This window comes from Pseudomonas sp. Pdm06, from assembly GCF_014851795.1.
GTDB lineage: Bacteria > Pseudomonadota > Gammaproteobacteria > Pseudomonadales > Pseudomonadaceae > Aquipseudomonas > Aquipseudomonas fluorescens_AA.
Genome location: NZ_JACVAH010000004.1, coordinates 1 through 115,343, shown reverse-complemented (window position 1 = coordinate 115,343; position 115,343 = coordinate 1). Strand labels below are relative to the sequence as shown.

At 63.6% G+C, this 115,343-nt stretch carries 69 protein-coding genes, 5 tRNA genes and 1 rRNA gene (1 of these 75 running past the window's edge); 32 read left to right on the top strand and 43 right to left on the bottom strand.

Annotated features, from left to right (window positions below):
- Positions 1–2,485, top strand: the 3' portion of a protein-coding gene (locus IB266_RS08200; RefSeq protein WP_192260864.1) for a PAS domain S-box protein. The gene continues 794 nt to the left of window position 1, outside the view; 2,485 of the gene's 3,279 nt are visible here — the last part of the coding sequence; its start codon lies beyond the left edge, outside the window; it ends in the stop codon at positions 2,483–2,485.
- 65 nt (positions 2,486–2,550) lie between these two features.
- On the opposite strand, the gene IB266_RS08195 is transcribed toward IB266_RS08200, so the two are convergent.
- The 11 genes from IB266_RS08195 to uvrB form a co-directional block, all read right to left on the bottom strand.
- Positions 2,551–3,003: an Hsp20 family protein gene (locus tag IB266_RS08195; protein ID WP_053123476.1), complete on the bottom strand. Its 453-nt coding sequence runs from the start codon at positions 3,001–3,003 to the stop codon at positions 2,551–2,553.
- A 119-nt stretch (positions 3,004–3,122) separates the two neighbouring features.
- Positions 3,123–4,082, bottom strand: coding sequence for a tRNA dihydrouridine synthase (locus IB266_RS08190; protein WP_060741436.1), 960 nt, complete (start codon positions 4,080–4,082; stop codon positions 3,123–3,125).
- 515 nt (positions 4,083–4,597) lie between these two features.
- On the bottom strand, positions 4,598–5,047 hold the full coding sequence (locus tag IB266_RS08185; protein WP_192260863.1) for an acyl-CoA thioesterase: 450 nt from the start codon (positions 5,045–5,047) through the stop codon (positions 4,598–4,600).
- An 85-nt stretch (positions 5,048–5,132) separates the two neighbouring features.
- Positions 5,133–5,966 (bottom strand): alpha/beta fold hydrolase, encoded by an 834-nt coding sequence (locus tag IB266_RS08180; protein WP_192260862.1) that lies wholly within the window; start codon positions 5,964–5,966, stop codon positions 5,133–5,135.
- 28 nt (positions 5,967–5,994) lie between these two features.
- Complete coding sequence (locus IB266_RS08175) at positions 5,995–6,534, bottom strand: TetR/AcrR family transcriptional regulator (RefSeq protein WP_058546579.1); 540 nt, start codon at positions 6,532–6,534, stop codon at positions 5,995–5,997.
- Positions 6,535–6,715: 181 nt separating this feature from the next.
- Positions 6,716–6,791, bottom strand: a tRNA-Glu gene (locus IB266_RS08170).
- A 75-nt stretch (positions 6,792–6,866) separates the two neighbouring features.
- A tRNA-Ala gene (locus IB266_RS08165) sits at positions 6,867–6,942 on the bottom strand.
- A gap of 53 nt (positions 6,943–6,995) precedes the next feature.
- Positions 6,996–7,071, bottom strand: a tRNA-Glu gene (locus IB266_RS08160).
- Between the two features lie 79 nt (positions 7,072–7,150).
- A tRNA-Ala gene (locus tag IB266_RS08155) sits at positions 7,151–7,226 on the bottom strand.
- A gap of 146 nt (positions 7,227–7,372) precedes the next feature.
- On the bottom strand, positions 7,373–8,854 hold the full coding sequence (gltX, locus tag IB266_RS08150) for a glutamate--tRNA ligase (RefSeq protein WP_192260861.1): 1,482 nt from the start codon (positions 8,852–8,854) through the stop codon (positions 7,373–7,375).
- Positions 8,855–9,078: 224 nt separating this feature from the next.
- Positions 9,079–11,094, bottom strand: coding sequence for an excinuclease ABC subunit UvrB (gene uvrB / locus IB266_RS08145; RefSeq protein WP_192260860.1), 2,016 nt, complete (start codon positions 11,092–11,094; stop codon positions 9,079–9,081).
- 332 nt (positions 11,095–11,426) lie between these two features.
- Between uvrB and IB266_RS08140 the strand changes: the two genes are divergently transcribed.
- Positions 11,427–12,623 carry an amino acid aminotransferase gene (locus IB266_RS08140; RefSeq protein ID WP_192260859.1) on the top strand — a complete coding sequence of 399 codons (1,197 nt, stop codon included), beginning with the start codon at positions 11,427–11,429 and terminating at the stop codon, positions 12,621–12,623.
- A gap of 110 nt (positions 12,624–12,733) precedes the next feature.
- Here the strand turns inward: IB266_RS08140 and IB266_RS08135 are convergent, their stop codons facing one another.
- Positions 12,734–12,961 carry a hypothetical protein gene (locus IB266_RS08135; protein WP_060741430.1) on the bottom strand — a complete coding sequence of 76 codons (228 nt, stop codon included), beginning with the start codon at positions 12,959–12,961 and terminating at the stop codon, positions 12,734–12,736.
- 235 nt (positions 12,962–13,196) lie between these two features.
- On the opposite strand from IB266_RS08135, the gene IB266_RS08130 reads away from it, so the two are divergent.
- The 3 genes from IB266_RS08130 (at position 13,197) to IB266_RS08120 (ending at position 13,986) form a co-directional block, all read left to right on the top strand.
- Positions 13,197–13,272 (top strand) — tRNA-Asn (locus IB266_RS08130).
- A 247-nt stretch (positions 13,273–13,519) separates the two neighbouring features.
- Positions 13,520–13,714 (top strand): hypothetical protein, encoded by a 195-nt coding sequence (locus IB266_RS08125; RefSeq protein ID WP_003203896.1) that lies wholly within the window; start codon positions 13,520–13,522, stop codon positions 13,712–13,714.
- Positions 13,715–13,803: 89 nt separating this feature from the next.
- Positions 13,804–13,986, top strand: coding sequence for a hypothetical protein (locus IB266_RS08120; RefSeq protein ID WP_046063464.1), 183 nt, complete (start codon positions 13,804–13,806; stop codon positions 13,984–13,986).
- On the opposite strand, the gene IB266_RS08115 is transcribed toward IB266_RS08120, so the two are convergent.
- Positions 13,983–15,044, bottom strand: coding sequence for an AI-2E family transporter (locus IB266_RS08115; protein WP_192260858.1), 1,062 nt, complete (start codon positions 15,042–15,044; stop codon positions 13,983–13,985). The two genes, IB266_RS08120 and IB266_RS08115, sit on opposite strands and share 4 nt — an antisense overlap.
- A gap of 147 nt (positions 15,045–15,191) precedes the next feature.
- Here IB266_RS08115 and yegQ point away from each other — a divergent pair, with 147 nt between their 5' ends.
- Positions 15,192–16,523 (top strand): tRNA 5-hydroxyuridine modification protein YegQ, encoded by a 1,332-nt coding sequence (gene yegQ, locus IB266_RS08110; protein ID WP_192260857.1) that lies wholly within the window; start codon positions 15,192–15,194, stop codon positions 16,521–16,523.
- 293 nt (positions 16,524–16,816) lie between these two features.
- Here yegQ and IB266_RS08105 read toward each other — a convergent pair whose 3' ends face one another.
- From IB266_RS08105 to IB266_RS08080, 6 genes are all read right to left on the bottom strand, one after another.
- A complete protein-coding gene (locus tag IB266_RS08105) occupies positions 16,817–18,496 on the bottom strand; it encodes a methyl-accepting chemotaxis protein (RefSeq protein ID WP_060741427.1) in 1,680 nt (559 codons plus the stop codon).
- 228 nt (positions 18,497–18,724) lie between these two features.
- On the bottom strand, positions 18,725–20,041 hold the full coding sequence (locus IB266_RS08100) for a Na+/H+ antiporter family protein (protein WP_162491262.1): 1,317 nt from the start codon (positions 20,039–20,041) through the stop codon (positions 18,725–18,727).
- A 248-nt stretch (positions 20,042–20,289) separates the two neighbouring features.
- Complete coding sequence (locus tag IB266_RS08095) at positions 20,290–21,603, bottom strand: sensor histidine kinase (RefSeq protein WP_192260856.1); 1,314 nt, start codon at positions 21,601–21,603, stop codon at positions 20,290–20,292.
- Complete coding sequence (locus tag IB266_RS08090; protein WP_053123507.1) at positions 21,600–22,268, bottom strand: response regulator transcription factor; 669 nt, start codon at positions 22,266–22,268, stop codon at positions 21,600–21,602. The genes IB266_RS08095 and IB266_RS08090 overlap by 4 nt, the downstream gene beginning before the upstream one ends.
- Complete coding sequence (locus tag IB266_RS08085; protein WP_192260855.1) at positions 22,268–22,579, bottom strand: PepSY domain-containing protein; 312 nt, start codon at positions 22,577–22,579, stop codon at positions 22,268–22,270. The genes IB266_RS08090 and IB266_RS08085 overlap by 1 nt, the downstream gene beginning before the upstream one ends.
- Positions 22,579–22,887: a PepSY domain-containing protein gene (locus IB266_RS08080; protein WP_192260854.1), complete on the bottom strand. Its 309-nt coding sequence runs from the start codon at positions 22,885–22,887 to the stop codon at positions 22,579–22,581. Before IB266_RS08080 ends, IB266_RS08085 begins: the two co-directional genes overlap by 1 nt.
- A gap of 233 nt (positions 22,888–23,120) precedes the next feature.
- On the opposite strand from IB266_RS08080, the gene IB266_RS08075 reads away from it, so the two are divergent.
- The 5 genes from IB266_RS08075 (at position 23,121) to codA (ending at position 28,471) form a co-directional block, all read left to right on the top strand.
- Entirely contained in the window at positions 23,121–24,200 is a 1,080-nt protein-coding gene (locus tag IB266_RS08075) for a hypothetical protein (protein WP_060741422.1), read from the top strand.
- An 83-nt stretch (positions 24,201–24,283) separates the two neighbouring features.
- Positions 24,284–24,640 (top strand): 6-carboxytetrahydropterin synthase QueD, encoded by a 357-nt coding sequence (queD, locus tag IB266_RS08070; RefSeq protein ID WP_025212792.1) that lies wholly within the window; start codon positions 24,284–24,286, stop codon positions 24,638–24,640.
- A 194-nt stretch (positions 24,641–24,834) separates the two neighbouring features.
- Positions 24,835–25,665: an alpha/beta fold hydrolase gene (locus IB266_RS08065; RefSeq protein WP_192260853.1), complete on the top strand. Its 831-nt coding sequence runs from the start codon at positions 24,835–24,837 to the stop codon at positions 25,663–25,665.
- Positions 25,666–25,939: 274 nt separating this feature from the next.
- Positions 25,940–27,211 carry a cytosine permease gene (gene codB, locus IB266_RS08060; protein ID WP_060741420.1) on the top strand — a complete coding sequence of 424 codons (1,272 nt, stop codon included), beginning with the start codon at positions 25,940–25,942 and terminating at the stop codon, positions 27,209–27,211.
- 12 nt (positions 27,212–27,223) lie between these two features.
- On the top strand, positions 27,224–28,471 hold the full coding sequence (gene codA, locus IB266_RS08055) for a cytosine deaminase (protein ID WP_092166899.1): 1,248 nt from the start codon (positions 27,224–27,226) through the stop codon (positions 28,469–28,471).
- 199 nt (positions 28,472–28,670) lie between these two features.
- Here codA and IB266_RS08050 read toward each other — a convergent pair whose 3' ends face one another.
- Complete coding sequence (locus tag IB266_RS08050; protein ID WP_192260852.1) at positions 28,671–29,663, bottom strand: diaminopimelate epimerase; 993 nt, start codon at positions 29,661–29,663, stop codon at positions 28,671–28,673.
- 160 nt (positions 29,664–29,823) lie between these two features.
- Between IB266_RS08050 and IB266_RS08045 the strand changes: the two genes are divergently transcribed.
- A complete protein-coding gene (locus IB266_RS08045) occupies positions 29,824–30,480 on the top strand; it encodes a carboxymuconolactone decarboxylase family protein (RefSeq protein ID WP_192260851.1) in 657 nt (218 codons plus the stop codon).
- Positions 30,481–30,609: 129 nt separating this feature from the next.
- Positions 30,610–31,761 carry an MFS transporter gene (locus IB266_RS08040; protein ID WP_192260850.1) on the top strand — a complete coding sequence of 384 codons (1,152 nt, stop codon included), beginning with the start codon at positions 30,610–30,612 and terminating at the stop codon, positions 31,759–31,761.
- Between the two features lie 131 nt (positions 31,762–31,892).
- Here the strand turns inward: IB266_RS08040 and IB266_RS08035 are convergent, their stop codons facing one another.
- The 11 genes from IB266_RS08035 to IB266_RS07985 all read right to left on the bottom strand — a co-directional run bounded on the left by IB266_RS08035 (position 31,893) and on the right by IB266_RS07985 (position 46,575).
- Positions 31,893–34,331 (bottom strand): TonB-dependent siderophore receptor, encoded by a 2,439-nt coding sequence (locus IB266_RS08035; protein WP_192260849.1) that lies wholly within the window; start codon positions 34,329–34,331, stop codon positions 31,893–31,895.
- Positions 34,332–34,428: 97 nt separating this feature from the next.
- Positions 34,429–35,412: a FecR family protein gene (locus tag IB266_RS08030; protein ID WP_192260848.1), complete on the bottom strand. Its 984-nt coding sequence runs from the start codon at positions 35,410–35,412 to the stop codon at positions 34,429–34,431.
- 37 nt (positions 35,413–35,449) lie between these two features.
- Complete coding sequence (locus IB266_RS08025; protein ID WP_060741413.1) at positions 35,450–35,950, bottom strand: sigma-70 family RNA polymerase sigma factor; 501 nt, start codon at positions 35,948–35,950, stop codon at positions 35,450–35,452.
- A gap of 227 nt (positions 35,951–36,177) precedes the next feature.
- On the bottom strand, positions 36,178–36,618 hold the full coding sequence (locus tag IB266_RS08020; RefSeq protein WP_060741412.1) for a carboxymuconolactone decarboxylase family protein: 441 nt from the start codon (positions 36,616–36,618) through the stop codon (positions 36,178–36,180).
- A gap of 243 nt (positions 36,619–36,861) precedes the next feature.
- Positions 36,862–38,304 (bottom strand): mechanosensitive ion channel family protein, encoded by a 1,443-nt coding sequence (locus IB266_RS08015; protein WP_192260847.1) that lies wholly within the window; start codon positions 38,302–38,304, stop codon positions 36,862–36,864.
- Positions 38,305–38,506: 202 nt separating this feature from the next.
- Positions 38,507–39,373, bottom strand: a complete 867-nt coding sequence (locus IB266_RS08010; protein WP_192260846.1) for a pirin family protein — start codon at positions 39,371–39,373, stop codon at positions 38,507–38,509.
- Between the two features lie 226 nt (positions 39,374–39,599).
- Positions 39,600–40,214, bottom strand: a complete 615-nt coding sequence (locus IB266_RS08005) for a response regulator transcription factor (protein ID WP_060743165.1) — start codon at positions 40,212–40,214, stop codon at positions 39,600–39,602.
- Between the two features lie 114 nt (positions 40,215–40,328).
- Positions 40,329–40,763 carry a response regulator gene (locus tag IB266_RS08000; protein WP_192260845.1) on the bottom strand — a complete coding sequence of 145 codons (435 nt, stop codon included), beginning with the start codon at positions 40,761–40,763 and terminating at the stop codon, positions 40,329–40,331.
- A 333-nt stretch (positions 40,764–41,096) separates the two neighbouring features.
- On the bottom strand, positions 41,097–44,303 hold the full coding sequence (locus IB266_RS07995) for an ATP-binding protein (RefSeq protein WP_192261090.1): 3,207 nt from the start codon (positions 44,301–44,303) through the stop codon (positions 41,097–41,099).
- A gap of 308 nt (positions 44,304–44,611) precedes the next feature.
- Positions 44,612–45,946, bottom strand: coding sequence for a lysine N(6)-hydroxylase/L-ornithine N(5)-oxygenase family protein (locus IB266_RS07990; protein WP_060741408.1), 1,335 nt, complete (start codon positions 45,944–45,946; stop codon positions 44,612–44,614).
- Between the two features lie 146 nt (positions 45,947–46,092).
- Entirely contained in the window at positions 46,093–46,575 is a 483-nt protein-coding gene (locus IB266_RS07985; protein ID WP_060741407.1) for a sigma-70 family RNA polymerase sigma factor, read from the bottom strand.
- Between the two features lie 471 nt (positions 46,576–47,046).
- Between IB266_RS07985 and IB266_RS07980 the strand changes: the two genes are divergently transcribed.
- The 4 genes from IB266_RS07980 (at position 47,047) to IB266_RS07965 (ending at position 52,618) form a co-directional block, all read left to right on the top strand.
- On the top strand, positions 47,047–48,195 hold the full coding sequence (locus tag IB266_RS07980; RefSeq protein WP_192260844.1) for an efflux RND transporter periplasmic adaptor subunit: 1,149 nt from the start codon (positions 47,047–47,049) through the stop codon (positions 48,193–48,195).
- A complete protein-coding gene (locus tag IB266_RS07975; protein ID WP_192260843.1) occupies positions 48,196–50,166 on the top strand; it encodes a MacB family efflux pump subunit in 1,971 nt (656 codons plus the stop codon). It begins immediately after the preceding gene.
- Between the two features lie 10 nt (positions 50,167–50,176).
- Positions 50,177–51,571 (top strand): efflux transporter outer membrane subunit, encoded by a 1,395-nt coding sequence (locus IB266_RS07970; RefSeq protein WP_192260842.1) that lies wholly within the window; start codon positions 50,177–50,179, stop codon positions 51,569–51,571.
- 720 nt (positions 51,572–52,291) lie between these two features.
- Positions 52,292–52,618 carry a DUF6124 family protein gene (locus tag IB266_RS07965; RefSeq protein WP_192260841.1) on the top strand — a complete coding sequence of 109 codons (327 nt, stop codon included), beginning with the start codon at positions 52,292–52,294 and terminating at the stop codon, positions 52,616–52,618.
- Positions 52,619–52,835: 217 nt separating this feature from the next.
- Here IB266_RS07965 and IB266_RS07960 read toward each other — a convergent pair whose 3' ends face one another.
- A complete protein-coding gene (locus IB266_RS07960; protein WP_060741402.1) occupies positions 52,836–54,452 on the bottom strand; it encodes a hypothetical protein in 1,617 nt (538 codons plus the stop codon).
- Between the two features lie 269 nt (positions 54,453–54,721).
- On the opposite strand from IB266_RS07960, the gene pvdM reads away from it, so the two are divergent.
- From pvdM to IB266_RS07935, 5 genes are all read left to right on the top strand, one after another.
- Positions 54,722–56,092, top strand: a complete 1,371-nt coding sequence (gene pvdM / locus IB266_RS07955) for a pyoverdine-tailoring dipeptidase-like protein PvdM (RefSeq protein ID WP_192260840.1) — start codon at positions 54,722–54,724, stop codon at positions 56,090–56,092.
- The gene (locus tag IB266_RS07950; protein WP_192260839.1) at positions 56,089–57,369 is read left to right on the top strand and encodes an aminotransferase class V-fold PLP-dependent enzyme; all 1,281 of its coding nucleotides are present in this window, start codon (positions 56,089–56,091) and stop codon (positions 57,367–57,369) included. The genes pvdM and IB266_RS07950 overlap by 4 nt, the downstream gene beginning before the upstream one ends.
- A gap of 33 nt (positions 57,370–57,402) precedes the next feature.
- Complete coding sequence (locus tag IB266_RS07945) at positions 57,403–58,278, top strand: formylglycine-generating enzyme family protein (RefSeq protein ID WP_192260838.1); 876 nt, start codon at positions 57,403–57,405, stop codon at positions 58,276–58,278.
- A 226-nt stretch (positions 58,279–58,504) separates the two neighbouring features.
- Entirely contained in the window at positions 58,505–60,154 is a 1,650-nt protein-coding gene (locus tag IB266_RS07940; protein ID WP_103309315.1) for a cyclic peptide export ABC transporter, read from the top strand.
- A 104-nt stretch (positions 60,155–60,258) separates the two neighbouring features.
- Entirely contained in the window at positions 60,259–62,709 is a 2,451-nt protein-coding gene (locus IB266_RS07935) for a TonB-dependent siderophore receptor (RefSeq protein WP_192260837.1), read from the top strand.
- 378 nt (positions 62,710–63,087) lie between these two features.
- Here the strand turns inward: IB266_RS07935 and IB266_RS07930 are convergent, their stop codons facing one another.
- From IB266_RS07930 to IB266_RS07910, 5 genes are all read right to left on the bottom strand, one after another.
- Positions 63,088–64,050 carry an alpha/beta hydrolase gene (locus IB266_RS07930; protein WP_192260836.1) on the bottom strand — a complete coding sequence of 321 codons (963 nt, stop codon included), beginning with the start codon at positions 64,048–64,050 and terminating at the stop codon, positions 63,088–63,090.
- A 251-nt stretch (positions 64,051–64,301) separates the two neighbouring features.
- The gene (locus IB266_RS07925; RefSeq protein WP_225613462.1) at positions 64,302–76,790 is read right to left on the bottom strand and encodes a non-ribosomal peptide synthase/polyketide synthase; all 12,489 of its coding nucleotides are present in this window, start codon (positions 76,788–76,790) and stop codon (positions 64,302–64,304) included.
- A complete protein-coding gene (locus IB266_RS07920; protein ID WP_192260835.1) occupies positions 76,790–87,868 on the bottom strand; it encodes a non-ribosomal peptide synthetase in 11,079 nt (3,692 codons plus the stop codon). Before IB266_RS07920 ends, IB266_RS07925 begins: the two co-directional genes overlap by 1 nt.
- Positions 87,869–100,420 (bottom strand): non-ribosomal peptide synthase/polyketide synthase, encoded by a 12,552-nt coding sequence (locus IB266_RS07915; protein ID WP_192260834.1) that lies wholly within the window; start codon positions 100,418–100,420, stop codon positions 87,869–87,871. It abuts the gene before it with no gap.
- A gap of 291 nt (positions 100,421–100,711) precedes the next feature.
- Entirely contained in the window at positions 100,712–101,446 is a 735-nt protein-coding gene (locus tag IB266_RS07910; protein WP_060741391.1) for a thioesterase II family protein, read from the bottom strand.
- A 143-nt stretch (positions 101,447–101,589) separates the two neighbouring features.
- Here IB266_RS07910 and tam point away from each other — a divergent pair, with 143 nt between their 5' ends.
- The 4 genes from tam to IB266_RS07890 all read left to right on the top strand — a co-directional run bounded on the left by tam (position 101,590) and on the right by IB266_RS07890 (position 106,445).
- Complete coding sequence (gene tam, locus IB266_RS07905) at positions 101,590–102,360, top strand: trans-aconitate 2-methyltransferase (protein WP_192260833.1); 771 nt, start codon at positions 101,590–101,592, stop codon at positions 102,358–102,360.
- Positions 102,361–102,452: 92 nt separating this feature from the next.
- Positions 102,453–103,586: a cupin-like domain-containing protein gene (locus IB266_RS07900; protein WP_103310482.1), complete on the top strand. Its 1,134-nt coding sequence runs from the start codon at positions 102,453–102,455 to the stop codon at positions 103,584–103,586.
- 242 nt (positions 103,587–103,828) lie between these two features.
- Complete coding sequence (locus tag IB266_RS07895; protein WP_192260832.1) at positions 103,829–104,629, top strand: SDR family oxidoreductase; 801 nt, start codon at positions 103,829–103,831, stop codon at positions 104,627–104,629.
- Positions 104,622–106,445, top strand: a complete 1,824-nt coding sequence (locus IB266_RS07890; RefSeq protein WP_192260831.1) for a glycoside hydrolase family 15 protein — start codon at positions 104,622–104,624, stop codon at positions 106,443–106,445. Before IB266_RS07895 ends, IB266_RS07890 begins: the two co-directional genes overlap by 8 nt.
- A gap of 121 nt (positions 106,446–106,566) precedes the next feature.
- Here the strand turns inward: IB266_RS07890 and IB266_RS07885 are convergent, their stop codons facing one another.
- Positions 106,567–106,923 (bottom strand): DUF6124 family protein, encoded by a 357-nt coding sequence (locus IB266_RS07885; protein ID WP_192260830.1) that lies wholly within the window; start codon positions 106,921–106,923, stop codon positions 106,567–106,569.
- Between the two features lie 569 nt (positions 106,924–107,492).
- Between IB266_RS07885 and IB266_RS07880 the strand changes: the two genes are divergently transcribed.
- Together IB266_RS07880 and IB266_RS07875 are read left to right on the top strand one after the other, a co-directional pair.
- The gene (locus tag IB266_RS07880) at positions 107,493–107,870 is read left to right on the top strand and encodes a hypothetical protein (protein WP_060741383.1); all 378 of its coding nucleotides are present in this window, start codon (positions 107,493–107,495) and stop codon (positions 107,868–107,870) included.
- Positions 107,871–107,898: 28 nt separating this feature from the next.
- Positions 107,899–108,801 carry an alpha/beta fold hydrolase gene (locus tag IB266_RS07875; RefSeq protein WP_192260829.1) on the top strand — a complete coding sequence of 301 codons (903 nt, stop codon included), beginning with the start codon at positions 107,899–107,901 and terminating at the stop codon, positions 108,799–108,801.
- Here IB266_RS07875 and IB266_RS07870 read toward each other — a convergent pair.
- Positions 108,770–109,762, bottom strand: coding sequence for a GlxA family transcriptional regulator (locus IB266_RS07870; RefSeq protein WP_192260828.1), 993 nt, complete (start codon positions 109,760–109,762; stop codon positions 108,770–108,772). The genes IB266_RS07875 and IB266_RS07870 overlap by 32 nt on opposite strands.
- 99 nt (positions 109,763–109,861) lie before the next feature.
- Between IB266_RS07870 and inhA the strand changes: the two genes are divergently transcribed.
- Positions 109,862–110,548 (top strand): isonitrile hydratase, encoded by a 687-nt coding sequence (inhA, locus tag IB266_RS07865; protein ID WP_060741380.1) that lies wholly within the window; start codon positions 109,862–109,864, stop codon positions 110,546–110,548.
- Between the two features lie 72 nt (positions 110,549–110,620).
- Here the strand turns inward: inhA and IB266_RS07860 are convergent, their stop codons facing one another.
- Both IB266_RS07860 and IB266_RS07855 read right to left on the bottom strand, forming a co-directional pair.
- Positions 110,621–110,878 carry an Atu4866 domain-containing protein gene (locus tag IB266_RS07860; protein ID WP_060741379.1) on the bottom strand — a complete coding sequence of 86 codons (258 nt, stop codon included), beginning with the start codon at positions 110,876–110,878 and terminating at the stop codon, positions 110,621–110,623.
- A 26-nt stretch (positions 110,879–110,904) separates the two neighbouring features.
- Complete coding sequence (locus tag IB266_RS07855) at positions 110,905–111,642, bottom strand: SDR family oxidoreductase (RefSeq protein ID WP_060741378.1); 738 nt, start codon at positions 111,640–111,642, stop codon at positions 110,905–110,907.
- A gap of 203 nt (positions 111,643–111,845) precedes the next feature.
- On the opposite strand from IB266_RS07855, the gene IB266_RS07850 reads away from it, so the two are divergent.
- Entirely contained in the window at positions 111,846–112,793 is a 948-nt protein-coding gene (locus IB266_RS07850; RefSeq protein WP_192260827.1) for an AraC family transcriptional regulator, read from the top strand.
- A 176-nt stretch (positions 112,794–112,969) separates the two neighbouring features.
- Positions 112,970–113,473, top strand: a complete 504-nt coding sequence (locus IB266_RS07845; protein ID WP_192260826.1) for a hypothetical protein — start codon at positions 112,970–112,972, stop codon at positions 113,471–113,473.
- 464 nt (positions 113,474–113,937) lie between these two features.
- On the opposite strand, the gene IB266_RS07840 is transcribed toward IB266_RS07845, so the two are convergent.
- Positions 113,938–114,396: an SRPBCC family protein gene (locus IB266_RS07840; protein ID WP_060741375.1), complete on the bottom strand. Its 459-nt coding sequence runs from the start codon at positions 114,394–114,396 to the stop codon at positions 113,938–113,940.
- A gap of 154 nt (positions 114,397–114,550) precedes the next feature.
- Between IB266_RS07840 and IB266_RS07835 the strand changes: the two genes are divergently transcribed.
- On the top strand, positions 114,551–114,952 hold the full coding sequence (locus tag IB266_RS07835) for a lysozyme inhibitor LprI family protein (protein WP_192260825.1): 402 nt from the start codon (positions 114,551–114,553) through the stop codon (positions 114,950–114,952).
- A 121-nt stretch (positions 114,953–115,073) separates the two neighbouring features.
- Here IB266_RS07835 and rrf read toward each other — a convergent pair.
- Positions 115,074–115,189: ribosomal RNA gene (rrf, locus tag IB266_RS07830) — 5S ribosomal RNA — on the bottom strand.
- Positions 115,190–115,343 lie beyond the last annotated feature (154 nt).

Sequence of the window (115,343 nt, the reverse complement as noted above, 5' to 3'; positions counted from 1 at the left end):
CCTCGATACCTCCGAGCGCAAGCTCGCCGAACAGGCCCTCAAGGACAGCCAGGAACGCCTGGACCTGGCCCTCGACTCGGCGCAACTGGGCACCTGGGACTGGCACATTCCCAGCGGCATGCTCTACGGCTCGGCCCGGGCCGCGCAGCTCCATGGCCTGGAACCCAAGCCGTTCCACGAATCATTCGATGCGTTTTTCGAGGGCGTTCCCACAGAAGAGCGCAACAACATGCGCAACGCCTATCGCAGCCTGCGGGAAGGCCCGGCGGGCAACTATCAGTTGACCTACCGCGTGCAACTGCCCGACGGCACTTCGCGCTACCTGGAAAGCCGCGCCCGCCTCTACCGCAACGACGACGGCAGCCCCTTGCGCATGGCCGGGACCTTGCTGGACATCACCGACCAGGTGGAGCGCGAACAAAGCCTGGCCGCCTCGGAAGAGAAATTCGCCACGCTGTTCCAGGTCAGTCCCGACCCGATCTGCGTCACCCACCAGGACAGTGGGCGATTCCTCGAGATCAACTCCAGTTTCACCCAGACCTTCGGCTGGACCACCAGCGACGTGATTGGCCTCAGCGCCGACGAAGTCGGCCTCTGGGGTGGCTCCGGCAGCAGTCTGCAACGCATCGAACGGGTGATCCGCGAACAATCGCTGAACAATGTCGCCATCGTCGTCCACCACAAGAACGGCCAGCCACTGACCTGTGTGATTTCCAGCCGGCAAATCAACGTCGGCAACCAGCCGTGCATCGTCACGACCTTGCGCGACATCACGCAGCAGCAACGCTCCGAAGCCGCCCTCAAGGCCAGTGAAGAGAAATTCGCCAAGGCGTTCCATTCCAGCCCCGACGCCATCACCATCACCGAACACCAGAGCGGTCGCTACCTTGAGGTCAACGACGGCTTCTGCCGGTTGACCGGCTACCGCGCCGACGAAGTGATTGGGCATACGGTCTACGAGGTAGGGATCTGGGCCGAAGAAAAACAGCGCACCGCCCTGTTGGCCGAATTGCAACTCAAGGGCCGCGTGCACCACCAAGAGATGCTCGGGCGCAATAAACGTGGGGAAATCCTCACGGTGGAGGTCTCGGTCGAGCCCATCACCCTCAATGAAACCGAGTGCCTGCTGCTGACCGCCCGAGACGTGAGCCTGCTGCGCAATGCCGAAGCCCAGATCCGTCACCTGGCCTACCACGACTCGCTGACCAACCTGCCCAACCGGGCCTTACTGATGGACCGCCTGAGCCAACAGATCGCCCTGCTCAAGCGCCACAACTTGCGCGGTGCCCTGCTGTTTCTCGACCTGGACCACTTCAAGCACATCAACGATTCCCTCGGTCACCCGGTGGGCGACACCGTGCTGAAAATCATCACCGCGCGCCTGGAAGCCAGCGTACGCCTGGAGGACACCGTGGCGCGGCTGGGTGGCGATGAGTTCGTGGTGCTGCTCAGCGGACTGGAGGGCTCGCGAAACGAGGTCAGCAAGCAAGTGCAGGCCCTGGCCGACACCCTGCGTGAACTGCTCTCGGAACCGATGTTTCTCGATGGCCAGCGACTGCAGGTCACGCCGAGCATCGGTATCGCGTTGATCCCCGACCACGGCTCCACCCCCACCGATTTGCTCAAGCGCGCCGACATTGCGCTGTATCGCGCCAAGGACTCGGGACGCAACACCTCGCAGATGTTCCACACCACCATGCAAAAAGCCGCCAGCGAACGGTTGCGCATGGAAACCGACCTGCGCCTGGCCCTGGCCCGTGGCGAGTTCAGCGTGCATTTCCAGCCTCAGGTCGATGCCCGGGACAACCGCATCATCGGCGCCGAAGCCTTGGTGCGCTGGCATCACCCGGACCTCGGCGCCCAATCGCCCAACGAATTCATCAAAGTGCTGGAGGACAGTGGCCTGATCCTCGAAGTCGGGACCTGGATCCTCGATGAAGCTTGCGACGGCTTCAAGCAACTGATCGCCAAGGGCAAGATCGATCCGCAGCGATTCAGCCTGTGCGTGAATATCAGCCCACGACAATTCCGCCAGAGCGACTTCGTCGAACGCATCGAAAGCAGCCTGGCCACCCACGGCCTGCCCTGCTCGCTGCTGAAACTGGAGATCACCGAAGGTATCGTGATCCAGAACCTGGACGACACCATCGCCAAGATGCGCCGGCTCAAGAAACTGGGGGTGAGCTTCGCAATGGACGATTTCGGCACCGGTTATTCGTCGCTGACCTACCTCAAGCGCCTGCCGGTGGACACGCTGAAAATCGACCAGTCATTCGTGCGCGACGCCACCAGCGACCCCAACGACGCCGAAATCATCCGCGCCATCGTCGCCATGGCCCGCAGCCTCAACCTGGTGATGATCGCCGAAGGCGTGGAGACCCTGGAGCAATTGCATTTTTTGCAAGGACTTGATTGCCATTTGTACCAGGGTTACCTGCACAGCCGGCCGTTGCCGCTGGAGGCGTTTGAACGGTTGTTGCCATAATGGGAGCCCCCCCCCACAGATATGAAAAAGGGCGCCATCAGGCGCCCTTTTTCAGTTGCGATGCATCAGTTTTGCAGCGCGGGTTGCTGCTGCGCACCGTTGATTGGGATGCGCTTGGCTTTCGCCTCTTCCGGAACCACTCGCAACAGGTCGATGCTCAACAGACCGTTACGCAGGCCGGCGGACTTGATCTCGATATGATCGGCCAACCGGAAGGACAGCTTGAACGCACGCTGGGCAATGCCCTGGTGCAGGAAGGTGACGCTGTCGTTGCTGGCTTCACGCTTGCCGCCACTGATGGTCAGCACACCTTTTTCCACTTGCAGGTCCAGGTCTTCTTCCTGGAACCCGGCGGCGGCGACCACGATGCGGTACTCGTCATCACCATGTTTTTCCACGTTGTAGGGTGGATAGCTGCTGCCTGGTTCGTTGCGCAGGGCGGTTTCGAACAAGTCGTTGAAGCGATCGAAGCCTACCGAGGAACGGAACAGAGGGGCCAGCGAAAATGCAGTACTCATGATTCAAATCTCCTGAAAAATTCAGCAAGTTTTTTTGTCTCCGCGACCCGAATTCGGCATCGCGTAACCCTTATCTAGGGTCCGCCAAAAACTTTTCAAGAGGTTTTTTCGAATTTTTTTCAGGCCGCTTCGGTGCGCTGAACACCCAATAAATGCCCCACCGCGTCCAGGTCGGTTTCCCGGCGTAGCGCGGTAAACAGCTCCACCGCTTCGGGGTAATTGCGGGTCAGCATCGCCAGCCACTGCTTCAACCGGCCCGGGGCCTGGCGCGGCGTCAACTGTTCGACCACTTGCTGCCAAAAATCATGGAGCATCGGCTGCAACTCGGCCCAGGACATCTCGACCACGTCCTCGCCAGCCCGGGCGGCGGCGATCTGCCGGGCCAGGTCAGGGCGGGAAACGAGGCCGCGACCAAGCATGATATCTTCGACACCGCTGATTTCGCGGCAACGGCGCCAATCCTCCACGCTCCAGATATCGCCATTGGCGAACACCGGCACCTTGACCACTTCCTGCACGCGGGGGATCCACTCCCAATGGGCCGGAGGCTTGTAGCCATCGACCTTGGTCCGCGCATGCACCACGATGTGCGCCGCGCCGCCTTCGGCCAACGCCGTGGCACAGACCAGGGCGCCGTCCGGGCTATCGAAACCCAGGCGCATCTTGGCGGTGACGGGGATGTGTTTCGGCACCGCGCGGCGCACGTGTTCGACGATTTCGTTGAGCAGTTCCGGCTCCTTGAGCAACACTGCGCCGCCCCGGGATTTGTTCACGGTCTTGGCCGGGCAACCGAAATTGAGGTCGATCACCTCTGAGCCCAACTCGCACGCCAACGCCGCGTTTTCCGCCAGGCACACCGGATCGGAGCCGAGCAACTGCACCCGCAACGGCACGCCGGCAGCGGTCTGGGCACCGCTCAGCAGCTCAGGGGCGAGCTTATGGAAATAGGCCGGCGTGAGCAGACGATCGTTGACGCGGATGAACTCGGTGACACACCAGTCGATACCGCCAACACGGGTCAGGACGTCCCGCAGGATGTTGTCGACCAACCCCTCCATGGGCGCCAGGGCAATTTGCATGGAAACACACACTCAACGAAAAAACGTGCGGCAGTTTACCGGATTTTGCCCAATATCCGGCATTCAGCACAAATCCCTTGTGGGAGCGGGCTTGCTCGCGAAAGCGGTGGGTCAGTTTGCATTGATATTGAATTTACCACCGCCTTCGCGAGCAAGCCCGCTCCCACCCTGGCTCCAGGGCGTTCACAGAATTGGAGCCCACCACCAAACCCTGTGGGAGCTGAGCTTGCTCGCGATGGCGGTGAGTCAGCTTGCGAAAATGTTGAATGTATCGCCGCGATCGCGAGCAAGCCCGCTCCCACCCTGGCTCCAGGGCGTTCACAGAATTGGAGCCCACCACCAATCCCTGTGGGAGCGAGCTTGCTCGCGATGGCAGTGGGTCAGCTTGCGCAAATGTTGAATGTCTCGCCGCTATCGCGAGCAAGCTCGCTCCCACACGGGCTTCAGGGCGTTCATGGAATTGAAGTCCACCACCAATCCCTGTGGGAGCTGAGCTTGCTCGCGATGGCGGTGGGTCAGTCCACGAGGATGCTGGACGGTTCCAGGGCGGGGCCATACCCCTCGATGAATTCCGGCGGCATGCGCTTGGGCCGGCCAGTGGACAGTTCGATGCAGACGAAGGTGGTCTGGGCCCGCAGCAACGTGGCGTTGTCGCTGGGACGGACCAGCTGGAAATGCCGGGTCATTTTCAGGCGCTGGTCCCAGTCGACGATCCAGGTCGCCAATTGCAGTTCGTCGCCTTCATAGGCGGCCGCCAGGTAATCGATTTCATGCCGCACCACCGCCATGGCCCGGTCCAGGCGTCGATACTCCACCAGATCCAGCCCCAGGCGCTGGGAATGGCGCCAGGCACAGCGCTCGAGCCAGGTGACATATACCGCGTTGTTGGCGTGGCCCAGCCCGTCGATGTCTTCGGCATTGACCTGAAGATCAATGATGAATGGCGTTGCCCGATCCCAGCCCATGCCCCTCTCCCGGTCGAATTTGGATCGGGGCAGTGTAACGGATCCTAGCTCGACCGCCATCGCGGGCAAGCCTTGCTCCCACCGCTCAAGCCGATTGCCGCGCTTGCAGGCTGCGACCGGCCAACAGTGATAACACCCCATCAATGACCCGAGGATCGGCCAGCACCCGCTGATGCCCGCCCTGTGGCAGTCGCAGCAGCCGACTGTCGAACCAGGCCTCATGAATCAATTGCGACTCCTTGACCGAGACCGATGTGTCGTCCTCGGCATGGACGATCAACCCCGGCACGTCCAACTGGTAATGCGCCACATCCATCTTCGAGGCGGGCATGCCCACGTCGCTTTCCACCTGGCGAATAAAGGCCGAACGCGCCTTGGGCGGCAGGCCCATCATCCGGGAGAAACCGCGCAGCACCCCAAGAATGCGAGCGGGCGCGGCGATGCTGACCAGCGTCTCGGTACGCAACCCCAACTGGACCGCCAGCATGGCGCTGGCACCGCCCATGGAATGTCCGATCACCGCCTGCAACGGCGGCAGCTCGGCGGCGGCTTCGAGCATGGCCCTGGCGAACAACAGGACATTCGCCTCGCGACCCGGCGAACGACCGTGGGCCGGACCGTCCAGCGCCACGACCGTGTAACCAGCGCCCACCAGGGCCGTGATCAGCGCCGCGAACTGGGTCGGCCGCCCTTCCCAACCGTGCATCAACAAGACCGCCGGGCCTTTGCCCCAGCGCAAGGCCGAGAGACCGAAACGCAAGGTGATACGCTCGGACGTGGCCAGCAACGGCAGTTCCCAATCCCGCGGCGGCAAGTTTCGAGGGCGCATGAACAGCGAACGCATCTGCTTCGCCACCAGGCGTGGAGCCACCCAGCCAAGCGTGCCATTGACACTACGTATCCAGCTCAACCTGTCCATCGCTCATCTCCAGGGCTCGCGCCTCAGCTCAACGCACCGCCGACTTGGCGGCGCGCAGCAAACGATCCGATAACTCTCCTGGGCCCAATGCCCGCGCCAGGGCCAGGCCACCGACCATCAAGGCGATGTCGGCCAGTGCCTTGTCGGCGTCCTCCGGGCTGGCCGCCAATTGCGCGACCATCAACTCGATATGCTCATTGAGCACCTCACGAAACGCATCCGGCAGTCGCCCAAGTTCGCCGACCGACGCCGGAATCGGGCAGGCTTGCTCGGTGGAGTCGCGGTGCTTTCGGGACAGATAGAACGCGGCGACCAACGCCCGCCGCTCCTCGCCTGTCAGCTCACCGTCCATATCGGCGATCAAGCCGCGGCGCCGATTGAGCAATTGCTTGAAGGCCTCCAGCATCAAGGCATCCTTGCTTTCGAAATGGGCGTAAAAGCCGCCCACCGTCAGCCCGGCCGCGCCCATCACCTCGCCCACGCTTGGCTCCGCCGGCCCACGCTGGATCAGCGCATCGCTGGCGGCCTTGAGAATGCGTTCACGGGTTTGTGCCTTTTTATCGCTCATCGTCGCCTCCGAATATTACGACTGAAATATTATCCATGTAATAATTTTCCGCAAGCGGAAATTTTCACCGCTGGTCAGAAGACTTTTTCAAAGGATAAGGGAATTGGCCAAACGCCAGACAAACAAAAGGGCCATTCAAGAATTGAATGACCCTTATAAAATCCCGCAGAGCGGGTAATCGTGGCGTCCCCTAGGGGACTCGAACCCCTGTTACCGCCGTGAAAGGGCGGTGTCCTAGGCCACTAGACGAAGGGGACACAAACCTTCTAACTTGATCAGCGCTGAGAACTGATCGATTCAAGGCCGGTGTGGCCAAACCTTGAACCTGTAATTGGTGGAGCTAGACGGGATCGAACCGTCGACCTCTTGCATGCCATGCAAGCGCTCTCCCAGCTGAGCTATAGCCCCGGATTTTTCGCCTCGCGGCGGAGCGACATCTTGCAACATCGCTTCTGTAAAACTGGCGTCCCCTAGGGGACTCGAACCCCTGTTACCGCCGTGAAAGGGCGGTGTCCTAGGCCACTAGACGAAGGGGACGCAAACCCTTCTATACAACTGATCAACGCTGAGTGTTGATCGCTTCAAGGCCGGTGTGGCCAGGCCTTGAAGTGTAAATTGGTGGAGCTAGACGGGATCGAACCGTCGACCTCTTGCATGCCATGCAAGCGCTCTCCCAGCTGAGCTATAGCCCCTCATCGCTGAGGACGGGGCGAATCTTAAGGGCGTATCGGAGGGCTGTCAAATTTATTTTCAACAAATATGAAAATTTTTTGCCGGGATAACAATCACTTACCGACAAACCCCGGAAAACCGGGGTATGTCCTGCCTCATCGAGCGCTTACGCGATCGCGCCCAGCAGTTTTTCCCACTCCTTGTTCTCCTTCTTCGACACGCCACCGAGCAGATCGATGGCCTGGCGCAGGCGGAAACGGGTCAGGTCCGGCCCGAGAATTTCCATCGCATCGAGCACCGACACCGAACTGGCCTGGCCGGTAATGGCGGCGAACATCAGCGGCATGGCATCGCGCAGTTTCAACTCCAGGGATTCGACCACGGCCTGGATGGTCGCGGTGATGCTGTCCTTCTCCCACTGACGCAGGCTTTCGAGCTTCCACAGTATCAGTTGCATCAACTGGCGTACCTGGTCGCCGGAGAGTTTCTTGGACTCGAACAGCTTCGCGTCCGGCGTCACGCCACCGGCAAAGAAGAAGCCGGCCAGCGGGGCGATCTGGCTGAAGGTCTCTACCCTGCCCTGCACATGGGGCGCGATCTTCATCATGTACTCAGGGTTCAACGCCCACTTCTGCACGCGCGTGGCGAACTCTTCCACCGGCAGGTCCCGCAGCCACTGGCCGTTGAGCCACGACAGCTTCTCGATGTCGAAGATCGGCCCGCCCAGGGAGACCCGCGACAGGTCGAAATGCTCGACCATTTCCTGCAGCGAGAACTTCTCGCGCTCGTCCGGCATCGACCAGCCCATGCGCCCCAGGTAGTTGAGCATCGCCTCGGGCATGAAGCCCATGCGCTCGTAGAACGTCACCGAGGTCGGGTTCTTGCGCTTGGACAGCTTGCTCTTGTCCGGGTTACGCAGCAGCGGCATGTAGCACAGCTGCGGTTGTTCCCAGCCGAAGTATTCGTAGAGCAGGATCAGTTTCGGTGCCGACGGCAGCCATTCTTCACCGCGCAACACGTGGGTGATGCCCATCAGGTGATCATCGACCACGTTGGCCAGGAAGTACGTCGGCAGGCCGTCGGTCTTCATCAGCACTTGCATGTCCATGCGATCCCACGGGATCTCGACATCGCCACGCAGCATGTCCGGCACCACGCAGACGCCTTCGCTCGGCACTTTCATGCGGATCACATGGGGCTCGCCGGCCGCCAGGCGACGGGCGACTTCTTCCTTGGACAGCAGCAGCGCCCGGCCGTCGTAGCGCGGGGTTTCGCCACGGGCCATTTGCTCGGCGCGCATCTGGTCCAGCTCTTCGGCGGTGCAGAAACACGGGAACGCATGCCCCATGTCCACCAACTGCTGGCAATACTGTTTGTAGATGTCGCCACGCTCGCTCTGACGGTACGGACCGTGCGGGCCGCCGACGTCCGGGCCTTCGCTCCAATCGATTCCCAACCAGCGCAAGGCATCGAAGATCTGTTGCTCGGACTCGCGGGTCGAACGCAACTGGTCGGTGTCCTCGATCCGCAGGATGAACTCGCCGCCGTGCTGCTTGGCAAAGCAATAGTTGAACAAAGCGATGTAGGCGGTGCCGACATGGGGATCGCCAGTGGGCGAAGGCGCGATGCGGGTGCGGACGGTGGTCATGGCATGTCTCGGAAAGAATATAAAAGCGAAGATCGAACAGGGGGCGAATGGTAACAGGCGATGGCGGGCGGGCTCCAGTGAGAGCGGGATTTGTGTGGCCAGTCGTCAGACCGAGTCGCGCCCATCGCGAGCAAGCTCGCTCCCACAGTTCGATCGAGCCACCCAATGATCCCCTGTGGGAGCGAGCTTGCTCGCGATGAGGCCCTTAAGGTCGCCACACAACCTCAGACAGCCAGCAACCGCTCCCGCAACTTGCCAATCTCATCACGCAATTGCGCCGCCGCTTCGAACTCCAGGTCCCGGGCCAGCTGGTACATTTTCTCTTCCAGTTGCCGGATGCGCTTGGTGATTTCGCTCGGTGAGCGCAGTTCGGCCTCGTAGCGGGCGCTCTCTTCGGCCGCCTTGGCCATGCCCTTGCGTTTTTTGCTGCGCGAGCCTGGCACGGTGGCGCCTTCCATGATGTCGGCGACGTCCTTGAACACGCCCTTGGGGGTGATGCCATTGGCCAGGTTGAAGGCGATCTGCTTGTCACGACGGCGCTCAGTCTCGCCGATGGCCCGCTCCATGGAGCCGGTGATGCGGTCAGCGTACAGAATCGCCCGGCCGTTCAGGTTACGCGCCGCGCGACCGATGGTCTGGATCAACGAGCGCTCGGAGCGCAGGAAACCTTCCTTGTCGGCATCGAGAATCGCCACCAGCGACACTTCCGGCATGTCCAGGCCTTCACGCAGCAGGTTGATGCCCACCAGCACATCGAAGGTGCCCAGGCGCAGGTCGCGGATGATCTCGACCCGCTCCACCGTGTCGATATCCGAGTGCAGGTAACGCACTCGCACGCCGTGGTCGGCCAGGTAATCGGTGAGGTCTTCGGCCATGCGCTTGGTCAGCGTGGTGACCAGCACCCGCTCCTCCACAGCCACGCGCTTGCTGATTTCCGAGAGCAGGTCATCGACCTGGGTCAGCGCCGGACGCACCTCGACTTGCGGGTCCACCAGCCCGGTCGGTCGCACCACTTGCTCGACCACCCGCCCGGCATGCTCGGCTTCGTAGTTGCCAGGGGTGGCCGAGACAAAAATCGTCTGCGGGCTCACACTTTCCCATTCGTCAAAACGCATCGGCCGGTTATCCAGCGCCGAAGGCAAGCGGAAACCGTATTCCACCAGGGTTTCCTTGCGCGAACGGTCGCCTTTGTACATGGCGCCGACCTGGGGCACGCTGACGTGGGACTCGTCGATCACCAGCAAGGCGTCGGCCGGCAGATAGTCATACAAGGTCGGCGGTGGCGCACCCGCCGGACGGCCCGACAGGTAGCGCGAGTAGTTTTCGATGCCGTTGCAGTAGCCCAGCTCCAGGATCATCTCCAGGTCAAACCGGGTCCGCTGCTCCAGACGTTGGGCTTCCACCAGTTTGTTGTTCGAACGCAGGTACTCCAGGCGCTCCTGCAACTCGACCTTGATCCCTTCGATGGCGTCCAGCAGGGTTTCCCGGGGCGTCACGTAGTGGCTCTTGGGGTAGAAGGTGAAGCGCGGCAACTTGCGGATCACTTCACCGGTCAGCGGATCGAACGCCGAGAGACTCTCCACCTCATCGTCGAACAGCTCGATGCGGATCGCTTCCAGGTCCGATTCCGCCGGGTAGATGTCGATGACATCGCCCCGCACCCGGAAGGTCGCCCGGGCAAAATCCATGTCGTTGCGGGTGTACTGCAAGTCCGCCAGGCGCCGCAGCAAGGCGCGCTGGTCGAGTTTGTCGCCGCGATCCACGTGCAGCACCATCTTCAGGTAGGTTTCCGGGCTGCCCAGGCCGTAGATGCACGACACCGTGGTGACGATGATCGCGTCCTTGCGCTCGAGCAGCGCCTTGGTGGCCGACAGGCGCATCTGTTCGATGTGGTCGTTGATCGAGGCGTCCTTCTCGATGAAGGTGTCCGACGATGGCACGTAGGCCTCGGGCTGGTAGTAGTCGTAGTAGGAAACGAAGTACTCCACGGCGTTGTTCGGGAAAAACGCCTTGAACTCACCGTACAACTGCGCCGCCAGGGTCTTGTTCGGCGCCAGGACCAGGGTCGGGCGCTGCACCTGGGCGATCACGTTGGCAATGCTGAAGGTCTTGCCCGAGCCGGTCACACCGAGCAACGTCTGGTGCGCCAGCCCGGCCTCGATGCCTTCGACCATCAGGCGGATGGCTTCCGGCTGATCGCCGGCGGGCTGGAAGCGGGTGACTAGCTGGAATTCAGACATGACATAACCTCTGGATTCACCCCTGTCGGCCAGCCGACAGGAACGAGAAAGACCGAAACGACGGGTGTCGCCCGAGGAAAAAGCTGGGATGCACACAATGTGGAGGTGAATGCCTTCGCTTTCAAGACGAACGTCCTACACGCCTTGAAGACTTTGACGCGGCGAGAAGACTAACGGTCGAAAAAAATCGAAAAAACTTAGCCTAAAAGCCGAATCGCCTGTCGCCGTGCCGGGTGATGGCCTCTATACTAGCTCCCCGTTTGTGCACCGCTCTAGTGCATTCGGCTGGAGCGTCACACGTCCCCTCATTCTCCATTCAGAGCCGCGCACTAATGAGCCTGTTTTCCGCTGTCGAATTGGCACCCCGCGACCCCATCCTGGGCCTCAACGAAGCTTTCAACGCCGACACCCGTACCAATAAGGTCAACCTGGGTGTGGGTGTTTACTGCAACGAGGAGGGGCGCATTCCACTCCTGCGCGCCGTGGTCGAGGCCGAGACGATTCGCGTAGCTCAGCACGTTTCCCGTGGCTACCTGCCAATCGACGGCATCGCCGCCTACGACCAGGCTGTGCAGACTCTGCTGTTCGGCAAGGATTCGCCGCTGATCGCCTCCGGTCGCGTCATCACCGCCCAGGCCGTGGGCGGCACTGGCGCACTGAAGATCGGTGCCGACTTCCTCAAGCAACTGCTGCCTGACGCGGTCGTGGCCATCAGCGACCCGAGCTGGGAGAACCACCGCGCCCTGTTCGAAACCGCCGGCTTCCCGGTGCAGAACTACCGCTACTACGATGCCGCCACCCACGACGTGAACCGCAGCGGCCTGCTGGAAGACCTCAACGCCCTGCCCGATCGCTCGATCGTTGTGCTGCACGCCTGCTGCCACAACCCGACCGGCGTGGACCTGAACCCGGAAGACTGGAAAAACGTGCTGGCCGTGGTCAAGGCCAAGAACCACGTACCGTTCCTGGACATGGCCTACCAGGGCTTTGGCGCCGGTATCGACGAAGACGCGGCGGCCGTGCGCCTGTTCGCCGAATCGGGGCTGACCTTCTTTGCCTCCAGCTCGTTCTCCAAGTCGTTCTCGCTGTACGGCGAGCGCGTCGGCGCCCTGTCGATCGTCAGCGAATCGAAAGAAGAAAGCGCCCGTGTGCTGTCCCAGGTCAAGCGCGTGATCCGCACCAACTACTCCAACCCGCCCACCCATGGCGCCAGCATCGTCGCCGCCGTGCTCAACAGCCCGGAGCTGCGGGCACAGTGGGAAGCCGAACTGGCCGAAATGCGCCTGCGCATTCGCGGCATGCGCGACCAGATGGTCGACATGCTGGCCAAGGCCGCCCCGCAGCACGACTTCAGCTTCGTCGCCCGTCAGAGCGGGATGTTCTCCTACTCCGGCCTGAGCGTTGAACAAGTGATGCGCCTGCGCAACGAGTTCGGCATCTACGCCCTGGACACCGGCCGCATCTGCGTGGCCGCGCTGAACCAGAACAACATCGATGCGGTGACCAAGGCTATTGTTCAGGTGATCTGAAGGTCGTTGGAATGAAGAACGGGAAGCCATGGCTTCCCGTTTTTTTGAGTGCTCACACCGACCCGTGGCGAGGGAGCTTGCTCCCTCTCCACAAAAGCACCAGATCGAAACTACAACTCCGTCGCCCGCTGGCTCGCCGCATCGTCATAGATGACATACAACGACTCGGCCACCTGGCTCTTGATCGCCTTGGTACTTTCCAGCCCCAGGACAAAACCCTCGGCCTTGCCGCCAGCGCGGTTCAGTTCTTCGGCCGTGCTCGCCTGGGCGATGGCGTCGTACAGTTTCTCGGCGTGCGGCCCCACACCCTTGGGCAAACTGATCTGGGCGGTGCTCACAAGCACACCTCGGCGCAACGGGCTGTGTGAAGTGGTAACAGGTGGTTCATGGCGCGTACCTCAATGTCGGCGAATGGCCGGCAGCGCGTCCTGCCACTTCCGGGTAACCATGGTAGCCCTCTCCCGCCCTTGCGGTAACTGCCAATCGCTGATTGAGCGTCAATGGGCACCGGGAATGCGCCGTTCGCCAATAGACGCTTGACTTCTCTTTTCCAATCAGTAACATACGCGCCATTCCGCGATAGCTCAGTTGGTAGAGCAAGTGACTGTTAATCACTGGGTCCCTGGTTCGAGTCCAGGTCGTGGAGCCAGACAGCAACACCAAAAAGCCCCTGAATCGAAAGATCCAGGGGCTTTTTTGTGGGCGAAAAACAGGTGGATGGCCATATAAGTCTGGCCGAGGTCGCTGCCGGAACAATAATCCGGCGTCAAAAAGGCAATATGGTCCGGATCCTGCTTTCTTTTTCCGACAACCCAAGCTGTCACGTGAGCGTCATGACAGGGCCGCAAACTGGCACTGTCCGCCAACAACAGCTTCAAAACAACAAGGACGAAGGTATGCCCACACAAAACCCTCACCGCATTGTCGGCCTGTGCACCTCCAGCAAGGTGTACAACGTACTGACCGAACTCAAGCAACTGGAAGGCCACCGCAGCGCCAAGTTCCTTTCCCTGCTGGCTGAAAACCTGGTCCGCAAGGGCCTGCTCAACGAGCAGGAAGTGGTGCACATGCTCGATCTGGTCGTCGATTGAGCGGCATCGATTCCTACTATTGAGCCAGTTGATTTTCCGTCCTTCCCCCTGAGCCGTAAGGTAGCCCCATCGATTGATGGAGGTTTCCCATGCCCAAGGTTCAAATCATGTCTGTCATTGGCAGCGCCGTCCCCGCCCCACTCCGGGAGCTCGGGTTGCTGGCCTGCTGGTACCTGGTGCAGGACGGCGTGACCATCAGCGGCCCGCTGACTTCACTGCCCGCCGCCCAGGCACTGTCGCAACGCATCGGGCCCTACCTGCTGAGGGCCTAGGGCAACTGCACACGCGGCGTGCTCTCGACGAACAAGGCCCAACAGGACATGAACAGCGCGGCGATCAGCGGCCCGATCACGAAGCCGTTCAGCCCGAACACCGCCAGCCCACCCAGTGTCGAGACCAGCACCATGTAGTCAGGCATCTTGGTGTCCTTGCCCACCAGGATCGGCCGCAGGAAATTGTCCACCAGGCCAATCACGAACACCCCGAACAGCGTCAGCACCACGCCCTGCCAGATCGCCCCCGAGAGCAGGAAGTACACCGCCACCGGTGCCCAGACGAGGCCCGCCCCCACCGCCGGCAACAACGACAGGAATGCCATCAGCACCGCCCATGGCAATACGGTCGGAATCCCCAGGATCCAGAAGATCAGCCCACCCAGCGCACCTTGGCTGATGGCGACCAGCAGGTTGCCCTTCACCGTGGCCCGTACCACCCGATTGAACTTCAACTGCAGACGGCGCTTTTGATGTTCCCCCAGGGGAACGGCCATGCGCACTTTGCGCACCAGTTCCGCACCGTCGCGCAGAAAGAAGAACAGCAGATAGATCATCACGAAGAAGCTGACCAGGAACTGAAAGGTGCCCTGGCCGAAACTGAAGGCCTGGGTGGCGAAGAACTCGCTGCCCTGCATTGCGCTCTTGACGATCTTGTCGCGCAAGCCGTTCAGGTTGCCCAGACCGAAGCGGTCCAGCAGGTGCTGGAAGTACGGTGGCAAGGCATCCTTGAAGCGGGCCAGGTAATCGGCAATGTCCAGCTCGCCGCTTTCCAGGCTCTTGTACAACGCCGCGCCTTCCTGGACCAACAACGTACTGATGATGATCACCGGCAAGATCGCGCAGACCACACAGATGCTCAACGTGACCAGCGAGGTGACATTGCGGTGCCAGCCGAACCTCAACTGCAAGCGGCGCTGCATCGGCGCAAAGACGATACCCAGGATGACCGCCCAGAACACCGCACCGTAAAATGGCAGCAGAATCCAGATGAAGGCGACCGTGACCAGCACCAGGAGCAACATCTGGGCTTTGTTTTGCAGCATCTTTCGATTCATCAGCTTTCCATGTCCAAAGGCGGGATACACATTAGTCCGCCAGGACTCGCCGGAGTGCCTTCACGTTTGCGCTGCACATTGATTCAGGTCAATGAGGCCTGGCCGCCCCTGGCGTAGCCTCCCCGCTTTTTGCGACCTGACCCCACCATGACCCTCGCCGCCCCCGAACTGCTGGCACCCGCTGGCACCCTGAAAAACATGCGCTATGCCTTCGCCTACGGTGCCGATGCGGTGTACGCCGGCCAGCCGCGCTACAGCCTGCGGGTGCGCAACAACGAATTCGACCACGCGAACCTGGCCTTGGGCATTGCCGAGGCCCAGGCCATGGGCAAGCGCTTCTATGTAGTGGTGAACATCGCCCCGCACAACGCCAAGCTACGCACGTTCCTCAAGGACCTGGAGCCGGTGATCGCCATGGCGCCGGACGCATTGATCATGTCCGACCCGGGGTTGATCATGCTGGTTCGCCGGCATTTTCCACAGATGCCAATCCACCTGTCGGTACAGGCCAATACGGTGAACTGGGCGAGCGTCGAGTTCTGGCAGCAGCAGGGTTTGAGCCGGATCATCCTGTCCCGGGAGTTGTCCCTGGAGGAAATCGCCGAGATCCGCGAGCAGGTGCCGGCCATGGAGCTGGAAGTGTTCGTCCATGGGGCGCTGTGCATGGCCTACTCCGGGCGCTGCCTGCTCTCGGGTTACATGAACAAGCGTGATGCCAACCAGGGCAGTTGCACCAATGCCTGTCGCTGGAAGTACTCGGCGCAACCGGCGGTGGAAAACGTCGTGGGCGACATTGTGCAAAGCTATCCACCCGAACCGACCCTGGGCCTCGGCGCGCCCACCGACCAGGTGTTTCTGCTCCAGGAAGCCAACCGCCCGGACGCCTCCCTGCCAGCCTTCGAGGACGAGCACGGCACCTACATCATGAATGCCAAGGACCTGCGGGCCGTGCAGCACGTCGAGCGCCTGGCGCGCATGGGCGTGCATTCGTTGAAGATCGAAGGCCGGACCAAGTCGCACTTCTATTGCGCGCGCACCACCCAGGTGTATCGCCGGGCCATCGATGACGCGGTGGCCGGTCGGGAATTCGATCGCAGCCTGATGACCGACCTGGAGTCCCTGGCCCAGCGTGGCTATACCGAAGGTTTTCTACGGCGCCACGTGCACGACGAATACCAGAACTACCAGAACGGCAGCTCAGTCTCGGAGCGCCAGCAGTTCGTCGGCGAACTGACCGGCGAGCGGCGCGAACGCCTGGCTGAAGTGCGGGTCAAGAACCGCTTCGGCCTGGGGGATCACATGGAACTGATGACCCCCAAGGGCAACTTTCACTTCGACCTGCACCAATTGCAGAACATCAACGGCAAGAGCATAGAGGTGGCACCGGGGGATGGGCATGTGGTGTACGTGCCCATCCCGGATGCGGTGGATCTGCGGTTTGGGTTGTTGATGCGGGATGTGGGCGGTTTGCCTGCCTGATTATGGCAATGTGGCGAGGGAGCTTGCTCCCGCTGGGTTGCGAAGCAACCCTGAAACCAGGCACCTCGGTGTAACAGGCTAATCACCTCCAGTCTTTTTGGGGCTGCTTCGCAGCCCAGCGGGAGCAAGCTCCCTCGCCACAACAGTGCTCGACTTGAATTCGCGCAACGATATGTCCGCAGAAACTGCCGAAGGCTGCGATCCTTCTTTCCCGATAAGACCCGGTTGCCCAGGTGAAAACATCTGGATCGAGAGCGAAAGATCGCAGCCTTCGGCAGCTCCTGAGGGTCAGGTCAGATTCGGAACTGCCCCACCAATTTGCCCAAGCGCTGGCCCAGGTCGGCCAGGCTGCGGGAGGTCTGGGCGCCGAGTTGGGTTTCGTCGGCGACGCTGTCCACGGCCACGGCGATCTGATGCACGCTGCGGTTGATTTCCTCGGCCACCGCGGTCTGCTCTTCCGCGGCGCTGGCGATCTGGGCGTTCATCGAGTTGATGGTGCCGATCAACTGCGCCATGGTGTCGAGGGAGGCGCCCGCCTCGTTGGCCCGCTCCGAGGTGCCATCGCCGGCCTCACTGGAACGGCGCATCGCTTCCACCGCCGCGTGGGTGCCGGATTGCAGACGGTCGATCATGCCCTGGATTTCCTGGGTACTCTGCTGGGTCCGGCTGGCCAGGGCCCGCACTTCATCGGCCACCACCGCGAACCCACGCCCCGCCTCACCGGCACGCGCGGCCTCGATGGCGGCGTTGAGGGCCAGCAGGTTGGTCTGCTCGGCAATCGAACGAATCACCCCGAGCACACTGACAATCGAGGCCACGTCCTGCTGCAGGCTGTCCAGGGACACGCCGCTGCTGCGGATATCGTTCACCAACGCATGAATCTGCTGGATGCTGCCGGCTACCACACGCTTGGCGGACTGGCCTTCTTCGTCGGTCTGCTGGGCCGCTACGGCGGCGCCCTGGGCACTGCGGGCGACTTCCTGGGCAGCCGAGGACATCTCGTTGATCGCCGTGGCAACCTGATCGGTTTCGTGGCGCTGACGCTCCATGGCCTGCTCGGAGCGCTGGGCCTGCTCGGAAACTTGCGTCACCAGGCCGGTCAGTTGCGAAGTCATGTCGGTGATCTGCCGTACCAGGCCATGGATCTTGTCGACGAAGCGGTTGAACGAACCGGCCAGTTGGCCAAGCTCGTCCTGGCTGGTGATGGTCAACCGACGGGTCAAGTCACCCTCGCCCGCGGCGATGTCGTCGAGATTGTCCTTCATCAGATGCAGGGGACGCAGGATCGTGTTGGCGAGCACCAGGCCCACCACCGCAATCACCAGCAACACCACCGCGGCGATCCCGACGATGCTCAAGATCACACCTTGCAGGCGATCGTGGACCTTGGCCTCCACCAGTGCCACCTGGGCTTCGATACCATCCAGGTTGACCGAGCTACCGACCGCGAGGTCCCACTTGGGCAGGTATTCGGTGTAGCCAAGCTTGGGCACCAGGTCATTGCTGCCGGGCAGTGGCGAGCTGTATTCCAGATAATGCGTTCCGTCCTTGGCGACTTTCACCAGGTCACGGTTGACGTAGACACCGTTCGGGTCGCGGTTGTCCTTGAAACTCTTGCCCACGCCATCGGGGCTGTTGGCCTTGAACAGACGAATGGTCTCGGAGTCGTAGCCGAAGAAGTAGCCGTCCTTGCCATAGCTGATATTCGACAGCAGCTTGATCGCCTGGGCACGCGCCTCGTTATCGCCAGGCGCGGCGGCATCGTAGAGCGGCTTGATGGCGGTGAGGCCCACCGCCACGTAGTTCTGCAGCGTGGCCTTGGCCTCGCTGAGCAGGCGTTCGCGGGTCTGCTGGACCTCTTTGCTAGCTTGCTCCTTCAAGATGAAAGCCGTGGTCAGGCTGATGATCACGGCGGACAGCAATACCGGCAGTATCGCAAGGGACAGGACTTTAGCCTTCAGGCTCAGGCGCATGCTGTTCACTCTTGTAGGTGTTATTGGCGTGGTTAGCTGTATTAACGGCACCGCACGGCAAAACTGTAGGACAAGGTGAACGGTCCGTTGGCAGGGTCACTGAATTCAAGGGCCTCATCGCGAGCAAGCTCGCTCCCACAGGGTTCGGCGGCGTCCACAATACTTGTGTTCACACCGATCCACTGTGGGAGCGAGCCTGCTCGCGATTGAGGCGACTCGGTCTCGAGGCTACAACACCATCGCCGCCACCCAACCAAACGCCAGCAGCGGCAGGTTGTAGTGGATGAAGGTCGGGACCACGGTGTCCCAGATGTGATGGTGCTGGCCGTCGATGTTCAGGCCGGAGGTCGGGCCCAGGGTCGAGTCCGAGGCGGGCGAGCCAGCATCGCCCAGGGCGCCGGCGGTGCCGACGATGCAGACGATCGCCAGCGGGCTGAAGCCCAGTTGCAGGCACAGCGGCACGAAAATCGTCGCCAGGATCGGCACCGTGGAAAACGACGAGCCGATACCCATGGTCACCAGCAGCCCCACCAACAACATCATCAGCGCGCCGATGCCCTTGTTGTGGCCGATCCAGGCCGCCGAGGTCTCCACCAGGCTCTGGACTTCACCGGTGGCCTTCATCACTTCGGCGAAGCCTGAGGCGGCGATCATGATGAAACCGATCATCGCCATCATCTTCATGCCTTCGGTGAACAGGTCATCGGTCTCGCGCCAGCGCACCACACCCGATACCGAGAAAATCAGGAAGCCGACCAGGGCGCCAATGATCATCGAGTCGACCAGGAGCTGGATGGCGAACGCCGCGACAATCGCCAGCCCCGCCACCAGCAGGGTCATGGGGTTGTAGCGCACCGCCACCTGCTCGACCCGGGCGATCCTCTTCAGGTCGTAGACGCGTTTCTTGCGGTAGCTGAACAACGACAGCAGCAGGCCGAACACCATGCCCAGCGCCGGAATGCCCATGGCATGGGTGACGTTGATGCCACTGACGTCCACGCCGCTGCGGGCGATGTTGGCCAGCAGGATTTCATTAAGGAAGATATTGCCGAAGCCCACCGGCAGGAACATGTAGGGGGTGATCAGGCCGAAGGTCATGACGCAGGCGATCAAGCGGCGGTCCAGTTGCAACTTGGTCAGCACATAGAGCAGCGGCGGCACCAGCAACGGGATGAAGGCGATATGGATCGGCAGAATGTTCTGGGAGGCGACCGCGACCGTCCCCAGCAGGCCGATCAGCACCCACTTGACGCCCGTGCCACCGGCGGCGTCCTGGCGATCCACCAGGGCCAGGGCTTTGTCCGCCAGGGCGTGGGCCATGCCGGACTTGGCAATCGCCACGGCGAAAGCGCCGAGCAAGGCGTAGGACAGCGCCACCGTCGCACCGCCACCCAGGCCGGCATTGAACGCCTTGAGCGTCGCCTCGATCCCCAGGCCACCCGTCAGGCCACCCACCAACGCGCCGATAATCAGCGCGATCACCACATGCACGCGGGACAGGCTGAGCACCAGCATGACGCCAACCGCGGCAATTACTGCATTTATCATCGTTACCTCAAAGCACAGCGATGGAAAGCCACCGGACAAAAAGGTCGCGACTTTGCAGCAAGCGGCGGCAAGCTGCAAGGGCCGTGGGGCGGGTTTTCAAGTCTCGCAATATTGACGACCACCACCGCCCCCCCTCTGTGGGAGCGAGCTTGCTCGCGATAGCAATCTTTCGGTGGCTATCCATGTGACTGAACGGACGCCATCGCGAGCAAGCTCGCTCCCACAGGGGGGACGGAGCCATGAGATCAGCGCTTGGGCAGCTCGATCACGACCTTCAATCCACCCCACTCGCTGTCGTCCAACGCCAGCATCCCGCCCCAGGTGTCGACGATGTCCCGCACGATGCCCAGGCCCAGGCCATGTCCATCGGTCTGTTCATCCAACCGCGTGCCGCGGCTGAACACCTGGTCGCGGCGGTCCGCGGGGATGCCCGGGCCGTCGTCCTCTACGGCCAGGCTGAAGCCCTCGGCCGTCTCGGTCATGGTCAGGCGGACCTCGGCATCGGCCCATTTGCAGGCGTTGTCCAGCAGGTTACCCAACAATTCCAGCAGGTCTTCACGGTCCCAGGGCAGGTGCAGGCCTGGCGGGGCGACGTAGCTCAGGTGCAGGTGTTCACCGTGGATCATGTTCAGCGTGGCCAGCAACCCCGGCAGTTCGGCGTCACAGTCCAGGTGCGCGCCGGGCAAGGCATCGCCGGACAGGCGGGCGCGGTTGAGTTCGCGGTTCAGGCGCTGGCGGACCTGCTCCAGTTGATCGAGCAACAGTTTGCGCAGCTCGGGATACGGGTCGAGCTTCTCGTTCGACGCCAGGCTTTGCAGCACCGCCAGCGGGGTTTTCAAGGCGTGGCCGAGGTTGCCCAAGGCATTGCGCGAACGCTTGAGGCTGTCTTCGGTGTGGGCCAGCAGATGGTTGATCTGCGTCACCAGCGGTTCCAGTTCCCGTGGCACCTGTTCGTCGAGTTGCGAACGCTGCCCGCGCTGCAACTGGGCAATCTGCTCCCGGGCCCGGTCCAGCGGACGCAAGGCTCGGCGCACGGTGATGCGTTGCAGCAACAGAATCAGCAACAGCCCCGCCAACCCGAGCCCGAGGCCGACTTGTTGCATCCGGCGGAAGCTGTCACGCACGGGGGTGTAGTCCTGGGCCACGCTGATGGAAATCGCCTGGCCCAGCCGTCGATAATCGGTACGCAGCACCAGCAGCTTCTGGCCCTCGGGCCCCAGTTGCAGGTTGCTGTGCAGGCCGGGGTGGTCGAGCCGAGGCAATTCCTGGTCCCACAGGGAGCGGGAGCGCCAGTGCGCATCGGCAAAATCGATGCGGAAATAATGCCCGGAAAACGGCCGCTGATAGGCCGGCGACAGGCGGCGCTCATCCAATTGCAAGCCCTGCGGGCCGCGCACCAGGGCCACCAGCAGGTTCTCGCTGTCGTTACGCAGCCCCGCTTCCAGGTAACGCTGCAAGCCCAGCTCGAACAACCACAGGCTGGTTTGCGCCAGGACCAGGCCGACCACCACCATCACACCGATCAGGCCCAGGCTCAGGCGCCGCTGGATGGATCTCACTGCGCCTGCCCGCCGAACAGGTAACCCTGGCCGCGGCGGGTTTCGATCACGCTGCGTCCCAGCTTGCGCCGCAGGTGATTGACGTGGACTTCCAGCACGTTGGAATCGCGCTCGGTCTCACCGTCGTACAGGTGTTCGGCGAGATGGCTTTTGGAAAGGATCTGCTCGGGATGCAGCATGAAATAGCGCAACAGGCGAAATTCGGCCGCCGTGAGCTGGATATCGGTGCCGTCGCGGACCACGCATTGGCGACTCTCGTCCAGGTGCAATCCGGCAGCCTTGAGCGTCGGCTGGTTGACCTGGCCATGGGAGCGGCGCAGCAGCGCCTGGATCCTCAGGTGCAGTTCTTCAGGATGAAAGGGTTTGGTCAGGTAGTCGTCGGCCCCGGCCTTGAGGCCCTCGATACGTTCGGCCCAGGACCCGCGGGCGGTGAGGATCAGCACCGGCGTGGCCAGGCCGCCAGCGCGCCATTGGGCCAACACATCGAGCCCCGGCACGCCCGGCAGGCCGAGGTCGAGGATGATCAGGTCATAGGGCTCGCTGCTGCCCTGGTACACCGCATCGCGACCATCGGCCAGCCAGTCGACGGCGTAACCCTGGCGTGCAAGCCCGGCCATCAGTTCATCGGCCAGGGGCACGTGATCTTCCACCAGAAGCAGGCGCATCAGTCTTCCTTATCTTTGAGTAAGCGGCCGGTCTTGGCCTCCAGGTCCAGCTCACGCACGACGCCGTCGGTGTCCAGCAACTCGACCTCATAAATATAGACGCCGTGCTTCTCCTCCAACTCGGCCTCCAGCAGTTTGGCGCCGGGGTGCAGATCCAACGCTTGTTGCAGCAGGTGTTCGAGCGGCAGGATCACGCCCTGCTGACGCAGTTGCAGCGCCTCGTCCTGATCCAGGTCCCGGGCCATGGCCAGCGAACAAAACGCCAGCAGCGCCAGCGCCCATCGGCTGCGGGCGCATAAATTAAGCTTCATTACAGATCCTGATGATTCTTGAGTACCTTGCCGTCGGTGGCGTCCAATTCCAGGTCCCACTCAATGCCCTTCGTATCGCGCAGCTCCACCTGGTAAATGTACTTGCCGTACTCTTCGTCCAGCTCGGTGTCGGTCAAGGTAGCTCCAGGGTGCTCGGCCAGGGCAGCGGCGTCGAGTTTTTCAAAGGACAGGATGGTACCAGCGTCTTGCAGTTTGCGGGCTTCGTCTGCGTTCAGGTCTCGTGCCTGAGCCAGGCTCGTACCTAGGGCCATGAGGGTCGCGATGAAAAAGGCAGTCAGGCGGTTCATGGGTTGTCTCCTTTTTTATAATCTTTCACGGGGGCGACTGTATCGGGGTGAACTTAACTGAAACTGAATCGCCATCATGGAACCCACATCAATAATGTGGGAGCGAGCTTGCTCGCGATGGCAGTGGGTCAGCTTGTAACGATGCAGGATGTGCCGCCGCTATCGCGAGCAAGCTCGCTCCCACAGGTTCTTGTGTCGTTATAATCATCCGCTTACCCGTATTCGAGACCGGTATGACCGCCATCCACATCAAGTTCCCCGCCCTCACCCTCAAGGCCGGCCCCCGTGCGTTCGGGCGGATTCGCCAGGCCGGCTTGAACGCCGCCGACGTCGGCATCCTGCCCGGCGCCGCCGGTGGCCCCAAGGCCCTGGGCATCCAAGGGCTGGACCTGGCGCTGTTCGGCGAATGGCTGCCCGCCGCCCCCCGGGAACGCTCTCTGATCGGGGCCTCGGTGGGAGCCTGGCGCTTCGCCAGCGCCTGCCTCCCGGACGCCGCCGAGGGGATCCGGCGCCTGGGCACCTTGTACAACGAACAAAGCTTCGCCAAAGGCGTGACCATGGCCGGTGTCAGCCAGAGCTCGCAGCGCATGCTCGATGACTTGCTCGACGGCCGTGACACCTCGATCCTCGACAACCCGCGGTACCGGCTCAACATCATGGTCGTCAAGAGCCACGGCCTGCTCGCCCAGGATCATCGCGGCCGGCTGGGCCTGGGACTGTCGTCGGTGATCGCCGACAACCTGCGGGGCCGTGCCCGGCTGTCGCGGCATTTCGAGCGGTTGATCATCCATGACCCGCGCCTGGCCCCACCCCTGCATCCGTTGAATGACTTTCCGTCGCGTTTCGTGCCGTTGGCCGCCGGCAACCTGCGCCAGGCCCTGCTGGCGTCAGGCTCGATCCCGATGGTGATGGAAGGCGTGCGCGACCTGCCGGGCGCCGGTGCCGGCACCTACCGCGACGGCGGTCTGCTGGACTATCACCTCGACCTGCCCTACAGCGGCGAGGACATCGTGCTCTACCCGCATTTCACCGACCGGGTCATTCCCGGCTGGTTCGACAAGGGCCTGCCGTGGCGTCGCGGCAACGTCGACCGTCTGCAGGACGTGTTGTTGCTGGCACCGTCCCGGGAATACCTGGCGCGCCTGCCCTACGGCAAACTGCCAGACCGCAACGACTTCAAGCGCTTCATGGGCGATGACCCGAGCCGCCGCAAATATTGGCGCACGGCGATGGACGAGAGCCGCCGGCTCGGTGACGAGTTCCTCGAGCTGACGGCCAACGGTGGCTTGGGCGAACGTTTGCTGACCCTTTAGTCAGCACGGTCGCGCAACGCCGTTATCAAACTGATAAACTCCGCCGCCTGCCTCGCGACCGCTACCTTAAAGAGCCCGAACCTGTGGAAATCTTCAAAGAGTTTACCTTCGAATCCGCCCACCGCCTGCCCCACGTGCCGGAAGGCCACAAGTGCGGCCGCCTTCATGGCCACTCGTTCAAGGTGGCGATCCACCTGAGCGGCGATATCGACCCGCACACCGGCTGGATTCGCGACTTCTCGGAGATCAAGGCGATCTTCAAGCCCCTCTACGAGCGCCTGGACCACAACTACCTCAACGACATCCCAGGCCTGGAAAACCCCACCAGCGAAGTGTTGGCCAAGTGGATCTGGAACGAGTTGAAGCCATTGCTGCCGGAGCTCAGTGCCATCCGCATCCACGAGACCTGCACCAGCGGTTGCATCTACCACGGCGAATAAAGCCCTGTGGGGGTCCGCCTGTGGGAGCAAAGCTTGCTCGCGATGAAGATTACACAGTCTCTCTGGAACCGAGGCGCCTGCATCGCGGGCAAGCCTTGCTCCCACAAGACCTAGCTGCCCCACTGTGCTTTCCCTGACCTGCCTGCATTGGCCTATGCTTGCTCCCCTGAGCCATTTTCAGGGGAGTATCGAGCATGACCCACTGGCCGCTGGATCAAATCTACGACTTCAACGGACACCCCATCCGCTACGCCATCCACGGCGATGGCCCGCCGTTGGTGTTTGTCCACGGCACGCCCTTCTCTTCCTACGTGTGGCACCGGATCGCCCCGCTGTTCTTCGCCACCCACCGGGTGCATTACTTCGACCTGCTGGGGTATGGCCAATCCGCGCAACCCGATGCCGACGTGTCCCTCGGCGTGCAAAACCTGTTGCTCGCACAATTGCTGGCGCATTGGCACCTGGATTGCCCCGACGTGGTGGCCCATGATTTTGGCGGCGCCACGGCCCTGCGTACGCACCTGCTCAACGGCAAGGATTACCGCAGCCTGACCCTGATCGACCCCGTGGCGCTGTCGCCCTGGGGTTCGCCTTTCGTGCAGCACGTACGCCAGCATGAAGCGGCCTTCAGCGGCCTGCCCGACTACATTCAGCGGGCCATCGTGCCGGCCTATGTCCGCGGCGCGATCAAACGGGACATCCCGGACGCGGAACTGGCGCCCTACGTGCAGCCGTGGCTCGGCGAGCCGGGCCAGGCGGCGTTCTACCGGCAGATCGCGCAGATGGACGAACGCTACACCCGTGAAGCCGAGGGCCTGTATCCGAACGTGCGCTGCCCGACCCAGATCCTGTGGGGCGAGGATGATCAGTGGATCCCCATCGAACGCGGCCGGGCCCTGCAACGGATGATCCCGGGGGCACAATTGCACCCCGTTCCAAATGCCGGGCACCTGGTTCAGGAGGACGCGCCGGAGGCCATTGTCGCGGCGGTGTTGCGGTTTCTGCCATTGTCCTCCCCGACCTGAAAAACACTGCATTCCCCTGTGGGAGCGAGCTTGCTCGCGATGGCGACATGACAGTCACCTTGATGCTATCTGACACACCGCTATCGCGAGCAAGCTCGCTCCCACAGGGGGCTCGTCGCTAATGAGATCTGTGTTCCAACTTGAATCACTCGCGCACCGCTTTTGATCCCTGCGCCCACCCAATCCCCAGGATTGTCTATAAATAATCTCGCGATCACCCGCTTGGCACGGCCGCTGCACGCTTGCGACATCCCTCACCCGCAAGGACCGCCACATGACTCAGAACGATCCAGGCAATGACTATCCCCTGAGCGAAGTCCCGCTGCACGCTCGCAAGGGTCTGGCCTCCACGGCCATGGTGCTGCTGGGTTTCACCTTTTTCACCGCCACCATGTTTGCCGGTGGCAAGCTGGGGGTGGCGTTCGGTTTTGCCGAGATGCTCACCGTGATTGTGATTGGCAACCTGCTGCTGGGCCTCTATGCCGCCGGCCTGGGTTACATCGCTTTCAAGAGCGGGCTCAATTCGGTGTTGATGGGGCGTTTCTGTTTCGGCGAGGTGGGCAGCAAGCTCAGTGACTTGATCCTCGGGTTCACCCAGATCGGCTGGTACGCCTGGGGCACGGCGACCGCCGCCGTGGTGCTGGGCAAGTATTTCGAATTGAGCGAGAGCACCGTGCTCGGGTTGATGGTGCTGTTCGGCCTGGGGTTCTGCGCCACCGCCTACGTCGGTTATCGCGGGCTGGAAATCCTTTCGTACATCGCCGTACCAGCCATGATGTTGCTGCTGATGCTGTCGATGTGGGTGGCGACGGTGAAGGTCGGCGGCTTCGAAGGCTTGCTGGCGGTGGTGCCTACGAGCAGCCTCGATTGGTCCACCGCCATCACGCTGGTGTTCGGCACCTTCGTCAGCGGCGCGACCCAGGCCACCAATTGGACGCGGTTCTCCCGCTCGGCGAAGGTCGCGGTGCTGGCGAGCCTGATCGGCTTCTTCCTGGGTAACGGCCTGATGGTGCTGATCGGCGCCTACGGGGCCATCGTCTATCAGCAACCGGATGTGGTCGAAGTGTTGCTGCTGCAGGGCTTCGCCATGGCGGCGATGGCGATGCTGCTGCTCAACATCTGGAGCACCCAGGACAACACCATCTACAACTTCGCCGTGGCCGGTTGCAACCTGCTGCGCACCCGCCGGCGCAAGACCGTGACCCTCTGCGGTGCGGTGATCGGCACGCTGCTGGCCCTGTTGGGGATGTACGATCTGCTGGTGCCGTACCTGATTCTGCTGGGCACCGTAATCCCACCGATTGGCGGGGTGATCATGGCCGATTTCTTCTTCCGCTGGCGCGGTCGTTATCCACGCCTGGCCGAAGCCCGGTTACCGGCGTTCAACTGGCCTGGGCTGTTCGCCTATGGGCTCGGCACGGTCGCCGCGTTCAATTCGCCGTGGGTCGCGCCACTGGTAGGAATCGCCACCGGCGCGCTAACGTATGTGCTATTGATCGGCGTAATGGGTATTCGCACCGCTGACGCGCCCCTACAAGACCTATAAAGGATTCGCCCGATGCACATCATCAACGCCCGCCTGCGCAACCGCGAAGGCTTGCATGAACTGCACCTGGAAAACGGACTGATCGCCAACATCGCCCGCCAGACCGAAGCCCCCAGCCTGGGCCCGGAAGACCTCGATGCCGGCGGCAACCTGGTGGTCCCGCCCTTCGTCGAACCGCACATCCACCTGGACGCGACCCTCACCGCCGGCGAACCGCGCTGGAACATGAGCGGCACGCTGTTCGAAGGCATCGAGTGCTGGGGCGAACGCAAGGCCACCATCACCCAGGAAGACACCAGCACCCGCGCCAAGAAAACCATCCAGGCCCTCGCCGCCCATGGCATCCAGCATGTGCGCACCCACGTCGACGTGACCGACCCCGAACTCACGGCCCTCAAGGCCATGCTCGAAGTGCGCGAGCAAAGCCGTCACCTGATCGACATGCAGATCGTCGCGTTTCCCCAGGAAGGCATCGAGTCCTACCGCAATGGCCGCGAACTGATGGAAGAGGCGATCCGCATGGGCGCCGACGTGGTGGGCGGCATTCCCCACTTCGAGTACACCCGCGACCAGGGCGTCAGTTCGGTGAAATTCCTCATGGACCTGGCCGAACGCACCGGTTGCCTGGTGGATGTGCATTGCGACGAAACCGACGACCCGCATTCGCGCTTTCTCGAAGTGCTCGCCGAAGAAGCCCGCAGCCGCGACATGGGCGCCCGCGTCACCGCCAGCCACACCACGGCCATGGGTTCCTACGACAACGCCTACTGCGCCAAGCTGTTCCGCCTGCTCGGGCATTCGGGCATCAGCTTTGTCTCTTGTCCGACCGAAAGCATTCACCTGCAGGGGCGTTTCGACACCTTTCCCAAACGCCGTGGGGTCACTCGGGTCAATGAGCTGCTCGAAGCCGGGATGAACGTGTGCTTCGGCCAGGACTCCATCGTCGACCCGTGGTATCCCCTGGGCAACGGCAACATCCTGCGGGTGCTGGAAGCCGGGCTGCATATCTGCCACATGCTCGGCTACCGCAACCTGCAAAGCGCCCTGGACCTGGTCACCGACAACAGCGCCAAGGCCATGGCCCTGGGCGAGCGCTACGGGCTGGAACCCGGCCGTCCGGCGAACCTGCTGATCCTGTCGGCGGACAGCGACTACGAAGTGATCCGCAGCCAGGGCTTGCCGCTTTACTCGATTCGCAATGGCGAAGTGCTGATGAAGCGGCAGATGCCGGTGGTGGAGTTTGCGCAGCAGCCAGGCTGATTCTCCTGTGGGCGAACTTGCTCGCGACGGCGGTGGGTCAGTTGCATTGATGTTGGATGTAGTGCCGCCATCGCGAGCAAGCTCGCTCCCACAAGGGATCTTCAGTGGACATAAATGTTGAGTCCGGCACAGGGCCCCTGTGGGAGCGAGCTTGCTCGCGATAGCGGTATGAACCGCACCGCAAAATCTCCAGAACGCCCTACGGCACAAGCCGCGCCGTACCGAACAACCTGACCCGCACCAACTCGCCCGCCGCTTCTTCTAGCAAAATCGGCGCCGTGCCGCCGGGCATCACCACCCTCACCACGCCCGCCTTCACCCAGCCCACCCGCCACGCAGCACTGGCCACGGCACTGGCGCTGGTACCCGAGGACGCGGTTGGGCCTTCGCCGCGCTCAAACACCCGCGCCGCGATTCGCCCTTCGGCTTCCAGGCGGGCCCATTGCAGATTCACCCCGGCGGGGCACGGCAGCCCGGCACCGCCCGGGGCGGCATAGGCGATGCGAACCAGGCTTTGCGACAGCGCCGCAGCGCGCATCTGCGAATTACTCGGCAACGCCTCGGCACCGTCCACCAGCGTTACGCAATGAGGGTTGCCAATGTTCACGAACTGGCTGTTGCCCCACGCCGGATTCAACCGCTCAAGCGCCGCCACACGGCTGACATCGCACTGGTTGAACATCACACACTCGACGTCCTGGGCACCGACGGCCCCGGGCCCGAACAGCGGTTTGCCCAGGTCCAGCCAGAAGCCTTGGGTGCCTTCGAATTCAGCGGCGCGAACCGAAGTTCGCAACGGAGACAAACCGTCGGATTTATCGTGATGAACCTGCAGCAAGCAATCACCCGTCCCCGCCATCAAGCCCTGCTCTTGCAAGGCCTGGGAGAAAATCGTCAGGCCATTGCCGCTGCGCTCGGCCAGTGTCCCGTCGGTATTGACGATCAATAGATCAAAGGGCGGTTCACTCTGGAACGGGCCAATCAGCAACCCATCACTGCGATGAGCCTTGGCGTCCGGCGGCGCCTCACCCGGCGCCCAGGCGCAGAACGCGTGCACGGCCGCCGCTGCCCAGGACTCGCGGGTCTGCGCGGCCTGGGCGGCCGACTGAGGCAGATCGATGCCATGGTCACGGGCCTGCTGCGGTGAAACGACTCCATAGATATTGCCGCGTGCGTCGTAGAACGGTGCCATGCATCGGGTCCGGAGAAAGCCAGAAGGGGCCGGTAGTTTAGGCGAAGCCTGCTTCATACAGCCAAATCTTTGCGCCGTAACCTGTCAGGTTCGACAGGTGCGCAGCTGCCTGGTGAACCAGTACTTTAGGCACGCAAGCTCCCAGCACAAGGACGCCCCCATGAAGAGTCAACATCCCTCCAGTCCCATGGCCGAGCTCTACAGCGAAGGCCGAAAACATTTCATCGAGCTGGTGCCGGACGGCGGCGCACGACTCGACGCGCTGTTCCATACCGCACCAGCGCTCGGCGAGTTGGCGGTCGGCGTCGTCTACGGCCATTTACAGAGTCGCCCCGGCCTTGACTCGCGCTTGCGCGAAGCCGCGACGCTGGCAGCCATCGTCGCGGCCAGCACGGTGGGGCCGCCCTTGAGCGTACATTTCAGGACCGGCGCGGCGTCCGGCCTGGCGCTAGGAGAAATCGTCGAGCTGGTCGTGCAAGCTTCGGCGTTCACCGGTTTCCCTAGAGCTGTCTCTGCGGCCGATCAACTCAATCGGCTGTTCGAAGAAGCGGGCCTTGCCTCACCCCCACCACCAACGCCACGAGAAGTGACGCTGGCGTTTTGCGAAAGCGTGCGCAAGGGCCACCCGCCCATCCCGGTCTCCCCCGAAATCAAGCGACTGTTGCGCCAGGCCCGACGCTTCTCGGCCCAGGCAACGTCAGCCCGAAACGTGATCGTTGAGTGCTTCGATGAGCAACAGGTATTCCCCATCGCTCTTATTTATTTTGATGTGGAGGCAGACCGGGTGGTGAGCATCAGGCTGTACAAGGCCCAGTGACCCACGGTGTCCAAGGAGGGTGCTTCAGGGCTTCGGCACCTTGGGGTCGCGGTGCGGTCAGTGAATATGCAAGCATAGCCCCCCTGCCTGCACCACCGCACTGCACCGCCCGAAAACCAAGGACGTTTCATGACTGCCATCACGCCCCCGCCCACCTTTGTCCCCGGACGCCTGGAACAGATGTCCACCCGCATCGCCTACCTCATCGCCGGCATCGGCATCGCCGCCTGGGCGCCGCTGGTGCCTTACGCCAAAGTGCGGGCGAACCTGGATGAAGGCACCCTCGGCTTGCTGCTGTTATGCCTGGGGGTCGGGTCGATCCTGGCGATGCCGATTTCCGGTGCGCTGGCGACGCGGTTCGGCTGCCGTCGGGTGCTCAGCGGCGGCACGCTTCTGATCTGCCTGGCATTGCCGTTGCTGGCGACGATGACTTCCCTGCCCTGGCTGGTGGCGGCGCTGTTCCTGTTTGGCGCCGGGCTCGGCACCGTGGACTCGACCGTGAACCTGCAAGCGGTGATCGTCGAGCGGGCCAGTGGCAAGACCATGATGTCGGGTTTCCACGGCATGTTCAGCCTCGGCGGGATCATTGGCGCCGCCGGCGTGAGCGCCCTGCTCGGCCTGGGGCTTTCGCCGCTGGGGGCGACGCTGGTGGTCAATGGCGTGCTGCTGGTGGCGTTGTTCAAGGCGGCGCCGCACTTGTTGCCCTACGGCAGTGAAAGCTCGGGGCCAGCGTTCGCCATTCCCCATGGCGTGGTGCTGTTTATTGGCATCCTCTGTTTCATCGTGTTCCTGGCCGAAGGCGCGGTGCTGGACTGGAGCGCCGTGTTCCTGACCACCGAGCGCGCGGTGGATACCGCCTATGCCGGGCTGGGTTATGCCGCCTTCGCGCTGACCATGACCGTCGGCCGCCTGACCGGCGACTCGGTGGTGCATCGCCTGGGGGCCAAACGCGTGATCATCTATGGCGGGTCGATCGCCGCCGCGGGGTTCCTGCTGGCGACCCTCGCCCCGATGTGGCAAGCGGCGCTGCTGGGGTATGCGTTGGTGGGTGCCGGGTGTTCGAACATCGTGCCGGTGTTGTACACCGCCGTCGGCAAACAGACCCTGATGCCGGAAGCGATCGCGGTACCGGCCATCACCACCATCGGCTATGCCGGCATCCTCGCCGGTCCGGCGCTGATTGGCTTCGTCGCCCATGGCAGCAGTTTGAGCTTTGCGTTTGGGTTGATTGCGTTGTCGCTGGTGGCGGTTGCGGCCAGTGGCAAAGTGTTGAAGGTCTGAGTTCTCTACAGACCTTGTGGGAGCAAGGCTTGCCCGCGATGAAGATGACGCGGTCCTTTTGAGACCGAGGTGCCTGCATCGCGAGCAAGCTTTGCTCCCACAGCGTAAAGCTCACTCAATCCTTGGCCCGATCAGAATCCCACACTCGCCTGCACAAAGAACGTACGCGGTGCGCCGACGTAAATGCCCGAGTTGTTGTCGCTGGAACGGGTGTAGTACTGGTGATCGAACAGGTTTTTCACCCCGGCACCGACTTTCAGGTTCGACAGCTGTGCACCGAAGTCATAGCCGGCGCGCACGTTCCAGAGCACGTAGCCCGGCATGTCGCCGTACTGCCCATCGGCGGTGCCATCGGTGATGTAGTCGCCGCTGAAGCTGCCATCGGCGTTCACGTTGTTGCCCGGTGAGCGCTGCTTGGACTGGGCAAAGGCGTCGAGGTTATAGGTCCAGCGATTGGCCTCGTAACGCAGGCCCACGTTGGCCACCTGGCGAGAATAGAACGGCAGGTCACGGCCCTTGAAGCTCGGGATCTCGCCTTCGTAAGTCGCGCGGGTGTAGGTGAAACCGGCGTTGGCGGTGAGGCCTTCGAGGCGCGGGTCGAACGCGGCCATGTCGTAGTGCACCGAAGCCTCCAGCCCCTGGTGCTTGGTCGCGCCCATGTTGGTCCAGCCCACGTCGTTGCTGATGTATTGCAGTTCGTCGTCGAAGTCGATGTAGAACAGCGTCACTTCCCCGCCCCACACGTCATCGTTGTAACGCGTGCCGATCTCGTAGGTCTTGGCCTTTTCCGGGCTCAGGCCATTGGCGGTGTTGTTGCCGTCGCCGCCCTGGCCGAGCTGGAAGTATTGCAGGCTGCCGAACGAGGTCTCGTAGTTGGCGAACAGCTTCCAGGCATCGGACAGGTGATACATCACGCTCAGGGCCGGCAGCGGTTCGTTGCTGTCGATGCTGCGGCGTTTTTCCTGCACGGGGCGGCCAGCGGTGTCGAGCACCGGGCGGTCGTGCCATTCGGTGCTGATGCTTTCGAAGCGGATGCCCGGGGTGATGGTCCACTGGCCGATATCGATCTTGTCATCGATATACACCGCGTGGGCTTCAGTGCCGCCGGTACGGTCCTGGTAGACGTGGCCATCGGCCCCCGGACGCACCACGGGTTCGTTATTACGCAACGCCAGGCGGCTGGCCTCTTCGTGCATGCCTTCCTTGAGGTAACGATAACCGACACTGGCTTCCTGGGTGGTGGGGCCCAGGTCGAACACGTGGGACACCCGGGGTTCGATGCCGAAGGTGTAATAGGTGCGCGGGTAGGACACCAGATTGCGCTGGTCCCGAGAGGCGATGGTGCTGCCCCGGTAGCTGTCGGAGTAATAGGTCAGCACTTCGGCCTGGGTGCGTTCATTGATCTCGCGGATCCACTTGAACGACACATCCTTGCGCCGGCCACTGAAGTTGTCCCAGTCGCGGTCGGACTGGTACGGGTCCGCGTCGTACTGGGCCTGGGTCAGGCCGCCGGGCATGTCGGCCTTGGCGTCGTAGTAGTGGAAATTCAGCGAGAAGTCGTCGACATCGGTCGGCGCCCAATGGGTCTTGAGAATCACGTCGTCGATGTCGTTGCCGTTGTTGCTCTGGCGATACCCGTTGCCGTTGACGCCCGAATACAACAGTGCCACGCCCAGGCCGTTGTCAGCGGTGCCGCCGAGGAAAGCCGTGTCGATGTGCTTCCAGCCGCCGCGCTGGGAGGTTTCCAGGATGGTGCCGATTTCACCGGTGGCTTTCTGCGGAATGGCACGGGTCACGAAGTTGATCACCCCACCGACGTTCTGCGGCCCATAGCGCACCGAGCCTGCGCCGCGCACCACGTCGACGCTGTCCAGGTTGCCCAGGGCAATCGGCGCCATGGACAGTTGCGGCTGGCCATAGGGCGCGAACGCTGCCGGTACGCCGTCGATCAACACCGTGGAGCGCGGCGACAAGCGTGAGGTCAGGCCGCGTACGCCGACGTTCAGGGAAATATCGCTGCCGCCGGTGCCGTTGGCGTCTTGCGCCTGCACCCCCGGCACCCGCCGCAGCACGTCGCCGAGGTTCATGGCGCCTTGCTCCACCATCGCTTCGCGGCGGATCACCGTACGCGCACCGGGGTGGTTCTGCACCACTTCGGCGTTGGCATCGCCGAGCCAGTCACCGACCACCTGGATTTCAGTCGCCCCCAGCTCCAGCGGGCCGGCGTTGGACGCCGCAGGTGCTGGCAACACGGTCACCGAACCCTTATCGATCTGGTACTGCAGGCCGCTGCCCTGCAGCAATTGGCGCAAGGCCGCTTCCGGGGACAAGTTGCCGTCCACCGCCGGCGCTTGTTTACCGGCCACCGATTCGGGGCTGAAAAACACCTGCAACGCGGTCTGCTGGGCGAGCTGGGTCAAGGCTTGCCCCAACGGTTGCGCCTGGATGTGAATGACGGTGGCGGCCTGATCGGCGAACGCCTGGGGCACAGCGGCGCTGACCGCCAGGGTCAGGGCCAGGGGCAGCCAGCGTACGTGGGTACGGTTGTTGTTTTTGGCGGTTGTTTTCACGTCGAACCTTGTCCTGTTGATCGCAAGAATACGCGTCTGTTAATGCAAACCAGTTGCAGTTGGACAAGAAGACGAAGAACTCGGAAAAAACCTGAATCTATCGTGCGATTATTTCCTGGCTGCCGTCATCCAGGTTGCGCACGGCCACCGGCAGGATGTTCGGCAGCGCCTTGAGCAGCGCCTCGGGGTCGTCGACGCGGAACACGCTGGTCAGGCGCAGGTTACCCACCGCCGCGCTGCCGACCCGCAGGGGCTGGGTGCGATAACGAGAGACTTCTTCAGCCACTTCCTTGAGCGACGCGTCGTTGAACACCAGCTTGCCATGGCGCCAGGCGGTGAGCGCCTCGATGTTGACCGCGTAAGGCGTGGCGACTTTGCCCTGGGCATCGATCTGGGTGCCGAGGCCCACTGTCAGGCTGACCGACTGAGCCGGGAGCGCGGCGCGGCCCTGGACCTTGACGCTGCCCTGCGCCACCGCCACCCGGGTCTTGTCGGCATCGCGGCGCACATCGAAGCGCGTCCCGGTCACCGTCACCTGGCCGTTGCCCGCATCGACGGTGAATGGCCGGCCAGCATCGTGTTCGACGCTGAACAGGGCCTCGCCCTCGACCAGTTCCACCCGGCGCTGACGGTGTGCGAATTGAATACGCACCCGGCTGCGGCTGTTGAGGTCGATCACCGAACCGTCCGGCAAGGCGATATGCCGACGCTCGCCAAGGGCGGTGGCATATTCGCCGCTGTAGTCGGTGGAAGAACTCAAACCGCTGAACAGCCCCAACCCCAGCGCTACCGCGAACAGTCCGGCGGCGACGGCGTAGCGCAGCAGCGGCCGACGCTTGGGACGTTCGGCGGGAGGTTCGCACAGCGCTCGCAGGCGTTCCTTGGGCAGCAGGTCCGTGGCGCTCCAGATCCCCTGGAGCAATTGAATTTCGTCACGGTGGTTGGCATGTTCGTCCAGCCAGGCTTCGAAACGCTGGCGCTCCTCGACACTCATGGCCGGCGCTTGCAAACGCACGAACCATTGCGCCGCCGCGTCGCGAACCCTGTCCTGCCCGCACGGGCATTCACGGCTATCCATCATGGAAGGTCCTGTGGCTCAGGTGGAAGAGGACGACGGATCATTGGCCTGGTCCGTCCAGGCGATCGCGCAGATGCCGCAGGGTGCGGATCATATACTTTTCCACCATGTTTTTTGACAGGCCCAGGCGCTCGGCGATTTCCGCCTGGGTCAGGCCTTCGATCTTCTGCCAGACGAACACCGTGCGGCAGTTGGCCGGCAGCTCGGCAAGCGCCCGCTCGATCGAGTCCGCCAGTTGGATCGCGTGCATGAAGTGCTCCGGGTCGCCCGAAAACGACTGACCAGGGTCGATGACAGCCTCTTCCATGGCCCCCCGTCGATCTTCGCGCCGATAGCCATCCACTGCAATGTTGCGCGCCGTCTGATGCAAATAGGCCCGTGGCTGCTCGACCCCGCTCGAATCGGACTCAAGCACCCGCACGAAGGTGTCATGGGCCAGGTCCTCGGCCTGCTGGCGATTGCGCAGGCGACGGGTCCAGGTGCCGATCAACTCTTCGTAATGCTCGAAAAAGCCGGGTCTGCGGGGCAGCTTGGGGGTCATCGCGGCGCGCTGTGGAAACGGGGCGTGAATAGTAATGGTTACTATTCATGTGAAGCAAACCTATTACGGTGCCTGTCGTCCGAAGCTTTAAAGATGAGGATTAAGTCTATGTGGGAGCAAAGCTTGCTCGCGATGACGGTGTGTCAGTCAATGTGCATGGACTGTTGCACCGCTATCGCGAGCAAGCTTTGCTCCCACAGGCGCCTGCAGGTGGTTTTTCCTTCTGACTACGCCTCAGGCATCTTGCGAAAGCCCACGGCCAAGCGGTTCCAGCCATTGATGGCGTTGATCGCCACGGTCAGGTCGACCATTTCCTTGGGGCTGAAATGCTCGCTCAGCAGGGCATAGTCGGCGTCCGGCGCGTGGGTGTCGCTCAGGCGGGTCAGGGCCTCGGTCCAGGCCAGTGCGGCGCGTTCGCGGCCGGTGAAGAACGGCGCTTCGCGCCAGGCGGTCACGGCGTACAGGCGACGTTCGGTCTCGCCGCCCTTGCGGGCATCGGCGGTGTGCATGTCGATGCAGAAAGCGCAGCCGTTGATCTGCGAGGAGCGCAACTTGACCAGTTCCAGCAGGGACTTCTCCAGGCCCAGGTTCGAGGCGGCGTTTTCCAGGGCCAGCATGGCTTTGAAAGCGTCTGGGGAAGCGGTGTAGAAATCGATACGCGGTTGCATGGTGAACTCCAGAACGATTAGGTGTAGCGCTACGTTAGCCGTGCAGTGGCGCGGGACAAATAGCCAATTGTTGGGAAGTTCGGGTGGCCAATGGGGATTTATTCTGTAGGAGCTGGCGAAGCCTGCGATCTGTTGATCTTTCGCTCCAGACTCAATGAGCAGTGGAAAGATCGCAGCCTCGCTTCGCTCGGCAGCTCCTACAGACCCAGCGGGAGCAAGCTCCCTCGCCACAGGGGATAGGCTTCAGGCCCGGCTGCGCAGCCACTGCAGGAAGCGTTTCTTGGCGACGGGCTTGGGCAGGTCGCGGGTGAGGTTCTGGGCCAGGTGCATGCGCACGTCCAGCAGGTTTTTCATCGCGTCGTTGATGTCGCGACGGGCCTCGAGGCACGGCTTGAGGTAACTGTTTTCGATGCGGTACAGGGTGCAGAACGTCTTGGCGGAAAAAGTCGCCAGGGCCGCCTGCTCGGCGACGATCCCGGCTTCGCCGATCACTTCCCCCGGCCCCATGCGTCCGCCCTCCAGTGGCTGGCCGTTGCGCATGAGGGTGACGCTGACCACCCCTGACTCGATGATGAACAGATGATCGCTGACCTCCCCCGCCGCCAGGATCACATCGCCGGCGCGGAAGGTTTGCAGGGTCATGTTCTGGCTGAAGGTGTCTTTTTCATCCTGGCGCAGGGTGGAGAAAATGTTCGAGCTTTCCAGCAATGCCCGGGGTCGCGACACCACCTGGGGCGTGGCGCTTTCACTGGTGGACAGCAGGCTCACGCCCGACGCTTGCAAATGCCGGAACGCCAGGTCGAACAATTGGTTGCGCACCGTGCGTTTGAGGGCCATGGAGGCGACGAACCCGCTGATTTCATACTCCGCCCCGCCGCTGCCGCTGCTCTTGAGGGCGACGCTGGGAGCCGGGGTGGCGAGCAGGGAACGACAGCCGATCATGGCTCGTTCCAACGCGTCGATAACGGTTTGTGGCCGCGCGTGAGGGCTGACCTGGATGCTGATGGACAGGCCATGGACATCGCTGGGGCGGCTGAAGTTGATGACCTTGGCCTTGGCCGCCAACGAGTTGGGAATCACCGCCATGCTGCCCTGGGCGGTTTGCAAGCGCGTGGCCCGCCAATCGATGTCGGTGACCCGGCCTTCAGTGCCGTCGATGGAAATCCAATCATCGAGCTGATAGGGCTTGGTGGTGTTGAGCACGATCCCGGAGAACACGTCGCTGAGGGTGCTCTGCAAGGCCAGGCCGACGATGATCGCCATCGCGCCGGAGGTGGCCAGCACGCCCTTGACCGGCAAATCCAGCACATAGGCCAGGGCCGCGATGACGGCGATCAGGAAAATCACCGCGCCGAGCAAATCCTGCAACAACCGCCCGGTGTGGCCGACCCGTTGCATCATCGCCGCCACGATCAGCACCGTCAGGGTTCGCGCGGCGAACAGCCACCAGGTGATCTGCAAACCGGTAGCGGCCAGGTGCCTCGGCACATCGTCGACCCACTGCGCCGGGACCATGGGGTTGAGGCCTTCGTTGAACAGCAGCACGCTGAACAACGAAAAAATCACCAGCCTTGCGCCGACTTTCCAATAGATCCGATCCGCACTGACCAGATGCCACATCAGTAGGTCGAGCACCAGCAGCGCCAAGGCACAGAGCAGCGGGTGCTCGGAGATCAGAAACAGCATCGGGACAGCTCCAGGAGGGCGATTGGCGAAGATTGGCACAGTTTGAACACGCTGTAGAGATCCCCCGCAGATCCCCATGTGGGAGCGAGCTTGCTCGCGATAGCGGTGTGTCAGTCAAGGGTGCATTGACTATCAGACCGCTATCGCGAGCAAGCTCGCTCCCACAGTGGGTGTAGGTGCTGCGCGACTGTCGGTTTCGCGTTCAATTGTCCATCCGGCCAAAGCGCCCGGAGTGGAAATCATTGAAGGCCTGGTGGATTTCCTGTTCGCTGTTCATCACGAACGGACCATGGCCCACGATGGGTTCGTCGATCGGCTCGCCACTGAGCAGCAACACCACCGCGTCGTTATTGGCTTGCAGGCTCAATTGGTCGCCGGCCCGGTCGAACAGGGCCATCTGCCCGGCTTCGACCCGTTCGCGGCCACTGGCCTGGACCGAGCCCCGCAGCACCACCAAGGCGGTGTTGTGGCCTTCGTGCAGGTCAAGGGTGAGGGTTTTCCCGGCATTCAAGCGGATGTCCCAAACGTCGATGGGGGTGAAGGTCCGTGCCGGGCCTTGATGCCCTTCGAAACTTCCGGCGATCAGGCGCAGGCTGCCGGCGTTGTCCTTCAGGGCGATGTTCGGAATGTCGCCCTTGAGGATCGTCTGGTAGCCGGCCGGGGCCATCTTGTCCTTGGCGGGCAGGTTGACCCACAGTTGGACCATTTCCATGAACCCGCCCTGGCGGGCAAACGCTTCGGAGTGGAACTCTTCGTGGATGATGCCGGAAGCGGCGGTCATCCATTGCACATCGCCGGGACCGATCTTGCCGCCGCTGCCGGTGGAGTCACGGTGTTCCAGTTCGCCCTGGTAGACAATGGTCACGGTTTCGAACCCACGATGGGGGTGCTGGCCGACGCCGCGGCGCTCGCTGGTCGGCGTGAATTCGGTGGGGGCGGCGTGGTCCAGTAGCAGGAACGGGCTGATGTGCTTGCCCAGGTTGTCGTAGGAAAACAGCGTGCGCACCTGGAAACCGTCGCCGACCCAATGGGGCCGCGGGCTGGTGTAGAGGCCAATGATGTTTTTCATGCCGTGTCTCCAAAATCAGGTACTGCGATTTGATGGACACAGCTTAAAACCCACACCCTTGAAGCACTAGACGGCAAAAACCGGCCTTAGCGTTCCATTTGGAGAACGATCAAGAACCTGTGGGAGCGAGCTTGCTCGCGATAGCCGTGGTTCAGCTTGCATAAGTGTTGGATGTGCCAACGCCATCGCGAGCAAGCTCGCTCCCACAGGATTGGGTGTCAATCATTCAAAGGTGATTGCGCTTGGCAAACTCCGACAACCCCACCAAGGATTGCAGCCCCAGCTTTTCCAACAGACGGCTCTTGTAGGTGCTGACGGTTTTTGGACTCAGGAACAGGCTTTCAGCGATGTCCTTGCCGCGCATGCCCATGGCCAGCATGCGCAAGATGGACAGTTCGCGGGTGGAGAGGCTTTCCAGGGCTTGCTGTTCGCTGCGTTGCTGGAAATCCAGCCTGACGGGCATCTGGGGGAAATAGGCATAACCGGACTTCAACGCCTGGATGGCCTTGGTCAGTTCCTTGAGGTCGCTTTTCTTGGTCACAAAACCCCGGGCCCCAGCGGAGATGCAACGGTTGCAGAAGTGCTGCGCATCCTGGGACGTGAACACCAGCACGCTGCATTCAGGAAACTGGGCCATGATCCAGACCAGCAGGTCCAGGCCATCGAAGCCGTTCATCACCAAATCCAGGATCACCAGGTCTGGCGCACTCTCCTTGATGATGCCCCGGGCATCGGCCGCGCCGCTGGCGTCCCGGATGTGGGTGAACGCCTCATTCTGGCAAATGAGCCGCAGCGCCCCTCTAATGACAGGGTGGTCATCCACGATCAACACGTCTTTCAAGGCAGCTCCCCAAAACAATACAAACGGCACCGGTGCCATGACCGCACCGGACTCTTGCACAAGTGCCAGGCCCTGCCACCTGTCAAACCTGACAGTGCGGACCAACGGTCTGGTTCAGCGTCCATGACCCTGCCTGAGGGGGCGAACCCACGGTTGCAACGGCTCATGGATAGGAGGATCGACCCGCTCCATCAGGCGTCGCAGTGACGCGAGATCAGGCAGTGGCGCCTGGCTCAGATGCACGCTCGATCGACGCGTCACAGGCACCGGCGACTGGCAGGCCGGTAGCGCGTTGTAGATCATCCCGTGACGAACCTGCGGGTTGTAGATCACAAAATCGTGCAGGTCCAACGCCCGACCCGCCAACGCCCCGTTGACGACAATCAGGTCGAACGGCTCGCTGCCGTACTCCACCAGCGTGAACAATTCCTGCAAATGGCTCACGGGGACAATCCGGTGGTAGCCCTGTTGGTTGAACAGACGCTCCAGCACGATTCGATGGGGCTGTTGTGGGTCGGCAATCAGGATACGGAGTGCTTTGTTCGGCATGGCAAGCTTTCCAATAGCAACGCGCCAGGTAGGCACCGGCTCAAGAACATTCAGGGCGCTCAGGCTAGAGGAAGCACTTGAAGGGCGATGTAGGACTATTCCTAAAATGAGGACAGACACAGCCCCTATGGCGAGGGAATTTATCCCGCTCGGCGTTTTGCAGGCGCTGGCGAAGCCTGCGATCTTTGATCGTTCGCTTGGGATTGTAGGAGCTGGCGAAGCCTGCGATCTTTTGATCTTTCGCTTGGGATTCAAGGGTCTTTGGAAAGATCGCAGCCTCGTTGCACTCGTCAGCTCCTACGGTTCATACGGTTCATACAGCTCCTATAGCGCCTATTCCTTCAGGTGGGTTTTCAGTCGTTCCGCCAGGTGCTCGATGGCTTGGCGAAGGTCTTCCACGGCTTCGGCGAGCAGCACCGTGTCGTTCCCTCGACAAGCACTTTCCAGCGCCTCGCAAGCGGCGATCAGGCGTTGCGCCTGGATGATCCGCGCCCCGCCCTTGATCCGGTGCGCCAGGTCCGCCAGGCCCGGCAAATCCAGTCGGGTAGACAAGTCCAGCAGTCGCGCTTGATCTGCGGCATTGCTGCTGACCAGTTCCTCCAGCAACGCCCTGATGGCGCTCCTGTCGCCACCGGTCAGTTGCTCCAGGCCGGTCAGGTCGAGGCCATCGCCGGACTGGGGCGCCCGCGCATCCGGCATGACCGAAGCCAGGCACGCATTGAGTGCCTTGAGGCCGATGGGCTTGAACAGGCAATCGTCCATCCCGGCTTCGGCGCAGCGCTGTTTTTCCTCGGGCTGGGCGTTGGCGGTGAACCCCAGGATCACCACCGGCGACAAGTTGCGGTCGCGCTCTTCGGCGCGAATGGTACGGGCCAGTTCGTAGCCGCTCATCAAGGGCATGTTGCAGTCGGTGATGACCACATCGAAGTGTTCGCTGCGCCAAGCCTGCAGACCGTCGACACCGTTCTGCGCCTCCCGGACGCGATGGCCCAGGTAGCCCAATTGCTGGGACAGCAGCAAGCGGTTGGCCGGGTAGTCGTCGACCACCAGGATACTCAGCGCCGGCACCGGCAACAGCGCCTCGACCTCGGCAGGCGTCGCCGGCAGTGCATCGAGCAAGGGCAGGTCCAGCAGAACCTCGACCTGCGTGCCCTCCCCCGGCACGCTGCGCAACACCAGGGTGCCCCCCATCATTTCGCACAACGTCCGGCTGATGACCAACCCCAGCCCGGAACCGCTGCGAGCCGACTGCGGGTGCTGGCCGGCCTGGGCAAAGGGGCTGAACAGGCGGCGCTGATCCTCGGGGGAAATACCGCAACCGGTGTCCTCCACCCGCAGGCAAAGACCCAGGCGTTCGTGCCCAGGGACCGGCTCGCCGCGCACACTCAGGCGCACTTCACCCTGGTCGGTGAACTTGATGGCGTTGCTCAACAGGTTCGAGACGATCTGCTTGAAACGCAATGGATCAATCAACACGTCGCGGTCGATCCCGGCATCCAGCACCCAATGCAAGCGCAGGTGTTTCTGCCAGGCCAGGCCCTCGAAAATCCGCGCCACCGACTCGATCAACGTGTGCAGATTGGCCCGCTGCGGCACCAGCGACAACTTGCCCGACTCGATGCGGGCGATGTCGAGGATGTCGCCGATCAGGTCCAGCATGCCATGGGCCGCACCCGACGCGACTTCGATGGCGAATCGGTCGACGATGCCCTGGTCGGCTTTTTTCAGGGCCAGCTCCAGCAGGCCGATCACCGCATTCATCGGCGTGCGGATCTCATGGCTCATGGTCGCCACGAAGGTGGTCTTGGCCCGATTGGCCTCGTCGGCGCTTTCCTTGGCCACGCGCAACTGTTCCAACAGACGCCTCAGATAAATGCTCCAGCCCAAGGCCACCAGCAACAGCAGCGCAGCAACGGCGAACCCCTGGAGGATCGTAGTGCGGTTGCGCAGCCAATAACTGTCGTCGATCACCACCTCACTGCGCCAGCGGTTGGTCAGCTCGTCCATTTCTTCCGGGGAAATACTCAACAGCGCCTTGTCCAGGATCGAGTAAAGCTCCAATGCGCCCCGGTTCGTCGCCAGGGCAATGTGCGCGGGCAAGGTGCCCACGGTGCTGGTGACTTGCAGCGTGTCGCGGTACTGGCGGGAAATCATGTAGCGGGCGCTGATCAGCGGATTGATCGCAGCGTCTGCCGTGCCGGCGGCGACCATGGCCATGGCATCGGCCGCATTCTGCGCCGCCACCAACTGCACGCGGGGGAACTGCTCCAGCAGGAACTCGCGCAGCACGTTGCCACGCACCAGCGCCACGCGCTTGCCCGCCATCTGGTCCAAGGTCAGCGCCCTGGCCCTGCTCGGCACCACCAACACGAACGGGTTCGTCAGGTACGGTCGGGTAAAGCGCAACTCGTCCTCGAGTTCGGCGCTGGGGATGGCGGTTGCCAGGACGTCGGCCTTGCCGCTCTTGATCTGCCCGATCAAATCGTCAACCGAATCGCCCCGCTGCACATCGAATTTCAAACCGGTGCGCAAGCTGATCCGCGCCAGCACATCGGCGCCGATCCCGCGCAAATGGCCTTGCTCGTCGAAGAACGTCAGCGGCAGGAAGTTTTCATTGGCGGCGACTTTGATGCGTGGGTGGGCGTCCAGCCAACGCTGTTCGTTGACGCTGAAATGCAGCGCCTGCTGACCGGGCATGCTCGCCCCGCCAGCGCTCCAACGCCGCAGGATGATCATGCGTTCGCTGGCGGGAATGGCGTGCAGCGCGGCATTGACGATGCGCAACACGCGCCCATTGTCGCGACTGACCGCAAAGGCGAACGGCTGCACTTCCATACGCGAGAAATCGGCCAGTTGCACATTGTTCAGGTAATTCTTGCTGATCAGATAGTTGGAACTGATCGAATCCCCCAGGTAGACGTCGGCCTGACCAAACGCCACGGCGCCGATGGCACTCAAGGTCGAGGGGAACAGCTGCAACGAAGCCTCGGGATAAAACCCCTTGACCGTCTCCGGCGGCAAATAGTGATACAGCATGGCCACCCGCTTGCCCGCCAGGTCCGGAGGCAAGTCCTGGCTGTCGTCGATGCGGGCCACGAGGGTCGGCAGGTCATCGGCATAGGCCTGGGACATCGCCAGGTCCGGGTCAGCGGCTTCGAAGCCGTTGGCGGTGCCAAGCAGGTCGATCTCACCGCCGCGCAGGGCCTGGAGTGCTTCGGCGTGGGACGGATAGCGCTGGACCTGCACCTTGACGTGCAAGAGTTGCCCCAGCAATTGCGCATAGTCGGCAGTCAGGCCTTCGTAGTCGCGACCATTGCCGGTGATGCTGAAAGGCGCATAGTCCGGTGCCGAGGCCCCCAGCCGCAACGTGCCCTTCTGGCGCAGCCAGGCCCAGTCGGCAGCGTCCAGGGACACCGCATAATCATCCACATTGGAGCGCCCGAGCACCTGCAACGACTCAGGGGTCGCGCCTACCGGTAGCGCCACGCTCAATGAGCCCAGCAACAGCGCCACCAGGCCTGTGCGTAAAAGCAGCATCATCTGGTCAGGGTGTTTCGCTTGGCGTGGTCGGCCCGGCGCACCACCGACCTCAGTCAGGGTGACCGGTTGGGGGTTCAGACTGCCAATACGAGGGAACAGCGAACCGTCGATGCGCCTGTCGAACAGACGCATGACATGAGTGTAGGAAGTTTCTGAAGAATTTCCTGCGAGTGACCAGAGAGCGGACCTATGACCTGTGGGAGCGAGCTTGCTCGCGAAGGCGTAGTGTCAGCCACTTCAGTATTGGCTGAACTGACGCCATCGCGAGCAAGCTCGCTCCCACAGGGGGTGACTCGCTCCCACAGGGCCTATACAGCGGCCAACAGCATGTCGCGCACCGGACGAGCCTGTCCGCGATTGTTCCCATGCTCATAGAGCGAGCCGGCAATCTCATCGGCACGCACCGGCAGGATCGACAGCAGCGTATCGCTCAGGCCATGGCTGGCCTGGCAGAAGCCCTGCATGTAGATCGCCGCCTTGCAGCGCTCGTCGGTAATCAGCTTGTAGTTGCGATCCACCTCGAAATCCCCCAGGTACTGCGCCAGCGGCTCCAGCAGGGTGCGGTGCATCTGCCGCTCGTAACCGGTGGCCAGCACCACGGCGTCATAACGGCGTACCGTCAGCTCGCCGGTGGCGTTGTTGCGCACCGCCAGTTCCACGCCGGCGGCGGTGGCCGTGGCCTTCTCCACCGTGGTGAGGGTACGGAATGCATGACGGGCGATGCCAGAAACTTTCTGGCGATAGAAAATCCCGTAGATACGCTCGATCAGGTCGATGTCCACCACCGAATAGTTGGTGTTGTGGTACTCGTTGACCAGGCGCTCGCGCTCGCTGTGGGGTTGCTGGAACACCAGGTCGGTGAACTCCGGCGAGAACACTTCGTTGACGAATGGGCTGTCGTCCGCCGGCTTCAGGGCCGAGCCGCGCAGGATCATGTCGACCTGTACCGAAGGGAAGCTGTCGTTGAGGTCGATGAAGGCCTCGGCCGCGCTCTGCCCACCGCCGATGATGGCGATCTTCATCGGCTGGCCCTTCACGCACGGCTGACCCGCCATGCGCTCCAGGTACTGGGAATGGTGGAACACCCGCGCGTCATCCTTGAACGCCTTGAACGCGTCGGGAATGCGCGCGGTACCGCCGGCGCTGACCACCAGCGAGCGGGTGGTGCGGACCAGCTCTTCGCCCTGGCCGTCGCGGGAAATCACCCGCAGCGCCTCGACCTGCTGGTTGTGCAGCACCGGTTCGATGCGCAGCACTTCCTCGCCATAGCGGCTCTGTGCGCTGAAGTGTCCGGCCACCCAGCGCAGGTAGTCATTGAACTCCATGCGGCACGGATAGAAGGTGCCGAGGTTGATGAAGTCCACCAGGCGGCCATGGTGCTTGAGGTAATTGACGAACGAATACGGGCTGGTGGGGTTGCGCAGGGTCACCAGGTCCTTGAGGAAGGAAATCTGCAACTCGCTCTGGGTCACCAGGGTGTTGCCGTGCCAGCGGTAGTCGGCCTGTTTGTCGAGGAACAGCACGTCCAGTTCACCCTGGACCGGCCCCCGTTCCTGCAGCGCGATGGCCAGCGCCAGGTTCGAAGGGCCGAAGCCAATGCCGATCAAGTCGTGAACGATGGGCGATGCAATTGCCTGTGTCATGTCCAGTGTCCTCTGGAAAAGCCCCTCAACAGGGCACGAAAAGCCTGGGGAACCTGACCGGCACTGAAGGCGCCGGCAAGTCGTCTGTTGAGAGGAACGAGGACAGTGAAAAAAAATTTACCGCCGGGTGACCGGCGACGCTCGAATCAGGGCGCGTCCCACTGACGCACGCGGACGCGGCAGTGCTTCATGGCGTTGACGATGTGCTTTTCCACCAATGCCCGGGAAATGCCCAGGCGCTCGGCGATTTGCGGGTGGGACAGGCCTTCGAGCTTGCGCAGCAGGAAACTCTCGCGGCACAGCGGCGACAGCTCGGCCAGGGCGCGCTGCAGCATGTCCAGGCGCTGGCCATGGTCGAGACTGGTGTGGGGCGATGGCGTGAAGAAGCGCTCTTCGTTGTCCAGCACATCCAGGGATTCGACCTGGCGCAGGACGTTGCGTCGATGCCCGTCGATCACCAGGTTCAGCGCCGTGCGGTAGAGGAACGCCCGAGGCTGTTCGATGGGCGTGTCGCTGGCACGCTCCAGCACCCGCACATAGGCGTCATGCACCACATCCTCGGCCGCCTGGCGGTTGCCTAGCCTGGCGTTCAGGAAACACACCAGCTCGCGATAGTAGTTTTCCAACATGACTCCCGTGCGCAGTGGCCGCGCCAGCTATCCCAATGCCACCCGGCATGCCTGAAAAGGGCATGGCACGATAATGGCAGCTTCGATCGCGTAATTTATAGTAATTCTCATATAGATTTAAAGCGTTGGTTTGTATCGGGGTTGATTCGTTCAGTTGACGAGGTGTCGGCCCTGGCTTTTGTGGCGAGCTGGGCCTGTAGGAGCTGACGAGCGGAGCGAGGCTGCGATCTTTCCCCAGACACTTGAGTCTCAAGCGAAAGATCAAAAGATCGCAGGCTTCGCCAGCTCCTACACAGCCCAGCGGGAGCAAGCTCCCTCGCCACAGGGTTCGGGGTCGCTTCGGCTGATTCGCCAACCTGCTACCAAGTGTTTCAAGCCAGTAAATTCCCGTCCAAAGCGCTCGTTTACCAGAACAGCCCCCCGTCCCTGCCCTTCCTGGGACGGGCCCGATATCACCGGCCGGAACCCTGCATGAAACGTCCCCGCCCTACCCGACGCGCCTGGCTTCTCACCTTCGCCCTGCTTCCGGCCGTGGCCTTCGCCGCGTGGCAAGCGGTCGTGCCCAGCCGCGCGCCCCTGGTCACCGCGCCCGTCACCCGTGGCGATATCGAAAACAGCGTCACCGCCCTGGGCACTCTGCAACCGCGGCGTTATGTCGACGTCGGCGCCCAGGCGTCCGGGCAGATCCAGAAGATTCACGTGGAGGCCGGCGACGAGGTGCGCGAAGGCCAACTGCTGGTGGAAATCGACCCGTCCACGCAAAAAGCCAAGCTCGACGCCGGGCGTTTTTCGATCGAGAACCTCAAGGCCCAGCTTCAGGAGCAGCGTGCCCAGCACGACCTGGCGCAGCAGAAATTCCGCCGCCAGCAGCAACTCAAGGCCGGCGGCGCCACCCGCGAGGAAGACGTGCAGACCGCCCAGGCCGAAGTGCGGGCGACCCAGGCGCGCATCGACATGTTCCAGGCCCAGATCCGCCAGGCCCAGGCCAGCCTGCGCAGCGACGAGGCCGAGCTGGGCTACACGCGCATCTATGCGCCGATGAGCGGCACCGTGGTCGCCGTCGGTGCCCGGGAAGGCCAGACCCTCAACGCCCAGCAGCAAACCCCGCTGATCCTGCGCATCGCCCGGCTGTCGCCGATGACGGTCTGGGCCGAAGTCTCGGAAGCCGACATCGGCCATGTCAAGCCGGGCATGACCGCCTACTTCACCACCCTGGCCGGCGGCAGCCGTCGCTGGAGCAGCACCGTTCGCCAGATCCTCCCCGTGCCACCGCGCCCGCTGGAGGCCAGCCAGGGCGGCAGCCCCACCGGAGGCCGCAGCGGCAGTGAGCGGGTGGTGCTCTACACCGTGTTGCTGGACGTCGACAACGCCGACCGCGCGCTGATGACCGACATGACCGCCCAGGTGTTTTTCGTCGCCGCCCAGGCCAAGGACGTGCTGACCGTGCCCATCGCCGCCCTGCAGGACGCCGACCAGGTGCGGGTGCTGGCCGACAATGGCGACGTCCAGCCACGCACCGTTCGCACCGGCGTCAGCGATCGGCTGCGCACGCAGATTGTCGACGGCCTGAGCGAAGGCGACCGGGTGCTGATCGGCCCCGCCAGCGGCAGCGGAGGCTGAATGGACACGCCCCTGATCGAACTGCGGGACATTCGCAAGGCCTACGGCGGTGGCGACAGCCCTCGGGTGGAGGTGCTGTGCGGCATCGATTTGTCCATTCACGCCGGGGAATTCCTGGCGATTGTCGGCGCGTCCGGCTCCGGTAAATCCACCCTGATGAACATCCTCGGCTGCCTGGACCGCCCCACCAGCGGTGAGTACCGTTTCGCCGGCGAAGACGTCGCCGGCCTGGGCAGTGACGAGCTGGCCTGGCTGCGGCGCGAAGCATTCGGCTTCGTGTTCCAGGGCTATCACCTGATTCCTTCCGGCACCGCCCAGGAAAACGTCGAGATGCCGGCCATCTATGCCGGCACCTCCGCCGCCGAGCGCCACGCCCGGGCCAGCGCACTGCTCGACCGCCTGGGCCTGGCCAGCCGCACCGGCAACCGCCCCCATCAACTCTCCGGTGGCCAGCAGCAGCGGGTGTCGATTGCCCGGGCCTTGATGAACGGCGGCCACATCATCCTCGCTGACGAACCCACCGGCGCCCTCGACAGCCAGAGCGGCATCGAGGTCATGGCGTTGCTCGACGAACTGGCGAGCCAGGGCCACGTGGTGATCCTGATCACCCACGACCGCGAAGTGGCGGCCCGGGCCAAGCGCATCATCGAGATCCGCGATGGGCTGATCATCAGTGACAGCGCCCCCTCTCTGCCACACGAGGTGCACGCCAACCCAAAAGCCCTGCAAGCCGTGGACATGCGCCAGCGCCTGAGCGCCGGCAGCGAACACAACGGCGCCTGGAAAGGCGAGCTGGTGGACGCGGTACAGGCGGCGTGGCGGGTGATGTGGATCAATCGCTTTCGCACCGCCCTGACCCTGCTCGGCATTGTCATCGGCGTGGCCTCGGTGGTGGTGATGCTGGCCGTGGGCGAAGGCAGCAAGCGCCAGGTCATGGCCCAGATGGGCGCGTTCGGCTCGAACATCATCTACCTCAACGGCAGCGCGCCCACACCCCGAGCCGCCAAGGGCATCATCAGCGAATACGACCTGGCCGCCCTCGCCGACCTGCCCGAAGTGCAGCGCACCATGCCGGTCAACGGTGCCGAAGCCAGCGTGCGTTTCGGCAACCTCGACCACACCAGCTACGTTGGCGGCAACGACACGAATTTCCCGGCCATCTTCAATTGGCCGGTGGCCGAGGGCAATTACTTCAGCGACGCCGATGAACGCGGCGCGGCGGCGGTGGCGGTGATCGGCCACAAGGTCCGACAGAAACTGCTCAAGGACGTCGCCGACCCCATCGGCCGCTACATCCTGATCGAGAACATGCCGTTCCAGGTGGTCGGCGTACTGGCGGAAAAAGGCGCCAGCTCCGGGGATTCGGACGCCGACAATCGCATCGCCGTGCCCTACTCCGCCGCCAGCGTGCGGTTGTTCGGCACGCGCCATCCCGAATACGTGGTGATCGCCGCCCGGGACGCGGGCAAGGTCAAGGAGGCCGAACAGGCGGTCTCCCGCACCCTGTTGCGCCTGCACGACGGCAAGCAGGATTTCGAACTGACCAACAACGCCGCGATGATCCAGGCCGAGGCCCGCACCCAGGGCACGCTGTCGCTGATGCTCGGGGCCATCGCGGCGATTTCGCTGTTGGTGGGCGGCATCGGCGTGATGAACATCATGCTCATGACCGTGCGCGAACGGACTCGCGAGATCGGTATCCGCATGGCCACCGGCGCCCGGCAACGCGACATCCTGCGCCAGTTCCTCACCGAAGCGGTGATGCTCTCGGTGGTCGGCGGGCTCGCCGGTATCGGCCTGGCCTTGCTGGTGGGCGGTGCCTTATTGCTGGGCAAGATCGCCGTGGCCTTCGAATGGCTGGCGGTGTTCGGCGCCTTCGGCTGCGCCCTGGTCACCGGCGTTGTCTTCGGCTTCATGCCCGCCCGCAAGGCCGCCCGCCTCGACCCGGTCGCGGCCCTCACCAGTGAATGAACCCCACCCTATGAAAGCGCACCTGACCCTCCTGGCCGCCAGCCTGTTGCTGGCAGCCTGCGCCACCCCTGCGTCGGCACCGGACAGCGGCATCCAACCGCCACCGGCCTGGCAACACCTCGATACGCCCAGCGCCCAAGCGGATAACCAGCAATGGTGGACGCACTTCGGCAGCCCGCCATTGAACCGTTTGATCGAACAGGCGCGCCGGGACAGCCACGACCTGGCCGCCGCCATGGCCCGGGTGCGCCAGGCCCAGGCCAGCGCGGTGATCACCGGGGCGCCGTTGCTGCCGGCGGTCACGGCCGGGCTCAACGGCAATCGCCAGGAATTGTTGCACGGCAAAGGCTACAGCCAACTGGACGTCGACCGGGACAACCGCACCATCGACTACTACGACGCCAACCTCAGCGCCACCTATGAGCTGGACTTCTGGGGCGGCAAGCGGGCGGCCCGGGACAGTGCGCTGAGCACGTTGTCGGCCAGCCAGTTCGACCGGGCGACCGTGGAGTTGACCCTGCTCAGTGGCGTCGCCAACAGCTACACCCAGGCGTTGTCCCTGCGCGAGCAACAACGCATCGCCGAACAGAACCTGGACAACGCCCAGCGCGTACTCGACCTGGTCCAGACCCGCTACGACGCCGGTAGCGCCACGGCCCTGGAACTGTCCCAGCAAAAAAGCCTGGTGGCGGCCCAGCAACGCCGCGTGCCCCAAGTGCAGCAACAGGCCCGGGAGGCCGTGATCACCCTGGCGACACTGCTGGGGCAGCCGGTGCAGTCGATCAAGCTCGACGACGACCGTTTCGACCGCCTGCACTGGCCCGCCATCGACGCCGGCGTGCCCAGCGAACTGCTGCGCCGCCGCCCGGACATCGCCGCCGCCGAAGCGCGCCTCGCTGCCGCCCAGGCCGACATCACCGTGGCCCGCGCCGCCATGCTGCCCACCGCGACCCTCGGCCTGAGCCTGGCCACCGGCGCCGACATCGCCGACCAGTTGCTGCGCAACAACGTCTACAACCTCACCGCCGGCCTGGCCGCGCCGATCTTCAACAACGGCCGCCTGAGTGCCGAACGGGACAAAGCCACCGCCCGCCAGGAGGAACTGCTGGAGCTCTATCGTGCAGCCATCATCAACGGCTTCGCCGACGTCGAAAAAGCCCTCAACGGCATCCATGGCCTGGACCAGCAACGGCAATGGCAAAGCGAAGAACTGCACCAGGCCCAGACCGCCTTCGACATCGCCCAGCGCCGCTACCAGGCCGGCGCCGAAGACCTGCTCACCGTGCTGGAAACCCAACGCACGCTGTACGCCGCCCAGGACATGAACGTGCAGTTAAGGCTGGCGCGGGTACAGGCGAGCGTGGCGCTGTACAAGGCGTTGGGTGGGGGTTGGCGGGTGATGTAGGCCTCGAACACACTTTCAAGCCATGAGACAAACGAAGGAGAGGGAAACTCATCCCCTGTGGGAGCAAGGCTTGCCCGCGATCAAGGCGACACGGTTTCCGGAGACCGAGGTGCCTGCATCGCGGGCAAGCCTTGCTCCCACAGTTTTGCCCTGGGGATCCAGCAGATGGTCGAGCTGAGTGATACCTGTGGCGAGGGAGCTTGCTCCCGCTGGGCCTGTAGGAGCTGACGAGCGGAGCGAGGCTGCGATCTTTCCCCAGACACTTGAGTCTCAAGCGAAAGATCAAAAGATCGCAGGCTTCGCCAGCTCCTACACGCCCAGCGGGAGCAAGCTCCCTCGCCACAGATAATTCCCGTTCCTACAAAGGGTGTTCGGCTTTGGTTCTGTTTATCCGGCCATGTAGGACTCCCGAGCGAGGCTACATCGCCTTGCGCCGTTACCTACAACTGCGCCAGAATCCGCCGGCTTGTGCGCCTGGCACCCCATCGATAACTTGTTCCCTGTCACTGTTCATCAGTGATCGGGTCTGCAAGCCCGACGAATATCAGGCGCATAGCCAAAGGTCGACACATCTGTGTTCGTTCCATGGCGGCTATGTGTGGGAGACCTTCGGGTCTGCCGGGTTCCTGATTTCCCGGTCTTGCAGACCCGCGCATAGCTGCCACCCATCATCTGCAAGTGATGTCTGGCAGCGCCCTTTGAATAATCAGGAGCTGCACCATGTTCAAGATCACCCCCAATCCCCCCGCAGACGACTCCAAAAAACTCGACGAAGCCGCCGACCGCGCCCTCGCCTTTTACCTCGACCCCAAACCCGAAAAACCCAATCCAGCACCGGGCCAGTTGTTCACTGTTGCAGAAGGCGCGGACATGGAATGCCTGCTGGCCAACCTCAGCGAAACCCTCGCTTCGGTCAACGTCATGGCAAGTGAGCAGGCCTTTGAACTGGAAGGCTCGCGGCGCCATTTTGCGCTGGGCATCCAGCAAATGATCGAGTTGGCAGAACTGTTGGCAAACCGAGCCCTGGACATCGCCGCACCGCGCTAAACGCACTCAAGCCAAGTGATACCTGTGGCGAGGGAGCTTGCTCCCGCTGGGCCTGTAGGAGCTGACGAGCGGAGCGAGGCTGCGATCTTTCCCCAGACACTTGAGTCTCAAGCGAAAGATCAAAAGATCGCAGGCTTCGCCAGCTCCTACATAGCCCAGCGGGAGCAAGCTCCCTCGCCACAACGGCGTTCACTTCAGCTTTTTGGGATGGCGGGATTTACACCGGCTTGCTCTTGAGATTGCGCGCATACCACGGCCGTTGCGGCACGCGGCGGAACAGTTCGGAGAGCTTTTTGTCATCGCTGCCGAAGGTGATGCGCAAGGCCAGTTTCATGGTTTCCGGGTCCATCTCCACCGAGCGCCCAACCTGCAGCCCCGGCGTGGTGCTGCAACCGTGGGTGTCCGGGCCCAGCCAGGGGTCGGCGATTTCGACCCAGCGGCCCGGGGCGAACCAGGGCACACCGTTGACCTCGAGCCGGCTCACTTCCCCCGGATGGAAACGCTCGTGGGCGCGGAACCAGTCTTCGAGGCGGTCGTCGATCCAGCCGTGGAAGGCCCAGAACACCGGGCTCACGTGGGAAGAAAACGGATCGCCGAGAAAGTCATTCTCCGGGGCGTACCAGCGCTGGGCGAAGTCCGCCGGGTCACGGGCGAACGGCACCGGGTGGCCGTTGGACGGGTCACGCGGCACCGAGGCCCAGCGCATGTGCAGCCAGTCGTGCAGGCCCAGTTCCACTTCCGAACCAAACTGGCCCAGGGTCAGTTTCGACAGGTAGCGCGGGTCGCGGTAACGCGATTCCCAGACCTGGAAATTGCTGTGGTAGGTCTCGGCGGTCTTGATGTCGCTGACCCACTGGGCGTACTGCTCGTCGCCATCGGCCAGCCAGGTCGGCGGCAAGGACGTGCCATCGTGGTTATCGAGGTAGCGGGCGAACCCCAGGCGATCGCGTTCCAGCTCCGGTTGCGGCAAGGGAAAGCGCGGCCACGACGGCAGTGCCTGGAACGATCGGGCGGTGCCGAGCATGTGCCGGTGCATGAAAAAGAAGTCCACGCCCGAGCCATTGCGATCCTTGCGCGGCCCGCGGGCATCACGCTCCCGGTCCCGTGGGCCGGGCTGCCAGCCGATGCCGCGCAGGGCGTTGCGCTTGTCTTCGTCCAGGGTGTGCCATTTGTCCCGCGACGCATGCCAGAGCTGGTGAAACAGCCGATGCTCGGGCGACACCAGCCAGGCCAGCAGCGCCGGGCTCAGCGGCGTGCGCTCCCGCGCCTCGGGGAAGCGCTGCTTGACGGCGATGAAGTGATTGTCCTGTTCAAGCAACGCCAAGGGACGGTCCAGGCGCAACACCCGGCCGCTGAGGGTGGCGCTGCCGGCATTGCCGAAACCGGCCCAGACTTCGTCCAGGGTCATGATGAATTCATAGTCCGGCGCATCGTGCCGAGCGCCCATCAGCCGCCAGCTCAGTTGCTTCGGGTCGGTTCCGGCCAGGTCGCCCAACACCCGATAACGCGGCTCATCGGCACCGCGTAAACGTTCGGCGCTGTCGAGGTAACCCACCAGGCCACGGCCCCTCTGGCCGATATCGAGGAAGATCTGCAGATCGTCCTGCGGCAAGCCTTCGAGACCGGCGTCGCGGCCGGTGAAACGGATCGTCCAGATGCCCCGCAACGTATCGGCCCGGCGCTGGCCCGCCACGTCCGCCACGTCGAACGAGGCCTCGCCGGGGGTAATGGTCGGGTCCGGCCGGGTCAGTTCGCGATGCCCGTAATACACCGCAGGCACGGCGGCACCGGTCAGCGCCAGGCCTGCCATGAACCATCGTCGAGAAATCGTCATTGCCTTACCTGTGTCCAGCCCTGGAGCGGGCTTTATCCAAGCTAGAACGATGGGTGGGCTGACAAATTTATAGGGAGACTGTGAGGGCCTCATCGCGAGCAAGCTTTGCTCCCACAGGGAGAATTTGGAATGCGCTCACCTGTGGGAGCAAAGCTTGCTCGCGATGGCGGCCCCGAGAGCACCTAAATTTCCCGCCCGATCACTCGTTCTTCCCAGATAGCAAAGGCCCCGCGCCTGTCCTTCCAAGGCGAACCTGACTGAGATCGGCAATGACAACACCTCGTTCGAAAAAGGCTCTTTTCATTGGCCTGCCCCTGGCCCTGGCGTTGGCCGTCGGTGCGGGCGTCGCGGCTTGGGACCATTGGTGGCGGGACAACCCCGGCTACCCGGTCAAAGTGATGAAAGAGGCCAGGGAACTGCACGAACGCCTGCTGTCCTTCGACAGCCACATCACCGTGCCGCTGGATTTCGGCACCGCCGGCAATGAAGCCGACAAGGACGGCAGCGGCCAGTTCGACCTGGTCAAAGCCAACCGCGGCCATCTGTCCGGCGCGGCCCTGACGGTGTTCGGCTGGCCGGAGTTGTGGAACGGGCCCAACGCGCCGCACAAGCCCACCGCCGGTTTTGTCGAGGAAGCGCGCAACCAGCAGGAAGTGCGCTACAAGATCATCACCGGCCTGGTCCGGGACTTTCCCAACCAGGTCGCCATCGCCTACACCCCGGATGATTTCCGCCGCCTGCACGGCGAAGGCAAGTTTGCAATCTTCATCAGCATGCTCAACGCCTACCCCCTGGGCCATGACCTGAGCCTGCTGGACCTGTGGACGGCGCGGGGTATGCGCATGTTCGGCTTCAGCTACATCGGCAACAACGACTGGGCCGACTCCTCCCGCCCGCTGCCGTTCTTCAACGACTCGCCCGATGCCCTGGGCGGCCTGTCGGACATCGGCAAGCAAGCGGTGACACGCCTGAACGACCTGGGCGTGATCATCGACGTGTCGCAGATGTCGACCCTGGCCCTGGAACAAGTCGCGCAACTGAGTCGCACGCCGCTGGTGGCCTCTCATTCGGCACCTCGGGCGATGGTGGACATACCGCGCAACCTCAGCGACAAGGAAATGCAACTGATCAAGGCCAGCGGCGGCGTGGTGCAGATCGTCGGTTTCTCCCAGTACCTGCGCCCGCTGACGCAAAAGACCCAGGACAAACTCAACGCCCTACGCGAACGCTTCGACCTGCCGCCACTGCCCAACCTGGCGATGGCGCTGATGCCCGGCGACCCGATCATCGCCGCCTGGCCGGAACAGAAGTTCGGCGAATACGCCGGCCAGCTCTACGGCATCCTCGAAGAAGAACCCAAGGCCAGCCTCAAGGACCTGGGGGACGCCATCGACTACACCGTGCGCAAGATCGGCATCGACCACGTCGGCATCAGCTCGGACTTCAACGAAGGCGGCGGCGTGAAAGGCTGGGAGAACGTCGGCGACATCCGCAACGTCACCGCCGAGCTGCTGACCCGCGGCTACTCCGAAGCCGACATCGCCAAACTGTGGGGCGGCAATTTCCTGCGGGTCTGGGATCAGGTGCAGAAAGCCGCCCGCCCCGCCATCGCCTCGACCCAGAAGGCGGCCCAGCCATGAATGAGCGTCGCACCTTCCTGAAGCAGGCCGGGATCCTCGCCGCCGGCCTGCCCCTGGCCGCCAGCCTGCCCGCCACGGCCAGCACCGATCCGCTGGCACCGCTGCCCAAGAACAAATGGGCGCAATTGCGCTCGCTGTTCAACCAGGACCCGGACTACCTGCACTTCTCCAACTTCCTGGTCACCACCCACCCGCGCCCGGTGCGCGAAGCCATCGACCGGCACCGCGCCGCCCTGGATAAAAACCCGGGGCTGTTGATGGACTGGGACTTGGGCGTCACCGAAGAGCGTGAGGAAAACGTTCGCACCTGGGCCGGCCGCTACCTGCAAGCGAGTCCTGCGCAAATCGCTCTCACCGGCAGCACCACCGAAGGCCTGTCGATCATCTATGGCGGCGTCCACGTGGCGGCCGACCAGGAAATCCTCACCACCGCCCACGAACACTACGCCACCCACACCATTCTCGACCTGCGCACCCAACGCAGCGGCACCCGGGTGCGCAAGATCAAGCTGTTCGACAACGCCCACGACGCCAGCCATGAACAGATCCTCACGACCATCGACCGCAACATCCGCCCCGAAACCCGGGTACTGGGCATGACCTGGGTGCATTCGGGCAGCGGCGTGAAGCTGCCGATCGACAAGATCGGCGCCCTGGTGGACAAGCACAACCAAGGCCGCAGCGATGAACAACGGATCATTTACGTGGTGGACGGCGTGCACGGTTTCGGCGTCGAAGACCTGAGCTTCCCCGCCATGAATTGCGACTTTTTCATTGCCGGCACCCATAAGTGGATGTTCGGCCCACGCGGCACCGGCTTGGTGTGCAGCCGCAGCGAAGAACTCAAGTACGTCACGCCGATCATTCCGACCTTTTCCGAAGCCACGACGTTTTCCACCGTCATGACCCCGGGGGGCTATCACGCCTTCGAGCATCGCTGGGCCGCCGACGAAGCGTTCAAGCTGCACCTGCAACTGGGCAAGGCCGACGTGCAGGCGCGGATCCACGCCCTCAACAGCTACCTGAAAAAACAGCTGGTGGCACAGCCGCAGATCGAGCTGATCACCCCCATGAGCCCGGAGCTGTCCGCCGGCTTCACCTTCTTCCGGATCAAGGGCCGCGACAGCGACGAGGTCGCCGCCTACCTGATGAAGAACCGCGTGATCGCCGACGCCGTGCACCGCGATGCGGGACCGGTGGTCCGCACCGCGCCGGGGTTGCTCAACACCGAAGCCGAGATCGATCGCTTCATGGGGTTGCTGGGCAAAACGCTCTGAGCCGAACCTTTTTGACCTTATCGAGAGAGATGGATGAACAGTTTTTCGCTGAAGCTACTCCCGGCACTGACCCTCGCCGCCCTGCTGCCCTCCGGCGCCCAGGCATCGCAACCGGGCCAGGTCTTTCGCGACTGCAAGGATTGCCCGGAAATGGTCGTGCTGCCCACCGGCACCTTCCAGATGGGCACCCCGGACGACGAAGTGGGACGCGAGCCCGACGAAGGCCCGCTGCACCCGGTGACGTTTGCCAACCCCCTGGCGATCAGTCGCTTCCAGGTGCTCAAGGGCGAATGGTTCGCCTACCTGCGCGACACCGGCTACACCATGCCCGACGGCGATGAACGTCCCGGTCGAGCGTGCAAGGCCGGCATCCCGGACTACCAGGGCAGCGACCCGCGCAAGCAATACACCGACCGACACCCGGCGGTGTGCATGGACTTCGACGAGGCCAATGCCTATGTGGCGTGGCTGTCGAAAAAAACCGGCAAACAATACCGGCTGGTCAGCGAGTCCCTGCGCGAATACGCGGCACGCGGCGGCAGCACCGGGCCGTTCCCCTTCCCGTTCGATGCAGGCAAGGAGTACAGCATCGCCCAGCACGCCAACACCTACGGCGCGGCCGACGGCTACAACTTCACCGCCCCGGCCGGCAGCTTCGCGCCCAACGCCTTCGGCGTGTACGACATGCACGGCAACATCTACGAATGGACCGCCGATTGCTACAACGAAAACTATGTGGGCGCCCCGAGCGACGGCAGCGCCTGGCTGACTGGCAAGTGCGAATTCAAACGCATCCGCGGCAACGACTGGGGCGAGGCGCCGGTGTTCTCCCGCTCCGGCAACCGCAACGCGCTGGTACCGGGCAATCGGGGGGACTGGATCGGTTTTCGGGTGGCGCGGGATATGTAGGCGCCTCTGTGGGAGCAAAGCTTGCTCGCGATGCAGACACCTGGATTTCACAGAAAACCGTATTGCCTTCATCGCGGGCAAGCCTTGCTCCCACAGGATAAATTCCCTTCTCCTCCAATCGTTCTAAAGATGGGCACAACCCAATCCAGCGTGCCTGCGTCCTCCAGCCCATGCGGTGAATGCCCCGCGATGGCCTTCGCCCTTTTCATCTAGCAGGGAAACCTCCATGAGCCAACCAAAACGCGGGGTGATCAATGAATTGTTCACCCTGCTCAAACCCTTTCGGCTGATTGTCATCGGCGCCATCCTGCTGGGCATGGTCGGTGGCCTGAGCGTGACCGTGCTGCTGGCGACCATCAACAAGGTGCTGCACGCCGACGGCGGGCTGAGCCACACCGTGGTGGGCGTGTTCGCCGGGTTGTGCCTGCTGGCCCTGGTCAGTTCCATCTGTTCCGACATCGGCACCAACTACGTCGGCCAGAAGATCATCGCCAAGCTGCGCAAGGAGCTGGGGGAAAAAGTCCTGTCGGCGCCCATCCAGCAGATCGAACGCTACCGCAGCCATCGCCTGATCCCGGTGCTGACCCACGACGTCGACACCATCAGCGATTTCGCCTTCGCCTTCGCCCCCCTGGCCATTTCCCTGACCGTCACCCTCGGCTGCATGGGTTACCTGGCCATGCTGTCGTGGCCGATGTTCCTGATGATGGTCGTGGCGATAGTCATCGGCACCGTGGTCCAGTACATCGCCCGCGGTCGTGGGATCAAGGGCTTCATGGAGGCTCGCGATTCCGAGGACGAATTGCAGAAGCACTACAACGCCATCGCCGAAGGCGCCAAGGAACTGCGTATCCATCGCCCCCGGCGGCAACGCATGTTCGTCTCGGGCATCGAACACACCGCCGACAAGATCTGCGACACGCAGATCCGCTCGGTGAACATTTTCGTGATCGCCAAGACCTTCGGCTCGATGCTGTTCTTCGTGGTGATCGGCCTGGCCCTGGCCCTGCAATCGCTGTGGCCGAGCGCCGACAAGGCGGTGATGAGTGGTTTCGTGCTGGTGTTGCTGTACATGAAAGGCCCGCTGGAACACCTGATCGGCACCCTGCCGATCGTCAGCCGCGCGCAGATCGCCTTCCGCCGCATCGCCGAATTGTCGGAACAGTTTTCATCCCCTGAACCGCACCTGTTGCTCAACGACCAAGGCCAGCCGAAAACCCCGGTGCAGACCCTGGAACTGAGCAATGTGGCCTACAGCTTCCCGGCGGTGGAAGGCGCCACGCCGTTCCGCCTGGGACCGGTGAACCTGAAGATCGACCAGGGCGACATCGTGTTCATCGTGGGTGAAAACGGCTGTGGCAAAACCACGCTGATCAAGCTGCTGCTGGGCCTGTACGCACCGCAGCAAGGAGAAATCCGCCTCAACGACCACGTCGTGACAGCCGTGACCCGCGACGATTATCGCCAGTTGTTCACGACGATTTTTGCCGATTACTACCTGTTCGACGACATCGTCCAGGGCGACACCCATATCCCGGACGACGCCAATAAATACCTGCAACGCCTGGAGATCGCCCACAAGGTCAGCGTGCGCGACGGCGCCTTCACCACCACCGACCTGTCCACCGGCCAACGCAAGCGCCTGGCACTGGTCAATGCGTGGCTGGAAGAACGCCCGGTGCTGGTGTTCGACGAATGGGCCGCCGACCAGGACCCGACCTTCCGGCGGATTTTCTACACCGAGCTGCTGCCGGACCTCAAGCGCCTGGGCAAGACCATCATCGTGATTTCCCACGACGACCGTTACTTCGACGTGGCCGACCAATTGGTGCGCATGGAAGCCGGCCGGGTGGTCACCGAACTGCAATCCGCGTAAATAATCACGATTCTCATTCTGGTTTTTTCTGGGTCGTGCGTCCTAATTAAGAATTGATGACAACTACACCCCTATTAAAACTAAAACCTGCAAGAGTGAAACACATGCCAGCAACTCCGGGGATTCCACGTTTTACCAAGGCACTGATCATGCGCCGCCTGCTGCAACCAGGCTTCAGCGCCACCGCATTCAGCCTGGCCTTGGCCATGCCGTTCAGCGCACAGGTCCAGGCACAGGAAGTCGATCTCAACATTCCGGCGCAGTCGCTGGCGAGCGCCCTGCAGGCATTGAGCAATCAATCGAACATGCAAGTGCTCTATAGTGCCGATGATGTCCAGGGCCTGCGCAGCCAACCGGTCAGCGGCCGGTTGTCGCCGGCTCAAGCGTTGTCGCAGATGCTGGTGGGGACCGGCGTCATGTTCACCATCCAGGGCAACACGGTCAGCGTGCGCGCCAGGAAGGCCGGGGATTCGCTGGAACTGGGCGCCACGACCATCACCGGTAAATCCGCGGAATCCGCCTACGGCCCGGTGGACGGCTACGTGGCCACCCGCAGCGCCACCGGCACCAAGACCGACACGCCGATCCTGGAGATCCCGCAGACCATCAACGTGGTCACCGCCGAGCAGGTCGCCACCCAGGGCGCACGCAACCTGACCCAGGCCTTGCGCTACACGCCGGGCCTGAACACCGGCGGCTTCACCGACCGCAACGCCATCGCCGACGAAATCACCAGCCGGGGTTTCTCGCCCACGCCGCTATACCTCGACGGTGCCTACCTGCCCTATGCCGGCAGCCTCGGCGGCGCGCCGCAAATCGACCCGTACACCCTGGAGCGCATCGAAGTGCTCAAGGGCCCCTCGTCGGTGCTGTACGGGCAGAACCAGCCCGGCGGCCTGATCAACATGGTCTCCAAGCGCCCGACCACGGAACAGCGCAGCCAGATCAAGCTGGGCGCGGGCAGCTACAACCGGGTCAACGGCGCGTTCGACACCAGCGGCCCGATCGACGACCAGAAGGAATTCAGCTACCGCGTCATCGGCGTGGCGAAAAAAGGCAACCAACAGGTCGATCACACCCACAGCGAACGCATGCTGCTGGCACCGAGCCTGACCTGGGCGCCCAACGAAGACACCTCGCTGACCGTGCTGGCGCAGATCCAGCGCGACGATGGCCTGGAGGACTATCAGGCGCTGCCGCGGATCGGTTCCCTGGAGCGCGGCCCCAACGGCCAGCGGATCGACCGGGACTTCTTCTCCGGCGACACGCGGTGGAACGACTACAAGCGTGATCAGTTCATCCTGGGCTACGACTTCAGCCACAACATCACCGACGACCTGAAATTCCGCTCCACTGCGCGTTACACCGATGTGCGCGACCAGTACCGGGGCTTCTACCTGCGCAGCTTCGTCACCACCGGTGGCGTCACTGACCAGACCCAGGCCAACCGGGTAAAACTTGACTGGCAACAGCACAACACCGCCTACACCGTCGATAACAACGTGGAATACAAATTCAATACCGGCGCCCTGGAACACACCACCCTGGCGGGCGTGGACTATCGGCATTTCAACCGTAAGTACGATGGTTACAACGCCTACAACGTCGTGCCGATCGACCTGTACGGCAATAACAACAACTACGACACCGGCAGCGTAACCCCAACGCTGGACACCCAGTGGGACAACACCGTTCGCCAGACCGGCGTCTACCTGCAGGACCAGATCAAGCTGGACAAGTGGATCCTGACCGTGGGTGGTCGCCAGGACTGGGCCGAAGTGGACAACAAGGACCTGCTGGCGGGCACCGTCTCCTCACTGCGTGACAACAAGTTCACCGGCCGGATTGGCCTGACCTATGTCACCGATTTCGGCCTGGCGCCCTATATCAGCTACTCCGAGTCCTTCCTGCCGACCGTGGGCACAGACGCCGCTGGCGAGTCGTTCAAGCCGACCGAAGGCGAGCAATACGAAGTGGGCGTGAAGTACCAGCCGTTCGACAAGACGATGATTACCGCCTCGGTGTTCCAGATCAAACAGAAGAACCTGGTCACCGCCGACCCCGCCGATCCGCAGAACTCGATCCAGTCGGGCCAGGTGCGTTCACGGGGCGTTGAACTGGAAGTCAAATCCACCGTCGACAACATCGACGTCATGGCCGCCGCCACCTACCTCGACTCGTTCTACACCAAGGACAACTACGGCAACGAGGGCAACCGCAGCGAGCAACAGGCACCGTTCTCCGCCACGCTGTGGGTCGACTACCACTTCACCCAGGCCGTTCTCAATGGCCTGACCTTCGGTGCAGGCGCCCGCCACACCGGCCGCAAGCCGGGCGACGCGGCCAACTCGTTCGACGTACCGGCCTTCACCGTGTTCGACACCACCATCAGCTATGACATGGGCAAGGCCACCTCGAGCCTGCGTGGCGTCACCACCAGCCTGAACGTGCAGAACGTCTTCGACCGCGAGTACGTGTCCCACTGCAACTACTCGTTCGGCTGCTACTACGGCCAGGAACGCGTGGCCTCGCTGGACGTGACCTACGACTTCTAAACAACACCCAAAACCGGGCCTGGCCCTAATGCCAGTCAGTTAAGGATCAAACGACTCAAAACCTGTGGGAGCAAAGCTTGCTCGCGATGGCGGCGGACCAGTCAATGACATTGTCGACTGGCACCCCCCAATCGCGAGCAAGCTTTGCTCCCACGGGTTTGGGGATTAACTGACCGGCATTAGGCCTGGCCCGGTTTTTTTATGCCTGCCAATCCTGAAACCCTCCCACAGAGGATGTGTGGCATATGCAAATCCTGAGACCACCCCAAAACAACTGTGGGAGCGAGCTTGCTCGCGATGGCGGTGGATCAGCAAAATAATCTTGGCTGACACTCCGCTATCGCGAGCAAGCTCGCTCCCACAAGGGATTGTGGTGTTTCAGGCGGTGAGTGCACTCCGCAAGGCTTGGCTCAATTGCGCGTACACCTCGTCAATCTCCGGTACCACGCTCTGCAAGCGCAGGTAGTCGTGGATCAGGCCGGTGTATTCGATCAGTTCCACGCTCACCCCCTGCGCCTGCAAACGCCGGGCGTAAGCGCGGCCTTCGTCGAGCAGCGGGTCATGGCCGGCCAGGGCGATCAGGGCCGGGGCCAGGCCTGGGCAACCGGGCGCCAGCAACGGCGAGAAACGCCAGTCCAGGCGATCGGTGGGCTCATTGGCGTAGTGCCGGTAGAACCACTCGAGGGTTTCGCTCTCCAGCAGATACCCTTCGCCGAACAGCTCGGTGGACGGGCTGCTGGTGGACGCATCGGTCACCGGGTAACAGAGCAACTGAAAGCACGGCTGGATCGCCAGGGAGGCCGGTTCCAGGGCCGCTTGCAGCGCCAGCACCGTCGCCAGTGTCGCGCCGACGCTGTCCCCGCCGAACGCCACACGGCTGACGTCCAGGCCTTCGGCGCGAGCCTGCCGGGCCAGCCAGTCGAGGGCGTCGGCACCGTCGTTCAGCGGGGTCGGGAAGGTGTGTTCCGGGGCCAGGCGATAGCCCACCGACAACACCACGCACGGTGTCCGGGCGCAGAATTCGCGGCAGACGCCGTCGTGGGATGCCAGGCTGCCGACCACATAGCCGCCGCCGTGAAAATACACCAGCACCGGCAGCGTCTGGGCCGAAGCCGTGGCGGGACGATACAGACGCAGCGCCAGCGTCGCGCCGTCACGGGCGGTGACTGCGTGAGCGGCGCACTGCACATCCGCCGGAGCGTCCCAGCGCAATTGCCCGGTGGTGCGCTCGAACGCCTCGCGGGCCTGGGCCGGCGTCGACAGGTGAAACGGCCCGGGGCCGTCGGCCTGGCTTTCTTCGGCCAGGTCGAGAAAGGCGTTGAGTTCCGGATGCAAGGACATCGCAGGGGTTCCTTATGTAAAACCATGGGTAAAAGATGAGCCACTCAGACTCATGCAAAACCCTGTGGTGAGGGGATTTAGCGAAACGCCATACGTCCCGCTGAATTGCGCTCTGTAGGAGCTGCCGAAGGCTGCGATCTTTTGACTCTGCGCTTGGGACTCAAGCGTCTGAGGAAAGATCGCAGCCTCGTTGCACTCGTCAGCTCCTACATCCGGCTCGTCTTTGTATAACGATAAACCCGCCCCGATCCTTAAGCCGCTTGCGCCACGCAGTGCTCGATCAACGCCTCCAGTTCCTCCTGGTAGGCGCGCATCAACCCCTCGACGGTCTCGGCACGGTAGCGGCGGGTGCTGAAGATGCAGCGCAGTGCCAGTCGCCCGTCGTACACCTGCCCCACCACTTCCAGCCAGTTGCCCAGCGCGGCATGGGGGCTGTAGCAGCTGCCGTAGCTTTCCGCCGCCGGCACCAGCAACGCCTTGTCGTCGAAGCTCTGGTCGAACTGCCCCAGGTAGTTGAACGTCACCCGTGCCTGGGGCGCGCGACCCAGGGTGGCGGCCATCGGCTCGCCGCTCATGTAGCGCAACACGCCATAGCCCAATCCCTTGTTCGGCACGGCGGCCAACTGCCGTTGCACCGCCCGCACCGAGGTGCCGATGTCGGCTTCATGGCTCGGGGTCAGGCGCACCGGGAACATGCTGGTGAACCAGCCCAGGCTGCGGCTCAGGTCGATGTCCTTGACCAGGTCCTCGCGCCCATGCCCCTCCAGTTGGATCAGCACCGACGGCTGCTGGCTCCAGCGGCACAAGACCCGGCTCAGCGCCGCCAGCAACACGTCGTTGATCTGCGTCTGGTAGACCGCCGGCACCTGTTTGAGCAACTGCTGGGTGTGCTGCTCCGACAGGCTCAAATGCGCCACCGATTGGTACTGCACCTGGTTCTTGCCCCGCAGGTTGTCGCACGGCAACTCGCTGCCCGGCTGGTCGATCTGCTCCAGCCACCAGGCTTTTTCCGGCGCCGGATAGTCCCGCGCATAGGCTTGCAGGCCCTCGGCCCAGGCCCGGTAGCTGCTGGTGCGAATCGGCAGGTTCGGCGTCTGGCCGTCGCTATAGGCCGCATAAGCCGTCTGCAAATCCTGCAGCAGCAAACGCCACGACACCGTGTCGATGACCAGGTGATGAATCACCATCAGCACGCGAATTTCACCGCTGCCCAGGGTCACATGCGCCGTGCGCCACACCGGCCCGTTGTGCACATCAAGGCTGCGTTGTACCTGCTCGGCGTACAACTCCAACTCGGCTTCATCGGCCACGCTGTGCTGCCACAGCAAAGGTTCGTTGGCCCACTGGGCCTGCATCTCCTCCAGCGCCTGGTAATGCTGCAGGTGGCGCCCGCCGACTTCACTGAAGCGCAGGCGCAAGGCATCGTGCTGCTGCATCATGCCGCGCAAGGCCAATTCCAGTGCCGTCAGGTTCAACCCTTGGCGGGCCCGCAGCATCAACGCCTGGTTGTAATGATGGGGTTCGCTCATGCGCTGGTCGAACCACCATTGCTGGATCGGAATCAGGTTGAACTGCCCTTCGGTCGCCACCTGGGTCACGTCCTCGACCGTCACGGCAAACGTGTTCGAACGCTGGTCGAAAATCGCCTCGATGGTCTGGCCGCGCATCAGGTCCCGCAGCTTGAGCTCCATCTTCAGCTCCCCATGGTTACGCACCCGCGAGACCACTTGCAGGCTGAGGATCGAGTCACCGCCCAACTCGAAGAAATTGTCGGTGATGCCCACCCGTTCGACTTGCAACACATCAGCCCAGACCTCGGCCAACAGTTGCTCATCGCGGTTACGCCCCGGCACATACTCGGCGCCCTTGAATTCCGGCTCCGGCAGGGCCTGGCGATCGAGCTTGCCGTTCGGGGTGACCGGCAACGCCTCCAGGCAGATGACCTGGGCCGGCACCATGTAATCCGGCAATTGCGCCCGCAACTCGGCCTTGAGCCGATCGCCGATGGCCACGCCATCGGGGGTGACCACGTAGCCGATCAGTTGCTTGCCCGAAGCACTGTCGCGGGCGATCACCAACGCATCGCTGACGTCGTCCAGTTGCCGCAGGCTGGCCTCCACTTCTCCCAGTTCGATGCGGAAACCCCGCACCTTGATCTGGTGGTCGATACGGCCGACGTAATCGAGCACCCCATCGACGCGCTGGCGTACCAGGTCGCCGCTGCGGTACAGGCGATCGCCCGGCTGGCCGAACGGATCCGGTACGAAGCGCTCGGCACTCAGGTCCGGGCGGCGGTGATAACCACGGGCGATGCCCGCGCCACCGATGTACAACTCGCCGGCAATGCCTGGCGGCAACGGGTTGAGGTTGTCGTCCAGTACATACAAGGCGCGCTCCCCCACCGCACGCCCGATCGGCGCGTAGGCGGCTTCGCAACGTTCGCTGGCCGGCACCTTCCACAGCATCGGCGTGACCACGGTTTCAGTCGGGCCGTAGCCGTTGGTGAAGAATTGCGGACGCAACGCCGCCTTCACTTGCTCGAAGGTCTGGTCCGGCACCGCATCGCCGCCGAAGCAGTAGACCCGCACCGGCGGTGGCGCCAGTGAGCTGTTGGCGGCGTATTCGGCCAGTTGCTTGAGGTAGGCCGGCGGGAAGCAGGCGATGGTAATGCCGTGGCGGTGCAAGGCGTCGAAGGTCTGCTCCGGCGTCCACAGCGCGCCGTCGCGAATCACCAGGGTGCCGCCGCTGAACAGCGTGCTCAGCCAACGTTCATGGGCGCCGTCGAAGGCGAACGACATGAAATGCAGTTCGCGGGTCTGTTCGTCCATGTCGTACAGCCCGGCGATGGCCTGGCAATGCATGCTCATCGGCCCGTGCGCCACGGCGACGCCTTTGGGTCGACCGGTGGAGCCCGAGGTGTAGATCAGGTAGGCCAGGTTGCCGCCGAGCAAACCGCTGTGGGGCGGCAAATCGCTGTAGCCGCGGCTGTCGAAACCGTCGATGGCCAAGCGCGCCAGACCGTCGAGATCCGGCAGGCGCGCCTGCACCCGGCTGTGGGTCAGCAACAGCGCCATGGCCGAATCTTCGATCATGAACGCCAGGCGCTCGGGTGGATAATCGATGTCCAGCGGCACATACGCCGAACCGCTTTTCATCACCGCCAGCAGCGCCACGACCATGTCCACCGAACGCTCCAGGGCCACGCCGACCACCACTTCCGGGCCGGCGCCAAGTTCGATCAAACGGTGGGCCAGGCGGTTGGCCCGGCGCTCCAGTTCGCCATAGTCCAGCGAGTCGTCGCCACACACCAGCGCCGTGGCCTGCGGACGCGACTGGGCATGCCGGCCAATCAGCTCCGGTAACAACTGCGCCTGATAGCAGCCGTTCGGCGCCGCGCTCCATTGTGCGAAGGCTTGCCACTGTTCCAGCGACAAGCGCTGCAGGTTGCCCAGGCACACGTGGGGCGCATCGATCATCGCTTCCAGGGTGTTTTCCAGGGTCCGGCGGATTCGCTCCACCGCTTCGACGCTGAAGGCGTTGCGCAGGAACAGGTACTCGATGGACAGCGTTTCACCCAGGTTGACCGCCAGGTCCATCGGGAAGTTGGTCACGTCATGATTGCGTGACTCGCCGAAGCTCAGGCCGGTGTCCTGCTGGTCGCCCAGGCGTTCGTCGATGGGGTAGTTCTCGAACACGATGATGCTGTCGAACAAGCCCTGCCCGCCCAGGCCCGACCAGCGCTGGATGTCCGCCAGTGGCGCATGGGAATGCTCACGCAGGTCCAGGTTGTAGGCCTGCAACTGTTGCAGCCATTGATCCAGCGGCTGTTCGGGGTCCAGGGTCTGGATCACCGGCAAGGTGTTGATGAACAGGCCGAGGATGTTGTCGGCGTTGACCAGCCCCGCCGGACGCCCGGCGACGGTGGCGCCGAAGACCACGGTGTTCTGCCCGGTGAAGCGTTGCAGCAACAGCAACCACGCCCCTTGGATCAAGGTATTGGGTGTGATCTGCAAGGCGCGGCAGGCCTGTTGCAGGCGAGCGGTCTGCGCCACGTCCCAGCGCGAATACAGCGCCTCGTGCCCCGGCAATGCCTCAAGATGCCGCGGGAACATCGCCTGGTTAAGGGAAGTCGCCTGCTCCAAGGTGTCGAGGCGGCTGCGCCAGAAACGTTCCAGCGCGCCCTGGTCCTGGCGTTGCAGCCATTCGATGAACTCGCGGTAGCGACCATTGCGGCTGGGCACCTGCCCATGGGCGTAGAACTGCAACACCTCACCGAACAACCGCGAACTGCTCCAGCCGTCCATGAGGATGTGATGGCAGGTCCAGATCATCTGGTAGCGATCGTCTTCCAGGCGCAGCAACAACACCCGTTGCAAAGGCGCGCGGCTCAGGTCGAAACCGGCCAGGTAGTCGGCGGTCGCCCGGGCGCTGATCGCCTGCTCGCTGATGTCCTGTCCACGCCAGTCTTCAATCTGCAACGGCAACTCAACCTGGCGATGGACGATTTGCACCGGCGCGCTCAAGCCATCCTGCCAGTGGAAACTGGTGCGCAGGATGTCTTCGCGCTCGATCACCGACGTCCAGGCCCGGGCGAAACGCTCGGTGTCCAGGCCATGCACCGGCAGGCTGATCTGGTTGATGTACAAGCCGGAGCTGTCGTCGGCCAGGGTGTGGAACAGCATGCCGTCCTGCATCGGCGACAGAGGATAGATGTCCTCCACCTGCGCCACGGGCACCGGCAGGCCATTGAGTTGCGCCTGACTCAGGCGCGCCAGCGGGAAGTCCGAAGGTGTCAGGCCCAAGTGCCCGTCGGTGCAGCAGTGATCGATCAGTTGTTGCAACGCCACGGCGTAGGCATCGGCCAACCGCTGGAGCGTGGCCTCGTCGAAAACATCGCCACTGAACGTCCAGTCGAGGGTCAACTGGCCGTTGAAGATCCGCCCGTCGATGGTCAGCCAGTTGCCCAGCGCCACGTCATCGCCATGCCCTGCGCCACTACCCTCTTCACTCGGCACGAAAAGCGCCTGCTCATCGAAGCTCTGGTCGAACTGCCCCAGGTAGTTGAAGGTGATGCGCGCTGGCGGCAGTTTTGCCAGGCGCTGCTGGACCGCTTCGGCCCCCAGGTAACGCAGGACGCCGTAGCCCAGGCCCTTGTTCGGCACCGCCCGCAGTTGTTCCTTGATCCGCTTGATCGACTCGGCGGGGTCGCTGGCCGGCGTCAGCAACACCGGGAACAGGCTGGTGAACCAACCGACAGTACGACTCAGGTCGATGCCATCGAACAGTTCTTCGCGGCCATGGCCTTCGAGTTGCACCAGGCAGGCCGGTTGCCCGGTCCATTGGCAGACCACTTGCGCCAGGGCGCTGAGCAGCAAATCGTTGACCTGGGTGCGATAGGCCGTCGGCGCCTGCTTGAGCAAACGCTGGGTCTGGGTGGCATCCAGGCGCGTGCTCACCGAACGGCCATGGGCCGCGGCCTGGCTGCCCTCGGGGCGGGCCCGTGGCAGCGGCGGCAGGGGCTGGTCCAGTTGCCCGACCCAGTAATCCAGTTCCTTGTTCAGGGTTTCGCTGTGGGCGTAGTCCTGCAACTGAGCGGCCCAGGCCTTGAACGCCGTGGACTTGCCCGGCAAGGCCGGCGCCTGGTTCGCCCGCAGTTGGCGGTAGACGTTTTGCAGGTCTTCCAGCAGCACCCGCCACGACACGCCGTCCATGACCAAGTGATGAATCGCCAGGTGCAGGCGCGAACTGCCGTCCTGCACCGCGATCAGGCTGCAGCGCAGCAACGGGCCGTGTTGCAGGTCGAGGCTGCGTTGGGCCTGGTCGGCGATGGCGATGATCTCGGCGGCGTCCTGCGCGGTGCGTTGCCAGATCTCCAGCGGCTGCTTATCCACGGCCTGATGGCTGGCGTGCCAGCGGCCATCGTTGGCCTGGGTGAACCGCAGGCGCAGGGCATCGTGATGGGCCACCACGTGCTGGAGGGCCTGTTGCAGGTGGGCGATGTCCAAGGGTTCGCGCGGGGTCAGCAGGACCGATTGGTTCCAGTGGTCGCGGTGCGGGATATCACTGGCGAAGAACCAATGCTGCATTGGCACCAGCAGGCTCTCGCCGGTGACCGGGCCTTGGTCGATCACGCCTTCATCGGTCGCCGTGGCAACCCGCGCCAGGGCCTGGATGTTCTGGTGCAGGAACAGGTCCTTGGGAGTCAGGCCGATGCCTTGGGCACGCGCCCGGCTGACCACCTGGATCGAGTTGATCGAGTCGCCGCCCAGGGCGAAGAAGTTGTCGGCGGTGCCCACCCGCTCGACGCCAAGCACCCCTTGCCAGATGTCCACCAGTGCCCGCTCGATGGCGTTGACCGGTGCCGTGAAGGCTTCCTGGCGCTCGGCCAGGTCCGGTGCCGGCAGCGCCTTGCGGTCGAGTTTGCCGTTCGGGCTCAGCGGCATGTGTTCCAGGCGGGTCAGGTGCGTCGGCACCATGTGCTCTGGCAGGTTCAGGCGCAAATGGGCCAGCAGCGCTTCGCGCAACAGCGGCCAGTCGCTGGCCTCACCGGCCTGGGCGACCACGTAGCCGCTCAGCACCTTGCCGCTGCGGCTGTCCTGGGCCACCACCACTGCTTCTCGCACCGCTGCATGTTCAAGCAGGCGCGCTTCGATCTCACCCAATTCGATACGGAACCCGCGGACCTTCACCTGGTGGTCGATCCGACCGACGTAATCGATCACCCCGTCCGGGCGATAGCGCGCCAGGTCACCGGTGCGGTACAGCCGCTCGCCGGCCACGAACGGGCTGGCGACGAAACGCTCGGCGGTCAGTTCGGGACGGCGGTGATAACCGCGGGCCAGGCCCTGGCCGCTGAGGTACAGCTCGCCGTTGACGCCACTCGGCACCGGGTTGAGTTCATCGTCGAGGATGTACGTCATCAGGTTGGCAATCGGCTCGCCAATCGGCACCGCATCGCGCCCTTCGTCGCGGCAGGTCCAATGGGTCACGTCGATGGCCGCTTCGGTCGGGCCGTACAGGTTGTACAGCCGGGCATTGGGCAACTTGGCGAACACCTGCTGCTGGGCATCCACCGGCAGGGCTTCGCCGCTGCAGACGATGCGGGTCAGACGGGTGCACCGGCTGACGTTGGCATCCAGCACGAACGCCTGCAGCATCGACGGCACGAAATGCAGGGTGGTGATGCTTTCCCGTTCGATCAGGCTGACCAGCTTCTGCGGATCGCGATGATCGCCCGGTGCCGCGACGACCAGGCGCACGCCGGTCATCAACGGCCAGAAAAACTCCCAGACCGACACGTCGAAACTGAACGGCGTCTTCTGCAAGACACTGTCGCCGGCCTCCAGGCCATAGGCCTGTTGCATCCAGCACAAGCGGTTGGTCAGGGCGCCGTGGCTGTTGCCGGCGCCCTTGGGTTTGCCGGTGGAGCCGGAGGTGTAGATCACATAGGCCAGGTTCTGGGCGACGGCCCGGGCAGGCGGATTGTCGGTGGCCTTGTCCCGCAACCAGTCGTCATCCCCATCCAGCAGCAACGTGGTGACACCGTCCCCTCCTGTGGGAGCGAGCTTGCTCGCGATGAGGCCCTCACCTTCAACATCAATATTGACTGAACCAGCGCTATCGCGAGCAAGCTCGCTCCCACAGGTCAGCAACAGCTCGATGCCGCTGTCCTCGATCATGTAGGCCAGGCGTTCCGGCGGGTATTCCGGATCCAGCGGCACGTAGGCGCCACCGGCCTTGAGGATCGCCAGTAGCCCGACCACCATTTCCACGCTGCGCTGCACCGAGATGCCCACCAGCACATCCGGGCCGACGCCGCGCTCGATCAAGGCGTGGGCCAACTGGTTGGCGCGGGCATTGAGCTGGGCATAGCTCAGCGACTGCCCTTCGAACACCAGCGCCTCGGCGTGGGGATCACGCTCGACCTGGGCTTCGATCAAATGATGAACCGGAAGATGGTTCGGGTAGTCGGCGTAGGTGCGGTTCCAGTCCTCGACGATCAGGCGCCGCTGCGCCCTGTCCAGCATCGGCAGCTCGGCGATGCGCTGGGTCGGGTTGGCGACGATGGCGCGCAACAGGTTCAGCCAGTGCTCACCCAGGCGGGCGATGGTGCTCGGCTCGAACAGGTCGCTGGCGTAAGTCAGCGCGGCGCTGAGGCCATCGGCGTACTCGAAGGTGTCCAGGGTCAGGTCGAACTGGGCGGTGCCCGAGTCCCAGGTCAGTTGCTCCAGGCTCAGGCCCGGCAACGCCGACAGGTCCCGGCGGGCATCGCTGGCATGGTTGAACATCACCTGGAACAGTGGCGTATGGCTCAGGTTGCGCGCCGGCTCCAGCCGCTCCACCAGTTGTTCGAACGGCAGGTCCTGGTGGGCCTGGGCGCCGAGGGCCCGTTGCTTGACCTGATCGAGCAACTGGTCGAATCGCAGGTTGCCGTCGATGTCGGCCTTGAGCACCTGGGTGTTGACGAAGAAGCCCAGCAGACGCTCGGTTTCCACCCGGTTACGGTTGGCGATCGGCACGCCGACGCGGATGTCGTCCTGGCCGCTGTAGCGGTGCAGCAAGGTCTGGAAGCCGGCGAGCAAGAGCATGAACAGCGTGCTGTTGTGCTGCTGGGCCAGGCCCTTGAGGCCTTCGGCCAGGGCCGGTTCGATGAAGATGGGCAGCCGTGCGCCACGATAGCTTTGCTGGGCCGGACGCGGATGGTCGGTCGGCAGTTCGAGAATCGGTTGCTCGCCACCCAACTGCTCGATCCAGTAGTCGAGTTGCCGCTGCTGCTCCCCTGCCGCCAGCCACTGCCGCTGCCAGTGGCCATAGTCGGCGTACTGGATCGGCAGCGGTGCCAGCGCCACGGGCTGGCCCTGGCTGAAGCCTGCGTACAACTGCAGCAGATCGTCGACCATGATCTGCATCGACCAGGCATCGGACACGATGTGGTGCTGGGTCAGGATCAGCACATGGTCCTCAGCGCCCAGTTGCAGCCACTTGACCCGCAGCAACGGACCGCGCTGCAGATCGAACAGTTGCCGGGTTTCGGCTTCGATCAAGCCGCGCAAGGTACGTTCATCGACGCCGGCTTCGAGCGATTCGACCGCCAGGGCCAGCGGCGCTGGTTCGTCGATCACTTGCACGGGACGCTCATTGTCGAGCATGAAGCGGGTACGCAGGCTCTCGTGACGCGCCACCAGTGCATCGAAGCTCTGTTGCAGCGCCGCACGGTCGAGGGCGCCGCGCAAACGCAGGGCCGCCGGAATGTGGTAGGCGCTGCTGGTGGGTTCCAGTTGCCAGAGGAACCACTGCCGTTGCTGGGCGAACGAGAGCGCCAGCGGCTGGTCGCGAGAAATGCGTGGAATGCCCGGTTCATCGTGGGCCGATGCCGTGCCCATGGCCTCGACAAACGCCCGCAGGCTGTTATGGGCGAACAACAGGCGCAACGGCACCTGGATATTCAGTTGCTGGCGAACACGCGACATCACCTGGGTGGCGAGCAAGGAATGGCCGCCCAGTTCGAAGAAACTGTCGTCCAGGCCCACCTGCGGCACCTTGAGGATATCGGCCCAGATCGTCGCCACCGCCTGCTGCACGGGTGTCTGCGGCGCGACATAGGTTTTCTGCCACTGGCTGGCATCGGGCTTGGGCAACTGCTTGCGATCCAGCTTGCCGTTGGGCGTCAGCGGGAAGCGTGGCAACACCACCATGTGCGCCGGCACCATGTAGTCGGGCAGGTTGACCTTGAGCTGGGCCGTGAGGCTGTCGCGCAGGGCGCCCTGGGCGCCGGCATCCAGGTCATTCAGTTCGGCGGTTGGAACGATGTACGCCACCAGCGCTTGGCCGCCCGGTGCCTCCTGGGCCAGCACCGCCGCTTCGCGCACGCTGTCCTGTTCCAGCAGGCGCGCTTCGATTTCGCCCAGTTCGATGCGGAACCCGCGAATCTTCACCTGATGGTCGATGCGCCCGAGGTATTCGAGGATGCCGTCGGCCCGCTGGCGCGCCAGGTCACCGGTGCGATACAGGCGCTCGCCGGCGACAAACGGATGGGGCACGAAACGTTCGGCGGTCAGCGCCGGACGCTGGAAATAACCACGGGCCAGACCCTGGCCGCCGATCAGCAATTCACCGGCCACGCCATAGGGCACCGGCATCAGGTCGGCGCCCACAATGTACAGCGCCGTGTTGTCGATAGGCCCGCCCAGCCAGGGTTGCGCGGCCTGGGTTTGCAACGGGTGCAAGGCCGACCAGATGGTGGTTTCCGTCGGGCCGTAGAGGTTCCACACTTCACCGCCGAGGGCGAGCATGCGCACGGCCAGTTCCTGGGGCAGCGCCTCGCCACCGCACAGGCATTTGCAGCCGCGCAAACCCTGGGCGTGCTCGTTGTCCAGCAACATGCGCCAGGTCGACGGCGTGGCCTGCACCACGTTGACCTGCTCGGCCGCGATCAGCGCCAACACCGCGTACGGGTCCTGGGCGACGTGCTGGCCGGTCAGCACGATGCACGCGCCGACCATCAGCGGCACGTAGATTTCCAGGCCGAAAATATCGAACGAGAACGTGGTCAGCGACAACGCCCGGTCCTGGGCCGTCATGCCCGGCGCCTGGGCCATGCTCGCGACGAAGTTGGTCAGCGCGCCGTGGCGCACCATCACACCCTTGGGCTTGCCGGTGGAGCCGGAGGTGTAGATCGCGTAGGCCAGATGCTCCGCATCCAGGCGCGGCGCCGGCGCGTCGCAGGCATAGCCGTCGAGCCAGTCACCCTCCTGGTCCAACACCAACGTATTCACACCACCACCGCCCCCTGTGGGAGCGAGCTTGCTCGCGATGAGGCCCTCACCGCCAACATCAATATTGACTGAACCACCGCTATCGCGAGCAAGCTCGCTCCCACAGGACAGCGGTAGCTGGTCGAGCAGTGAACTTTGGGTCAGCAGCAGCTCGATGCCGCTGTCTTCGATCATGTAGGCCAGGCGGTCCTGGGGGAACGCCGGGTCCAGCGGCAGGTAGGCGCCGCCGGCCTTGAGGATCGCCAGCAGGCCCACCAGCATGTGCGCGCTGCGTTCCACGGCAATGCCCACCAGGACATCGGGCCTCACGCCGAGGCTTTGCAGCTTGCCCGCCAACTGATTGGCCCGGGCATTGAGTTGGCCGTAGCTCCAGCGCTCGCCGTCGATCACCAGTGCCGGGGCGTCCGGGGTACGCGCCGCTTGTCTTTCGAACAGTTGATGAACAAAACCCGCCTCGGGCGCCGGCGTCGGGGTGCGCTGGCCGTTGTCGAGCTGGGCCTGACGCTCGGCCGCGTCGAGCAACGGCAATTCACCGATGCGCTGCGCCGGGTTGGCCACGATCGCCCGCAACAGGTTCTGCCAATGCCCGCCCATGCGCGCAATCGTCTCGGCGCCAAACAGGTCGGTGGCATAGATCAGCCCTGCCGAAAGCCCTTCACTGTGCTCCACGGTTTCCAGGGTCAGGTCGAATTGCGCCGTGTGCGAATCCCAGCGCAGTTCCTCGACTTTCAACGCACCGACCGGCCCCTCGCCCGCCGGGCCTTGGGTCCGGTGGTTGAACATCACTTGGAACAGCGGGCTGTGGCTCAGGTTGCGCTCAGGCTGCAACGCCTCGACCAGTTGCTCGAACGGCAGCTCCTGGTGAGCCTGGGCGCCCAAGGCTGTCTGCTTCACTTGTTGCAGCAAGGCGCCAAACGAATCCTGGCTCTGGACATCGCTGTCGAGCACCTGGGTGTTGACGAAAAAGCCGATCAGCCGCTCGGTCTCGACCCGGTTGCGGTTGGCCGTCGGCACGCCGACGCGAATATCGTTCTGGCCGCTGTAGCGATGCAGCAGCGCCTGGAACGAGGCCAGCAGGAGCATGAACAGGCTGACGCCTTCGCGCTGGGCCATGTGCTTGAGATCGCCGGCCAGTGCCGCGTCGATGGCCAGTTCCAGCCGCGCGCCGCGATAGCTCATCACCGCCGGACGCGGGAAATCGGTCGGCAGTTCCAGCACCGGTTGCTGGCCGCCCAGGCGTGCGGTCCAGTATTCCAACTGACGCTCGCGCTCGCCCGCTTCCATCCAGTGCCGCTGCCAGATGGCGTAGTCGGTGTACTGGATCGGCAGCGCCGGCAATTGCGGCGCGCGGCCCTGGCTGAAGGCGGCGTAGCCGTTGACCAGTTCCTCGACCATCACCTGCATCGACCAGCCATCGGCCACGATGTGGTGCAAGGTCACGATCAGTACGTGATCATCCGCCGCCAACCGCAGCAGGCGCGTGCGCAGCAGCGGCCCCTGTTGCAGGTCGAAGAGCTGGCGGGTTTCCCCTTCGATCAACTGGCGCAGCTGCGTCTCGTCCGGCAACTGCTCCAAGGTGTCTGCCTGCAAACGCACTGGTGCCGCCGCATGTACCTGCTGCACGACCTGCTCGCCATGGGTCTGAAAGGTGGTGCGCAGGCTCTCGTGCCGGGCCACCAACGCGGTGAAACTCTGTTCCAGCGCAACGATGTCCAGCGGCCCGCGCAAGCGCAGGGCCGTGGGCATGTGGTAGGCCGCGCTGTCAGGGTCCAACTGCCAGAGGAACCATTGGCGCTCCTGGGCAAAAGACAACGACAGTGTGTCGAACTCGGCACTGACAGGCGGGATCGGCAGGTTCGCCGGGGAAACGTTCTCTTCGAGCATCTTCTGCAAGTACAAGCGACGTTTTTCCAGCGGCAGCGTTATGAAGCGCCTGGCAATACGTTGTGCGACAGCGGTGTCCATCAAACCTCCTCAAATTCATCGAGCAGCGCTTCAAGCTTGCTCAATTTCGACGTACTCATGGGTTCGCCGGCAGGCTCGAGTTGCGCCACGAACGCGCCGAGTACCGGGAATTGGAAAATCAGTTGCGGGGTCAAGGTCAGGCCCAGTTCCAGTTGCAGGCGCGAGACCACGCTCACCACCAGCAGCGAATGCCCGCCCAGCTCGAAGAAATCGTCGCCAAGCCCGACCTGCTCGACCTTGAGCACGTCTTGCCAGATGGCCGCGACCCGGCATTCGAGGTCGCTCTGCGGTGCCAGGTATGCCGGCTGCAGGGCACGGGTGTCCGGTGCCGGCAAGGCCTTGCGATCGAGCTTGCCGTTGGGGGTCAGCGGCAAGCGGTCGAGGAAGACCCAATGGGTTGGCACCATGAAGTCCGGCACCTGGGCCGCCAGTCGCGCCTTGAGTCGGTCGCCCAGGCTGCCCTGGTCAAGAAGGCTGTCCTGGCCGACCAGATAGGCCACCAGGTTCGGCCCGCTCACGTCGTCCCGCGCCAGCACCACCGCATCGCGCACATCGGCATCGGCCTGCAGGCGCGCTTCGATTTCCCCCAACTCGATACGCAGGCCACGGATCTTCACCTGGTGGTCGATCCGGCCGAGGTACTCGATCACCCCGTCGGCGCCATAACGGGCCAGGTCACCGGTGCGATACAGGCGGCCGCCCGGGGCTGGCGCGAACGGATCGGGAATGAAGCGCTCGGCGCTCAGTGCCGGTCGTTGGTGGTAACCACGGGCCAGGGAATCACCGGCGATGTGCAACTCGCCGACGGCGCCCACGGCGCAAGGCTGCAACGCCGCGTCCAGCACGTAGGTGCGCACGTTATCGATGGGACGGCCAATGGCGATGATCCGCTCGGCGTCGTCTTCGCTGCCACGCACCACGGCATGGCTGCTGGTGTCGATGGTCGCTTCGGTCGGGCCATACAGGTTGCGCAGTTCGCCATCGAACAGCGCCATGACCTGGCGCGACAGGTGCACGCTGAGGGCTTCGCCACCGCACAGCAGCAGGCGCAGGGAGGCCAGTTGCGCGCGGGTCGCCAGTGGCAGCAAGGCCTGCAACAGCGAGGGCGCCATTTGCAGCACGCTGATGCGCCACCGCGCCACGTCGGCCCAGAGGGTGGTCAGGTCGAGGTTCAGGTGCGGGCTGGCGAGCACCAGTTGCGCGCCACTCATCAACGGCAGCCAGAACTCCCAGACCGAGGCATCGAAACTGATCGCGGTTTTTTGCAGGACGCGGTCGGCGGCCGTCAGTTTCAGGCAACCCTGCATCCACGCCATGTGGTTGCTCAGGGCGGCATGGCGAAGGGTCACGCCCTTGGGCTTGCCAGTGGAGCCGGAGGTGTAAATCACATAAGCGAGGTGATCGCCGTCGATGGCCACGCCTGGGTCGCGCTCGCTGTAGCCGGCCAGCCATTGCCCAGGCTGATCCAACAGCAGCGCGTTCACGGCAGCGTCGCCGAACAGCGGCAGCACATCGGTCTCGGTGAGCAGCAAGGCGATGCCGCTGTCCTCGACCATGTACGCCAGGCGATCCCGGGGATAGGCCGGGTCCAGTGGCACATAGGCGCCGCCGGCCTTGAGCACCGCCAGCAAGCCGACGACCATCTGCACGCTGCGCGACAGCGCCAGGCCCACCAGCACGTCCGGGCCGATGCCGCGCTCGATCAAGCCATGGGCCAGGCGATTGGCCCGGGCATTGAGCTGGGCGTAGGTGAGCGTCTCCTGCTCGCTGACCAGGGCGACCGCGTCGGGGGTGCTTCGGACCTGGGCCTCGACCCATTGATGGACCGGGCGCCGAGGCGGTTCCACCACCGAGGTGGCGTTCCAGTCGTGCAGCAGCCTGGCACGGGCCACCGTGTCCAGCAATTGGATATCGCCCACGCAACCGCCGGCCGGCAGGCTCACCATCTGCGCGAGCACGTGTGCCACCTGCTCAGACAGGCGCTCGACGGTGTGTGTAGGGAAAGCAGCATGGGCATAGGTGAAGTGCAGGCTCAGGATGTCAGTTAGATTGACGGCCAGGGTCAACGGGAAATTAGTCTGTTCCTGGCTGGCCACGCTGCCGAAGCTCAAGCCCGAGGGCGCCTGCTCTTGCAGGGCTTGGGACACGGGGTAGTTTTCGAACACCAGCAAGGTGTCGAACAAACCGTCACCGCCCTGCCCGGCCCAGCGCTGGATCTCGAACAGCGGCGTGTGCTCGTGCTCGCGCAAGGCCACGTTCTGGCCCTGGATCTGTTGCAGCAGTGCGCTCACCGCCTGCTCCGGGCGCGGACTGGCGATCACCGGCAAGGTGTTGATGAACAGGCCGATCTGCTGCTCAACCCCCTTGAGCTCGCTCGGACGTCCCGACACGGTGGCGCCGAAGGCCACGGTGGCGTGCCCGGTGTAGTGCTGCAGCAGCAACAGCCAGGTCGCCTGGACGACGGTGTTGAGGGTGACTTTCTGCTGGCGGGCAAACTCGCTCAGGCGTTGGGTCTGCTGGGGCGTCAGGTCGTGATAGTGGCTGGCGTGGCTGCTTTCCGCCGTCGATTGCAGCGGAGCGACACGGGTCTCGGCCAGACGGGTCGGCGCCTCCAGGCTGTGCAATTGCGCCAGCCAGAAGGTTTCGCTGGCCTGGGCGTCGCGGCCTTGCAGCCAGGCGATGTAGTCCCGATACCGCCCGGCCGGGCGTGGCAAGGCCTGGCCGTCGTAGCGTTGCAGCACCTCGCCGAGCAACTGGGAGTTGCTCCAGCCGTCCATCAGGATGTGGTGATGGGTGTAGATCAGGTGATAACGCTGCTCAGCGGTGCGCACCAGCACCAGGCGCAGCAACGGCGCGCAGGCCAGGTCGAAGCCCTGCTCGCGCTCGGCGTCCGCCAGTTCGGCCAGGGCCTGGCCGACATCGGCACGGGCGCTCCAGTCCAGCGAGGTGAACGGCACGCGCACCTGCTTGTGCACCACTTGCACCGGGCGCTCGCTGCCCTGCCAGATAAAACTGCTGCGCAGGCTGTCATGGGCATCGACCGCCGCTTGCCAGGCTGCCTCGAAACGCCGTGGATCGAGGCCTTCGATGTCCAGGCACATCTGGTTGATGTACTGGCCGCTGCCCGCTTCGTACAGGCTGTGGAACAACATGCCCTGCTGCATCGGCGCCAGTGGGTAAAGGTCTTCCACCCCGCGTGCCGACAACGCCAGGCCATCGAGTTGTGCCTGGGTCAGGCCGGCCAGGGGGAAATCCGCCGGCGTCATGCCCTGGCTCGTCGGGTCGCAGCAATGGGCGATCAACAGCGCCAGCTCACGGGCGTAGTCATCGGCCAAGCCCTGGATGGTCGCCGGTTCGAACTGTTGCGCACTGAACGTCCAGCCCAACCGCAACGCGCCATCGAACACTTGACCGTTGAGCGTGAGCCAATTGCCCAGGGTGGCCAGCGGGCTTTGCTCGTCGCCGGCGCTTTCGCTGGCCGGGCTGAACAAGGCACCTTGGGCCTGATCGAAACTGCCGTCGAACTGGCCGAGGTAATTGAAGGTGATGCGCGGCACCGGCAACGCCTCCAGGGCCGCCCGACTGGCGTCGTCGCCCAGGTAACGCAGGGCACCGAAGCCCACGCCTTTGTCGGGAATCGTCCGCAGCCCTTGCTTGATCGACTTGATCGAATCCGCCAGCTCCACGGCCGGCGACAACCGGACCGGGAACAGGCTGGTGAACCACCCCACCGTGCGCGTGAGGTCGACATTGGCGAACAGCTCTTCGCGGCCATGGCCTTCGAGCTGGAGCAACAGGCTGTCGTGGCCGGTCCAGCGGCAGATCACCCGGGCCAGGGCTGTGAGCAACAGGTCATTGACCTGGGTGCGATAGGCCGCTGGCGCCTCTTGCAGCAACTGCCGGGTCAAGTGCGCATCCAGTCGCGTGTGAACGGTGACGGCCTCGCGGTTTTGCCCGGTCGCTTCGGGGTCGAGACACGGCAGGTCGGTCGGCGCATCGCACAGTTGCCCTTGCCAGTAGGCCAATTGCTGCTGCAGTTGCGCACTACGCGCATGGGCCTGCAACTGCTCGGCAAACACCTTGACCGAACTGGTCTTGGCCGGCAGTTGCAGCGCTTGGCCGGCGAGCAGCTGCTGGTAGGCGGTTTGCAGGTCGTCGAACAGAATCCGCCACGACACGCCGTCCACCGCCAGGTGATGAACCACCAGCAACAGGCGCTGGCTGCCATCGGCCAAGGTCGCCAGGACGCCGCGCAACAGTGGCCCTGCATGCAGGTCGAGGCTGCGCTGGGCCTGATTGGCGAGGGTTTCCAACGCGCTGGCATCGGCCACCTCACGCTGCCACAGCAAACCCTTGTCCGCCCAAGCCTGTTGTTGCGCGGGCACCTCACGGTGCTCGGCGCGCCAACCTTCGGCGCTTTCATTGAAGGACAAACGCAAGGCGTCGTGGTGCAGCACCAACGCCTGCAAGGCCTGCTCCACCACGGATGCTTGCAACGGGCTGGCCGGTTTCAGCAACACCGACTGGTTGTAGTGGTGACGCTCGGGAATCGCCTCGGCGAAAAACGCCTGCTGGATCGGCAACAGTGGCGTCGACCCTTGGCTCGGCGCCTGATCGATGCCCGGCGCCTGTCCACCGGTCTGGGCGACGCTCGCCAGCGTCTGCACAGTCTGGTGCTGGAACAAGTCCTTGGGAGTAAAACGGATGCCCGCCTGACGGGCGCGGCTGACCACCTGGATGGAGACAATCGAGTCGCCGCCCAACTCGAAGAAGTTGTCGCTCAGACCAACCCGTTCGACCTTGAGCACGTCCTGCCAGATCGCCGCGATCTGTTGCTCCAGTTCACTTTGCGGTGCCACATAGTCCTGCTGGACCTGGCTGGCGTCGGCGCTCGGCAAGGCCTTGCGGTCGAGCTTGCCGTTGGCGGTCAGCGGCCATTGCTCGAGGAACAGCAGGTGCGTCGGCACCATGTAGTCCGGCAGGTCGGCCTTGAGCTGGGCCTTGAGCTGCTCGCGCAGGCCAGCGGGGTCTTCGGTGGCGTGGGCCGGGATGACGTAAGCCACCAGTTGCTGGCCGCTCGGCCCTTCCTGGGCCAACACCAGCGCTTCACGCACCGCCGCCAGGGCGTTCAGGCGCGCTTCGATTTCGCCCAGTTCGATGCGGAACCCACGGATTTTCACTTGATGGTCGATGCGGCCGACGTACTCGATCACGCCATCGCTGCGGTACTGCGCCAGGTCGCCGGTGCGGTACAAGCGTGCGCCGCTGTCGCCGAACGGATCGGGGATGAAACGCAACGCAGTGAGGTCGCCACGGTTCAGGTAACCCCGGGCCAGGCCGGCACGACCGACGTACAGCTCACCGATGCAGCCTTTCGGCACGGGGTTGAGGTCGCCGTCCAGCAGGTACCACGACAGGTCGGCAATCGGCTCGCCAATCGGGCTGCTGGCGTCCTGCACCAGGTCCGCCAGCGACAGCGGACGGTAGGTCACGTGCACGGTGGTTTCGGTGATGCCGTACATGTTGATCAATTGCGGAGCCGCGTCGCCGTACTTGTCGAACCACGGGCGCAGGGCCTTGACGTCCAGGGCCTCGCCGCCGAACACCACGTAGCGCAGGGCGTTGGCCCGGTCATCGGCGCAAGCCTCGTGCATCAACTGCTTGAATGCCGAGGGCGTCTGGTTGAGCACGGTCACCCCGGCCTCACAGAGCAGTTCGTGGAACTGCTGCGGTGAACGGCTGATGTCGTAGGGCACGATCAACAACTCGCCGCCGTGCAGCAACGCACCGAAGATTTCCCACACTGAGAAGTCGAACGCGTAGGAATGGAACAGGCTCCAGACATCCTGCGCGCCGAAGTTGAACCACGGCTCGGTGGCCTCGAACAGGCGCAGCACGTTGTGGTGCGGCAGCAAGGTGCCCTTCGGGTTGCCGGTGGAACCGGAGGTGTAGATCACGTAGGCGAGGTTCGCAGCATCCATCGCCACCCATGGATCGCTGTCGGCGAAGGCGCTGACGTCGGCGTCCAACAGCAGCGTCTGCACGCCGTCCGGCACTGGCAATTGATCGACCAGGGCCGCTTGAGTCAGCAGCAAGCGGATGCCGCTGTCCTGCATCATGTAGGCCAGACGATCCTGGGGATAAGTCGGGTCCAGCGGCACATAGGCACCGCCGGCCTTGAGGATCGCCAACAGACCCACCAGCATGTCGAAACCGCGCTCGGCGGCCAATCCCACCAGCACATCCGGGCCGACGCCGTGGGCGATCAACTGATGGGCGCGGCGGTTGGCCTGGGCGTTGAGCTCGCCGTAGGTCAGGGTTTGGGCGTTGCAACGCAGAGCAACGGAGTCAGGACGCAAGCGCGCCTGTTCGGCGATGCGCTGATGCAGGCAGGCCTCGCCCGGGAAGCTGTTCGGCGCCGGGTTCCATTGGGCGATGTGTTGCTGTTGCTCGGTGGCCGTCAGCAGCGGCAGTTCACCGATGCGTTGGCGGGGATCGGCGACGATGCCGTGCAGCAGGTTCAGCCAGTGTTCGGCCAGGCGTTGCACAGTACTGGCGTCGAACAAGTCAGTGGCATAGGTCAGCGCCGCACCGAGTTCACCCTCGGCTTCCAGGGTGTCGAGGGTCAGGTCGAACTGGGCGGTCTGGCTTTCCCAGTCCTGGGCCTTGATGACCAGCCCGGGCAGCGCCGGCAGTGCCTGGCGAGCAACGCTCTGGTGGTTGTACAGCACCTGGAACAACGGGCTGTGGCTCAGGTTGCGCTCAGGCCGCAGCGCCTCGACCAGTTGCTCGAACGGCAGGTCCTGATGGGCCTCGGCGCCGATGGCCGCCTGTTTGACCTGCGCCAGCAACGCACTGAAACGCTGCTGCGGATCGACCTCGGCCTTGAGCACCTGGGTGTTGACGAAAAAGCCGATCAGCCCTTCGGTTTCCACTCGGTTGCGGTTGGCGATCGGCACACCGACACGAATGTCCGACTGGCCGCTGTAGCGATGCAACAAGGCCTGGAACGACGCCAGCAAGACCATGAACAACGTGCTGCCTTCGCGCTGGGCCAGTTGTCGCAGCTGTTGGCCCAGGGCCTGGGGCAGGTCGATAGCCAGGCGTGCACCGGCAAAGCTCTGCCGGGTCGGGCGCGGCCGGTCGCTGGGCAGCGCCAGCAACGGCTGCTCGCCCCCCAGCACATCGGTCCAGTACGCCAGTTGTCTTTCCCGCTCGCCGGCGTCCATCCATTGACGCTGCCACACCGCGTAATCGGCATACTGGATCGGCAGCTCGGCCAATGCTGGGGACTCACCCTGGCTGTACGCGGCATAACCCTGGATCAGCTCCTGCACCAGCAATTGCATCGACCAGCCATCGGAGACGATGTGGTGTTGGGTCAGCACCAGCACATGCTCGTCGGCCCCCACCCGCAGCAGGCCGACCCGCAGCAGCGGGCCGTTTTGCAGGTCGAATGGCTGGGCGATCTGCTGGCGGACAAAGGCCTGGATCTGTTCATTGTCGCCGTCGAGAACCTGCGGAATCACCACCGGGTTCATCTGCCCGTGAATGACTTGGAACGCTTGCTCATCGACCTGGACGAAGGTGGTGCGCAGGCTCTCGTGGCGCTGCACCAGGGCGGCGAAACTCTGTTGCAAGGCCGGCAGGTCCAGGGCGCCCTGAATCCGCAGCGCCGCCGGAATGTGGTACGCCGCGCTGTGGGGCTCCATCTGCCAGAGGAACCACTGGCGTTGCTGGGCGTAGGACAGTGGCCGTTGCGGCTGGTCCCGGGAAAGACGCGGGATGCTCGCCGGCCGCGCCACGTCGCTGTCCACCAGCGCGGCCACACAGGCCTCAAGGCTGGCGTTCTCGAACAACTGGCGCAGTTGCAGGTTCAGGCCGAGGGCCTGGCGAATGCGCGAGACCATCTGTGTCGCCAGCAGCGAATGGCCGCCCAGTTCGAAGAAGTTATCGCTAAGCCCTACCCGCTCCACCTTGAGCACGTCTTGCCAGATCACCGCGATCTGTTGTTCCAGTTCACTTTGCGGCGCCACGTAGTCCTGCTGGACCTGGCTGGTGTCGGCGCTCGGCAAGGTCTTGCGGTCGAGCTTGCCGTTGGCGGTCAGCGGCCATTGCTCGAGGAACAGCAGGTGCGTCGGCACCATGTAGTCCGGCAGATCGGCCTTGAGCTGGGCCTTGATCCGGTCACGCAAACCGGCTTGCTCCTCGCGGGGATCTGCCGGGATTACATAGCCCACCAGTTGCTGGCCGCTCGGCCCTTCCTGGGCCAGTACCAGCGCTTCACGCACCGCCGCCAGGGCGTTCAGGCGCGCTTCGATCTCGCCCAACTCAATGCGGAACCCGCGGATTTTCACTTGATGGTCGATGCGGCCGACGTACTCGATGACGCCATCGCTGCGGTACTGCGCCAGGTCGCCGGTGCGGTACAAGCGTGCGCCGCTGTCGCCGAACGGATCGGGGATGAAACGCAGCGCAGTGAGGTCGCCACGATTCAGGTAACCCCGGGCCAGGCCGGCGCGACCGACGTACAGCTCACCGATGCAGCCTTTCGGCACGGGGTTGAGGTCGCCGTCCAGCAGGTACCACGACAGGTCGGCAATCGGCTCGCCGATGGGGCTGCTGGCGTCCTGTTCCAGGTCCGCCAGCGACAGCGGACGGTAGGTCACGTGCACGGTGGTTTCGGTGATGCCGTACATGTTGATCAATTGCGGGGCCGCATCGCCGTACTTTTCGAACCACGGGCGCAGGGCCTTGACGTCCAGTGCCTCGCCGCCGAACACCACGTAGCGCAGGGCGTTGCTTCGTGAGTCGGCGCAGGCCTCATGCATCAATTGCTTGAACGCCGAGGGCGTCTGGTTGAGCACGGTCACCCCGGCCTCACAGAGCAGTTCGTGGAACTGCTGCGGCGAACGGCTGACGTCGTAGGGCACGATCAACAGTTCGCCACCGTGGAGCAAGGCTCCGAAGATTTCCCACACCGAAAAGTCGAACGCGTAGGAATGGAACAGGCTCCAGACATCCTGCGGACCAAACTGGAACCACGGCTCGGTGGCCTCGAACAGGCGTAGCACGTTGTGGTGCGGCAGCAAGGTGCCCTTCGGGTTGCCGGTGGAACCGGAGGTGTAGATCACGTAGGCGAGGTTCGCCGCGTCCATCACTACGTGCGGATCACTGTCGGCGAAGGCGCTGACGTCGGCGTCCAACAGCAGCGTCTGCACGCCATCCGGCACTGGCAATTGATCGACCAGGGCCGCTTGGGTCAGCAGCAAGCGGATGCCGCTGTCCTGCATCATGTAGGCCAGACGATCCTGGGGATAAGTCGGGTCCAGCGGCACATAGGCACCGCCGGCCTTGAGGATCGCCAGCAGCCCCACCAGCATGTCGAAACCGCGCTCGGCGGCCAATCCCACCCGCACATCCGGGCCGACGCCGTGGGCGATCAACTGATGGGCGCGGCGGTTGGCCTGGGCGTTGAGCTCGCCGTAGGTCAGGGTTTGGGCGTTGCAACGCAAGGCGATGGCATCGGGACGCAAACGCGCCTGTTCGGCAATGCGCTGATGCAGGCACGCCTCGCCCGGGAAGCTGTTCGGCGCCGGGTTCCATTGGGCGATGTGTTGCTGTTGCTCGGTGGCCGTCAGCAGCGGCAGTTCACCGATGCGTTGGCGGGGATCGGCGACGATGCCGTGCAGCAGGTTCAGCCAGTGTTCGGCCATGTGTTGCACGGTGCTGGCGTCGAACAGGTCGGTGGCGTAGCTCAGGGACGCGGCCAGCTCACCGTCGGTCTCGTGGGTGTCGAGGGTCAAGTCGAACTGGGCGGTGTGGGAACGCCAATCCAGGCTCTCGACCTGCAACCCCGGCAATTGCAGGGCTTGAGCCGCGCCGCTGCTCTGGTGGTTGAACATCACCTGGAACAGCGGGCTGTGGCTCGCCTGTCGCTGCGGCGCCAGTGCCTGCACCAACTGCTCGAACGGCAGGTCTTGATGGGCTTGCGCCCCCAGCGAAGCCTGCTTGACCTGGGCCAGCAATTGCTCGAAAGGCAGGTCGCCCTGCACCTGGGCATTGAGCACCTGAGTGTTGACGAAAAAGCCGATCAGGCCCTCGGTTTCCGGGCGGTTGCGGTTGGCGACCGGCACGCCGACGCGGATGTCCGACTGGCCGCTGTAGCGGTGCAACAAGGCCTGGAACGACGCCAGCAAGACCATGAACAGCGTCGAGCTTTCGCGCTGGGCCAGGTGTTTCAGGCCCTGGGTCAGCCCGGCGTCGAAGCGCAAGTCCAGGCGTGCGCCGCGATGGCTCTGTACCGCCGGGCGCGGGCGGTCCGTTGGCAACGGCAGGACTTCGCCGCCATCGCCCAGCCGTTCGGTCCAGTAGGCCAGTTGCCGCTCCAGCTCACCGGCCTCCATCCATTTGCGCTGCCAGATCGCATAGTCGGCGTATTGGATCGGCAAGGCTGCCAGGGTCGGCGCCTGACCGCTGCGGTGGGCGGCATAGAGCTGGACCAGGTCGTTGACCATGATCCGAGCGGACGCGCCATCGCAAATGATGTGGTGCTGGGTCAGCACCAGCACATGGTCGTCCGCTGCCAGTTGCAGCAGCTTGACCCGCAGCAGTGGCCCTTGCTGCAGGTCGAACAGCCCGGCAATTTCGTCATCGATCAAGGCTTTGAGCGCGGACTCGTCCAGCAACACCACCGGCTCGATCGCCAAGCTCAAACGTGCCTGCACCAGTTGTCGGGGCCCTTGCGCGCTGTCGACGAACACCGTGCGCAGCACATCGTGACGGGCCAGCAAGGCGTCGAAGCTGCGTTGCAGCGCAGGCAGGTCGAGGGCGCCGCGCAGGCGCAGCGCCGTAGGCACATGGTAGGCCGCGCTGTGGCGGTCCAGTTGCCAGAGGAACCACTGGCGCTCCTGGGCGTAGGACAGGTCGAGGGTCTCGAACTCGTCGCGCATCGCCGGGATCGGCAATGTCGCCAGGCTCATGTTTTTGCTGTGCAGCTTGTGCAGGAACGCTTGCCGTTGGGCGAGCGGTAAACGGATGAATCGCTGAACCAGAGACAGGTTATCGAGCTGAGTCATTCAAAGGGTCTCCAGGTCTGCCAGGAAGTCATGCATCTCACTCAGGTCTGCGCTGGAGTGAGGGGTCAGGTGGGCCGCCAGTTGTGCGGCGTAGTCGGCCAGGGACGTGGTGCTGAACAGCAAGTCCAGGGGCACTGCGGCGCCCTGTTCCATTTGCAGGCGCGCCGTCGCTTGCGTCGCCAGCAGGGAATGCCCACCCAGTTCAAAGAAGTTGTCGTCGCGCCCTACCCGTTCGAGCTTGAGCACGTCTTGCCAGATGTTGGCGATGCCCTGTTCGAGCGCGCCTTGTGGCGCCACGTAGGCACGCAGCAGTTGCTGGGCGTCCGGCAGCGGCAGGGCCTTGCGGTCGAGCTTGCCGTTGGGGGTCAACGGGAAACGTTCGAGCAGCAGCCAGTGCGCCGGCATCATGTAGTCGGGCAGCAAGGGCGCGAGCTGCGCCTTGAGGGCTTCGCGCAGGGCCGTGGGTTCGGCAGTCTCTGGATCGGTGGCCACCAGGTACGCCACCAACTGCAGGCCGCCCGGCCCGGGTTGTGGCACCACCACGGCTTCGCGGATCGCTTCCTGGGCCAGCAGGCAGGCTTCGATTTCCCCCAGTTCGATGCGGAAGCCACGGATCTTCACCTGATGGTCGACCCGGCCGATGTACTCGATCACGCCGTCGCCACGCTGGCGCGCCAGGTCACCGGTGCGGTACACCCGCGTGCCATTGCCGAACGGGTCCGGCAGGAATCGCTCGGCGGTCAGCGCCGCCCGGTGGTGGTAACCCCGGGCCAGGCCGTCGCCGCCAATCAACAGTTCGCCGATCAGCCCGACCGGGTTCGGCGCGAAATGATCGCCGACGATGTACAGCGACGTGTTGGCAATCGGCCGGCCGAGGTACGGCACGCGGTGCTCTTGAGTCAAGCGGTAGGCCGCCGACCAGATGGTGGTTTCGGTCGGGCCATACAGGTTCCAGACCTCGCCAGCGACATCGAGCAACCGCTCGGCCAGGTCCTCGGCCAACGCCTCGCCACCGCACAGGCATTTGCGCCCGGCCAACAAACCGGACGCCGGGTGGTCGAGCAACATGCGCCAGGTCGATGGCGTGGCCTGGACCACACTGACCTGTTGCCGGTCGATGGTCTTGAGCAGCGCCTCGGGGTCGTGGGCACTCTGCTTGTCCACCAGCACCACACAGGCACCGCTCAACAGTGCGCCGTAGAGTTCCAGGCCGAAGATGTCGAACGAGAACGTGGTCAGCGACAGCACCCGGTCACGGGCGGTGATGCCCGGTTCACGGGCCATGCTGGCGACAAAGTTCACCAGCGCTTCATGACGCACCATCACGCCCTTGGGCTTGCCGGTGGAACCCGAGGTGTAGATGGCGTAGGCCAAGTGCTCCGCATCCAAGCGCGTCGCCGGCGCCTCGCCGGCATAACCGTCGAGCCAGCCACCCTCCTGATCCAACACCAACGTATTAACGCCAACCCCACCCCCAGTGGGAGCGAGCTTGCTCGCGATGAGGCCCTCACCTTCAACATCATCATTGACTGAACCACCGCTATCGCGAGCAAGCTCGCTCCCACAGAACTGGTTGAGCAATGAACGTTGGGTCAGCAGCAGCTCGATACCGCTGTCTTCGATCATGTAGGCCAGGCGATCCTGGGGGAACGCCGGGTCCAGCGGCAGGTAGGCGCCACCGGCCTTGAGGATCGCCAGCAAGGCGACAATCATGTCCACGCCACGCTCCAGCGCCACACCGACCAACTGATCGGGCCCCACGCCCTGCTCGATCAAACAATGGGCCAGGCGGTTGGCCCGGACATTGAGTTCGGTATAACTCAGCACCTGATCGGCAAACACCAGCGCCGTGGCATCCGGCGTTTGCCGGGCCTGGGCCTCGAACAGCCGATGGACGCAGCGCGCCTGGGGATATTCCGCCGTGGTGGCGTTCCAGCCTTGCACGTGCTGGCGGGTTTCGCGCTCGTCGAGCAAGCCCAGTTCGCCCAGGGGCCGTTGCCCGGCGTCGATCATTTGCAGCAGCAAGCGTTGCAGGTGCACGCCGATCTGCTCGACCGAGGCCTCGGTGAAACGGGCGCACTGGTAGCTGAACTGCACCGCCAGCTCGGCACCGAGGCTGACCAGCAGGGTCAGCGGGTAGTTGGTCTGTTCCAGGTTGTCCACGGCACCGAAACGCAAGCCTTCAGGCGCACCGTGTGCCAAGGCTTCGGAAATCGGGTAGTTCTCGAATACCAGGATGTTGTCGAACAAGGCTTCGCCGCCCAGGCCGGCCCAGCGCTGGATGTCGAACAGCGCCGTGTGCTCGAACTCGCGCAAGGCCAGGTTCTGCGCCTGGACGCTGTGCAGCCAGTCGCCCAGGTCCTGTTCCGGCCGCGGACTGGCAATGACCGGCAAGGTGTTGATGAACAGGCCGATCTGGCCCTCGACGCCCACCAGGTCCGCCGGCCGCCCCGCCACCGTTGCGCCGAACGCCACACTGGCTTTGCCGGTGTAGCGTTGCAACAGCAACAGCCAGGCCGCTTGCACCAGGGTGTTGACCGTGACTTTGGCCTCGCGGGCGAACTCGGCCAGGCGTTGGGTCTGCATCCCATCCAACTGCATGCGGTGATGGCCGTACAGCGTCGCCGAGACGTCCTGTGCCGGGCGCGCAAACACCTGGGCCAGGCGCACCGGCTCATCCAGCGTGCGCAACTGTTGCGTCCAGAACCCTTCGCCGAGGCTCGCGTCCTGGCGTTGCAGCCAGGCGATGTAATCGCGATAACGGCCAGTCGGGCGTGCCACGCTGTCGCCGCGGTAATGCTGCAACACTTCGCCGAGCAACTGCGCGCTGCTCCAGCCATCCATCAGGATGTGATGGTTGGTGTAGATCAGGTGATGCCGATCCGTGCCGGTGCGCACCAGCACCAGGCGCATCAACGGCGCCTGGGTCAGGTCCACACCTTGGGCCCGCTCTTCATCGGCGAGGGTTTGCAAGGCGTCGTCGATATCCGTCCGCCCGTTCCAGTCGAGCACACGGAATGGCACCTCGACCTGACGCTGGACGATTTGCACCGGCTGCTCCAAGTCGCCCTGCCAGAAGAACCCGGTACGCAGAATGTCATGGGCATCGACCACCGCCTGCCAGGCGGCGCGGAAACGCTGCGGGTCGACGCCCTCGACGTCGAGGCGCATCTGGTTGATGTAATCGCCACTGCCGTGGCCGAGCAAGGAATGAAACAGCATGCCTTGTTGCATCGGCGACAGCGGGTAGATGTCGTCGACAGCCTGAGGGTCTCGGACCAATGTGTCCAATTGCGCCTGGGACAGCCGCGCCAGCGGGAAGTCCGACGGCGTCACGCCACGGTGCTGGCTGTCGCAGCAATGGTGGATGAGCGCGGTGAGTTCTTGCAGGTAGTCATCGGCCAGGCGCTGGATGGTCGCGGCGTTGAACAGGTCGCCGCTGAAGGTCCAGCTCAAGTCCAGCTCGCCGCCGAAGACTTTGCCGTCCAGCGCCAGCGGACTGCCCAGCGGGCCCTGCATGTTCAGCTCTTCACCGCCATGCTCGGCGGTGGGCACGAACAGGGCATCGTCAGCCGCCGCGAAACTGCCGTCGAACTGGCCAAGGTAGTTGAAGGTCAGTTGCGGCGTCGGCAAGGCCTGCAACGCTTGCCGTGCCGGCGCATCGCCCAGGTGCGCCAAGGCACCGAAACCGATGCCCTTGTGGGGGATGGCGCGCAGCTGTTCCTTGATCTGCTTCAGCGAAGCACCGAGCTCGGCAGCGGGTGTGAGGCGGGCCGGGAACAGGCTGGTGAACCAGCCGACCGTGCGGGTCAGGTCGATGTGTTCGAACAGTTCTTCGCGACCGTGGCCTTCGAGTTGCACCACCACGCTGTCAGCGCCAGTCCAGCGCACCATCACCCGCGCCAGGGCGGTGAGCAACAGGTCATTGACCTGGGTGCGATAGGCCGCCGGGGCTTGCTGCAACAGTTGCCGGGTGAGGGACTTGTCCAGTGACGTGCGGACAGTCATGGCCTGAGCCTGTTGCCGCCCACCCTGGGGGTTATCCCATGGCAACGCCGTGGAGACGCCTTGCAACTGCTGCTGCCAGAAACCCAGTTCGGCCTGCAGGGAGGCGCTGTGGGCATAGCCCTGCAACGCTTCGGTCCAGGCTTTGATCGCGCTGGTCTTGGCCGGCAACTGCACGGTTGCGCCGGTCAGTGCCTGCCGATAGGCCGTCTGCAAGTCTTCGACGAGGATCCGCCAGGACACCCCGTCGACCACCAGGTGATGCACGATCAGCAGCAAACGCTGGGTGCCATCGGCGAGGTTCGCCAGCACCGCGCGGATCAGCGAGCCGCCGTCCAGTTGCAGGCTGCGCTGGGCCTGATCGCCGAGGGCTTGCAGCGCGGCGAGATCGGCGACGTCGGCTTGCCAGACAATCCCGTCGGCCACCCCGTCACGGTAGCGCGCCGTCCAGCCTCCGGCCTGCTCGATGAAGGCCAGGCGCAGGCTGTCGTGGTGCGCGACCAGGGCATCCAAGGCCTGCTCCAACGCCTGGGCATCCAGCGCTTGGGTCGGCTTGAGCATCACCGACTGGTTCCAGTGATGATGCTCAGGAATCGCCTGGGCGAAGAACCACTGGTGAATCGGCAGCAGCGCCGTTTCGCCGGTGACCGGTCGTTGGTCGATCGCGTGCAGCGGTGCGCCCGTCTGGGCCACCGCCGCCAGCGCCTCGATGGTCTGGTGCTGGAACAAGTCCTTGGGAGTGAAGTGGATACCGGCCTGGCGAGCACGGCTGACCACCTGGATCGAGACGATGGAATCGCCGCCCAGTTCGAAGAAGTTATCCCGCAGGCCCACTTGCGCGAGCTTGAGCACGTCCTGCCAGATCGACACCAGTTGCTGTTCCAACGGGCTGCGCGGTGCCACGTAGGTTCGCTGCAATTGGCTGACGTCGGGCTTGGGCAGGTTCTTGCGGTCGAGCTTGCCGTTGGGGGTCAGCGGCAGGCGTTCGAGCAGCAGCAGATAAGCCGGGACCATGTGCGCCGGCAAAGTCGCCTTGAGCTGGTCACGCAAGTGCTCGGCGAAAGCCTCACCCACGGACTCGTCGGCCACCACATAGGCAACCAGACGCTTGCCGCTGCCAGCAGCCCCTTCCTGGGCCACCACCACCGCTTCGCGAACGCCGTCGAGGGCTTGCAGGCTGGCTTCGACTTCACCCAGTTCGATGCGGAAGCCGCGGATCTTCACCTGGTTGTCGATGCGGTCCAGGTAATCGAAGGTGCCATCGACCCGTTGGCGCACCAGGTCGCCGGTGCGGTAGAGCAAGCCGCCACTGCGGCTGAACGGGTCGGCGACAAACCGTTCGGCTGTCAGGCCCGGACGGTTCAGGTAGCCCCGCGCCAGCCCGGTGCCGCCCAGGTACAGTTCACCGGCCATGCCTTGGGGCAGCAGGTTCAAGTCAGCGTCGAGCACATAGGCGCTGCGGTCGCCGATGCGGCTGCCGATGGGTGCATAGGCGGCGCCACACGCCACGTCGCGGCCGGCCTTCCAGATCAACGGGGTGACCACGGTTTCGGTCGGGCCGTAGCCGTTGATGATGAACTCCGGATCGAGGGCGCGCTTGACCCGTTCGAAACTGGCGTTGGGCACCGCATCGCCGCCGAAGCAGTAGATGCGCACTTTCGGCGGGTTGCCCACGCGCTCGGCGTGTTCGGCCAGTTGTTGCAGGTACACCGGCGGGAACGCCACCACGGTCACGCCGTGCTCAGCCATGGCGTTGTAGGTCTGTTCCGGGGTCCACAGGCTGTCGTCGCGGATTAACAGCGAAGCACCATGGGTCAGACTGGTGAGCCAGCGTTCGTGGGCACCGTCGAAGGCGAAGGACATGAAGTGGAATTCGCAATCGCTGTCGCGCATTTCATAGCGTTCACCGATGGCCTGGCAGTGCATCGCCAGCGGACCGTGGGCCACGCTCACGCCTTTGGGGTTGCCGGTGGAGCCGGAGGTGTAGATCACGTAGGCCAGGTTCTGCGGATCGATACCCACGGCTGGGGCGTTCGTCGGTTGCAGGCTCAGGTCCAGGCGGTCGAGTTCCAGCACCTCGGCGGCCCCCTCCAGCGGCAGTTGTGCCGAGACACGGGAATCGGTGAGCAACAACGCCAGCCCCGAATCCTCGATCAGGTACGCCAGGCGTTCCCGTGGGTAACTGGTGTCCAGCGGCACATAGGCCGCGCCGGCCTTGAGCACCGCCAGCAGCGCGACGATCACCCCTTCGCTGCGCGGCAGGGCCACGCCAACCCGGGTTTCCGGGGCCACGCCACGGGCAATCAAGGCGTGGGCCAACTGGTTGGCGCGCCGGTCGAGGTCGCCATAGCTGAAACGCTGGCCGTCGAAAATCACCGCCGTCGCGTCGGGCTTGCGCGCCGCCAGATCGGCGATGCGCTGATGCACGGCGATGTCGGTCGGGTACGGCTGCGGATGATTGGCGACCTGTTGCCGGGCCTGTTCCTCGGCGCTGACCAGGGCGATTTGCCCGAGGTTGCGCGCCGCCGACTCGGCGAAGCGTTCCAACAACTGCAACAACTGCGCGCTGATGCCGTCGATGGCCGCCGGGCTGAAATGCGCCCGGTCGAAACTGTAGTGCAGCGCCAGCGTCTCGCCGAGGGTCACCGCCACGCTCAACGGGTAATGGGTTTGCTCCAGGTGGCTGACTTCGCCAAACACCGCGCCCTGCCCGGCGCCTTCTGCCAGGGCCTGGGCAATCGGGTAGTTCTCGAACACCAGGATGTTGTCGAACAGCGCCTCGCCGCCCTGGCCGGCCCAGCGCTGGATGTCCGCCAACGGCGTGTGCTCGAACTCCCGCAGGCTCAGGTTCTGTGCCTGCACGGCTTGCAGCCAGGCACCGACCGACTGGTCCGGACGTGGCGCGGCGATCACCGGCAAGGTGTTGATGAACAGGCCAACCTGTTGCTCGATGCCCGGCAGATCCGCCGGACGCCCGGCCACGGTGGCACCGAAGGCGACGCTGTCATGGCCGGTGTAGCGTTGCAGCAGCAACAGCCACGCCGCTTGCACCAGGGTGTTGAGGGTGACTTTCTGTTGGCGGGCGAACTGTTCCAGGGCCTGGGTGCGGGTCGCGTCCAGGGTCTGGAAGTGATCGCCATGGCCGCTGTGGATTTCGCTGGCGGACATGACGCGCGCCAACCGCGTCGGCTCTTGCAGGGTGGCCAACTGACCGGTCCAGAACGTCTCGCTCAGTTGAGCGTCCTGGCGTTGCAGCCAGGCGATGTAGTCGCGGTAACGTCCGACATTGGCCTTGGGCAAGCGACCGCTGTAGCGCTGCAAGACTTCCCCCAGCAATTGGGCGTTGCTCCAGCCGTCCATCAGGATGTGGTGATGGGTGTAGATCAAGTGCCAGCGCTCGGCCTCGGTCTGCACCAGCACCAGGCGCAGCAACGGTGCCCGGGCCAGGTCGAAGCCCTGACGGCGCTCGGCGTCGGCACATTCATTCAGAGCCTCGGCGAGGTGATCGTGCCCGCGCCAATCGAGGACCGTGAAGGGCAACTCGACCTGGCGATGGACGATCTGCAACGGTTGCTCGAGATCACCCTGCCAGACAAAACCACTGCGCAAGATGTCCTGGGCGTCGAGGGTGGCTTGCCAGGCGTCGGCGAAGCGCTGTGGATCGAGGCCCTGCACGTCCACGCGCAACTGGTTGATGTATTCCCCTGCCGCCTGCTCGTACAAGGTGTGGAACAGCAAGCCCTGCTGCATGGGCGACAGTGGATAGAGGTCGTCCAATTGCCCGGCGGCCACCGGCAGGCTGTCGAGTTGCGCCTGGCTGATGCGGGCCAGGGGGAAGTCCGATGGCGTGGCCTGGGGCGTTTCCAGCGCGCAGCAGTGTTCGATCAACGTCCTCAGTTCAGCGAGGTAGTCAGCGGCCAGTGTCTCGATGGTCTGCTGCTTGAACATCCGCTCGCTGAAACCCCAGTTCAGGGACAGCTCGCCGCCATAGACCTGGCCTTCCACCGTCAACCAATTCGCCAGCGGTGCCCGGGCATGTTGCGCCGCGCCACTGCCTTCACCAGAGGGAACAAACAGCGCGCCGTCGTCGAACTGCCGGTCGAACTGGCCCAGGTAATTGAAGGTGATGCGCGGCGCCGGCAAGGCCGCCAGTTCGGCACGCACCGCCGGTTCGCCCAGGTAGCGCAGCACGCCATAACCCAGGCCCTTGTCCGGCACGGCGCGCAGTTGTTCCTTGATGGCCTTGACCGACGCACTCAATGCCGGCACCGGGCTGAGGCTGACCGGGAACAGGCTGGTGAACCAGCCAACGGTACGGGTCAAGTCAACGCCGTCGAACAGCGCTTCACGGCCATGGCCTTCGAGCTGGATCAGCGTGCTGTCCTGGCCGGTCCAGCGGCACACCGTACGGGCCAGGGCCGTCAGCAGCAGGTCATTGACCTGGGTGCGGTAGGCCTTGGGCGCCTGTTGCAGCAGTTGGCGGGTCTGTTCGGCGTCCAGCCGCACTTGCACCTTGCGCTCGTCACACGCCAGCAGCAGGCGCTCGGGGTAATCGCACGGCAAGCCGTTGCCGGCCGGCGCATGACCCTGGGCACGCCAGTAATCGAGGCTGGCCATGAAGCCATCGAGATGCCCGTGCAGGTGCGCCGACCATTGTCCATAAGCGCTGGTCTTGGCCGGCACCTGGATCGCCTGGCCGGCCTGCAGTTGGCGGTAGAACTGCTGCAGATCGTCCAGCAGCACGCGCCAGGAAACACCGTCCACCACCAGGTGATGGATCGCCAGCAACAAGCGCTGGCTGCCGTCGACCATGTCCACCAGCAACGCCCGCAACAGTGGCCCGTCTTCCAGGTCGAGGCTGCGCTGGGCGTCGTCGCACAGGGCGTTGAGTTGTTCGACCGAGGTCGCCTGGCGCTGCCACAACACACTGGCCGCCGACGGCTCGGCATAGGCTTGCTGCCATTGGCCGTTCACCTGGGTAAAGCGCAGGCGCAGGCTGTCATGGTGCTCAGCCAAGCGGGCCAGGGCCGAGGCCAATGCCACGGCATCAAGGTGTTCGCCCGGCACCAGCAGCAGCGACTGGTTCCAGTGTTGCCGCTCGGGAATATCGCGCTCGAAGAACCACTGCTGCACCGGCGTCAACGGCACCGCGCCGCGTGCCAGACCCTGATCGATCGCCTGGCTGTCGCCCTGGCGCGCTACGAGCGCCAGGCTGCGCAGGGTCTGGTGTTGGAACAGGGCCTTGGGATTGAGCACGATCCCGACTTGCCGCGCCCGGCTGACCACTTGCATGGAGACGATGGAATCACCGCCCAGCTCGAAGAAGTTGTCTTCCAGGCCGATGCTGTCGAGGTTCAGCACGTCCTGCCAGATCGCCGCCAGGGCTTTTTCCATGGGGCTGTGGGGCGCGACGAATTCCCGCTGCTGCTCGCTGCCGTCAATGGCCGGCAACGCTTTGCGGTCGAGCTTGCCGTTGGGAGTCAGCGGCAGTTGTGGGAGGAACACCAGGTAGGCCGGCACCATGTAGTCCGGCAGGTGTTCACGCAGAGCGGCCTTGAGGGCTTCGCGCAATTGCACCTGGGCGTCGGCGTCGGCCAACACCGCAGCCTCGCGCGGGACGATGAAAGCCACCAGTTGCTGGCCGTGCTCGCCGTCCTGGGCCAGCACCGCCAGTTCGCGCACCTGGGGTTGTTGCAGCAGGCGCGCTTCGATTTCCCCCAGTTCGATACGGAAGCCGCGGACCTTGACCTGATGGTCGATGCGACCGACGTATTGCAAGGCGCCGTCGGCCTGGTAGCGGGTCAGGTCGCCGGTGCGGTACAGGCGTTCGCCGGTTGTGGAAAACGGGTTGGGCACATACTTCTCGGCGGTCATCGCGGCACGGCCGAGGTAACCACGGGTGATGCCCGCGCCGCTCAGGTACAGCTCCGCCGAGACGCCTTGGGGCACCGGTTGCAGGTCGGCGTCCAGCAGGTAGCTGGCGGTGTGCTTGAGGGGCCGGCCGATGTTCGCCGTGCCGCCGGCGGTGCGCCGGGTCCAGGTGGAATAGGTGGTGTCTTCCGAGGGGCCGTAGAGGTCGTAGACATGCTCTACCCCTTGTGGGAGCGAGCTTGCTCGCGATGGCGCCCTGTCAGTTGGCCCATGGGGATCTGACCCGCCGCTATCGCGAGCAAGCTCGCTCCCACAGGAAGAGGATTGTTGGTACAGCGCATCCACCAGGCTTTGCTTCAGTGGCTCACCAGCGAGGTTGATGATGCGCACGCTGGCCGGGATCTCGCCGCTGCGCTGCAACGCGGCAATCGCCGAGGGCACGGTGTTGATCAGTCGCACCTGATCCCGGGCCGGCAATTGCGGCAACTCCAGGGCATTGCGGGCGATGATCAGCGAGCCGCCGTTGGCCAGGGTCACGAACAGTTCCCATACCGACAAATCGAAGCACACCGACGTTGAGGCGAGTACGCCCTGGATGTCGTCGCGGCTGTAGACCGATCGGGACCAATCGATCAGCGCCAGCACGTTGCGATGGGCAATCGCCACGCCCTTGGGGTTACCGGTGGAGCCGGAGGTGTAGATCACGTAGGCGAGGTTGTCTGGCGTGACGTGGGTGACCGGTGCACCCAGTGGGTACTGCCCCAGCTCGATCCGATCCAGCATCAGCACGGCGGTTTCGGCCGGTACGTTCAGCGTCGCCGCCACCGCCTGTTCGGTCAGCAAGACCCGGGCGTGGCTGTCGTCGAGCATGTAGGCCACGCGCTCGGCCGGGTAGTCCGGGTCCAGCGGCACGTAGGCGCCGCCGGCCTTGAGTACCGCCAGCAAGGCGATCAGCAGGTGCTCGGAGCGCGGCATCGCCACGCCCACGCGCACTTCCGGGCCCACGCCCAATTCGATGAGTTTATGGGCCAGGCGATTGGCGCGGCCGTCGAGTTCGCTGTAGCTCAGTCGGATGTTGGCGAAGGTCACCGCCAGTGCATCCGGCGTAGCCTGGGCCTGGCGGGCGATCATCTGGTGGATGCACAGCGCCTGGTCGAACGGCGCATCCACCGGGTTCCAGTCATGGATCAGGCGCTGGTACTCATCGGCTTCCAGCAGCGGCAACTCACCGACGAGTGCGCGGCTGTCGGCGACCATGCCGTGCAGCAGCCGTGTCCAGTGCCGGGCCATGCGCTCGACCGTGGCGGCATCAAACAGATCGTTGGCATAGGTCAGCGCCGCATGCAGTTTGCCGGCCTTTTCCCAGGTGTCGAGGGTCAGGTCGAACTGCGTGGTGCGACCCTGCCATTCCAGCATCGACAACTCCAGCCCCGACGCCGTGCGGATGCTGGCGATGTCGGCCACTTGTGGCTGGTGGTTGTACATCACCTGGAACAGCGGTGTATGGCTGAGGCTGCGCTCCAGTTTCAGGGCTTCCACCAACCGTTCGAACGGCAGGTCCTGATGGGCCTGGGCGCCGAGGGCGGCTTCCTTGACCGTGCGCAGCAGCTCATCGACACGGGTCTGGCCGCCGAGCTCGGTGCGCAATACCTGGGTGTTGACGAAGAAGCCGATCAACCCTTCGGTTTCGGCGCGGTTGCGGTTGGCGATGGGCACGCCGACGCGGATATCGGTGTGGCCGGTGTAGCGATGCAGCAGCACGTTGAACGCGCCAAGCAGGAGCATGAACAGGGTGATGTTGTGCTGCTGGGCGGTGGCGCGCAGTTGCTCGGCCAGTGCCGGCTCCACAGCGAACTCAAAGCGCGTGCCGCGATAGCTCGGCATCGCCGGGCGTGGGTGATCGATGGGCAGTTCCAGCACGGGATGCTCATCGCCCAATTGCGCCTGCCAGTATTCGAGTTGACGCGCCTGCTCGCCAGCTTCCAGCCAGCGGCGTTGCCACAGGGCGTAGTCGCTGTACTGGATCGGCAAATCGGCCAGTTGCGGCGCCACGCCTGCTTCATGGGCGTCGTAGCAGCGGATGAACTCGTCGATCAGTACGTTCATCGACCAGCCGTCGGAGACGATGTGGTGCAAGGTCAGCAGCAGCACATGTTCCTGCTCATCGAGGGTGAGCAATTCGACCCGCAGCAACGGGCCGCTGGACAGGTCGAAAGGCTGCATCGATTGCGCTTCGGCAGCCTGGCGCACCGCCTGCTCGCGCTCGGCCGCCGGCAAGGCGCTGAAGTCCTGGCGCTTGATCGCCAGCGCTGTGTTGGAGGGGACTTGCAGCAGGCTGTCATCGGCCTGGCGCTGGAACACTGTGCGCAGGGTTTCATGACGGGCCACCAGGCTGGCGAAGGCTTGCTCCAGGGCCGGCAGGCTCAACGCGCCCTTGAGCCGCACCGCGCCCGGCAGGTTGTAGGCGCCGCTGCCCGGCTCCAGTTGCCAGAGAAACCACATGCGCTGCTGGGCATAGGACAACGCCTGGCGATCCTCGGCCTCGACACCCCGGGGAATGGGAAAACCGCTGAACTCCACGCCCTCCTTGTCCAACGCGGCCAGGAACATCCGGCGCTTTTCCAGGGGCAACCCGATAAACCGGCGAGCAAGTTTCAAGGCGTCTTCAGCATTCATTTCTGGGGTATCCGGAATCAGTGGGCACAAGGCACAAAGGCAAGTCGTCCCTATGAAACGAATGCAAGCCGGAAAAATTAGCGTTTGGGAATTTGTGTCAGGAAGGGGGCAGGACGAAGATTTCGAGAATGATGCGGAGCACTCATGTGGGAGCGAACTTGCTCGCGATAGCGGTGGGTCAGCTTGCTGTTCGCTGACTGACACGACGCCATCGCGAGCAAGCTCGCTCCCACAGGGGATGGATCACCCCAGCCAATGTGGGGAAGGCATTTGAATGAGCTGGGAATCCAATCAGGCGCTGATCGCCAACCCATGCCGCCGATGATGCACGCTCAACTGATCCTTGATCAGCCGCAGCACCTTGGCCTCGTGCTCGTGAATGAAGAAGTGCCCGCCCGCCAGCATGTCCACCGAGAAGCTGCCCGTGGTTTCCTGGCGCCAGCCCATCAGTTGCTCCGTGGTGGCCTTGTCGGTCGTGCCGCCGAACACATGCACCGGGCAGTCGAGCAGCGGCCGTTGCCGCGGCTGGAAGCGTCCGCACAGCAAAAAGTCGGCACGCAGGATCGGCAGGGTCAGGGCCATCAGTTCTTCATTGGCCAGGATCTCCTCGCTCGTGCCGTTGAGGGTGCGCAGTTGCTCGATCAACTCAGCGTCAGTTTTCGCCTTGGCGAAACCGCGGTCGTAGTCGGCTCGCATCGTCGGCGCCGCGGTGCCGGAGGCAAACAGCGCCACCGGTTCCGGGCTGCCGAGTTCACGCAGGGCATGGGCGATTTCGCAGGCCAGCAGCGCGCCCAGGCTGTGGCCGAACAAGGCGTACGGGGCCTGGAGCGTCGGGTACAGCTCCCGCGCCAGTTGCATCGCCAACGGGCCCATGTCGGTGTGCAGCGGCTCGTCGAAGCGCGCCCCGCGTCCCGGCAACTCCACCGGTTGCACATGCAGCCATTGCGGCAACTTGCGCCGCCAGCGGCTGTACACCATCGCGCTGGCGCCGGAATAAGGCAGGCACAGCAGGGTCAGTTGGGTCACTGCGGTTTTCTCCGATCGGTCGTGTAGGAAAGATAACGAGATCGTAACCCACAAAATTAGTCAAAACCGTTACGTTCGCTCCATCTTTCCCGTCCGACCTTATACTGGCGACCTCGACTCACTCCACCGCACAGGAGAACGCCATGGGCTGGTCCGCCAAGCAATACGTCACCTTCGAACAGGAACGTACCCGTCCGTCCCGGGACCTGCTCGCCGCCATTCCCCCCACACAGGCCCGTTCGGTGATCGACCTGGGCTGTGGCCCAGGCAATTCCACCGAACTGTTGGTGGAACATTTCAGCGGCGCCACGGTGCGCGGCCTGGACAGTTCCAGCGACATGGTCGACGCCGCACGCAAACGCTTGCCCGCCGTGGCGTTCGACACTGCGGACATCGGCCAATGGGATGAACCCGGGCCGTTCGACGTGATCTTCGCCAACGCAGTGCTGCAATGGCTGCCCGACCACGCCACCCTGCTGCCCTCGCTGATCGGCAAACTCGCCCCCGGTGGCAGCCTGGCGATCCAGATGCCCGACACCCTGCACCAACCCTCCCACCGCTTGATGCGGGAAATTGCAACCAACGGTCCCTGGGCCAACCAACTGGCCGGGGCGGCGGATTCGCGTACCGAGGTGGAGGATCCCAGCACCTATTACTCGATCCTCAAGCCCCACTGCAGCCGCGTCGATGTGTGGCGCACCACCTACCATCACCCCTTGGCCGGCGGCGCCGCAGGCGTGGTGGAATGGTTCAAGGGCAGCGGCTTGCGGCCGTTTCTCGAGCCGCTGGATGAGGCGCAACGCGAGCAGTACCTGGCGCACTATCTCAAGGCGATCGAGCAGGCTTATCCAGCCCTGGACGATGGGACCGTGCTGCTGCCGTTTCCCCGGGTGTTCATGGTCGCGACGCGCTAGGGCGAGGGTCGATGACGCAGCGACGAGGGCCTAAATTTCTGCTCCGGCCCCTCGTTACCTGCTAAGACCAAAAACCCGCAAGAGTGACCGCCGTGGACCTGCAAACCATCCTGGGCAAGCTGTTCGCCAATGCCGGCGCCGTTGGTATCGAAGGCGTCTTCCAATTCGTGTTCGGCCCGCACCAGGCGTACTGGTCCGAGGTCAAGGCCAGCAGCCGCACCGAGGCTGGCCGCCACACCAGCCCCGACGTCACCATCGAGGTGGCGGAGAAGGACTTCCTCGGGATCATGGCCGGCATGGCCAACGTGGAAGAACTGTTCGCCAGCGGTCGCCTGAAGATCGGCGGCAACATGGGCCTGGCGACGTTGCTGCCGCAGATCATCGACCATGCCCGGCATGGCGGTGGCGTGGTGGAAAAGGTCGACATGAACAAGCGCTACCCCACCCCGCCGCGCTTCAGCGAAAAGCTCACCGCCAGCCTGCCGACCCAACGCAGCGTGCAACGGCGGCCTCGCAGCGGGCTGTCGGTGCAGGAGTTTCGCGCCCAGTACCTGCCCCACGGCATTCCGCTGGTCATCAGCGATGCCTTGCAGGACTGGCCGTTGTTCAAGCTCAGCCGCGAAGAATCCCTGGTGCATTTTGCCGAACTGCAAGGCATCACCCGCCACGGCGACTACGTGAAGAAGACCTTCTCCACCGAACGGGACTTTCGCTCCACGTCCATGGCCGACTTCATCGCCTCCCTCGACAGCCCGGCGGCCAAGGGCGCCGACGGTGAACCACCGGCCTACATGGGTAACAACATCCTGCCGGCGCGGCTGATGGAGCAGATCAAGTTTCCGCCCTACTTCGACCCGTCGCTGTTCATCCCACCGCGCATCTGGATCGGCCCCAAGGGCACCTTGACGCCGCTGCACCGCGACGACACCGACAACCTGTTCGCCCAAGTCTGGGGCCAGAAAATCTTCACCCTCGCCGCACCTCACCACCGCGAAGCCCTGGGCACCTGGTCCACGGCCCCCCAAGGCGGGCTGGACGGCTGCGACTTCAACCCAGACGCGCCGGACTACCAACGCTTCCCCCACGCCCGGGACGTGACCTTCATGCGCGTGACGCTGGAGGCTGGGGATTTGCTGTTTTTGCCGGAAGGCTGGTTCCATCAGGTGGAGTCGGTGTCGACGTCGTTGTCGGTGAATTTCTGGGTGAATTCAGGGCGGGGTTGGTAGCGGTCGGCCTAAAGCAACATTCTTTGTGGCAGGAGGATTGTGGGAACAAGGCTTGCCCGCGACGAAGGCAATGCGGTCTTTCAGAAATCGAGTCGCCTGTTTCGCGAGCAAGCTATGCCCCCACAGTCCCCTTGCCACAGGTTTGTGTTTGGACCTGGAATATGAAGACTGCTTCACCCAAGTGAACTCCACCCTCCTCGCACCAGTCAGCAGGTAAGGCCCTCCATTCAAGGTGCTAGACCATGCAGATATCCCTCGCCCGACAGGTTGCCCTGGTCACCGGCGCCAGCTCCGGCATTGGCGCAGGCTCGGCCAGGGCGTTGGCCGAAGCCGGTGCCGCGGTGGTGCTCAACTACCACTCCAGCGCCGGCCCGGCGCAAGACCTGGCCCGTGAAATCAACGCCAACGGCGGCCGCGCCATTGCCGTCGGTGCCGATGTGTCGAAGGAGCACGAGGTCGAGCAGTTGTTCGCCCAAACCCTCGAAGCCTTTGGCACGCTGGACATCCTGGTGGCCAATTCCGGCCTGCAAAAAGACGCCGCCGCCGTCGACATGAGCCTGGAAGACTGGAACACCGTGATCGGCACCAACCTCACCGGCCAGTTCCTCTGCGCCCGCGCCGCCCTGCGGGTCTTCAACCGCCAGGGCATTCGCCAGGGCGTGTCCCGGGCCGCCGGCAAGATCATCCACATGAGTTCGGTGCACCAGCGCATTCCCTGGGCCGGCCACATCAATTACGCCGCGTCCAAGGGCGGTGTCGATCTGCTGATGCAAAGCCTGGCCCAGGAAACCAGCCACCAGCGCATCCGCATCAACAGCATCGCCCCCGGTGCCATCCGCACGGCGATCAATCGCGAAGCCACCGAGGGCGAGCAGGAGCAAAAGCTGCTGGCGCTGATTCCCTACGGTCGCGTCGGCGATGTGGAGGACGTCGCCAACGCGGTGGTCTGGCTGGCCTCGGACTTGTCCGATTATGTGGTGGGTACCACGCTGTTCATCGATGGCGGGATGAGCCTTTATCCAGGGTTTCGTGACAATGGCTGATCATGACGAACCGCAAAGCCCCATCGAGAACCACGGCATCATTGGCGACATGCGCACCGCCGCGCTGGTCAATGATCGCGGCAGTGTCGATTTTTTCTGCTGGCCGGAATTCGACAGCCCGTCGATCTTCTGCTCGCTGCTGGACACTGCGCAAGCAGGCATCTTCCAGCTCGCGCCAGACCTGCCGGATGCCCGTCGCCAACAAATCTACCTGCCCGACACCAACGTCCTGCAAACCCGCTGGCTGAGCGACGGCGCCGTGGTGGAAATCACCGACCTGCTGCCCATCGGCGACAGCGAGGACGATCTGCCGGTGTTGATTCGCCGTGTGGGCATGACCATCGGCAGCGCGACGTTTCGCCTGCGCTGCGCGGTACGCCACGACTATGCCCGGGCTACCACCACGGCGCGCCAGGACGGTGCCCACATCTGTTTCGAGGCGCCGGGACAACCGAGCCTGCGCTTGTGCGCCGACCAACCCATGACGCTGGACGGGAACGCAGCGGTGGCCGAGTTCACCCTTACGCAAGGCCAGAGTGCCGAGTTCCTGCTGGGCGGCATCGACGACCCACGCCTTCAGGACGACGTCAGCGCGATATGCCTGGAGCGGACCCTGGCGTTCTGGCGCGGCTGGATCGGCCAATCCAACTATCGCGGACGCTGGCGGGAAATGGTCAATCGCTCGGCCCTGGCGCTGAAGCTGCTGACCTCGCGCAAGCACGGCGCCATCCTCGCCGCCGCCACCTTCGGCCTGCCGGAAACCCGCGGCGGCGAGCGCAACTGGGATTACCGCTACACCTGGATCCGCGACGCTTCGTTCACGGTCTACGCGTTCATGCGCCTGGGCTTCGTCGAAGAAGCCAACGCCTACATGCGCTGGTTGCGCGGGCGGGTCAGCGACTGCTGTGACCAGCCGACCAAACTCAACATCCTCTACGGCCTGGACGGCAGGCTGGAGCTGCCGGAAACCGAGCTGTCGCACCTGAGCGGGTTCGGCAATGCGCAGCCGGTGCGCATCGGCAACCTGGCCTACCAGCAGGTGCAATTGGATATTTTCGGCGAGTTGATGGACGCGGTGTACCTGGTCAACAAATACGGCGAAGCCATCTCCCATGAAGGCTGGAAACATGCCGTCGACGTGGTCGACCAGGTGTGCGAGGTCTGGCAGGACAAAGACGTGGGCATCTGGGAAATGCGCGGCGACAAGCAGCACTTCCTGCATTCGCGGCTGATGTGCTGGGTCGCCGTCGACCGCGCCATCCGCCTGGCCGAAAAACGCTCCCTGCCCGCCCCGTTCGCCCGCTGGGACGAGACCCGACAGGCCATCTACCAAGACATCTGGACGAATTTCTGGAACGAGGAGCACCAGCATTTCGTCCAGCGCCTGGGCAGCACCGCCCTCGACGGCTCGATGCTGTTGATGCCCCTGGTGCGTTTCGTCAGCGCCCGTGACCCGCGCTGGCTCTCCACGCTCGATGCCATCGAAAAACACCTGGTGCGCGACGGCATGGTCTATCGCTACCGCAACGACGACAGCCCCATTGACGGCCTCAGCGGCATCGAAGGCTCATTCGCGGCCTGCTCGTTCTGGTACGTCGAATGCCTGGCCCGCGCCGGCCGCGTGGAAAAAGCCCAGCTGGAATTCGAACAACTGCTGCGCTACGCCAACCCGCTGGGGCTGTACGCCGAAGAGTTCGACAGCCACGGTTACCACTTGGGCAACACGCCCCAGGCCTTGACCCATCTGGCGTTGATCAGCGCTGCGAGTTTTCTGGACCGCAAGTTGAGCGGGGAGAAGAATCATTGGCAGCCGTGAGCGGAGTGGTCTGTGGCGAGGGAGCTTGCTCCCGCTCGACTGCGCAGCAGTCGCAAGAATCCTGGGGTCGCTTCGCAACCCAGCGGGAGCAAGCTCCCTCGCCACAAGAGCGGTGTGTCCGTTAGCCGGTCGTCTCCAAGTTATCCAACGCACGGTTGGCCAGCAATCTGGCCAGCTCGATCAACTGCTGAATCCCCAGTGCTACGTGTCGCCGGGAGCCCTCCAGCTCGAACCCCAGGTCACTGACCAGCGCATCGGCCGAGGCCAGGGTTTCGCTGAGGCTGGTCAACACCGACTCGGTGTTTAGCCCGGGGACCACGGTGAACACCTGACCGTCCTGGGTATCGGGTTTGGCTGGGGTGGGAGACAAGTGAATGTCCAGCGCCCGGTCGGCGGCTTCGCGGAGTTTTTTTGTGTCGAGGGTGGTGTAGGCAGAAAGGTCTTCGGCGCGTGGAGGGTTGGGGGTGATCTTGACCATGATATGAATCTCCATTCGAACGTGGAGTTCACCATTTCCGCGACCAAGCAGAAGGTGGCGAACTGTACGCAGGTTGGTCGACCAGGGAATGGAAACCCGGCAGGGCCCGAAGCCCTCCCACGCACAGTCAGCCATAAAACAGACAGCCGCTCGCGCGGCACCGTGCGCCATTCTAAACCCGGGCGACCAAACCCGGTCGCTGATTTTGCAGCGACGAGCAAAGCCTATCCCCGCCTCTTCCGAACCGGCAACCGACGCGACTCGTCGGAAAATTCCGGTTCAACCACATTTTTTGTAGGAACGCATAACCTGTGGCGAGGGAGCTTGCTCCCGCTCGACTGCGCAGCAGTCGCAAAATCTTCCAACCTCCAAAGAATCAGCGTCTGGTGAGGGGTCGCTTCGCAACCCAGCGGGAGCAAGCTCCCTCGCCACAAGAGCATTGCAGTCTCCGGGCCCCATTTATCGTTACGCCCCCTTTCGAGTTGCCAGCCCCTCCAACCCCTCCTAAGATCGATGCTCTCACGGGTGCAGCGGAGCTGCCCGATAAAAACCCGACTCAAGGACCTGACATGACCCATATCAAACGCCCCATCACCACCCCACCCCGAACAGGCCTGACCCGCGAAAACCTCTGGGAAGGCCAGGACCGGGGCCTGATCAAGTGCTGGGAAATCGGCCGCGACCGGGCGATGAAGTTTCCCGAACTGGCGCAACGTTGCCTGGCCGGTGAATTGCCGGTGCTGGGTTGGAAAGGTGGCGTCAGCCGCAGCCTGAAGAAAAACGAAAAATTCGGTTGCCTCAAGTACCTCGCCCAATGGCAGGGCCTGCGCGGTGAGGACCTGGACATCGACCTGACCCAGGAACGCACCCTGACCTGTTCCAGCACGAACATGATCGTGACGTTTACCCCGGATCGGGCCAAATACGTCAACCAGGAACCTGCCTGAACGCAACCGCACACTGCCGGAGGCCGACATGAACCTTGAGCCCAGGATCGACTTCGCCGTCACGCCGTTGCTGCGCATCGCCTACGAAGAACACGGCCCCGCCAGCGGCGACCCCATCATCCTGCTGCACGGTTTTCCTTACGACCCCAGGGCGTTCGATGAGGTCGCGCCGGCCCTGGCCCAGCGTGGCTATCGGGTCATCGTGCCCTACCTGCGCGGCTACGGCCCGACCCGCTTCAACAACCCGGCCATCATGCGTTCCGGCCAGCAAGCGGCGTTGGCCCAGGACCTGCTGGACCTGATGCACGTACTCTCCATCCCCCAAGCGGCGCTGTGCGGCTACGACTGGGGCGGTCGAGCGGCGTGTATCGTCGCGGCCCTGTGGCCCGAGCGTGTGCGCTGCCTGGTGACCGGCGATGGCTACAACCTGCAGGACATTCCACGCTCCACCCAGCCGCTGGACCCGCAAACCGAACATCGCCTGTGGTACCAGTATTACTTCCACACGGCCCGGGGCGTCGAGGGCCTGACCCGGAACCGGCGTGAACTGTGTGGCTTGCTCTGGCGCCTGTGGTCACCGACCTGGACACGGGGCGCCGAACTGTACCCCCGTAGCGCCGCGTCGTTCGATAACCCGGACTTCGTCGACGTGGTGATCCACTCCTACCGTCATCGCTTCATGTACGCGCCGGGCGACCCGACGCTGGAGTGGATGGAGGAACGGCTGGCGGCACAACCGGCCATCAGCGTGCCGAGCATTTCCCTGTGCGGCGCCGATGACGGCGTGGGGCCCGCGTCGGACCACGATGAAGACGTCGAGCATTTCACGGGGTTCTATGAGCGCCGAGTGCTGCCCGGTGTTGGCCACAATATTCCCCAGGAAGCCCCCGAAGCCACGCTCAAGGCATTGCTGGATCTGCTTGAGGGCTGACGGCGAACCGCTCGCGATAGGCCTGGGGCGTCACGCCCATGGCCCGCAGGAAACTGCGGCGCAGGGTTTCTTCGCTGCCGAAGCCACATTGCACCGCCACCCGCTTGATCGACACCGCCGTGTCGGCCAGCAGGCGGCGAGCGGTTTCCACGCGAATCAACTCCACGGCCCGCGCCGGGGTCTGGCCGGTGTCGGCGCGGTAGTGCCGTACAAAGCTGCGTTCGCTCATGCCCACCTCGGCGGCCAGGCTCGACAGGCCCAGGTCACGGGTGAGGTTTTCGGCGATCCAGGCATGCAGGTCATCAAAACGACTGCCTTGCTTTTGTAGCGACAAGGTCACGCTGAACTGCGATTGGCCGCCAGGGCGCTTGAGGAACACCACCAGGTGCCGGGCGACCTCCAGTGCCACCGCACGGCCCAGGTCCTCCTCGACCAGCGCCAGGGCCAGGTCGATGCCGGCCGTGACCCCGGCCGAGGTCCAGACCGGACCGTCGTTGATGAAAATCGGGTTGGGTTCGACCCGCAATTGCGGATGTTGCTCGGCCAGTTGTTCGCAGCGGGTCCAGTGCGTCACCACGCGCCGTCCGTCCAGCCAACCGCTGGCGGCCAGCAGGAATGCCCCGGTGCACACCGACGCCACCCGGCGCGAACGCAGGCCATGATCCTTGACCCAGGCCACCAGCGCCGGGTCCTTCGCCGCTTCGTACACACCCCAGCCTCCGGCGATCAACAGCGTGTCGCTGCCTTCGCTCGGCAGCGGCTCGGCCATCAGCGCCAACCCCGCCGAGGACATCACCGCCCCGCCGCCCACGGCGATGACCGTCGGCGTGTACGGCAGCGGCAGGCCTTGCTGGCGGGCCAGGTCGTTGGCCGATGCGAAGACCTGCAAGGGCCCGGTGACATCCAGCACTTGCACGTTGGCGAAGGCCAGGACATGAACGATTTTCGGAGAGTTGGGCATATTGGCGTGATTCGTGGGCTTATTGGCGTATACGCCAGAGCCTACGGATCTAAAGTAAAACCGTCCACCCCTCGGGCATCATCCAAAGGAGAACGCGACATGACGTTGCAGATCGGTTTGCTGTTATTTCCCCAAGTCCAGCAGTTGGACCTGACCGGCCCTTATGACGTGCTGGCCTCGTTGCCGGACGTGAAGGTCCACTTGGTCTGGAAGGACCTGGCGCCGGTCACCGCCAGCACCGGGCTGGTGTTGCTGCCCACCACCACGTTCGAGGACTGCCCGAAGCTCGACGTGATCTGCGTCCCCGGCGGGACCGGCGTCGGCCCCCTGATGGAAGACGAACAGACACTGGCCTTCATCAAGCGGCAAGCCGCCGACGCGAAATACATCACCTCGGTGTGTACCGGTGCGCTGGTGCTCGGTGCCGCGGGCCTGCTGCAAGGCAAGCGCGCCACCACTCACTGGGCCTATCACAGCCTGCTGCAAACCCTGGGCGCGACGCCGGTCAAGGAGCGCGTAGTCCGCGATGGCAACCTGCTCACCGGTGGCGGCATCACGGCCGGGATCGACTTCGCCTTGACCCTGGCGGCCGAACTGTTCGACCAGGACACCGCAGAGCTGGTCCAGCTGCAACTCGAATACGCCCCTGCCCCACCGTTCAACGCCGGCAGCCCGGACACCGCGCCGACGCGCGTGCTGGAAGAAGCGAACCGGCGTGCGGCCGAGTCGTTCCGGGTACGCTCGCAAATCACCCAGCGTGCTGCGGCGCGGTTGGAACAGGCGTAACGATCAGTCCCGATGGAAATGAAATCCGTGGTGAGGGGGAGTTGTCCCCTCACCGCAAAGGCCATCGGTTCATCATCCCTCCTGGCGATACAACACCATCCCCGCGTGGTAGAGCACGCCTTCGCGAAAATCCCCATCGGCGGTGAAACCGGTGTCGTCGTGGTATTCGATATGGTCATCCTGCAGCCAGTAGTCGCCCTGATATGCGCTCTCACGTACACCTCGCGCTTCGTCATAGCGTCCGCCCGGCAGCAGCCGATGGCGAATCACGCCATCAGCCGTCACCCATAGGCCGACGAATTTATCCTGGTCTCCAAATGCCTTTCTCATGGGACATCTCCTGTCAGTCAAGTCGGTCAGAATGGACTGGCGGTTGGCCGCACGATCAATTCGCTGACGTCTACGTCCGCTGGTTGTTCGATGGCGTAGGCGATTGCCCGGGCGATGGCTTCGGCCGGAATGGCGATCCTGCGGAACTCACGCATTTCGGCACGTCCACCTTCATCGGAAATGCTATCGGCCAGTTCCGATTCGGTCACACCAGGGGAAATCACCGTCACCCGCACATCGCCCCCGACTTCCTGGCGCAAGCCCTCGGAAATCGCGCGCACGGCGTACTTGGTGGCGCAGTACACGGCGGCCGTCGGGCTGACGGCGTAGGCACCAATGGAGGCGATGTTGATGAACTGGCCGCTGCGTTGACGCTGCATCAACGGCAGGCCGGCGGCGATACCGTGGAGCACGCCGCGGATGTTGACGTCGATCATGCGATCCCACTCCTCGACTTTCAGCGCCTCGAGCTTGGAGAGCGGCATGACCCCGGCATTGTTGATGATCACGTCGACCCGACCGAATCGCTCGACAGCAAAGTCGACGAAGTCCTGGACATCCTCACGACGGGTCACGTCCACGGCCTTGCAGACCGCCTGCTGGCCGGCGGTTTCGAGTTCCTGCACCAGTGTTTGCAAACGATCGATGCGCCGCGCACCAAGCACGACACGAGCACCGCGAGCCGCAAGCAACCGCGCCGCGGCTTCACCAATCCCGCTGCTGGCGCCGGTGATGACCACAACTTTGTTTTGAATATCGGACATGATGGTTTCCTCGTCTGGCTGTATTGGCCCCCGGTGGGAGCGTTTTGACAGGTCCAGATTAGGGAACCGACCGAGGTCGGGGTTAGCCGGATCCTCCTGCGCACTTGCACAATCCTGTAGCGATAGATCCGACTCTGGTCGACAGCCGCGCAATCGGTTTTACTAACGCGGTCTATTCATTTTGGCCAGGGAGGTTGCTCGGCATGTCGGTATCCACGTCCATCCACATTGCGCCAGACGACAACGTCAATCAGCGTCGCGCCGAACTGGCGAGCCTGATGATGCGCTTCGCCCCGGAATTCGGCGTCCACCCCACGGCCATCGAAGCCTTGCACCTGATCCGCAGCGACCAGCCGACCGAAGCCCTGCACGTCGTGCACAAACCTGGTTTGTGCGTGATTGTCGAGGGGCGCAAGGAAGTGCACCTGGCAGACGAATGCTACGTGTATGACCCGCTCAATTACCTTGTCGTCTCGGTGACCCTGCCGTTGGCCGGCCAGGTGATTGAAGCCAGTCCCGAGCGCCCCTACCTGTGCATTCGCCTCGACATCGATCCGGCACAGATCTGCCGCCTGATCGCCGACGCCAGCCCCATCGGCGTGCCGGCCGAAAGAACCGGACGCGGATTGTTCCTGGATCGCATCGATGCGCCATTACTCGACGCGGTGTTGCGCTTGCTGCGGCTGCTGGACAGCCCGGACGATATCGCCACCCTCGCGCCGCTGGCCCAGCAGGAGATTTTGTACCGGCTGCTACGTGGCGCCCAAGGCCAGCGCTTGCACGAAATCGCCATTCCCGACACCCAGACCCATCGCATCAGCCGCGCCATCGAGTGGCTCAACACCCATTACGCCGAGCCGCTGAGCATCGACAGCCTGGCACAAATGATCAATCTCAGCCCTTCGGCCCTGCATCACCGCTTCAAAGCCGTGACCGCCATGAGCCCGCTGCAATACCAGAAACAGTTGCGCCTGCAGGAAGCCCGACGGTTGTTGTTGGCGGAGAACAGCGACGTTTCGTCAATCGGCTACAAGATGGGGTATGAAAGCCCTTCGCAGTTCAGTCGTGAATACAGCCGTCTATTTGGCGCCTCGCCGAGCAAAGACATCGCTCGTTTGCGTGCCCAGGCCCTGCAAGCCACGAGCGCCTGATCCTGCACACAAACAGGATCAGGCAAAACCAGGACAGTATCCGTCTAACGCCCGCCCCCGCCTCGCCCCTAATCTGAACCCATGCAGCAAGACAACCGTCCCGGCTGCAACGGGTTCAGCAGATCACGACATCTGAACGACCCGGCACTCAACCTGATATGACCGGAGTCTTTACCATGAAAACGTTCAACACCTTGATCGCCGTTACCACCCTCGCCCTGAGCGCCAGTGCGTTTGCCCTGCCGAGCCAGCAGCAAGACCGTTTCTTTACCTGGGCTGGCGATTACCAGCAGCCGGTGGCCGCTGATGGCGCGGATCGGACGCCTGGAGGGCAGACACTCGCGGCCGATGGTGCCGAGCGGACGCCAGGGGGCCAGACCTTGGCTGCTGATGGTGCCGAGCGGACGCCTGGAGGGCAGACGCTCGCAGCCGATGGTGGTGACCGTACGCCAGGGGGCCAGACCTTGGCCGCTGACGGTGCCGAGCGGACGCCTGGAGGGCAGACACTCGCGGCCGATGGTGCCGATCGGACGCCAGGGGGCCAGACCTTGGCTGCTGATGGTGCCGAGCGGACGCCTGGAGGGCAAACGCTCGCAGCCGATGGTGCTGACCGCACCCCTGAGGGCCAGACCTTGGCTGCTGATGGTGCCGAGCGCACCATGACCCGGCGCCTGGCATGATCAGGCCACTTTTCCACAGACGAAAAAAAACCCGCCTAGGCGGGTTTTATGAGGACCAATTTGACTCCCTGTCCGGCATTCCATGCCTGGTCCAATCATCCATGACCCCAAGCACTCCCTGTACTCAGTGGATGAACATAGATTAGGCCTACCGGTGACTTGGAGAAAGACGAGAAAGCAGCAACGGCGTGTAAGCGTTTCGCTATAGGACTCTTTCCTGGCTTTTCAGCGGTCGAAAAAAAACCCGCCGAAGCGGGTTTTTCCAAGACCATTACGACTCCCTGTCGATAGCTAATCCTTGCATGGTCGATCGTCCCTGATCCTGAGCACTTCCTGTGCTTCAGTGGATAAGTCCAGATTACGCCTCGGATCCAAAATGAAATAGACGACATAGCTACCATCTCGTGTAAGACATTCGCTATACCTGCCCCTCCGAAAACCCTTAGTTCTGCCAGCCGGCCAACTCAAGGCCTGTGCAGGAACGCTTCAATATTGGCCATCTGCTCGTCCCAGCCACGGCTGTCCATGCGAAAAGCCTTGAGTCGGCGTGCCTCGGGAATGTTGTTGAAACCCGACTCCACGACTTTGAGCAAGGTACCGCCATCCATGTCTTCAAGTTCGAATTGCACTCGGGTTTCGGACTCCTGGGAATAATCTACCTGCGGCTCGACAGCGTAAGGATGCCAGCGAAACGAGAAGACCCGCTCGGGCTCCACCCGCTCCACCGCTACGTCCCAGATAAGGTGTTCGTAACCTGGATAAGTAATTTGCCCTTGGGTACGCTCGCCTGCCACAAACCGTTTCCCCTCAAGGGCGACACCGAACCATTGGCCAAAGGCTTCGGCATTGGCCAGGGCGCGCCAGACCTGGGAGCGCGGGGCCTTGAGCAGGATCTTTCTTTCAATGCGGTCGGATGAATGCATGAGTCACCTCCTGTGTTTCAACAGTAGGCTTGTAAGACCACAAGGCCAACCGGAAAGTTGTATCAGACCGTCGTTTAGCGCTCGCCAACTTTAAAACAGCACGGCGCGATGTAAACTCCCTCGGCGCTTTCACCCCCTCAAGGAGAGACCCAACATGTCCCTACGCTTGCTTCTGGCCCTGACACCTCTGCTTTTTGTCGCCGTTGCCCAGGCCGACGACTGCGCTGACGCCACTACTCAAGGCGAAATGAACCAATGCGCAGCCAAAGAAAACAAGGCCGCCGACAATGAGCTGAACAGGTTGTACAAGCAGATCACCGCACGCCTGAAGGACAATCCCGAGGCCAAGAAAATGCTGGTCAAAGCTCAGCGTGCCTGGATAGGTTTCCGTGATGCCGAATGCGCATTCTCCGCCTCTGGGGTTGAGGGCGGCAGTGTCTATCCGCTGATCTATGACAATTGCATCACCGCCCAGACCAAGGCTCGGGTCGAGGCGTTCAAGACCTATCTCAAGTGCAAGGAAGGGGATTTGAGCTGCCCCGTACCCGAGGCTTGACAGCCAGGATGCAAAAAAGGATGACCTCTACAGGTCATCCTTTTTTTTTCGGCCAACACTATTTATTGCGGAAAAAACAAAACCCCTACCTGCGTCAGCAGATAGGGGTTTCGGAATTTAATCTTGACGATGACCTACTCTCACATGGGGAAACCCCACACTACCATCGGCGATGCATCGTTTCACTTCTGAGTTCGGGATGGGATCAGGTGGTTCCAATGCTCTATGGTCGTCAAGAAATTCGGTAGCCAGCGCGTGCCTTGCGGTCACGTTCCAGCGAATGGGTATGCGATAGTTTGTGTGTTGCGGTTGAGCGTCTCGAACTTTCGGTTCGTTTCGTCTTCACACACCGCAATCTGGTCTCTTTCGCCCTGGGGCTTGGAGTTTACAA

Excerpts from the sequence above, each read along its gene's own strand:
- IB266_RS08195 (WP_053123476.1), bottom strand. The coding sequence starts at position 3,003 with ATGAGTACTGCATTTTCGCTGGCCCCTCTGTTCCGTTCCTCGGTAGGC.
- IB266_RS08190 (WP_060741436.1), bottom strand. The coding sequence starts at position 4,082 with ATGCAAATTGCCCTGGCGCCCATGGAGGGGTTGGTCGACAACATCCTG.
- IB266_RS08185 (WP_192260863.1), bottom strand. The coding sequence starts at position 5,047 with ATGGGCTGGGATCGGGCAACGCCATTCATCATTGATCTTCAGGTCAAT.
- IB266_RS08180 (WP_192260862.1), bottom strand. The coding sequence starts at position 5,966 with ATGGACAGGTTGAGCTGGATACGTAGTGTCAATGGCACGCTTGGCTGG.
- IB266_RS08175 (WP_058546579.1), bottom strand. The coding sequence starts at position 6,534 with ATGAGCGATAAAAAGGCACAAACCCGTGAACGCATTCTCAAGGCCGCC.
- gltX (WP_192260861.1), bottom strand. The coding sequence starts at position 8,854 with ATGACCACCGTCCGCACCCGCATCGCGCCTTCGCCCACTGGCGATCCC.
- uvrB (WP_192260860.1), bottom strand. The coding sequence starts at position 11,094 with ATGTCTGAATTCCAGCTAGTCACCCGCTTCCAGCCCGCCGGCGATCAG.
- IB266_RS08140 (WP_192260859.1), top strand. The coding sequence starts at position 11,427 with ATGAGCCTGTTTTCCGCTGTCGAATTGGCACCCCGCGACCCCATCCTG.
- IB266_RS08125 (WP_003203896.1), top strand. The coding sequence starts at position 13,520 with ATGCCCACACAAAACCCTCACCGCATTGTCGGCCTGTGCACCTCCAGC.
- IB266_RS08120 (WP_046063464.1), top strand. The coding sequence starts at position 13,804 with ATGCCCAAGGTTCAAATCATGTCTGTCATTGGCAGCGCCGTCCCCGCC.
- IB266_RS08115 (WP_192260858.1), bottom strand. The coding sequence starts at position 15,044 with ATGAATCGAAAGATGCTGCAAAACAAAGCCCAGATGTTGCTCCTGGTG.
- yegQ (WP_192260857.1), top strand. The coding sequence starts at position 15,192 with ATGACCCTCGCCGCCCCCGAACTGCTGGCACCCGCTGGCACCCTGAAA.
- IB266_RS08105 (WP_060741427.1), bottom strand. The coding sequence starts at position 18,496 with ATGCGCCTGAGCCTGAAGGCTAAAGTCCTGTCCCTTGCGATACTGCCG.
- IB266_RS08090 (WP_053123507.1), bottom strand. The coding sequence starts at position 22,268 with ATGCGCCTGCTTCTGGTGGAAGATCACGTGCCCCTGGCCGATGAACTG.
- IB266_RS08085 (WP_192260855.1), bottom strand. The coding sequence starts at position 22,579 with ATGAAGCTTAATTTATGCGCCCGCAGCCGATGGGCGCTGGCGCTGCTG.
- IB266_RS08080 (WP_192260854.1), bottom strand. The coding sequence starts at position 22,887 with ATGAACCGCCTGACTGCCTTTTTCATCGCGACCCTCATGGCCCTAGGT.
- IB266_RS08075 (WP_060741422.1), top strand. The coding sequence starts at position 23,121 with ATGACCGCCATCCACATCAAGTTCCCCGCCCTCACCCTCAAGGCCGGC.
- IB266_RS08065 (WP_192260853.1), top strand. The coding sequence starts at position 24,835 with ATGACCCACTGGCCGCTGGATCAAATCTACGACTTCAACGGACACCCC.
- codB (WP_060741420.1), top strand. The coding sequence starts at position 25,940 with ATGACTCAGAACGATCCAGGCAATGACTATCCCCTGAGCGAAGTCCCG.
- codA (WP_092166899.1), top strand. The coding sequence starts at position 27,224 with ATGCACATCATCAACGCCCGCCTGCGCAACCGCGAAGGCTTGCATGAA.
- IB266_RS08050 (WP_192260852.1), bottom strand. The coding sequence starts at position 29,663 with ATGGCACCGTTCTACGACGCACGCGGCAATATCTATGGAGTCGTTTCA.
- IB266_RS08045 (WP_192260851.1), top strand. The coding sequence starts at position 29,824 with ATGAAGAGTCAACATCCCTCCAGTCCCATGGCCGAGCTCTACAGCGAA.
- IB266_RS08040 (WP_192260850.1), top strand. The coding sequence starts at position 30,610 with ATGACTGCCATCACGCCCCCGCCCACCTTTGTCCCCGGACGCCTGGAA.
- IB266_RS08030 (WP_192260848.1), bottom strand. The coding sequence starts at position 35,412 with ATGATGGATAGCCGTGAATGCCCGTGCGGGCAGGACAGGGTTCGCGAC.
- IB266_RS08025 (WP_060741413.1), bottom strand. The coding sequence starts at position 35,950 with ATGACCCCCAAGCTGCCCCGCAGACCCGGCTTTTTCGAGCATTACGAA.
- IB266_RS08020 (WP_060741412.1), bottom strand. The coding sequence starts at position 36,618 with ATGCAACCGCGTATCGATTTCTACACCGCTTCCCCAGACGCTTTCAAA.
- IB266_RS08015 (WP_192260847.1), bottom strand. The coding sequence starts at position 38,304 with ATGCTGTTTCTGATCTCCGAGCACCCGCTGCTCTGTGCCTTGGCGCTG.
- IB266_RS08010 (WP_192260846.1), bottom strand. The coding sequence starts at position 39,373 with ATGAAAAACATCATTGGCCTCTACACCAGCCCGCGGCCCCATTGGGTC.
- IB266_RS08000 (WP_192260845.1), bottom strand. The coding sequence starts at position 40,763 with ATGCCGAACAAAGCACTCCGTATCCTGATTGCCGACCCACAACAGCCC.
- IB266_RS07995 (WP_192261090.1), bottom strand. The coding sequence starts at position 44,303 with ATGATGCTGCTTTTACGCACAGGCCTGGTGGCGCTGTTGCTGGGCTCA.
- IB266_RS07990 (WP_060741408.1), bottom strand. The coding sequence starts at position 45,946 with ATGACACAGGCAATTGCATCGCCCATCGTTCACGACTTGATCGGCATT.
- IB266_RS07985 (WP_060741407.1), bottom strand. The coding sequence starts at position 46,575 with ATGTTGGAAAACTACTATCGCGAGCTGGTGTGTTTCCTGAACGCCAGG.
- IB266_RS07980 (WP_192260844.1), top strand. The coding sequence starts at position 47,047 with ATGAAACGTCCCCGCCCTACCCGACGCGCCTGGCTTCTCACCTTCGCC.
- IB266_RS07975 (WP_192260843.1), top strand. The coding sequence starts at position 48,196 with ATGGACACGCCCCTGATCGAACTGCGGGACATTCGCAAGGCCTACGGC.
- IB266_RS07970 (WP_192260842.1), top strand. The coding sequence starts at position 50,177 with ATGAAAGCGCACCTGACCCTCCTGGCCGCCAGCCTGTTGCTGGCAGCC.
- IB266_RS07965 (WP_192260841.1), top strand. The coding sequence starts at position 52,292 with ATGTTCAAGATCACCCCCAATCCCCCCGCAGACGACTCCAAAAAACTC.
- IB266_RS07960 (WP_060741402.1), bottom strand. The coding sequence starts at position 54,452 with ATGACGATTTCTCGACGATGGTTCATGGCAGGCCTGGCGCTGACCGGT.
- pvdM (WP_192260840.1), top strand. The coding sequence starts at position 54,722 with ATGACAACACCTCGTTCGAAAAAGGCTCTTTTCATTGGCCTGCCCCTG.
- IB266_RS07950 (WP_192260839.1), top strand. The coding sequence starts at position 56,089 with ATGAATGAGCGTCGCACCTTCCTGAAGCAGGCCGGGATCCTCGCCGCC.
- IB266_RS07945 (WP_192260838.1), top strand. The coding sequence starts at position 57,403 with ATGAACAGTTTTTCGCTGAAGCTACTCCCGGCACTGACCCTCGCCGCC.
- IB266_RS07940 (WP_103309315.1), top strand. The coding sequence starts at position 58,505 with ATGAGCCAACCAAAACGCGGGGTGATCAATGAATTGTTCACCCTGCTC.
- IB266_RS07935 (WP_192260837.1), top strand. The coding sequence starts at position 60,259 with ATGCCAGCAACTCCGGGGATTCCACGTTTTACCAAGGCACTGATCATG.
- IB266_RS07930 (WP_192260836.1), bottom strand. The coding sequence starts at position 64,050 with ATGTCCTTGCATCCGGAACTCAACGCCTTTCTCGACCTGGCCGAAGAA.
- IB266_RS07925 (WP_225613462.1), bottom strand. The coding sequence starts at position 76,790 with ATGGACACCGCTGTCGCACAACGTATTGCCAGGCGCTTCATAACGCTG.
- IB266_RS07920 (WP_192260835.1), bottom strand. The coding sequence starts at position 87,868 with ATGACTCAGCTCGATAACCTGTCTCTGGTTCAGCGATTCATCCGTTTA.
- IB266_RS07915 (WP_192260834.1), bottom strand. The coding sequence starts at position 100,420 with ATGAATGCTGAAGACGCCTTGAAACTTGCTCGCCGGTTTATCGGGTTG.
- tam (WP_192260833.1), top strand. The coding sequence starts at position 101,590 with ATGGGCTGGTCCGCCAAGCAATACGTCACCTTCGAACAGGAACGTACC.
- IB266_RS07895 (WP_192260832.1), top strand. The coding sequence starts at position 103,829 with ATGCAGATATCCCTCGCCCGACAGGTTGCCCTGGTCACCGGCGCCAGC.
- IB266_RS07890 (WP_192260831.1), top strand. The coding sequence starts at position 104,622 with ATGGCTGATCATGACGAACCGCAAAGCCCCATCGAGAACCACGGCATC.
- IB266_RS07885 (WP_192260830.1), bottom strand. The coding sequence starts at position 106,923 with ATGGTCAAGATCACCCCCAACCCTCCACGCGCCGAAGACCTTTCTGCC.
- IB266_RS07880 (WP_060741383.1), top strand. The coding sequence starts at position 107,493 with ATGACCCATATCAAACGCCCCATCACCACCCCACCCCGAACAGGCCTG.
- IB266_RS07875 (WP_192260829.1), top strand. The coding sequence starts at position 107,899 with ATGAACCTTGAGCCCAGGATCGACTTCGCCGTCACGCCGTTGCTGCGC.
- IB266_RS07870 (WP_192260828.1), bottom strand. The coding sequence starts at position 109,762 with ATGCCCAACTCTCCGAAAATCGTTCATGTCCTGGCCTTCGCCAACGTG.
- inhA (WP_060741380.1), top strand. The coding sequence starts at position 109,862 with ATGACGTTGCAGATCGGTTTGCTGTTATTTCCCCAAGTCCAGCAGTTG.
- IB266_RS07860 (WP_060741379.1), bottom strand. The coding sequence starts at position 110,878 with ATGAGAAAGGCATTTGGAGACCAGGATAAATTCGTCGGCCTATGGGTG.
- IB266_RS07855 (WP_060741378.1), bottom strand. The coding sequence starts at position 111,642 with ATGTCCGATATTCAAAACAAAGTTGTGGTCATCACCGGCGCCAGCAGC.
- IB266_RS07850 (WP_192260827.1), top strand. The coding sequence starts at position 111,846 with ATGTCGGTATCCACGTCCATCCACATTGCGCCAGACGACAACGTCAAT.
- IB266_RS07845 (WP_192260826.1), top strand. The coding sequence starts at position 112,970 with ATGAAAACGTTCAACACCTTGATCGCCGTTACCACCCTCGCCCTGAGC.
- IB266_RS07840 (WP_060741375.1), bottom strand. The coding sequence starts at position 114,396 with ATGCATTCATCCGACCGCATTGAAAGAAAGATCCTGCTCAAGGCCCCG.
- IB266_RS07835 (WP_192260825.1), top strand. The coding sequence starts at position 114,551 with ATGTCCCTACGCTTGCTTCTGGCCCTGACACCTCTGCTTTTTGTCGCC.